General features: G+C 63.7%; 97 protein-coding genes, 3 tRNA genes, 2 pseudogenes and 1 riboswitch (1 of these 103 cut by a window edge). Of the genes and pseudogenes, 42 read left to right on the top strand and 60 right to left on the bottom strand.

Annotation, left to right across the window (positions count from 1 at the left end; all coding sequences use genetic code 11):
- The 3 genes from PZL22_RS20795 to PZL22_RS20785 form a co-directional block, all read left to right on the top strand.
- Positions 1-1,121 carry the 3' portion of a cytochrome ubiquinol oxidase subunit I gene (locus PZL22_RS20795; RefSeq protein ID WP_003530906.1) on the top strand. The gene continues 361 nt to the left of window position 1, outside the view, so only the last 1,121 of its 1,482 coding nucleotides appear in the window; the start codon falls outside the window, past its left edge; it ends in the stop codon at positions 1,119-1,121.
- Positions 1,111-2,115: a cytochrome d ubiquinol oxidase subunit II gene (cydB, locus tag PZL22_RS20790; protein WP_013843940.1), complete on the top strand. Its 1,005-nt coding sequence runs from the start codon at positions 1,111-1,113 to the stop codon at positions 2,113-2,115. The genes PZL22_RS20795 and cydB overlap by 11 nt, the downstream gene beginning before the upstream one ends.
- Positions 2,116-2,349: 234 nt before the next feature.
- Positions 2,350-2,655, top strand: a complete 306-nt coding sequence (locus tag PZL22_RS20785; RefSeq protein ID WP_010968657.1) for a chorismate mutase family protein — start codon at positions 2,350-2,352, stop codon at positions 2,653-2,655.
- A gap of 18 nt (positions 2,656-2,673) precedes the next feature.
- Here PZL22_RS20785 and galE read toward each other — a convergent pair whose 3' ends face one another.
- The 3 genes from galE to mscL all read right to left on the bottom strand — a co-directional run bounded on the left by galE (position 2,674) and on the right by mscL (position 5,612).
- Positions 2,674-3,702, bottom strand: a complete 1,029-nt coding sequence (gene galE, locus PZL22_RS20780; RefSeq protein WP_003530095.1) for a UDP-glucose 4-epimerase GalE — start codon at positions 3,700-3,702, stop codon at positions 2,674-2,676.
- 181 nt (positions 3,703-3,883) lie between these two features.
- Positions 3,884-5,050, bottom strand: a complete 1,167-nt coding sequence (locus tag PZL22_RS20775; protein WP_003530099.1) for a pyridoxal phosphate-dependent aminotransferase — start codon at positions 5,048-5,050, stop codon at positions 3,884-3,886.
- A gap of 133 nt (positions 5,051-5,183) precedes the next feature.
- Positions 5,184-5,612, bottom strand: coding sequence for a large conductance mechanosensitive channel protein MscL (gene mscL, locus PZL22_RS20770; RefSeq protein WP_003530102.1), 429 nt, complete (start codon positions 5,610-5,612; stop codon positions 5,184-5,186).
- 219 nt (positions 5,613-5,831) lie between these two features.
- Here mscL and PZL22_RS20765 point away from each other — a divergent pair, with 219 nt between their 5' ends.
- Positions 5,832-9,338 carry a hybrid sensor histidine kinase/response regulator gene (locus PZL22_RS20765; RefSeq protein WP_003530104.1) on the top strand — a complete coding sequence of 1,169 codons (3,507 nt, stop codon included), beginning with the start codon at positions 5,832-5,834 and terminating at the stop codon, positions 9,336-9,338.
- A gap of 158 nt (positions 9,339-9,496) precedes the next feature.
- On the opposite strand, the gene PZL22_RS20760 is transcribed toward PZL22_RS20765, so the two are convergent.
- Together PZL22_RS20760 and PZL22_RS20755 are read right to left on the bottom strand one after the other, a co-directional pair.
- Positions 9,497-10,144, bottom strand: coding sequence for a response regulator (locus PZL22_RS20760; protein ID WP_003530107.1), 648 nt, complete (start codon positions 10,142-10,144; stop codon positions 9,497-9,499).
- Between the two features lie 141 nt (positions 10,145-10,285).
- Positions 10,286-10,723: a hypothetical protein gene (locus tag PZL22_RS20755; protein ID WP_003530108.1), complete on the bottom strand. Its 438-nt coding sequence runs from the start codon at positions 10,721-10,723 to the stop codon at positions 10,286-10,288.
- A 120-nt stretch (positions 10,724-10,843) separates the two neighbouring features.
- Here PZL22_RS20755 and PZL22_RS20750 point away from each other — a divergent pair, with 120 nt between their 5' ends.
- A complete protein-coding gene (locus PZL22_RS20750; RefSeq protein ID WP_010968652.1) occupies positions 10,844-11,191 on the top strand; it encodes a DUF952 domain-containing protein in 348 nt (115 codons plus the stop codon).
- Positions 11,188-12,276 carry a quinone-dependent dihydroorotate dehydrogenase gene (locus PZL22_RS20745; RefSeq protein WP_003530112.1) on the top strand — a complete coding sequence of 363 codons (1,089 nt, stop codon included), beginning with the start codon at positions 11,188-11,190 and terminating at the stop codon, positions 12,274-12,276. The genes PZL22_RS20750 and PZL22_RS20745 overlap by 4 nt, the downstream gene beginning before the upstream one ends.
- Here the strand turns inward: PZL22_RS20745 and PZL22_RS20740 are convergent.
- From PZL22_RS20740 to PZL22_RS20730, 3 genes are read right to left on the bottom strand one after another with little or no spacing between them, the layout of a single operon-like run.
- Positions 12,252-13,613, bottom strand: coding sequence for an MATE family efflux transporter (locus PZL22_RS20740; protein ID WP_003530114.1), 1,362 nt, complete (start codon positions 13,611-13,613; stop codon positions 12,252-12,254). The two genes, PZL22_RS20745 and PZL22_RS20740, sit on opposite strands and share 25 nt — an antisense overlap.
- Before the next feature lie 46 nt (positions 13,614-13,659).
- A complete protein-coding gene (locus tag PZL22_RS20735; protein ID WP_003530116.1) occupies positions 13,660-14,163 on the bottom strand; it encodes a CAP domain-containing protein in 504 nt (167 codons plus the stop codon).
- 2 nt (positions 14,164-14,165) lie between these two features.
- Positions 14,166-14,432: a DUF6460 domain-containing protein gene (locus PZL22_RS20730; protein WP_003530117.1), complete on the bottom strand. Its 267-nt coding sequence runs from the start codon at positions 14,430-14,432 to the stop codon at positions 14,166-14,168.
- Positions 14,433-14,579: 147 nt separating this feature from the next.
- Here PZL22_RS20730 and PZL22_RS20725 point away from each other — a divergent pair, with 147 nt between their 5' ends.
- The gene (locus PZL22_RS20725) at positions 14,580-15,518 is read left to right on the top strand and encodes a class I SAM-dependent methyltransferase (RefSeq protein WP_003530119.1); all 939 of its coding nucleotides are present in this window, start codon (positions 14,580-14,582) and stop codon (positions 15,516-15,518) included.
- 108 nt (positions 15,519-15,626) lie between these two features.
- Positions 15,627-16,262: a YitT family protein gene (locus PZL22_RS20720; protein ID WP_284718553.1), complete on the top strand. Its 636-nt coding sequence runs from the start codon at positions 15,627-15,629 to the stop codon at positions 16,260-16,262.
- A 29-nt stretch (positions 16,263-16,291) separates the two neighbouring features.
- Here the strand turns inward: PZL22_RS20720 and PZL22_RS20715 are convergent, their stop codons facing one another.
- Positions 16,292-16,753 (bottom strand): carboxymuconolactone decarboxylase family protein, encoded by a 462-nt coding sequence (locus tag PZL22_RS20715; RefSeq protein WP_003530123.1) that lies wholly within the window; start codon positions 16,751-16,753, stop codon positions 16,292-16,294.
- A 38-nt stretch (positions 16,754-16,791) separates the two neighbouring features.
- Positions 16,792-17,298 (bottom strand): Rrf2 family transcriptional regulator, encoded by a 507-nt coding sequence (locus PZL22_RS20710; protein WP_003530125.1) that lies wholly within the window; start codon positions 17,296-17,298, stop codon positions 16,792-16,794.
- A 107-nt stretch (positions 17,299-17,405) separates the two neighbouring features.
- Here PZL22_RS20710 and PZL22_RS20705 point away from each other — a divergent pair, with 107 nt between their 5' ends.
- Together PZL22_RS20705 and pdeM are read left to right on the top strand one after the other, a co-directional pair.
- Positions 17,406-19,955: a ligase-associated DNA damage response DEXH box helicase gene (locus PZL22_RS20705; RefSeq protein ID WP_003530127.1), complete on the top strand. Its 2,550-nt coding sequence runs from the start codon at positions 17,406-17,408 to the stop codon at positions 19,953-19,955.
- Between the two features lie 243 nt (positions 19,956-20,198).
- Positions 20,199-20,927, top strand: a complete 729-nt coding sequence (gene pdeM, locus PZL22_RS20700; protein WP_003530129.1) for a ligase-associated DNA damage response endonuclease PdeM — start codon at positions 20,199-20,201, stop codon at positions 20,925-20,927.
- Positions 20,928-21,046: 119 nt separating this feature from the next.
- Here pdeM and PZL22_RS20695 read toward each other — a convergent pair whose 3' ends face one another.
- The 4 genes from PZL22_RS20695 to PZL22_RS20680 form a co-directional block, all read right to left on the bottom strand.
- Positions 21,047-21,283 carry an Lrp/AsnC ligand binding domain-containing protein gene (locus PZL22_RS20695; RefSeq protein ID WP_003530131.1) on the bottom strand — a complete coding sequence of 79 codons (237 nt, stop codon included), beginning with the start codon at positions 21,281-21,283 and terminating at the stop codon, positions 21,047-21,049.
- Positions 21,284-21,381: 98 nt separating this feature from the next.
- Positions 21,382-22,185, bottom strand: coding sequence for a TIGR02186 family protein (locus PZL22_RS20690; RefSeq protein ID WP_003530133.1), 804 nt, complete (start codon positions 22,183-22,185; stop codon positions 21,382-21,384).
- On the bottom strand, positions 22,185-23,111 hold the full coding sequence (locus tag PZL22_RS20685) for a sulfite exporter TauE/SafE family protein (RefSeq protein WP_003530135.1): 927 nt from the start codon (positions 23,109-23,111) through the stop codon (positions 22,185-22,187). Before PZL22_RS20685 ends, PZL22_RS20690 begins: the two co-directional genes overlap by 1 nt.
- Before the next feature lie 337 nt (positions 23,112-23,448).
- Positions 23,449-27,111, bottom strand: a complete 3,663-nt coding sequence (locus PZL22_RS20680; RefSeq protein WP_015007140.1) for a peptidoglycan-binding protein — start codon at positions 27,109-27,111, stop codon at positions 23,449-23,451.
- Positions 27,112-27,561: 450 nt separating this feature from the next.
- Here PZL22_RS20680 and PZL22_RS20675 point away from each other — a divergent pair, with 450 nt between their 5' ends.
- The 3 genes from PZL22_RS20675 (at position 27,562) to PZL22_RS20665 (ending at position 32,908) form a co-directional block, all read left to right on the top strand.
- Positions 27,562-29,358 (top strand): acyl-CoA dehydrogenase C-terminal domain-containing protein, encoded by a 1,797-nt coding sequence (locus PZL22_RS20675; protein WP_284718552.1) that lies wholly within the window; start codon positions 27,562-27,564, stop codon positions 29,356-29,358.
- 106 nt (positions 29,359-29,464) lie between these two features.
- Positions 29,465-30,673 (top strand): acetyl-CoA C-acetyltransferase, encoded by a 1,209-nt coding sequence (locus tag PZL22_RS20670; protein WP_003530141.1) that lies wholly within the window; start codon positions 29,465-29,467, stop codon positions 30,671-30,673.
- Between the two features lie 21 nt (positions 30,674-30,694).
- Positions 30,695-32,908: a 3-hydroxyacyl-CoA dehydrogenase NAD-binding domain-containing protein gene (locus PZL22_RS20665; RefSeq protein ID WP_003530142.1), complete on the top strand. Its 2,214-nt coding sequence runs from the start codon at positions 30,695-30,697 to the stop codon at positions 32,906-32,908.
- A 90-nt stretch (positions 32,909-32,998) separates the two neighbouring features.
- On the opposite strand, the gene PZL22_RS20660 is transcribed toward PZL22_RS20665, so the two are convergent.
- The gene (locus PZL22_RS20660; protein ID WP_003530144.1) at positions 32,999-33,472 is read right to left on the bottom strand and encodes an SRPBCC family protein; all 474 of its coding nucleotides are present in this window, start codon (positions 33,470-33,472) and stop codon (positions 32,999-33,001) included.
- A gap of 124 nt (positions 33,473-33,596) precedes the next feature.
- On the opposite strand from PZL22_RS20660, the gene PZL22_RS20655 reads away from it, so the two are divergent.
- Positions 33,597-34,106: a winged helix-turn-helix transcriptional regulator gene (locus PZL22_RS20655; RefSeq protein ID WP_003530146.1), complete on the top strand. Its 510-nt coding sequence runs from the start codon at positions 33,597-33,599 to the stop codon at positions 34,104-34,106.
- Between the two features lie 121 nt (positions 34,107-34,227).
- On the opposite strand, the gene PZL22_RS20650 is transcribed toward PZL22_RS20655, so the two are convergent.
- Entirely contained in the window at positions 34,228-35,313 is a 1,086-nt protein-coding gene (locus PZL22_RS20650) for a calcium:cation antiporter (RefSeq protein ID WP_003530148.1), read from the bottom strand.
- A 225-nt stretch (positions 35,314-35,538) separates the two neighbouring features.
- On the opposite strand from PZL22_RS20650, the gene PZL22_RS20645 reads away from it, so the two are divergent.
- The 4 genes from PZL22_RS20645 (at position 35,539) to PZL22_RS20630 (ending at position 38,425) form a co-directional block, all read left to right on the top strand.
- Positions 35,539-36,195, top strand: coding sequence for a S24 family peptidase (locus PZL22_RS20645; protein WP_003530150.1), 657 nt, complete (start codon positions 35,539-35,541; stop codon positions 36,193-36,195).
- 9 nt (positions 36,196-36,204) lie between these two features.
- Positions 36,205-37,011, top strand: coding sequence for a thermonuclease family protein (locus PZL22_RS20640; protein ID WP_003530152.1), 807 nt, complete (start codon positions 36,205-36,207; stop codon positions 37,009-37,011).
- A 112-nt stretch (positions 37,012-37,123) separates the two neighbouring features.
- Positions 37,124-37,534 (top strand): tellurite resistance TerB family protein, encoded by a 411-nt coding sequence (locus PZL22_RS20635; RefSeq protein WP_003530154.1) that lies wholly within the window; start codon positions 37,124-37,126, stop codon positions 37,532-37,534.
- Positions 37,535-37,612: 78 nt separating this feature from the next.
- Complete coding sequence (locus PZL22_RS20630) at positions 37,613-38,425, top strand: sterol desaturase family protein (RefSeq protein ID WP_284718551.1); 813 nt, start codon at positions 37,613-37,615, stop codon at positions 38,423-38,425.
- A 35-nt stretch (positions 38,426-38,460) separates the two neighbouring features.
- Here PZL22_RS20630 and PZL22_RS20625 read toward each other — a convergent pair whose 3' ends face one another.
- The 3 genes from PZL22_RS20625 to PZL22_RS20615 all read right to left on the bottom strand — a co-directional run bounded on the left by PZL22_RS20625 (position 38,461) and on the right by PZL22_RS20615 (position 40,545).
- The gene (locus tag PZL22_RS20625; protein ID WP_014528923.1) at positions 38,461-39,294 is read right to left on the bottom strand and encodes a transporter substrate-binding domain-containing protein; all 834 of its coding nucleotides are present in this window, start codon (positions 39,292-39,294) and stop codon (positions 38,461-38,463) included.
- 29 nt (positions 39,295-39,323) lie between these two features.
- Positions 39,324-39,398, bottom strand: a tRNA-Gly gene (locus PZL22_RS20620).
- A gap of 49 nt (positions 39,399-39,447) precedes the next feature.
- A complete protein-coding gene (locus PZL22_RS20615; protein ID WP_003530160.1) occupies positions 39,448-40,545 on the bottom strand; it encodes a 2'-deoxycytidine 5'-triphosphate deaminase in 1,098 nt (365 codons plus the stop codon).
- A gap of 75 nt (positions 40,546-40,620) precedes the next feature.
- Positions 40,621-40,699, top strand: a riboswitch (SAM riboswitch).
- Positions 40,700-40,742: 43 nt separating this feature from the next.
- Between PZL22_RS20615 and PZL22_RS20610 the strand changes: the two genes are divergently transcribed.
- Positions 40,743-41,927 carry an O-succinylhomoserine sulfhydrylase gene (locus tag PZL22_RS20610; protein ID WP_003530162.1) on the top strand — a complete coding sequence of 395 codons (1,185 nt, stop codon included), beginning with the start codon at positions 40,743-40,745 and terminating at the stop codon, positions 41,925-41,927.
- A 35-nt stretch (positions 41,928-41,962) separates the two neighbouring features.
- Here the strand turns inward: PZL22_RS20610 and PZL22_RS20605 are convergent, their stop codons facing one another.
- On the bottom strand, positions 41,963-42,574 hold the full coding sequence (locus PZL22_RS20605) for a CDP-alcohol phosphatidyltransferase family protein (RefSeq protein WP_003530164.1): 612 nt from the start codon (positions 42,572-42,574) through the stop codon (positions 41,963-41,965).
- Between the two features lie 189 nt (positions 42,575-42,763).
- Between PZL22_RS20605 and apaG the strand changes: the two genes are divergently transcribed.
- Entirely contained in the window at positions 42,764-43,156 is a 393-nt protein-coding gene (gene apaG, locus PZL22_RS20600) for a Co2+/Mg2+ efflux facilitator ApaG/CorD (protein ID WP_003530166.1), read from the top strand.
- A 16-nt stretch (positions 43,157-43,172) separates the two neighbouring features.
- Here apaG and PZL22_RS20595 read toward each other — a convergent pair whose 3' ends face one another.
- The 4 genes from PZL22_RS20595 to PZL22_RS20580 all read right to left on the bottom strand — a co-directional run bounded on the left by PZL22_RS20595 (position 43,173) and on the right by PZL22_RS20580 (position 46,979).
- The gene (locus PZL22_RS20595; protein WP_003530168.1) at positions 43,173-44,165 is read right to left on the bottom strand and encodes an Hsp33 family molecular chaperone; all 993 of its coding nucleotides are present in this window, start codon (positions 44,163-44,165) and stop codon (positions 43,173-43,175) included.
- A 366-nt stretch (positions 44,166-44,531) separates the two neighbouring features.
- On the bottom strand, positions 44,532-45,443 hold the full coding sequence (gene argF, locus PZL22_RS20590; RefSeq protein ID WP_003530170.1) for an ornithine carbamoyltransferase: 912 nt from the start codon (positions 45,441-45,443) through the stop codon (positions 44,532-44,534).
- Between the two features lie 74 nt (positions 45,444-45,517).
- Complete coding sequence (locus PZL22_RS20585) at positions 45,518-46,717, bottom strand: aspartate aminotransferase family protein (protein ID WP_003530172.1); 1,200 nt, start codon at positions 46,715-46,717, stop codon at positions 45,518-45,520.
- A gap of 13 nt (positions 46,718-46,730) precedes the next feature.
- Positions 46,731-46,979, bottom strand: coding sequence for a hypothetical protein (locus PZL22_RS20580; protein ID WP_003530174.1), 249 nt, complete (start codon positions 46,977-46,979; stop codon positions 46,731-46,733).
- Between the two features lie 151 nt (positions 46,980-47,130).
- Between PZL22_RS20580 and PZL22_RS20575 the strand changes: the two genes are divergently transcribed.
- On the top strand, positions 47,131-47,652 hold the full coding sequence (locus PZL22_RS20575) for a GcrA family cell cycle regulator (protein ID WP_003530176.1): 522 nt from the start codon (positions 47,131-47,133) through the stop codon (positions 47,650-47,652).
- A gap of 95 nt (positions 47,653-47,747) precedes the next feature.
- On the opposite strand, the gene phoB is transcribed toward PZL22_RS20575, so the two are convergent.
- From phoB to phoR, 7 genes are all read right to left on the bottom strand, one after another.
- Entirely contained in the window at positions 47,748-48,431 is a 684-nt protein-coding gene (gene phoB / locus PZL22_RS20570; RefSeq protein ID WP_003530178.1) for a phosphate regulon transcriptional regulator PhoB, read from the bottom strand.
- A gap of 110 nt (positions 48,432-48,541) precedes the next feature.
- Entirely contained in the window at positions 48,542-49,255 is a 714-nt protein-coding gene (phoU, locus tag PZL22_RS20565; protein WP_003530180.1) for a phosphate signaling complex protein PhoU, read from the bottom strand.
- Positions 49,256-49,341: 86 nt separating this feature from the next.
- Entirely contained in the window at positions 49,342-50,157 is an 816-nt protein-coding gene (gene pstB, locus PZL22_RS20560; RefSeq protein WP_003530182.1) for a phosphate ABC transporter ATP-binding protein PstB, read from the bottom strand.
- Between the two features lie 13 nt (positions 50,158-50,170).
- Positions 50,171-51,493: a phosphate ABC transporter permease PstA gene (pstA, locus tag PZL22_RS20555; RefSeq protein ID WP_003530184.1), complete on the bottom strand. Its 1,323-nt coding sequence runs from the start codon at positions 51,491-51,493 to the stop codon at positions 50,171-50,173.
- Positions 51,490-52,974, bottom strand: coding sequence for a phosphate ABC transporter permease subunit PstC (gene pstC / locus PZL22_RS20550; RefSeq protein ID WP_003530186.1), 1,485 nt, complete (start codon positions 52,972-52,974; stop codon positions 51,490-51,492). The genes pstA and pstC overlap by 4 nt, the downstream gene beginning before the upstream one ends.
- Positions 52,975-53,065: 91 nt before the next feature.
- The gene (locus PZL22_RS20545; protein WP_003530188.1) at positions 53,066-54,100 is read right to left on the bottom strand and encodes a substrate-binding domain-containing protein; all 1,035 of its coding nucleotides are present in this window, start codon (positions 54,098-54,100) and stop codon (positions 53,066-53,068) included.
- A gap of 194 nt (positions 54,101-54,294) precedes the next feature.
- A complete protein-coding gene (gene phoR / locus PZL22_RS20540) occupies positions 54,295-55,557 on the bottom strand; it encodes a phosphate regulon sensor histidine kinase PhoR (protein ID WP_003530190.1) in 1,263 nt (420 codons plus the stop codon).
- Between the two features lie 213 nt (positions 55,558-55,770).
- Between phoR and ppk2 the strand changes: the two genes are divergently transcribed.
- The gene (ppk2, locus tag PZL22_RS20535) at positions 55,771-56,673 is read left to right on the top strand and encodes a polyphosphate kinase 2 (protein WP_284718550.1); all 903 of its coding nucleotides are present in this window, start codon (positions 55,771-55,773) and stop codon (positions 56,671-56,673) included.
- A 17-nt stretch (positions 56,674-56,690) separates the two neighbouring features.
- Here the strand turns inward: ppk2 and PZL22_RS20530 are convergent, their stop codons facing one another.
- Positions 56,691-57,851 (bottom strand): hypothetical protein, encoded by a 1,161-nt coding sequence (locus PZL22_RS20530; RefSeq protein WP_003530192.1) that lies wholly within the window; start codon positions 57,849-57,851, stop codon positions 56,691-56,693.
- 392 nt (positions 57,852-58,243) lie between these two features.
- Here PZL22_RS20530 and PZL22_RS20525 point away from each other — a divergent pair, with 392 nt between their 5' ends.
- Entirely contained in the window at positions 58,244-59,254 is a 1,011-nt protein-coding gene (locus tag PZL22_RS20525; RefSeq protein ID WP_015007133.1) for an NAD(P)H-dependent flavin oxidoreductase, read from the top strand.
- A gap of 76 nt (positions 59,255-59,330) precedes the next feature.
- A tRNA-Thr gene (locus PZL22_RS20520) sits at positions 59,331-59,406 on the top strand.
- 150 nt (positions 59,407-59,556) lie between these two features.
- On the opposite strand, the gene PZL22_RS20515 is transcribed toward PZL22_RS20520, so the two are convergent.
- From PZL22_RS20515 to PZL22_RS20490, 6 genes are all read right to left on the bottom strand, one after another.
- Positions 59,557-60,354 carry an extracellular solute-binding protein gene (locus PZL22_RS20515; RefSeq protein WP_284718549.1) on the bottom strand — a complete coding sequence of 266 codons (798 nt, stop codon included), beginning with the start codon at positions 60,352-60,354 and terminating at the stop codon, positions 59,557-59,559.
- Between the two features lie 150 nt (positions 60,355-60,504).
- The gene (locus PZL22_RS20510; RefSeq protein WP_003533397.1) at positions 60,505-61,446 is read right to left on the bottom strand and encodes a phosphatidate cytidylyltransferase; all 942 of its coding nucleotides are present in this window, start codon (positions 61,444-61,446) and stop codon (positions 60,505-60,507) included.
- 7 nt (positions 61,447-61,453) lie between these two features.
- A complete protein-coding gene (locus PZL22_RS20505) occupies positions 61,454-62,065 on the bottom strand; it encodes a lysophospholipid acyltransferase family protein (RefSeq protein WP_003533398.1) in 612 nt (203 codons plus the stop codon).
- A complete protein-coding gene (locus PZL22_RS20500) occupies positions 62,062-62,727 on the bottom strand; it encodes a CDP-alcohol phosphatidyltransferase family protein (protein WP_003533399.1) in 666 nt (221 codons plus the stop codon). The genes PZL22_RS20505 and PZL22_RS20500 overlap by 4 nt, the downstream gene beginning before the upstream one ends.
- 95 nt (positions 62,728-62,822) lie before the next feature.
- Positions 62,823-63,998: an AI-2E family transporter gene (locus PZL22_RS20495; protein ID WP_284718548.1), complete on the bottom strand. Its 1,176-nt coding sequence runs from the start codon at positions 63,996-63,998 to the stop codon at positions 62,823-62,825.
- A 194-nt stretch (positions 63,999-64,192) separates the two neighbouring features.
- Positions 64,193-65,428 carry an MFS transporter gene (locus PZL22_RS20490; RefSeq protein ID WP_003533402.1) on the bottom strand — a complete coding sequence of 412 codons (1,236 nt, stop codon included), beginning with the start codon at positions 65,426-65,428 and terminating at the stop codon, positions 64,193-64,195.
- 337 nt (positions 65,429-65,765) lie between these two features.
- Between PZL22_RS20490 and PZL22_RS20485 the strand changes: the two genes are divergently transcribed.
- Together PZL22_RS20485 and pgi are read left to right on the top strand one after the other, a co-directional pair.
- Positions 65,766-67,466 carry a long-chain fatty acid--CoA ligase gene (locus tag PZL22_RS20485; RefSeq protein ID WP_003533404.1) on the top strand — a complete coding sequence of 567 codons (1,701 nt, stop codon included), beginning with the start codon at positions 65,766-65,768 and terminating at the stop codon, positions 67,464-67,466.
- Between the two features lie 318 nt (positions 67,467-67,784).
- Positions 67,785-69,410, top strand: a complete 1,626-nt coding sequence (pgi, locus tag PZL22_RS20480) for a glucose-6-phosphate isomerase (protein ID WP_003531493.1) — start codon at positions 67,785-67,787, stop codon at positions 69,408-69,410.
- A 131-nt stretch (positions 69,411-69,541) separates the two neighbouring features.
- Here the strand turns inward: pgi and PZL22_RS20475 are convergent, their stop codons facing one another.
- From PZL22_RS20475 to PZL22_RS20445, 7 genes are all read right to left on the bottom strand, one after another.
- Positions 69,542-70,468 (bottom strand): carbohydrate kinase family protein, encoded by a 927-nt coding sequence (locus tag PZL22_RS20475; protein WP_003531494.1) that lies wholly within the window; start codon positions 70,466-70,468, stop codon positions 69,542-69,544.
- Between the two features lie 56 nt (positions 70,469-70,524).
- Complete coding sequence (locus tag PZL22_RS20470) at positions 70,525-71,223, bottom strand: orotate phosphoribosyltransferase (RefSeq protein ID WP_003531496.1); 699 nt, start codon at positions 71,221-71,223, stop codon at positions 70,525-70,527.
- Positions 71,224-71,240: 17 nt separating this feature from the next.
- Entirely contained in the window at positions 71,241-72,284 is a 1,044-nt protein-coding gene (gene pyrC / locus PZL22_RS20465) for a dihydroorotase (protein WP_003531498.1), read from the bottom strand.
- 189 nt (positions 72,285-72,473) lie between these two features.
- A complete protein-coding gene (locus PZL22_RS20460) occupies positions 72,474-73,094 on the bottom strand; it encodes a nucleoside triphosphate hydrolase (protein ID WP_003531507.1) in 621 nt (206 codons plus the stop codon).
- Positions 73,091-73,873, bottom strand: coding sequence for an ATP-binding cassette domain-containing protein (locus tag PZL22_RS20455; protein WP_003531508.1), 783 nt, complete (start codon positions 73,871-73,873; stop codon positions 73,091-73,093). The genes PZL22_RS20460 and PZL22_RS20455 overlap by 4 nt, the downstream gene beginning before the upstream one ends.
- Positions 73,873-74,955 (bottom strand): ABC transporter permease, encoded by a 1,083-nt coding sequence (locus PZL22_RS20450; RefSeq protein WP_003531509.1) that lies wholly within the window; start codon positions 74,953-74,955, stop codon positions 73,873-73,875. The genes PZL22_RS20455 and PZL22_RS20450 overlap by 1 nt, the downstream gene beginning before the upstream one ends.
- A 281-nt stretch (positions 74,956-75,236) precedes the next feature.
- Positions 75,237-76,262 carry a sugar ABC transporter substrate-binding protein gene (locus tag PZL22_RS20445; RefSeq protein WP_003531511.1) on the bottom strand — a complete coding sequence of 342 codons (1,026 nt, stop codon included), beginning with the start codon at positions 76,260-76,262 and terminating at the stop codon, positions 75,237-75,239.
- A 352-nt stretch (positions 76,263-76,614) separates the two neighbouring features.
- On the opposite strand from PZL22_RS20445, the gene PZL22_RS20440 reads away from it, so the two are divergent.
- The gene (locus PZL22_RS20440; RefSeq protein WP_003531513.1) at positions 76,615-77,844 is read left to right on the top strand and encodes an ROK family transcriptional regulator; all 1,230 of its coding nucleotides are present in this window, start codon (positions 76,615-76,617) and stop codon (positions 77,842-77,844) included.
- A gap of 4 nt (positions 77,845-77,848) precedes the next feature.
- Positions 77,849-78,277 (top strand): RbsD/FucU family protein, encoded by a 429-nt coding sequence (locus tag PZL22_RS20435; protein ID WP_010968602.1) that lies wholly within the window; start codon positions 77,849-77,851, stop codon positions 78,275-78,277.
- A 66-nt stretch (positions 78,278-78,343) separates the two neighbouring features.
- Here the strand turns inward: PZL22_RS20435 and PZL22_RS20430 are convergent, their stop codons facing one another.
- Positions 78,344-78,781 (bottom strand): DoxX family protein, encoded by a 438-nt coding sequence (locus PZL22_RS20430; RefSeq protein WP_003531515.1) that lies wholly within the window; start codon positions 78,779-78,781, stop codon positions 78,344-78,346.
- 235 nt (positions 78,782-79,016) lie between these two features.
- On the opposite strand from PZL22_RS20430, the gene PZL22_RS20425 reads away from it, so the two are divergent.
- Together PZL22_RS20425 and cyaD1 are read left to right on the top strand one after the other, a co-directional pair.
- Positions 79,017-79,721, top strand: a complete 705-nt coding sequence (locus tag PZL22_RS20425) for a Crp/Fnr family transcriptional regulator (protein ID WP_003531516.1) — start codon at positions 79,017-79,019, stop codon at positions 79,719-79,721.
- Positions 79,722-79,782: 61 nt separating this feature from the next.
- Positions 79,783-81,654: an adenylate cyclase CyaD1 gene (cyaD1, locus tag PZL22_RS20420; protein ID WP_284718547.1), complete on the top strand. Its 1,872-nt coding sequence runs from the start codon at positions 79,783-79,785 to the stop codon at positions 81,652-81,654.
- Positions 81,655-81,881: 227 nt separating this feature from the next.
- On the opposite strand, the gene PZL22_RS20415 is transcribed toward cyaD1, so the two are convergent.
- The gene (locus PZL22_RS20415) at positions 81,882-82,496 is read right to left on the bottom strand and encodes a FecR domain-containing protein (RefSeq protein WP_003531518.1); all 615 of its coding nucleotides are present in this window, start codon (positions 82,494-82,496) and stop codon (positions 81,882-81,884) included.
- 198 nt (positions 82,497-82,694) lie between these two features.
- Between PZL22_RS20415 and PZL22_RS20410 the strand changes: the two genes are divergently transcribed.
- The 9 genes and pseudogenes from PZL22_RS20410 (at position 82,695) to PZL22_RS20370 (ending at position 92,533) form a co-directional block, all read left to right on the top strand.
- Entirely contained in the window at positions 82,695-83,156 is a 462-nt protein-coding gene (locus PZL22_RS20410; RefSeq protein ID WP_003531520.1) for a hypothetical protein, read from the top strand.
- 111 nt (positions 83,157-83,267) lie between these two features.
- The gene (gene spdA, locus PZL22_RS20405) at positions 83,268-84,074 is read left to right on the top strand and encodes a 2', 3'cyclic nucleotide phosphodiesterase SpdA (protein ID WP_003531522.1); all 807 of its coding nucleotides are present in this window, start codon (positions 83,268-83,270) and stop codon (positions 84,072-84,074) included.
- Positions 84,075-84,132: 58 nt separating this feature from the next.
- Positions 84,133-84,447 (top strand): YkgJ family cysteine cluster protein, encoded by a 315-nt coding sequence (locus PZL22_RS20400; RefSeq protein WP_003531524.1) that lies wholly within the window; start codon positions 84,133-84,135, stop codon positions 84,445-84,447.
- 186 nt (positions 84,448-84,633) lie between these two features.
- The gene (gene putA, locus PZL22_RS20395) at positions 84,634-88,335 is read left to right on the top strand and encodes a trifunctional transcriptional regulator/proline dehydrogenase/L-glutamate gamma-semialdehyde dehydrogenase (protein WP_284718546.1); all 3,702 of its coding nucleotides are present in this window, start codon (positions 84,634-84,636) and stop codon (positions 88,333-88,335) included.
- Between the two features lie 250 nt (positions 88,336-88,585).
- Complete coding sequence (locus tag PZL22_RS20390) at positions 88,586-89,170, top strand: IMPACT family protein (protein ID WP_003531528.1); 585 nt, start codon at positions 88,586-88,588, stop codon at positions 89,168-89,170.
- 89 nt (positions 89,171-89,259) lie between these two features.
- On the top strand, positions 89,260-90,246 hold the full coding sequence (locus PZL22_RS20385) for an aldo/keto reductase (protein WP_003531530.1): 987 nt from the start codon (positions 89,260-89,262) through the stop codon (positions 90,244-90,246).
- Positions 90,247-90,268: 22 nt separating this feature from the next.
- Positions 90,269-90,700, top strand: coding sequence for a DUF1810 domain-containing protein (locus tag PZL22_RS20380; RefSeq protein ID WP_003531532.1), 432 nt, complete (start codon positions 90,269-90,271; stop codon positions 90,698-90,700).
- 500 nt (positions 90,701-91,200) lie between these two features.
- Positions 91,201-91,878 (top strand): annotated as a pseudogene (locus tag PZL22_RS20375) (methyltransferase family protein).
- Positions 91,879-92,062: 184 nt separating this feature from the next.
- On the top strand, positions 92,063-92,533 hold the full coding sequence (locus tag PZL22_RS20370) for an aminoacyl-tRNA deacylase (RefSeq protein ID WP_003531541.1): 471 nt from the start codon (positions 92,063-92,065) through the stop codon (positions 92,531-92,533).
- Positions 92,534-92,569: 36 nt separating this feature from the next.
- Here PZL22_RS20370 and PZL22_RS20365 read toward each other — a convergent pair whose 3' ends face one another.
- The 7 genes and pseudogenes from PZL22_RS20365 to PZL22_RS20335 form a co-directional block, all read right to left on the bottom strand.
- Entirely contained in the window at positions 92,570-93,241 is a 672-nt protein-coding gene (locus tag PZL22_RS20365) for a hypothetical protein (RefSeq protein WP_033048896.1), read from the bottom strand.
- 13 nt (positions 93,242-93,254) lie between these two features.
- Positions 93,255-93,824, bottom strand: coding sequence for an invasion associated locus B family protein (locus tag PZL22_RS20360; protein WP_003531544.1), 570 nt, complete (start codon positions 93,822-93,824; stop codon positions 93,255-93,257).
- Between the two features lie 8 nt (positions 93,825-93,832).
- Positions 93,833-98,651 (bottom strand): annotated as a pseudogene (locus PZL22_RS20355) (YadA-like family protein).
- A gap of 84 nt (positions 98,652-98,735) precedes the next feature.
- Positions 98,736-101,462 carry an NEW3 domain-containing protein gene (locus PZL22_RS20350; RefSeq protein WP_003531548.1) on the bottom strand — a complete coding sequence of 909 codons (2,727 nt, stop codon included), beginning with the start codon at positions 101,460-101,462 and terminating at the stop codon, positions 98,736-98,738.
- Positions 101,463-102,087: 625 nt separating this feature from the next.
- Complete coding sequence (locus PZL22_RS20345; RefSeq protein WP_003531550.1) at positions 102,088-103,233, bottom strand: alpha-hydroxy acid oxidase; 1,146 nt, start codon at positions 103,231-103,233, stop codon at positions 102,088-102,090.
- An 87-nt stretch (positions 103,234-103,320) separates the two neighbouring features.
- Positions 103,321-103,938: a hypothetical protein gene (locus PZL22_RS20340; protein ID WP_003531558.1), complete on the bottom strand. Its 618-nt coding sequence runs from the start codon at positions 103,936-103,938 to the stop codon at positions 103,321-103,323.
- A gap of 208 nt (positions 103,939-104,146) precedes the next feature.
- On the bottom strand, positions 104,147-104,635 hold the full coding sequence (locus PZL22_RS20335; protein ID WP_003531560.1) for a RidA family protein: 489 nt from the start codon (positions 104,633-104,635) through the stop codon (positions 104,147-104,149).
- Positions 104,636-104,826: 191 nt separating this feature from the next.
- Here PZL22_RS20335 and PZL22_RS20330 point away from each other — a divergent pair, with 191 nt between their 5' ends.
- Positions 104,827-105,522, top strand: a complete 696-nt coding sequence (locus tag PZL22_RS20330) for a TetR/AcrR family transcriptional regulator (RefSeq protein ID WP_015007123.1) — start codon at positions 104,827-104,829, stop codon at positions 105,520-105,522.
- Positions 105,523-105,708: 186 nt separating this feature from the next.
- Here PZL22_RS20330 and PZL22_RS20325 read toward each other — a convergent pair whose 3' ends face one another.
- Entirely contained in the window at positions 105,709-106,422 is a 714-nt protein-coding gene (locus tag PZL22_RS20325) for a DNA helicase (protein ID WP_003531563.1), read from the bottom strand.
- A gap of 434 nt (positions 106,423-106,856) precedes the next feature.
- On the opposite strand from PZL22_RS20325, the gene PZL22_RS20320 reads away from it, so the two are divergent.
- Together PZL22_RS20320 and PZL22_RS20315 are read left to right on the top strand one after the other, a co-directional pair.
- Positions 106,857-107,102, top strand: a complete 246-nt coding sequence (locus PZL22_RS20320; RefSeq protein ID WP_003531565.1) for a BrnT family toxin — start codon at positions 106,857-106,859, stop codon at positions 107,100-107,102.
- Positions 107,099-107,422, top strand: a complete 324-nt coding sequence (locus PZL22_RS20315) for a BrnA antitoxin family protein (protein WP_003531566.1) — start codon at positions 107,099-107,101, stop codon at positions 107,420-107,422. The genes PZL22_RS20320 and PZL22_RS20315 overlap by 4 nt, the downstream gene beginning before the upstream one ends.
- 101 nt (positions 107,423-107,523) lie before the next feature.
- Here the strand turns inward: PZL22_RS20315 and PZL22_RS20310 are convergent.
- The 5 genes from PZL22_RS20310 to PZL22_RS20290 form a co-directional block, all read right to left on the bottom strand.
- Positions 107,524-107,600 (bottom strand) — tRNA-Arg (locus PZL22_RS20310).
- A 119-nt stretch (positions 107,601-107,719) separates the two neighbouring features.
- Positions 107,720-109,240, bottom strand: coding sequence for a sensor histidine kinase (locus PZL22_RS20305; RefSeq protein WP_003531568.1), 1,521 nt, complete (start codon positions 109,238-109,240; stop codon positions 107,720-107,722).
- Between the two features lie 74 nt (positions 109,241-109,314).
- Positions 109,315-110,736 carry a dihydrolipoyl dehydrogenase family protein gene (locus PZL22_RS20300; RefSeq protein ID WP_003531570.1) on the bottom strand — a complete coding sequence of 474 codons (1,422 nt, stop codon included), beginning with the start codon at positions 110,734-110,736 and terminating at the stop codon, positions 109,315-109,317.
- A gap of 22 nt (positions 110,737-110,758) precedes the next feature.
- Positions 110,759-111,559: a TVP38/TMEM64 family protein gene (locus tag PZL22_RS20295; RefSeq protein WP_003531572.1), complete on the bottom strand. Its 801-nt coding sequence runs from the start codon at positions 111,557-111,559 to the stop codon at positions 110,759-110,761.
- 243 nt (positions 111,560-111,802) lie between these two features.
- Entirely contained in the window at positions 111,803-113,800 is a 1,998-nt protein-coding gene (locus PZL22_RS20290) for a methyl-accepting chemotaxis protein (protein WP_003531574.1), read from the bottom strand.
- Positions 113,801-113,899 lie beyond the last annotated feature (99 nt).

The following is a 113,899-nucleotide window of genomic DNA, read 5'->3' as shown; positions in this document are numbered from 1 at the left end:
TGATGGGCTATGAGGTGCTGACCGCCTTCTTCCTCGAAGCGGGCTTTCTCGGCGTCATGCTTTTCGGCCTCAACCGGGTCGGCCCGAAGCTGCATTTTTTCGCAACCGCGATGGTCGCGCTCGGCACGCTGATCTCGGCCACCTGGATCCTCGCGGTGAACTCCTGGATGCAGACGCCCGCCGGCTTCTCCGTCAACGAGGCCGGGCAGTTCATTCCCGACGACTGGTGGGCGGTGATCTTCAATCCGTCTTTCCCGTATCGGCTGACGCACATGGTGCTTGCCGCCTATCTGACGACGGCCTTCGTCGTCGGCGCCTGCGGGGCGTGGCACCTCCTGCGCAAGACCGCTCCGCGGCGCGCCCGCACGATGTTCTCGATGGCCATGTGGATGGCGGCGATCGTCGCGCCGATCCAGATCTTCGCCGGCGACCAGCACGGACTCAACACGCTCGAACATCAGCCGGCAAAGGTGATGGCGATGGAAGGGCATTATCAAAGCCATCCGAAAGGCGCGCCGCTGATCCTCTTCGGCATGCCGAACTCCGCCGAGAAGCGCGTCGACTACGCGCTCGAAATCCCGAAGCTTTCGAGCCTGATCCTGAAGCACTCGCTCGATGCGCCCCTTGCCGGTCTCGACACCATACCCGAGGACCGGCACCCGCCGGTCGCCATCGTCTTCTGGTCGTTCCGCGTCATGGTGGCGATCGGCTTCGCCATGCTCGGTCTCGGGCTCTGGAGCCTCTGGTGTCGGCTGCGCGGCACGCTCGACACGAATGCCGCGCTCCACCGCGCGGCGGTGCTCATGGGCCCGGCGGGCTTCGTGGCAGTGCTTGCCGGCTGGATCACGACGGAGGTCGGGCGGCAGCCCTACACGATCTATGGGCACCTTTTGACGGCGGACTCGATTTCCCCGATCGCAGCGCCGGCTGTCGGCGCCTCGCTCGTCGCCTTCATCATCGTCTATTTCCTCGTTTTCGGCGCCGGCACCTTCTACATCCTGCGGCTGATGGCACGTCTGCCGCGCGATACGATGCCCGAACTCGACGAAGGACCCTTGCGCACGGCCGGAGTGACGCCCGGGCCGGCAACAGCCAACCAGGGAGGCCATCATGGCCATTGATCTGCCACTGATCTGGGCCGCGATCATCGCCTTTGCGGTGCTTGCCTATGTCGTTCTCGACGGTTTCGACCTCGGCGTCGGGATATTGTTTCCGTTTTTCCCCGAGAAGCACGACCGCGACGTCATGATGAACTCCGTTGCCCCCGTATGGGACGGCAATGAAACCTGGCTCGTGCTCGGCGGCGGAGGGCTGCTCGCCGTGTTTCCGCTCGCCTATGCGACGATCCTGCCCGCGCTTTACGCGCCCATCATCGCCATGCTGATCGGCCTCATCTTCCGCGGCGTGGCTTTCGAGTACCGCTGGCGCACGCAGCGCGGCGAATTCCTGTGGAACTGGGCCTTTGCGGGCGGGTCGATGCTCGCTGCCTTCGCGCAAGGCCTGGCGCTCGGCGCCCTCGTGCAGGGCATCCCGGTCGAGAACCGGGCCTATGTCGGCGGCTGGTGGGACTGGCTGACGCCGTTTTCAATCGCAACCGGGCTGGCGATCGTGATCGGATATGCGCTTCTCGGAGCGACCTGGCTGGTGATGAAGACCCGTGGCGAGCTCGCCGAACGCGCACGTGGCGTCGCGCTTCGAACCGCTCTCGCCACGGTCGCGGCAATGGGCATCGTCAGCCTCTGGACGCCGTTTCTTGAGCCGGTCTACCTGGAGCGCTGGTTCGGCTGGCCGACGGCGATCTTCAGCGTCATCGTGCCGCTGTTGGTCCTCGGCTGCCTCTACCTCCTTCTCAAAGGCATCCGCGACCGGCACGATGTCCAGCCCTTCATCGCCGCGCTCGGCCTGTTCGTGCTCGGCTATATCGGCATCGGCATCAGCTTCTATCCCTTCATGGTGCCGCCTTCGCTGACGATCTGGGATGCCGCCGCGCCGGACGAGAGCCTCGCCTTCCTGCTCGTCGGCGCGCTTGTTCTGGTACCGATGATTCTCGCCTATACCGCCTATGCCTATTGGGTCTTCCGCGGCAAGGTCGATCCGGAGGAGGGCTACCATTGACGCGCTCCAGCGGGACTGTCCGCAAGCTTCTCTGGTTCGTGGGGCTCTGGGCCGCCGGCGTCGCTGCGGTCAGCATCGTGGGTCTTGCGATCAAGCTTGCTCTCGGCGCGTGAAAACCCCCGTTGCAGCGGAGCTGCCATGCTGTGTCGGTTTAACCCCTTCTCAGCCGGCGTCCCCTTTGCTAGCAGTTCGGCGCGATCAAATGGAGCGGCCTCCGCTCCGCGAGGACCCGACATGCAGAAAACACCCGCAGAATGCACGACGATGGCCGACATACGTGTGGAGATCGATCGGCTCGACCGCGCTTTGATGACGCTTTTCGCCGAACGGTGGGGCTATATCGAGCGCGCCGCGGAGATTAAACGCCCGCTCAACCTGAAGGCGGACATCCCGGCACGGGTGGCGGAGGTGAAGGAAAACGCGCGCCGGAATGCGGTCGAGCTCGGCCTCGATCCGGACTTCTACGAACGATTCTGGGGACAACTCGTCGAGCGTGCCATTGCGCATGAGCGGAAACTGCTCGGAGAGGACGACGCCTGAAGGCTTCAGCCAAAGGGCTCAGCCGTTGGCGATCAACCGCTCGTCCTGTTCCTCGTCGAAGCTGTTCTTGCGGCTGAGATGGCTTTCCCAGTCGAAGGCGCTCCGGACGATATGCTCGAGGCTCGCATGGGTCGGGACCCAATCGAGCTTCAGCCGGGCTACGGACGGGTCGGCGACTATTTGCGCCGGATCGCCCGGGCGCCGCGGCGCGTAGTCCACCATAAAATCGCGGCCGGAGACCTGGCGCACGGTATCGAGCACCTGCAGCACCGAGAAGCCGTGGCCATAGCCGCAATTCGCAACCAACGGTTCACCGCCAGCCCTTAGATAGGCGAGCGCGCTCCTGTGTGCCGCCACGAGATCACTCACATGGATATAGTCTCTGACGCCGGTACCGTCCGCCGTCGGATAGTCCGTGCCCAAGACATCGATCTTTCGGCGCCTCCCGAGCGCCGCCTCGCAGGCGACCTTGATCAGATGTGTGGCGCCGAACGTCGACTGGCCGGCGCGGCCGAGCGGGTCGGCCCCGGCCACGTTGAAATAGCGCAACGCGACGAAGCGGAAATCATGTGCGGCCGCAGCGTCCTGCAGCATCATCTCCGACATCAGCTTGGAGCGGCCGTAAGGGCTCTGGGGCCGCAGGGCGGCCGTCTCGCTGACCGGGTCGGGCGTGTCCTGGGTTCCATAGACGGCGGCGGTCGAAGAAAAGACGAAATGGCGAATACCGGCCTCGACGGTTGCCGCAATGAGCGTGCGGGTATTGGCCGTATTGTTCTCATAATAGGCAAGCGGGTTGGCGACCGATTCCGGTACGACGGCCGAGCCCGCGAAATGGACGACCGAGTCGATTTCGTTCTCGGCAAACACCCGCTGGAGCAGCGCCCGGTCACCGACATCGCCGAAGTAGAAGCGCGCCTCCGGTGCGACCGCCCAGCGAAATCCGGTCGACAGAGAGTCGAGCACCACCACCGCTTCGCCGCCGTCGAGCAACGACCAGACCATGTGGCTGCCGATATAACCTGCCCCGCCTGTTACCAATACGGCCATTTCCCGTCCCCCGTCGCCTGCATATGCGGGATCAGAAAAGACGAGTTCGCGTTTCAGAAATGGTAAATCGCAGCGCTGTTCGCCTGCCCGCAGCGCTTATTCTCGGTTGTGTGGTTAAGGGTCCGCCGCACCGATCGCTCGGATTTTACCGATTGGCAGTACCGTCGTCGAAAACGCTCCGTCAGCGGCTGAGGATGTAGCGCTGCAAGCGCTCCGCCGCCTCGGCGATCTGGAGCGGATCGCGCAGGAAGCAGGCGCGCATGAACAGCGCTCCGCCCTCGCCGAAGGCCGTCCCCGGCGCGAGACCGACGCCGGTCCGGTCGACGATGTCGAGTGCCGCGGCCCGCGAGTCGGTGACGCCGTCGATCTTCAGGAAGGCGTAGAGCGCGCCATCGGGTTTCAGCGTTTCGACGCGGTTGGTCGCGATCAGCGCGTCGCAGAGCGTATCGCGGTTGCGCTTCGCTTTGGCGATGTTCTCTTCGACGAAGCCGTCGCCCTCGTCGAGCGCGGCGACTGCCCCGCGCTGCATGAACTGCGCGACACCGGAGGTCGAATACTGGATGAGATTTTCGAGCACCTGCCCCATCGCCGGCGGCGCCACGATCCACCCGACACGCCAGCCGGTCATGGACCAGTTCTTGGAAAAGGAATTGACGAAGAGGATGCGGTCGTCCTCCTCCATCACGTCGAGGAAGGACGGCGCGCGGCCGTCGGGATAATAGTAAAGCGCGTAGATCTCGTCGGCGATGATCCAGAGGCCATGCTCGCGCGCGAGCGCCAGAATGGCCTTGAGATCCTCGCGGGTGGCGGTCCAGCCGGTCGGGTTGGACGGCGTGTTGATGAAAAGCGCCCGCGTCCTCTCCCCGATCGCCGCCTGAAGACGTTCGGGATCGAGCCGCCATTTGCCGCCTTCGAACTGCAACGGAACGGCGACCGGGCGAACGCCGGAGAGGTCCGCAGCAGCCGCGAAATTCGGCCAGGCGGGCGTCAGCAGGACCACCTCGTCGCCGGGAGAGCCTACCGCCTCGATCGCAAGCTTGATCGCCTGCATTCCCGAACCGGTAACATAGAAATTCTCGGGCGACAGCGCCTTCTGGAACCGGCGCTGGTAATAGCGGACCAGCGCCTCGCGCAGCGGCGGGATGCCGCGCTGCCAGGTGTAGAAGGTCTCGCCTGCCATCAACGCGTCGGCCGCGGCGCGACTGACGAAATCCGGCGTCGGCAGATCACCTTCGCCGACCCAGAGCGGGATCAGTCCTTCACGCCCGCGCGCATAGTTGACCACTTCGACGATGCCGCTTTCGGGCGCTGCCGTCGCGCGGGGGCTGAGGCTGGTCATGATCGTCATCGGCGGGCTCCTGATTGCCCGCCGTTTCTAGACGCTTTGGCGTCGGCGATCACGCGAATTTCTCTGACCTGTTTATCGAATTCTGTGATGTTTCCATCACCCGGCGGCCCCGGACCGCCGAGTGACCGGCGCCTCAGGCGCGCTGCCTCAGAAGATCGCGAATTTCGGAGAGAAGCAGGATGTCCTGCGGCGGCGGTGCGGCCGGGTCCGGCGCCTTGTCCCTTTCGACCGAAGCACGCGCGCGATTCACGAGTTTGATCAGCAGGAAGATGATCCAGGCGAGGATCAGGAAGTTGATGAGCACGGTGATGAAATTGCCATAGGCAAAGACCGCGCCCTGTTCGCGTGCGGCGGCGAGCGTCGGCGCAGTGACACTGGCGGAGAGTGGCAGGAAATAGTTGGAGAAATCGAAGCCGCCGCCGGTGATCGCTCCCACGACCGGCATAACGAGGTCATTGACGACCGAATCGACAATCTTGCTAAAGGCCGCACCGATGATCACGCCGACCGCAAGGTCCATGACGTTGCCGCGGGCGATAAACTCCTTGAATTCGTTCAGCATGCCTCTCTCCGTGGAAATCCCCCGAAGGGCCACCCGCACCTGTCTTGCGCGGCAACCGCCGGTAGGAATCTAGACCAAAGCCCCGTGTGAGGAAATCGTACTCCTTGCATTTGGTCAAGCTCCGCGGATATCGGCGGGTGATCTTGAACTTAAGACTGATGCGCCGGCCGATTTCCAACCAAATGGACTTGCCCTATGCTGGCCGCGGAGGAGTGAGGCATGCTTTCGGGTTCGGTCATTTTTGCCTCGGCCTTCGCCTACCTGCTGCTGCTCTTCGCAGTTGCAAGCTATGGCGACCGGCGAGCCAGACGCAACGAGATTGCCGCGAAGGGCAGGCCGCTCGTCTATGCGCTGAGCCTGGCAATCTACTGCACATCCTGGACCTATTTCGGCGGCGTCGGCCTTGCCGCGGAGCGCGGACTCGAATTCACCGGCATCTATATCGGCCCGATCCTGATGTTCACGCTCGGCATGCCGCTGATCCGCCGCATCGTTCGGCTCGCCAAGACCGAAAAGCTCACCTCCGTCGCCGATTTCGTGGCTGCGCGCTACGGCAAGAACCCGGCCGTTGCGGCAATCGTCGCGCTGATCTCGCTCGTCGGGGCCATTCCCTATATCGCATTGCAGCTCAAGGCAGTGTCGAGTTCTGTCGCCACGATGATCGACACCAGCGATTACGGCATAGGCTCGGGCGAGAACTTCGTCGACCTGCCGCTTCTGGTCACGCTCTTTCTCGCCTGTTTTGCGATCGTCTTCGGTACGCGCCATACGGATGCGACGGAACACCAGGACGGCCTGATCCTCGCGATCGCGATGGAATCGGTCGTCAAGCTCGTGGCTATGCTCACGGTGGGCGTCTATATCGTCTTCGTCCTGTTCGGCGGGCCTGCGAATCTATGGGCAGAAGCGCAGCAAAGCGCCACCGTGATCGCCGCGCTCGAATACCAGACGCCGGTCGCGCGCTGGATTCTGATGATCGCGCTTTCCGCCTTCGGCATCATCATGCTTCCCCGGCAGTTCCACGTGACGGTCGTGGAAAACCGCACCGATAACGAACTGCGCACGGCCGGCATCCTCTTCCCGCTTTATCTGATCGCAATCAACGCCTTCGTCCTGCCGATCGCGATCGCCGGCATCCTGACCTTCTCCGGCTCCGGCAATGCGGATCTCTATCTTCTGGCACTGCCGCTTGCCGGCGACGTGCCGCTCGTCACGCTCTTCACCTTCATCGGCGGCTTCTCCGCAGCGACCGCCATGGTCATCGTCGCTTCGGTCGCGCTCTCGATCATGGTTTCGAACGACATCGTCATGCCGGTATTCCTGCGCCGCAGGCTCGGCACGCGCGGTTCTCTCCAGGAGGACATGGCCGGTACGCTCCTCAATATCCGCCGCACGGCGATCTTCGTCGTTCTTTTCCTCGGCTACGGCTATTATCGCGCCGCCGACATCAGCGCCGGCCTCGCCTCGCTCGGGCTGCTCTCCTTCGCCGCCATCGCGCAGATGGCGCCGGCGCTCCTCGGCGGTCTCGTCTGGCGGCAGGCCAATGCCCGCGGCGCGATCGCGGGGATGGTCAGCGGCTTTCTCGTCTGGGCCTATGTCCTTTTCCTGCCGAGCCTCGGCGGGCCGGACAATTCTCACATCGCCTCCACGGTGCTCAGCTTCCTGCTGCCCTTCACCGATCTCTTCTCCGGCGCGCAGTCAGACCCGCTGGTCAATGCGACGGCTCTCAGCATGCTCGTCAATGTCGCGGCCTATATCGTGGGTTCGCTGACGCGCGCGCCCAAACCCCTGGAGCGCTTCCAGGCGGGCGTCTTCATCACCCGCCGCTCACGCACCGAGCGGACCTTCCGCGGGCGCAAGACCAAGGTGACGGTGCGCGACCTCAAGACGACGATCGGCCGTTACATGGGCGAGGAGCGCATGCAGCGCTCCTTCCATACCTATGAACAGCAATCCGGCCGCTGGCTCGACGACAACGCCTCCGCCGACATGGCGCTTGTCCACTTCTCGGAACAATTGCTCGGAAGCGCAATCGGCTCGTCCTCCGCCCGGCTCGTCCTTTCGCTTGTCCTGCAGCGCATGGACGACACCTCCTCCGACACCGCCTGGCTGCTCGACCAGGCGAGCGAGGCGCTCCAATACAACCAGGACATGCTGCATACGGCGCTCTCGCAGATGGACCAGGGCATTGCCGTCTTCGACAACGCCAACAATCTCATCATTTGGAACCGCCGTTTCCGGGAGCTCATGGACCTCCCCGAGGCCGCCGGACAGGTGGGCTTTCCGCTGGCCGACATCGTCGCCATCCTTGCCCGCCGCGGGGATGTCCGCAAGGATGAGGAGAAGGCGCTGATCGCCAACTTCCTGACGCTCGACAAGCCCTTCCTGCTCGAACTTGCAGGCGGCGCCCGCATCCTCGAAGTCAGAAGCAATGCCATGCCCGACAAGGGCATCGTCACGACCTACACCGACATAACCCAGCGCGTCGCGGCCGACATGGCGCTCAAACAGGCGAATGAAACGCTGGAATTGCGCGTCGCCGAGCGGACGGGAGAACTCACACGTGTCAACCGCGAACTGGGCGAGGCAAGAGCGGCCGCCGAGGAGGCGAATATCGGCAAGACCCGCTTCTTCGCCGCTGCCGGTCACGACATCCTGCAGCCCTTGAACGCGGCGCGGCTCTACTCCTCGTCGCTGGTCGAGCGACTGGGCGATTCCGACAACCGGGCGCTGGTGCAGAACATCGATTCCTCTCTCGAATCGGTGGAAGCCATCCTCGGCGCCGTGCTCGACATTTCGCGGCTCGATACCGGCGCGATGAAGCTGCGCCTGCAGTCCGTACCGCTCGACGAATTGCTCAGGCGGATCGAGACGGATTTCGCGCCGATGGCGAGGGCGAAGGATATAGAACTCGTCATCATGCCGACATCGCTCGCGGCGCGCAGCGATCCGAACCTGCTCAGGCGCCTCGTCCAGAACCTCGTATCGAACGCCATAAAATACACACTTCAGGGCAAGGTGCTGGTCGGCGTGCGCCGGCACGGGCAGACGGCGACGATCGAAGTTCTCGATTCGGGTATCGGCATTCCATCATCGAAATTCCGCACCGTCTTCAAGGAATTCGCGCGCCTTGAAGAAGGTGCGCGAACCGCGTCGGGGCTCGGCCTCGGTCTCTCCATCGTCGACCGCATCTCGCGGGTTCTCAATCACCCGGTCGGCCTGCAATCGAAGCCGGGAAAGGGCACCGGCTTCAAGGTCACCGTGCCGCTCGACAAGAGCGCCGGCGGCAGGCTGAAACCGCAATCCGTCGCAGCGGCGAAAACGAGCGAAGCACTGGCCGGGCTCAACGTCATCTGCATCGACAACGAGCCGAAGATCCTCGAAGGCATGGCCCTGCTGCTCGGCGGTTGGGGCTGCAGCGTGACGACCGCCGAGTCGCTCGCCGCCTGCACTGAAATGGCGCCCGGCAGGCTGGGCGTGCGTCCCGACGCGATCATCGCCGACTATCACCTCGGCGATGGCACCGGTGTCGAGGCGATCGCCGCGATCCGCGGCCTCTGGCAGGAGAGTATCCCCGCCCTCATGGTAACGGCCGACCGTTCGCCCGAGGTGCGCGGCGCCGCCGAACGGGACGGCGTCTCGCTGCAGCACAAGCCCGTCCGCCCGGCGGCTCTGCGCGCCTGGCTCACCCAGCTTGCCGCGGCGGGACGCGCGGCGGCTGAATAAAGTGGCTTACCGTTCGGGATTGCCCCTCATCCGGCCTGCCGGCCACCTTCTCCCCGCAGGCGGGGCGAAGGGACAAGCTGCGAACTCCCGGCGCACTCTAACCGTCTGCGAGGCAGCGGGATGAGGGGCAAAAATCGCAAATCCCAGGAGCGGCCGACTCAGGCCGCCGCGACCGTCCCCAGCTTCGATAGCTGGATCACCGCCTGTGTACGGCTGTCGACGTTGAGCTTCAGGAGGATCGCCGAGACATGCGCCTTGATCGTCGCCTCCGAGACGCCGAGTTCATAGGCGATCTGCTTGTTGAGCAGCCCCTCGGCCAGCATCGAGAGGACGCGGGACTGCTGCGGCGTCAGCGTCTGCAGCCGATGCAGCAGGTCGGCGACTTCCGGCTCGTATTCCTGGTTCTGGTCGTAACCGGGCGGGACGAACACCTCGCCGGCCATCACCTTTGCGATGCCTTCGCGGATTTCCTCGATACCGGCCGATTTGGACAGGAACCCTGCGGCGCCCAGATCGAGCGCGCGATGAATGGTCGCCGGATCGTCATGGGCCGAGACGATCATCACGGGCAGGCTCGGAAACTCGGCACGCAGCGCGATCAGCCCCGAAAGCCCGCTGACGCCGGGCATGGTCAGATCGAGCAGCATCAGATCGGCGTCCGGATTGTCGGCCGCGGCCCTGCGCGCAGCGGCAAAATCGCCGGCCTCGACGATGGCCGGTGCGCCCGCCATGCCGCTCAGCGCCTGGCGCATTGCGCCGCGGAAGAGCGGGTGGTCGTCGGCAATGATGATGGTCATTTCCGGCATGATGACGCTCCCTCCCAAGAGCCTCGGCCGCGATCCTGCAGCCTCGCGCTGTGGATCCGCCGCATCATCTTATTCCCAAATGATCCCTGTTTCAGGGAAACATGCGCGACGCGCGTCCTCCGGCACGCCACGGCTTCGTTCTCAGGTCTTCTGCGGCAGATTCTCACCCTCGTCGGCGGAATCGCTGCCCTTGTCCTCGAATTCCTTCACGATTCCCATGAACTTGCGCATCATTCTTTCCATGATGCTCATTGCCCGGTCAATCTCTTCATCGTTGGGAAGCGCCGGTTCGGCCGCGGTTTCACCGCTTTCCACGGCCTTTTCCAGCGCTTCGATGCGACTGGTGAGGAGATCGAGTTCGCGCTCGAATGCGGCTCTCTCGTCGGCCGCCATCCTGCAGATGAGCTCCCCGCCCTTTTCCTGGCACAAGGTGACCTCGCCGGTCTCGGTGTCGAGCCGGGCTAATCCGGTTTCCGACTTCTGCATGCTGTAGCGGCCGGGCGAGGCTTCCTGCGCAGCCGCCGGGGCAATGAGACCGAAGCCCAACCCGACTGCGAGTATTGCGACTGCCTGTCTCATGACGTTCTCTCCGTTGAATGCTTACGGAAAATCCGCCTCGATCTCATGCTGTGCGGTGGACAGGCGCCGATATTTGCGGCAAGGCCATCACTCATGCTCACGACGGATAAGCGAACAAAGATGAACGCTACCATATACAAGATCGTTCCGGCACTTCTATGGCAGGAAGCGCGACGGACCGGCGCGTTTGCAGGCGCCCCCGTCGATCTCGCCGACGGGTTCATTCATTTTTCGACCGGGGACCAGGTCGTCGAAACGGCCGCCAGGCATTTCGAGGGTCAGGACGACCTGCTGCTCGTTGCGGTCGACGCGACGGCGCTGGGCGACAAACTCGTTTATGAGCCCTCCCGCGGCGGCGCGCTGTTTCCGCATCTTTACGCTCCGCTTCCGCTTGAAGCCGTATTGTGGGAGAAGCCCCTGCCGCTGCGGCCGGACGGTCAGCACAGCTTCCCGGAACTCGCCCCATGATCGGCCAGTTGGAGCACCTCGCACGGCGCGGCCTTTTCCTCTTCGACCCGGAAGCTGCACACGGCCTTTCGATCAAGGCGCTGAAGAGCGGCCTGGTGCCGAGCTGCGCCGCGCCGGCCGACCCCCGGCTCGGGCAAACCGTGGCGGGCCTCGTTTTTTCCAACCCGATCGGCATGGCTGCCGGCTACGACAAGAACGCCGAAGTCCCGGAAGCGCTGCTGAAGATCGGCTTCGGCTTTACCGAGATCGGCACGGTGACGCCGAGGCCACAGCCGGGCAACGACAAGCCGCGGCTCTTCCGGCTCGTCGAGGACGAGGCGGTGATCAACCGGCTCGGCTTCAACAACGAGGGGCACGGGGCGGCGCTGGCGCGGCTCAAGGCATGCTCGCGCGAGGCGCTGATCGGCGTCAATATCGGCGCCAACAAGGACAGCGCCGACCGGATCGCCGACTATGTGACAGGCATCCGAACTTTCTACGCGGTCGCGCGCTATTTCACCGCCAACATCTCCTCGCCCAACACGCCGGGCCTGCGCGACCTGCAGGCGCGCGAGAGTCTCTCGGCGCTGCTTTCGGCCGTGCTTGCCGCCCGGGACGATGAGGCGCGAAAAGGCGGGCGGCAGGTCCCGGTCTTCCTCAAGATCGCTCCGGACCTGACCGAGGAGGGCATGGACGACATCGCAGCCGAGGTGCTGGCGCATGGTCTGGACGGGCTGATCGTTTCCAACACGACGCTTTCGCGCGAGGGTCTGAAAGACCGGCGTCAGGCCAACGAAGCCGGCGGCCTTTCCGGAAAACCGCTCTTCGAGAAATCGACGGCGGTGCTCGCCCGGATGCGCAAGCGGGTGGGACCGCACTTGCCGATCATCGGGGTCGGCGGCGTGTGCTCGGCGGAAACCGCAGCGGAAAAGATCCGCGCCGGAGCCGATCTCGTCCAGCTTTACTCCTGCATGGTCTATGAGGGACCGGGATTGCCGGGCCGGATCGTGCGCGGCCTCTCGGCCCTTTGCGAGCGCGAGAAACTTGCCTCGATCCGCGACATACGCGACAGCCGGCTCGACTACTGGAGCGGCCGGAACGTCTGAGCCGCCCGGCGCGGTATCATCAGCAGCAGGAAAGCGCCGCGCAGCAGCAGGAACAGGTTGAGCCCGGCCCAGAGACCGTGATTGCCGAAGGCAGGGACGAGCACGGCAAGCGCCGCCACGTAGCCGATGAAGGCAGCCAGCATCATGTTGCGCATATCGCGCGACCAGCCGGCACCGATGAAGACGCCGTCCATCAGGAAGGCGAGTGCGCCGGTCAGCGCCGTCACGGCCGCCCACGGCATATATTCATAGGCGAGCGCGCGCACGTCCGGCGCAGTCGTCAGCATGTTCACCACGGCGTTGCCGAAAGCGAGCAGCGCGAGCGTGGTCAATGCGGCGAGGCCGAGCGACCAAAGGGCAGTCATCCGCAGAACCCGGTCGAAAGCGGGGCGATAGCCGGCGCCGATCGACCGGCCCGTCAGTTGCTCGGCTGCGGTGGCGAGCCCATCGAGATAATAGCCGGCCACAAGGAAGATCGTCATCAGCACTGCGTTCGCCGCAAGCGTCACGGGCCCGAAGGACGTACCGATCCGGGTCACGAGCGTGAAGGCGGCCAGAAGGGCGAAGGAGCGGATCATGATATCGCGGTTGAGGCCGAATAATTTCTTGAGGCGGTCGCGCGCAAAGATCATCGCCCAACCGGGCGCGTCCTTGCTGTCGAAACGGCCGTAGACGATTGCAAAACCCGCAAGCGCGCCGATGACCTCCCCCGCCACGGTGCCGATCGCGACGCCGGCCACGCCCCAGCCGAGGAAGAGGCCGAGCAGGATCGAAAGCACGATATTGGTGCCATTGATCAGCGTCTGCAGCATCAGGCCGAGAGTGCCCTCGCCGCGCCCCAGCACGAATCCGAGGATGGCGTAGTTGGCGAGGGCGGCCGGGCCGGAGAGGATGCGATAGAGGAAATAGGTGCGCGTCACCTCCGCAACTTCCGGACCGGGCCCCATGAGCCAGAGACCGGCGGAAAGCAGGATGGGCGATATAAGCACGATGGCGGCGCCGGTAACGAGCGCGATCATGAGCGAACGCCAGAAGACCGCCTGCTGCTCGCGCCGGTCTCCACGTCCATAGGCCTGCGCGACGAGACCGGTGGTTGCGGCACGCAGAAAATTGAAGGTGGTGAAGATGAGGTCGAACATCACCGCGCCGACCGCGAGACCTGCGAGCAGTTCCGCCTGACCGAGCCGGCCGACGACGGCCGTGTCGACGAGGCCGAGCAGCGGCGTCGTCAGGAAGCCGAGCGTCATCGGCAGGGCGATCGAGAAGATAAGCCGGTTGGTGACCAGGAAAGGTCCGGCTTCCGGATTGTCGCGCTCGAGGCTTTGCGTGGCCGTCATGATCCTGTCCCTACGGTCCGATTCCGTAGGTCACCCGGGAATCAGCTCAGCTGCAGAGCACCATGGCCCAATAGGGGCGGTTTCCGGAAGAGGAATTCTGCGCCACGGCGACGCCGAGCCCCCGGTAATTGCCGAGCATGTTTTCGAGATGCTTCGGAGAATTGAACCAGGCATCGTAGGCGCGCTCGGCGTCCTTTTGACCCACGGCGATGTTTTCGGCGGCCGGCAGCGTGACGCCCTGCCCCTTCATCCGATCATAGAAACTGTCCCGCCAGCCGATATTGTGCCGCATCTTGCCCGCGCTCGCCATGCGTGCCGCCTGATGCATGGCCGCAACGGAAGCGACCGGATCGCCGGAAAGCGCAGGAAGGCCCCTGCCCTTGCGCAGCGTGTTGACGTAGCCGAGCGTCGCGTCGGTCTGATCGCTGCCCGTACCGCCGTCCGGAGAAAGGAGGTTCGAGGTGGTGCAGCCGGTGATCAAGCCGAGGGAAACCACGGCACCGGCACGCAGAAGCAGCCGTCTGCGGGCGACAAAGGTCTGGTCGTGCATGCTTACCGTCGATAGCTGAAGAGACGCAGAATGATGAAGAGCGGAATGACCACGACCGCGCCGAGAAGCAGGTAGTCGCCCACCCGTCCGAGAGCCGCGAATCCGGTCCGCCAGAGATCGAGGAGGAAGTTGCGGATACCGTAATAGATATCGGCCGGATACCAGTCGAAGACCGTCATCACGAAGCCGACCAGGATCGACACCACCAGCAGCTTGACGAGCACGCGTAGCGGCGAGTCCCCCAAAAATTTGTTTATTCCGTCCGACATCTGCGAGAACTTCTCCTGTTTCCCTTCACATAAGCCGCCATTCCCAAGCGTGCAAGGCATGACGGTCCGAGGTGCCGCTTCCAGAATCCGCTTGTATTTTGCCTTTTCCGGCGTCAGAAGCGTCCATCGCAACCAAGCCGCATCTCCATGACCTTCAACCAGCTCTCCTCCGGCGACCTGATCGCCGACCGCCGCGCCGACTACGCGAAGATGCTTGCGGAAGCGGGCGATGCGCCAGGTGCGGCGGAACTCATGGCCCAGGCGCTGGAGCTTGCCCCGGATTGGGCGGCCGGCTGGTTCCGGCTGGCGGACTATGAAGAGAAATCGGGCCGAATAGAGGCAGCCGTCGACGCGCTGCGCAATACGCTTCGGCTCAATCCGGAAGACATCTTCGGCGCCAGCCTCAAGCTCGCTTTGCTCGGCGCTACCGAGACGCCCGAACAGCCGCCGAGCGTTTACGTCGAGCGCCTTTTCGACGACTATGCCGAGCGCTTCGACCACGCGCTCGTCGAAAAGCTCGGCTACAGCGTCCCGGAGAAGCTTGCGGCCGTGATCGGCCGGGTGAACGGCGGCGGGCGGTTTCGGCACGTCACCGATCTCGGCTGCGGCACCGGGCTCTTCGGCGAGCGTATCCGCGATCGCGCCGATTTCCTCGAGGGTTTCGATCTTTCCGCCAATATGCTCGCCAAGGCCGAAGCCAAGGGTGTCTATGACCGCCTCGCCCAGGCGGACCTTTCATTGGCTCCGGAGGATTCGGGCGTGTTCGGCGCGCTGGAGCAGCGGCGTGCCGATCTCGTGAGCGCGGCGGACGTGCTGATGTATCTCGGCAATCTCGAAGGTGTCTTCGTCATCGCCGACCGCCTGCTCGCACCGGGCGGGCTCTTCGCGTTTTCCGTCGAGGATGCATGCGGCGCCGACGGCTTCGTGCTGCGTCCGTCGCTGCGCTACGCGCATTCGGAAGCCTATATCGCCTCCCTCTGCGAAGAGAGCGGCCTGTCCATGATCGCGACCGAGCGCACGATCATCCGCAGGGATGCCGGCGAGCCCGTCGCCGGGATATTGTTCCTCGCCTGCAAGCCGGCTTGATGCAGCCCCCACCGGGCGGCGAAAATAGGTCAGCATTGCTTACATATTTTGCTTGTATTTTTTGTGCGCTGCAGCAATGGTGATGCCATCGCGATCTGAGGGTCAGCCATGGCACAGGCAAGCAGCGTTTTCGGTCTCTGGAATACAAGTCCCACACGGCACACGCCCGTGGAGGACGTTCAAGGCGTCTTTTCGGGCAGCCTTGTCGCCGCCCTCGGTCTCTATTTCCTGGCGAGTGCCGGACTTCTGACCGGCAGCACCGCAGGCGTCGCCTTTCTTTTGCATTACGCCACGGGCGTGAATTTCGGTCTCACCTTCTTCCTGCTCAATCTGCCGTTCTTCTACTTGTCGCTGAAGCGGCTCGGTCCGGCCTTCACGCTCAAGACCTTCATTGCCATTGCGCTCACCTCGTTCCTGACCGACATGCAATCGCGTCTCTTCGAGATCGGGCAGATCCACCCCGGCTGGGCCGCTCTCATCGGCGGCCTTCTCCTCGGATACGGTCTCCTGGCGCTCTACCGCCACCGCGCGAGCCTCGGCGGCGTCGGCGTATTGGGCATCTACCTGCAGGAGCGCTTCGGCATTCGCGCCGGTCTGGTGCAACTCGCGATCGACTTGGTCGTTCTCGCGGCAGCATTCTTCGTGACGACGCCGACGGTCGTCATCTGGTCGGTGCTCGGCGCAGTCGTCCTCAACCTTTTCGTGGCGATCAACCACCGCGCCGACCGCTATATCGCGCTGTAACGCCCAGAGCTTCAGGAAAACATCCCGCTCTAAGCCGCCACGGCCGGCGCGTCGATCGGGGGCAAGGCGCGGAAGCCGACGCACAGCCGGTTCCACACGTTGATGGCGCCGATCGCGACGGTGATCTTGGTCATTTCCTCCTCGTTGAAATGCGCCTTGAGCGCCTCATAGGCGTCGTCGGGCGCGCGTGTCTCCGCCACATTGGTCAGCGCCTCGGTCCAGCCGAGGACCGCCCGTTCGCGCTCATCGAAATGCGGCGATTCGCGCCAGACACAGACGAGGTTGATCCATTGCTGACTGAGGCCGCTGTGGCGCGCCTCCTTGGTGTGCATGTCCACGCAATAGGCGCAGCCATTGATCTGCGATGCGCGCAGCTTGATCAGGTGGATAAGGCGAGGCTCGATTCCCGAGCCTTTGACATAGCTGTCGAGCGCGGCGACCGCCTTGTAGGCGTCCGGAGCGGCTTTCGCAAAATTCACACGTGACTGCATGATCTTCTCCTGTTTGGCTGATTGGATGGTGATTCACATCAGGCGGCGTTGCCCGATTTCCGTTCATGAAGGGCGAGAAAACCGTTCGTTCGCGCCGCGATCGCCCCGTCGCGGTCGATAGCTTTCAGGTCGGCCATGATGGCGGCGATGGTCACGCGCCGGAGTTCGGCGCGATAGGCCTGCTCGGCCCTGAGCATCGCGACATTGATCGTGCACGGCGCGGCCGGCTTGCAGGAATAGGGATTGGGGCCGCGAAGGCGGATTTCGTTGCAGCGAAAGGCCGGCTCCGGCCCCTCCACCGCGAGGACGATATCGAGCAGGGTGATCTTCTCGGGCGCGCGTGCAAGCCGGTAGCCGCCCTTCGGCCCCGGCACGGCCTCGAGCAGTCCGGCCCCAGACATCGCCTGCAGATGCTTCAGCAGGTAACTGGTCGAGACGCCGTGGAACTCGGCGAGCGCTGCGGCCGACAGGGTACTGCCAGGCTGAAGACAGCTCAGCATCGTCACGCTGTGAATAGCCTGTTCGACGCCGTCGCCGAGTTTCATTTGCGCCTCCTATCGTAGATAAAATTTATCCATGATTTGCGTTTCGAGTCAATCCTTGCAACAGCACGAAGAATGCCGGCTTCTCTTTTGCCGCGTTTGATCTACCTTTGTTCTCCGTGGACAGGATCGATTCTCCGTCGCCGGAAGGCGACGCCCTGACGTTGCCGGCACCCTTTCTCCGGTGGTTCGCCGAAAAGGGTTGGCGTCCGCGCGCCCATCAGCTCGAACTTCTGTCACGCGCCGAGGCGGGCGAGAGCACGCTTCTGATCGCGCCGACCGGGGCCGGCAAAACGCTCGCCGGCTTTCTGCCTTCGCTCGTCGACATCACCAGGCGCGGCAGGATCCCGCCCGGCGCGCCCTTCACCGGCATCCACACGCTCTACATCTCGCCGCTCAAGGCGCTTGCCGTCGACATCGAGCGCAACCTCATGAAACCGGTCGGCGAGATGGGGCTGCCGGTGAGTATCGAAAACCGTACCGGCGACACGCCGCAGGGCAAGCGGCAGAGGCAGAAGCTCAACCCGCCCGACATACTGCTCACGACACCGGAGCAGCTCGCGCTGCTTCTGGCCAATGGCGAGGCGGAGCGCTTCTTCAAGGACCTGCGCTATGTGGTTCTGGACGAGCTGCACTCGCTGGTGATGTCGAAGCGCGGCCATCTCCTATCGCTCGGCCTCGCGCGGCTGCGCCGCCTGGCGCCCCGTCTCCAGACGATGGGGCTTTCGGCTACGGTCGCCGATCCGATGGATCTGCAGCGCTGGCTGGTCGCTCAATTTCTCGCCAAGGAGAACCATGCGGGGCTGATCACCGTTTCCGGGGGCGCAAAGCCCGAGATCTCCATCCTGCGGACCGAGAACCAGGTGCCTTGGGCCGGGCATTCGGCGCGTTATGCAATCCCGGACGTCTACGCCGCCATCAAGGAACACCGAACGACGCTGCTCTTCGTCAACACCCGCAGCCAGGCCGAGATGCTGTTCCAGGAACTCTGGAAGATCAACGACGACGATCTGCCGATCGCTCTGCACCACGGCTCTCTCGATGTCGCCCAGCGCCGCAGGGTCGAGGCGGCAATGGCCGAAAACCGTCTGCGCGCCGTCGTCGCCACGTCGACCCTAGATCTCGGCATCGACTGGGGCGACGTCGATCTGGTCGTCCATGTCGGAGCGCCGAAGGGAGCAAGCCGGCTTGCGCAACGCATCGGCCGCGCCAACCACCGCATGGACGAACCGAGCCGCGCCATCCTGGTTCCGGCCAACCGTTTCGAGGTCATGGAGTGCCAGGCGGCGCTCGACGCCAATTACGTCGGCGCTCAGGACACGCCGTCGATCGGCAAGGGTGCGCTCGACGTGCTGGCGCAGCACATCCTCGGCATGGCCTGCGCGCAGCCTTTCGATGCGCTGGAACTCTATGAAGAGGTGATCAGCGCCGCGCCCTATGCCCGGCTTGCCTGGGAAACCTTCGAGCGGGCCGTCGATCTCGTCGCCACAGGCGGCTATGCCCTCCGCACCTATGAGCGCTATGCCCGCATCCGAAAGACGAAGGACGGGCTCTGGCGGGTCTCCAACCCGATGGTTGCGCAGCAATACCGCCTCAATGTCGGAACGATCGTCGAGTCGCCGATGCTGAACATCCGCATGGTCAAGCGCAACCAGCGCGGTTCGCTTGGCCGCGGCGGCATGTCGCTCGGCAAAGTCGAGGAATCGTTCCTCGAAATGCTTTCACCGGGCGACACCTTCCTCTTTTCCGGCAAGGTGCTGCGCTTCGAAGGCATCCGCGAGAACGAGTGCCTGGTTTCGCAGGCCTTTTCCTTCGATCCCAAGGTGCCGAGTTATGCCGGCGGCAAGTTTCCGCTCTCCACCTATCTCGCAGCACAGGTAAGAAAGATGCTCGCCGATCCGGCGCGCCGCGCCGGTCTGCCCGACCAGGTCAGGGACTGGCTGGCGCTGCAGGGCGACGTGTCGATGCTTCCGCGCGACGACGAACTCCTGATCGAGACCTTCCCGCGGGGCAGCCGGCACTACATGGTCATCTACGCCTTCGAAGGCAGGCTCGCCCACCAGACGCTCGGCATGCTCCTTACCCGCCGTCTCGACCGTGCCGGCCTGAAGCCGCTCGGCTTCGTCGCGACCGACTATTCGCTCGCCGTCTGGGCGCTCGACGACATGGGCGCGGCGTTCCGGGCGCGGGCGCCGTCGCTCGGCCAGCTCTTCGACGAGGATATGCTGGGCGACGATCTGGAGGCGTGGCTGAACGAATCCTTCCTCCTGAAACGTACCTTCCGCAATTGCGCGGTCATCGCCGGACTAATCGAGCAGCGCCACCCCGGCAGGGAGAAGACCGGGCGGCAGATAACCGTTTCCGCCGACCTCATTTACGACGTATTGCGCGCGCACGAGCCGGATCACATTCTCCTCGAGGCGACGCGCAATGATGCGGCCACGGGACTTTTGGACATCGGCCGCCTCGGCTCCATGCTCAAGCGGATCAAGGGCCATATCACCCACCGCAGGCTCGATCAGATCTCGCCGCTTGCCATACCAGTCATGCTGGAGATCGGGCGGGAATCGGTGCATGGAGAAGCACAGGACTTCCTGCTCACGGAAGCGGCCGACGATCTGATCAACGAGGCGATGGGCGGTCACGGTACGGATGGATGAGAGAACTATGAGAGAGCGAAAATCCTCTGATCCCTGTCGGACCCCTCCGCGGCGCCCCTCATCCGCCTGCCGGCACCTTCTCCCCGCAGGCGGGGAGAAGGGACCCGCGGCAAGCGCCGCCACTACCGTTTTCACCGGCGTATCGTGGGGCACGTCCCCTCTCCCCGCATGCGGGGAGAGGGTTAGGGTGAGGGGCAAACCCGAGGAAAGAAGCCTTTCTCGCCCACTCACAAGAACACCGCAATGACCATGCATCGGCTCATCTACGCGACATCACCTGCCGTCAACCCATCCCTGCACGCGCGCACGTCCATCAATGGAGTCGCCGCGATCTGCGATCCGCTCGGCGGTCTCTACTTTCCCGAAAGCCGGACGCTCGTCGTATCCGACCTCCATCTCGAAAAAGGCTCCGCCTTTGCCCGACGCGGCATGATGCTGCCTCCCTACGATACGCTTGCGACGCTCCGGATATTGGATGCGGTCATCGCCCGCCACGACCCCGCGACGGTCATCAGCCTCGGCGACAATTTCCACGACCGGAAGGGATCGGCTGCAATGCCGGAAACCTTCCGCCAGATGATCGCGGCCATGGCCTGTGGCCGCGAATGGATATGGATCAACGGCAATCATGATCCGGACGGCGCACAGGGGCTGCCCGGCGCCTCCATGGACGAGCTCCGCCACGCGGGCCTGGTCTTCCGGCACGAACCTTCGAGACGCGACGGGATCGGCGAGATCGCCGGCCACCTGCATCCCTCGGCGACGGTGAGGCGGCGGGAAAGATCGGTGAGGCGCGCCTGCTTCGCGACCGACGGCAAGCGCCTCGTCATGCCTGCTTTCGGGGTCACGACGGGAGGTCTCGACCTCAGGCACCGTGAGATGAGCGGCCTCTTCGACCGGCAGCAGCTCGTCGCCCACATGCTCGGCCGCGACCGGATCTATTCGGTGCGCTTCGCCAACCTTCTCGGGTGAGGTTGGAGCACTTCCAGGGAAAGTGTGTAACGGTTTTCCGTCCGGAAGTGCGTAGTTTCGAAAAGGGTTGGAGCGGGGTGCGGGCGGAAAACCGCCCACACTTTTCCTCACCCCGCTCTCTAGAACGCGTTGAAAGTCAGCGTCGTCAGCGAGCGAGAGATGCCGGGAACCGTGGCGATATTGTCGTTGATGAACTTTCCGATGTCCTGGCCTTCCTCGACGTAGACCTTCAGAAGCAGATCATAGTCACCGCTGGTCGAATACATCTCCGAGACGATCTCCTTGCGGTAAATCTCGTCGGCCACCTCATAGGTCTTGCCGGGGGCGCATTGCAGTTGCACGAAAATCGGTTTCATGGGGTTTCCTCAAGTTTCGCATCGTTCGCCGCCGATGCCCGTGCTTCCTTAAACCGCCATAACGCAAAATGGAACGCCAACTCCATTTGCCGGCTCCCTCACTCCTTGCGGAAGAGCAGGCTGGCACCCCAGCCGGTGACGACGGCGAGGGTTACGGCGAGGAGGCCGTAGATCACCGGCTGGTCGTGGGCGGCGCGGGTAATCGCCTGTTCGAGGCCGGTCTTCACCACCCTGAGCGGAAGAGCCTTGGCGGCGACGAAGACGCCATCGCGGAAGAGATAGGCGCGTACGACATGGATGCCGTTCGGGACGTTGGCCGGCAGCCGCACCGAGGCCTTGAACAGGCTCGAACTGATGAACTGCACCCCGCCCGGATCCCGCTGATAGACGCCGCTCGTCTCGCGAATCCTCCGGAAGGCGTTGCGGAACTCGCCGAGCGTGCTGCCGTCGCCGACGAAGCCGAGCGGCACCAGCCGCATGTGGTCGACGCCGATGCCCATATTGGCGATGTCGCGCCGCGGCGCGATCGTCTCGATGGCGCGGGTACTCGAAAGCGAGTAGGCCTCCGGCACGAGCTCGAAGGTCATCGACTGGGTATTGACCCAGATACCGAATACCCGCTCCTTCTTTCGCACCGTCGCATTGTCCTTCGGCCCTTCCAGCACGACGATGATATTGTATTTGCCCTGCGCCAGGAGGCTGGCGTCGAAACCATCGATGGCGCCGAAGATCGTCAGGTCGGCGCCGCGGAAATCGGAGGTGATGGCAATCTCTTCCGTCGAGATGCCGATCTCGAGCTTCTCGGTGAAGTCGGTGACCTGGCGCTCCAGAACCTGCGCTGCGGCCGGGGCGGCGACGGCTAGAACCAGGGCGACGAGCGAGGGAAGGAGAAGCGAGCGCATCAGAAGCCTGCCGCCGCGGATACGACCGAGTAAATGTCCTTCGGCGGTATGACGAGCTCGACCGCCAGGCGGATGCCGACGGCGAGAACGAGCAGCGCCAGCAGTGCCCTGAGCTGCTCGCCGCGCAGCCGCTGGCCGACGCGCACGCCATATTGCGCACCGATGACGCCGGCGATCATCAGCACGAAGGCCAGCACGATGTCGACGGTGTAGTTGGTCGAGGCCTGGACGATCACCGTATAGGCGGAGACGAAGACGATCTGGAAGAGCGAGGTGCCCACGACGACGCTGGTCGGGATGCGCAACAGATAGATCATGGCAGGCACCATGATGAAGCCGCCGCCGACGCCCATCACCGAGGTCAGCACGCCGATGGAAAAGCCGAGCGTCGCCACGGGGATGACACTCAGATAGATCTTCGACTTCTTGAAGCGCATCTTCAGCGGCAGGCCGTGGATCCAATTGTGCTGCCCGGGCCGCCTGAGCTGCGCCGGCTGGTTCTTCGCCGCCTTGCGCATGGCGCCGATGCTTTCCCACAGCATCAGCGCGCCGACCGAGCCGAGAAGTACCACGTAAAGCAGCGAGATCACCAGATCGAGCTGGCCGATGCTCCTGAGCAGCGAGAACAGCCAGACGCCGACGGTCGCGCCCACAAGGCCGCCGCACAGGAGCACCGTGCCGAGCTTGATATCGATGGTGCCGCGGCGGAAATGGGCGATCGCCCCTGATATCGACGAGGCGACCACCTGGTTGGCGCCGGTCGCCACCGCCACGACGGGAGGAATATTGTAGAAGATCAGGAGCGGCGTGATCAGAAACCCGCCGCCGACGCCGAACATGCCGGACAGAAAACCGACGGCCGCGCCCATGCCGAGAATGATGAAGATGTTCACCGACAACTCAGCAATGGGCAGATAGACCGTCACGGCCGCACCTCGATATGCCAGCGGCCCGCAGTGCGGGCGGAAATTGCTCCTCCACAATTCCTAACCGCAAACAATTGAGGAATTGTGCAATGTTTCACTATTCTCAAGCTTCACGCGCCCGAAGAGGCGCACGGCGCTATCCTTCGAAGTGGTACATGATCAACCACGGACGGGGATGTATTGGTGGACCGTTCGCGCCCCTGAGGGAGAAACGGGCGACACTTTCTCTCATGCGCTCCCGGGCCAGAGCTGTCAACCTTTTCAGGGACATGCGCGGCCCCGCAGGCACGCCTGCGGCCTTATGGCACCACGACATGCGCGGAACCGCTGAAACGGTTCAGCTGTTCCGCTTCAAAAGCTCCCGGACCAGCCCATCGGTGATCTCACCGGTCGGCTCCTGGCCGACCGATTTCTGAAAGGCCTTGATGGCGGCAGTCGTCTTCTGGCCTACCTGGCCGTCCGGCTTGCCGGCATCGAAGCCGTTATTGTTGAGGATCGCCTGGATGTTGCGAACGGCTCTGGTCATATCGACGGTGGCCGTCTTGGTCGGTGGACCGACCCAGGCATCCGGAACCTCCACCGTGTTCGCCTCGGCGTCGAGAGGCTGAGCCTTCCAGGCGTCGACTTTTGCCTTGGCACTCGAAAGCTCCTCGGGCTTCAGCGCCTTGGCGATCTCGTCGCGCTTTTCTGCCGCATCCTTGTCACCGTCGCGGGCCGCGATAGCAAACCATTTGTAGGAATCTTCCAGATTTCGGGCCAGACCGTCGCCCCGCGCATAGAGGACGGCGAGGTTGAACTGGCTGTCGCGAACGCCGAGATTGGCGGCTTTCTCGAACCATTTGGCCGCTTCGGCGAGATCCGGCGCGCCGTCCCGGCCGCCGGCGAGCATGACGGCGAGATTATGGATCGCACTGGCGTTGCCGGCCGCAGCCGCCTTGAGATAGAGCGCCTTGGCCTTTGCTGCGTCGCGCTGAACGCCCGCGCCCTTCTCATAAAGGTTGGCGAGCCGGTACTCGGCCGGTACCACGCCGGCGTCGGCGGCGCGCTGATACCATTTGACGGCTTCCGCCCGATCTTCCCCGACACCCCGCCCTTCCGTGAAGCGGGCGCCTATTTCGTAGAAGGCGAGAGGGTCGCCGCCCTTGGCCGCGGTTACGAGCGCGGGCGGTCCGAAGCCCTCCGGCAGAACGATCTCGCTCATCTTGGCCGGCTCAGCGGCTGAACTTTCTGAAGACGGCTGCAAGGTCGAGATGGGTCCAGGCGTTTGCGCCTCCGCCGGCCGCATCAAGGCCGCCTGGCCGTCGCCAACGCCACCAATGGCCTCGTCAATCTTGCCGGCCTCGGCGGCGGCTGGCTGCGTTGGCGGTTGTTTTGCCGCTATCGCCGGCGCATCCGTCTTCTCCGCACCGGCAGGAGCCCTAGGCTCTTCCCCAATCTTCGCGGTAGCTGCCGTTTGGACGACGCGGTCGACGGCGGCCTTCGGCTCCGCAACCTCTGCCCTGCGCTCGATCGCTGCAACCGGCGGAGCGCTCGGGGCCTCCTTGCCTTTCAGCACCGTGCTGACGAGCGGATAGGACATGATCGCGAGCAGCACGGCGCCGACCGCAATCAGGATCGGACGGCGGTGGCGGGCGAGCGCGCCGCCGACGGCGGATGGCGCCTTGCTTTCCTTGACGCGGTTGAGCGTATCGGATTCCTCGACGGCCAGCTGCGCCGCGCGCCGCGCGGCAGCGATGAAGTCCGCCTTTTCGCCCTCGTTCGCCTCCTGCGCGCCACGGGCAATCTGACCGGCACGGACGCGCTCGAGGATCTTCTTGACGTCCGGCACGCCGGAGCCGGGCTCGAGGAGCTGATTGGCATCCTCGGGAGCGAGCATTTCGGAGGGGTCGATCGAGGGGGCGGGCTCGACCATCTGCCGCGCCTGGATCGGCATTCCCTCGTTCTGCTTCGGCGCGAAGCGCCGGGTCAGACCGGCAAGCAGGCCCGTCTTCGCCGCACGGGCCTCCACCTTGATCTCGCCGTCTTCGACCATTGCGACTTCGGCGGCATCATTCGCCTCAGCCGCGGCCGCCACCGGTGCGTGGATGGAGGTTTCGCTTTCGGCCGCGAGCGCGTGTGCCGCGCGTTCCACGTCCTCGTCGCGTTCCGCCTTCGTCAAAGTGCCCGCGGCTTCGAGGGGTGCAGCCTTGGGCATCGGAGCATGAGAAGCCGGAGGCTCCCGCTCTTCCAGCCGCTCCAGTTTCTCGGCGATATGGACGAGCGTTTCATGCAGCGCCTCGAAGGTGCGCGCGGTCCGTTCGTCGCTCGAACGGCTGAGTTCCTCCAATGTACGCAGATCCTCGGCGAGCGCCGAGATGGCCGCCATGTCGGTACTCGCCGCCATCTGCGGTGCGGTGTTTCTGGAATATGCCTCCATCACCGCTTCCGCGGCCTGCCGGGCAGCCTCGATAATATACTCGTCGCTGGTCGCGAGATAGTCTTCCAGCGTATTCATGCGGCTCTCGAATTCCGCGGGCACGCCTGCCGTCTCACCGTGGGACTGGCTGATCAGCGTCGAGAGATTTCCGATCTGAGCTTCGAGATTGCGCAGCGCCTGCCGGTCGTCGAAGGGCGCGGCATGCGTCTCCTCCAGGCGCTGGGCGATACCTGCCAAGCGATCCTCGAGGCGATCGAAGCGCGTGTCCGCCGAGGGCTCGACATTGCCCGCAAGCCCATCGATACGGCGGGCGAGATCGTCGAGGCGCTCAGCCAATGCATCGGTGATGCTGTCGCCCGAGAGGGCTTCGATCTTCCGGGAAATGTCGGCAAGACGATCTGTAAGATCCGGCTCCGCGCCTGGCCGGTTGTGCTCCAGCACCGCGGAAAGCTGGTCCAGGCGCTCTTCCAATCGGGCCGCCGCCTTCTCGCCGGCAAGGTCCTCTACGCGAGCTGCCAGCGCCTCGATCCGCGCGCCGAGGCCGGAATCGACGGGATTGGAGAGGGTGTCGATCTGCCGGGACAGATCGCCGAGCCTGTTCTCCAGACGATCAACGAATGAACCGTCGGTGCCGGCCACATTACGGCTGCCGGCGGCGATCGCCCGGCTGATCTCATCGAGCCGCCTGTCGAGATCGGCGAATTGCGGGGCCAGGCGCCTCTCGTCCGGCTGGATCTGGCGTCCGAGCATCTCGATCGCCTGGGCGACCGCGACAAGCTTGCTCTCGAGGACCTCGACTCCGGCGCCCCTGTCCAGGGAATTGATCTGCGCCTTGATCTCGTCGAGCCGGTAGGCGAGCGCGACCAGCTCATCGTCGCGGTTCTGGTCGAAGGCGTTCAGCCGGTCCTCGACGCCGGTCCAGCGGTTTTCCATGCGGCGCATGCTGTCTTCGCGAGCGAGGCCTTCGAGCATTGACCTCAGGTCATCGAATTCGATCCTGAGCGCATCGGCCTCTGCGGGCGAAGCCTGCCGGCCAAGTTCCTTGATGCCGGCCGAAAGCCGCTCGATATCGTGCCGCACGTCCTCGGCGAAACGGCGGTCCTGGGCGGCTTCGGCCTTGATGCCCCGAATTTCCGACCGCAGCGCATGCATCTCGCGGGAGAGGCCGTCATCGAGGTCGCGCTTCAGCTCATGCCTCAGACCGACCAGCGCCTCGGCGATATCCGCTGCAGCCGAAGAGCGTCCCGATGGCGCGGCTGCTGCCTGAGGAGGCTGGTAGCGTGCCTCTGCCGCGAGGCGGGTCGGAGCGAGGCGGTCGGATTCGCTCGGCGCAGCGCGTTCGCGCAGCGGCGACCGCTCGCGCGCCGCATTGAGCGCCCGCTGGCGGTCGATGATCTCGGAGACCGCTTCGCTCGGGGCCGGACGCGGCCGCTCGGGCTGCCGCGTCTCGCGGCTGACGCTGCTCATGAGCCCCTCGATGCGCGCTTCGAGCCCTTCGATGGTGCGGTTCAGGGCATCGAGCGACGGCCGGTCGCCATAGGACGGGCTGCCCATGCGCTGAGAAGTGGATCGCGATCCGTTCATTGCCTCTTCGCCCCTGTGTCGCTTTGGCCCTATAAATTCGACCGTCACCGAAGCCGCCGAAGGAGCCCGGGCTTCCCCGGCTATCGCCCCAACTTCGGCGGCACCGCCGATGTGGGCAAAGCCGCAACAATGCAAAGACGGGACCGGTTGCAGCTTTGACCATCTCAAAGCGCACAATTCATTAAACGTGGTAAATAAGCCGTTAACCGATCCGATTTTTAACGATTTATTGTCGCCCGGTCCGCCGCCATCTCCCTGCCCGATGGTCACTTGGGGCGGCGGGAGGCAGGAGCGAAACTTTCGCTTCGCGGGAATTTTGACGTTTACGCAAACGTCAAAATTCGATAGCATCCGTCCAAGTCGCACACCGCCACGGGTGCGCGCTCGACACAGTGGGAAGCGGGTCTGCCGTGCGGCGCGGCCCGAAAGGACATCAAGGCGAGGAAAAGCATGCCCATCTACAAGGCTCCGGTCGACGACACCCTGTTCATCCTCAACGACGTGCTCGGCATCGAGCGCTACCACAATCTCCCCGGCTTTGCGGATGTGACGCCGGACATGACGGCCGCGATCCTCGGCGAGGCCGCAAAGGTCGCAGAAGAGGTCCTCTTCCCGATCAATCTTTCCGGCGACCAGGAGGGCTGCAAGCGTCACGGGGACGGCTCCGTCACCGTACCCAAGGGCTTCAAGGAAGCCTACGACCTTTATCGCGAAGGCGGCTGGCTTGGCCTTGCCGCCCCGGAAGAATTCGGCGGCCAGGGCCTGCCCTACACGCTCCACACCGCCGTCGGCGAATTCATGTCCGCGGCCAACATGTCGCTTATGATGTATCCGGGCCTGACGCAGGGGGCGATCGCGGCGATCCTGGTGCATGGTTCCGAGGAACAGAAGCGGGCCTATCTGCCCAAAATGGTCGACGGCACCTGGACCGGCACGATGAACCTCACGGAGCCCCATTGCGGCACCGACCTGGGCCTGCTGCGCACCAAGGCCGCTCCGAACGGCGACGGCTCCTACAGTATCTCCGGCCAGAAGATCTTCATCTCCGCCGGCGAGCACGACATGGCGGAGAATGTCGTCCACCTGGTGCTGGCGCGCATCGAGGGCGCGCCTGATGGTGTAAAGGGCATCTCGCTCTTCATCGTGCCGAAATTCAGGCTCGACGCCAGCGGCGAGCCGGGCGAACGCAACGGCGTTTCCTGCGGCGCGATCGAACACAAGATGGGCATCCACGGCAACGCGACCTGCGTCATGAATTATGACGAGGCGACCGGCTATCTGATCGGCACGGAGAACAAGGGCCTCAGCGCCATGTTCGTGATGATGAACGAGGCCAGGCTTGCCGTCGGCATGCAGGGGCTTTCGATCGCCGAAGTCGCCTATCAGAATGCTGCGAGCTACGCGCGCGAACGCATCCAGGGCCGCTCCCTCTCCGGCCCCAAGGCGCCGGACAAGAAGGCCGATCCGATAATCGTCCATCCGGACATCCGCCGCACGCTGATGACGATCAGGGCCTTCAACGAAGGCGGCCGCGCCTTCACGCTCTGGACGGCGCTGAAGTCGGACATCGCCCATCGTTCAGACAGCGAAGAGGAGCGCCAGACGGCGGACGACATCCTCAGCCTGATGACGCCGATCCTCAAGGGCGTGCTGACGGACAAGGGCTTCGATCATGCGGTGATGGCGCAGCAGGTCTTCGGCGGCCACGGCTATATCGAAGAGCACGGTATGAGCCAGTATGTGCGCGACGCCCGCATCGCCATGATCTACGAGGGTGCCAACGGCATCCAGGCGCTCGACCTTGTCGGCCGCAAGCTCGCGATGAACGGCGGCCGCGCCGTCATGGCTCTGTTCAAGGAGATCGGCGACTTCTGCGAGGAGAACCGCGGCGACGAAAAGCTCTCGGGCTACACCAAAGCCTTGAAGAAAGGGCTGAACGACCTGCAGGCCGCGACGATGTGGTTCATGCAGAATGCCATGGCCAAGCCCGACAATGCCGGAGCCGGCTCTACCGACTATATGCATCTCTTCGGCCTCGTCGTCCTCGGCTATATGTGGGCGCGGATGGCGAAGACGGCGGAGGAGAAGCTTGCCGCTGGCGAAACGCAACGCGCGGACTATCTCAAGAACAAGCTGATCACGGCGAGGTTCTTCATGGAGCGCATCCTGCCTGAAACGGAGTTGCGCAAGATCCGTATCGAAACCGGCGCCGACACGATGATGGCGCTGGACGCGGCCGCGTTCTGATTTCAGACTGGAGCCGGATCGAAAGCGAGAAGCGGCTTCCGCCCGAATCCCGCTCCGATTGATAATGCGCGGCCCGAGGAAACGCCGCCGAAAGGGAGATCAAGAGATGACGAAAGTCTTCGTTTACGACCACGTGCGCACGCCGCGCGGCCGTGGCAAGAAGGACGGCGCGCTGCACGAGGTGCCCTCCGTGCGGCTCGCCGCCAAGGTGCTCGAGGCCGTGCGCGATCGCAACGGGCTCGACACTTCGACGGTCGACGACGTCATCATGGGTTGCGTCGACCCGGTCATGGATGCGGGTGCGGTCATCCCGAAAGCTGCAGCCTTCGAGGCCGGCTATTCGACGCGTGCGCCCGGCATGCAGATCTCCCGCTTCTGCGCCTCCGGCCTCGACGCGGTCAATTTCGGCGCTGCGAAGATCGCCCAAGGAGCGGACGACATCGTGATCGCCGGCGGCGTCGAGTCGATGTCCCGCGTCGGCCTGGGCATGTCGGGCGGCGCCTGGTTCATGGACCCCTCGGTCAACCTGCCCGCCTATTTCATGCCGCAGGGCGTTTCGGCCGACCTGATCGCCACGAAATACGGTTTCTCGCGCGACGACGTCGACGCCTATGCGGTGGAAAGCCAGAAGCGCGCCGCCAATGCCTGGGAGAAGGGCTATTTCAAGAACTCGGTCGTCCCGGTCAAGGACCAGAACGGCCTGGTCATTCTCGACCGCGACGAGCATATGCGCCCCGGCACCGACATGCAGGCACTGGCCTCGCTCAACCCTTCCTTCCAGATGCCCGGCGAGATGGGCGGCTTCGAGGCCGTCGGCATCCAGGCGCATCCGGAGATCGAGCGCATAAACTATGTCCACCACGCCGGCAATTCCTCCGGCATCGTCGATGGCGCCGCTGCCGTGCTCATCGGCTCCAAGGCCGGCGGCGAAGCCATGGGGCTCAAACCCCGCGCCCGCATCCGCGCCTTCGCCAATATCGGCTCCGACCCGGCCCTGATGCTGACCGGGCCGGTCGACGTCACCGAGAAGCTCCTGAAGCGGGCCGACATGAAGCTCTCCGACATCGACCTGTTCGAGCTCAATGAGGCCTTCGCGGCCGTCGTGCTGCGCTACTGCCAGGCTTTCGACATCCCGCACGATAAGATCAACGTCAATGGCGGCGCGATCGCCATGGGCCATCCGCTCGGCGCGACCGGGGCGATGATCCTCGGCACCGTGCTCGACGAGCTGGAGCGCCGCGACCTCAACACGGCGCTGGTGACGCTCTGCATCGGCGCCGGCATGGGCACCGCCACGATCATCGAACGCGTCTGATCCGATCCCGGGAGAGAGAATATGTCTTACACAAACTTCAAGATCGAAACCGACGCCGACGGCATTGCGCTGGTCACCTGGGACATGCCCGACAAGTCGATGAACGTCTTCACCGAAGAGGTGATGAAGGAACTCGACGCCATTATCGATCAGACGACCGCAGATCCTGCCGTCAAGGGCGTGGTCATCACCTCCGGCAAATCCTCCTTCTCCGGGGGTGCCGACCTTTCGATGATCAAGTCGATGTTCACCTTCCAGGCCGAGGAAAAGAAGAAGGACCCGGACAACGCGGCCCGGAAACTTTTCGACCTCGTGGGCCGGATGACGGGTCTCTTCCGCAAGCTCGAAACCTCGGGCAAGCCCTGGGTGTCGGCCATCAACGGCACCTGCATGGGCGGCGCCTTCGAGATGTCGCTCGCCTGCCACGGCCGTGTCGCCTCCAATGCAAAATCGGTGAAGATCGCGCTTCCCGAGGTCAAGGTCGGCATTTTCCCGGGCGCCGGCGGCACCCAGCGCGTTCCGCGGCTGACCAATACGCAGGACGCGCTGCAGATGATGACGACCGGCTCCTCGCTCACGCCGGCGCGGGCAAAGGCCATGGGGCTCGTCCACGAGGTGGTCGATCCGGACAAGCTGATCGAGGCTGCCAAGGCGATGATCAAGAACGGCCTGAAGCCGGTTCAGCCCTGGGACGAGAAGGGCTTCAAGCTGCCGGGCGGCGGCATCTGGACGCCCGCCTCCGCGCAGCTCTGGCCGGCCGCCTCCGGCATCCTGCGCCGCGAGACCTACGGCAATTACCCCGGCGCGATCGCGATCCTGAAATGCGTCTATGAGGGGCTGCAGGTTCCCTTCGATACGGCTTTGAAGATCGAGCAGCGCTATTTCACCGAAATCCTGCAGACGACCGAAGCCTTCTCGATGATCCGGTCGCTGTTCGTCTCGATGCAGGAACTCGGTAAGGGCGCGCGCCGGCCGGCCGGTGTACCGAAGACCGAGCTCAAGAAAGCCGGCGTCGTCGGCGCCGGTTTCATGGGCGCCTCGATCGCCTATGTAACCGCGGCGGGCGGCATCCCGGTCACCCTCGTCGACCGCGACATGGAAGCTGCCGAAAAGGGCAAGACGCATTCGGAAGGCCTGGTCAAGGACGCGATCGGTAAGGGACGCTTGACCAAGGAGGAAGGCGAAGCGCTGCTTTCGCGCATCACACCTTCGGCGGACTATGGCGATCTCAGGGATGCCGGCCTCGTCATCGAGGCGGTCTTCGAGGACCGGCAGGTCAAGAAGGACGTGATCGAGAAGGTCGAAGCGGTGATCGCCGAGGACGCGATCTTCGCCTCCAACACCTCGACGCTGCCGATCACCGGCCTCGCCAGGAATTCCAAACGCCCGGACCGGTTCATCGGCATTCATTTCTTCTCGCCGGTCGAGAAAATGATGCTGACCGAGGTGATCCTCGGCAAGGAGACCGGAGACCGTGCGCTCGCGGCCGCGCTCGACTATGTCGCGGCGATCAGGAAGACGCCGATCGTCGTCAACGACACGCGCGGCTTCTATGTCAATCGCTGCGTCTTCCGCTATATCCACGAAGCCTATGACATGCTGATCGAGGGCGTACCGCCGGCGATGATCGAGAACGCCGCCAAGATGGCCGGCATGCCGGTCGGACCGCTGTCGCTCAACGACGAGGTGGCGATCGACCTCAGCCAGAAGATCCTGAAGGCGGCCGTTGCCGATCTCGGCGACAAGGCCGTCGATCCCAGGCACATGGCGCTGATCGACAAGATGGTCGACGAGCTCGACCGGCGCGGCCGCAAGAACGGCAAGGGCTTCTACGAGTATCCGGCAAAGCCGGCCAGGAAATATCTCTGGCCGGGCCTGAAGGAGCTCTACCCGCAGAAGGATGCCGGCGAGATCGAGGTCGGTGTGCTCAAGCAGCGCCTGCTCGTGACGATCGCACTCGAAGCCGCGCGTACGATCGAGGAGGGCATCGTCACCGACCCGCGCGAAGCCGATGTCGGCTCGATCCTCGGCTTCGGCTTTGCGCCCTACACCGGCGGCACGCTCTCCTACATCGACGGCATGGGTGCGAAAGCATTCGTCGAGCTTTGCGAAAAGCTCGCCGCGGACCATGGCGACCACTTCCGGCCGACGCCGCTTTTGAAGGAGATGGCGGAAAAGGGCGAAACCTTCTACGGGCGCTTCGACCCGTATGGCGCGGGGCAGAAGGCGGCATAAGCCGCCAGGCCAGCCGCACGCCGCAAACATTGCCTCTTCCGGTCATTCTCGGCAGCCGCGAATGACCGGGAGAGGAACCTGTTCAAGGTTTCAGGCCGGTTCAGCCTTCTCACCGAGCTCGGCCGCCAGAAATCCGATCAGTTGCTCCCATCCCTCGCGGCGATATTCCACCTTGTCGAGCCCATCCAGGAATGCCCCCTGCTCCGTGAAGACGACGCGTGTGCCGGTGCCCTCCGGTATGAGGTCGACGGTCGCGATCGACGCGGAAAGCCGCTGCTCGTCCTTCGCCATGGTATAGGCCGACACGATCCGTTTGTTCTCGACGATGTCGAGATAGACCGTTTCATTGAAATAGAAAGTCTTCCCGTCCTGGCTGAACCGGCCGCTTTCCCGGCCGCCGATGCGGAAGTCGTGGCTATATTCAGCGACGGGCCAGTTGTCGGCCTTGACGAACCAGCGGTCATGCGCGGCAGGGTCGGCAAAGGCCTCGAAGACCTGTTCCGGGGGTGAATTGAAAACGCGTTCAATCGTGAAGTCCGCATGTTCGACAGAAGCTTTGGTCATGATCTTCTCCTCCTTGTCCGTGCAACTGGTTGCTAAATGAAAGCGGTTGCAGATTAGCTCCACCGATGCAATAATGCAAGCAGTTTTAGAGCGGATGCTCCGCTCCCGTATTTCAGAGACCAGAATGACCGATGACCATCGCTCGGGTTGCCCGATCAATCTCTCGCTCGAAGTGTTCGGCGACAAATGGAGCCTCCTGATCATTCGCGACATGATTTTCGGCGGCAAACGCCACTTCCGCGAGCTCCTGCGCTCGCAGGAAGGGATTTCCACCAACATCCTCGCCGACCGGCTGAAAACGCTTGTCGAGATCGGCATGCTGACGAAAGCGGACGATCCGAGCCACAAGCAGAAGGCGATCTACAGCCTGACGGAAATGGCGATCGCGCTGGTGCCGATCATGGCCCATCTCGGCGCCTGGGGCCGGCGCTACCTGCCGGTCACCGAGGAACTCAGCATTCGCGCGCAACTGATGGAGGAGGGCGGCCCCGAGCTCTGGGAGCGTTTCATGCGGGAATTGCGCGCCGAACACCTCGGCGATCCCCTGCCGGAAGGACCCTCCGTGCGGCAAACGCTGCAAGCCGCCTATGACCGCGTGGTGGCGCGCAAGGCGATGGAAGAGCAACCGGCCTGAACATTAGAGCGGGATGAGGAAAAGTGTGCGCGGTTTTCCGCCCGCATCCCGCGTCTCAACGTCTTGGAATCGATCACGGTCATGTTTTTAGGTCGACCAGACCTAAAAACATGACCGTGATCTAAAGTCCGAGGGCGGACAGCATGATGAAGGTCGCGAACAGCACGAAATGCGTCATGCCTTCGATGGCATTGGTCTGGCCGTCATTGAGATTGATCGCGGCGGCGATGAGCGTCACCGCAACCATCACCGTCTGCACGGGCGACATGGCCATGATGAAGGGCTGGCCCGTATAAAGGGCAATCGCCTCCATGACGGGTACGGTCAGAATCACGGTCGAAAGCGAAGCGCCGAGCGCGATGTTCACCACTGCCTGCATGCGGTTGGCGAGCGCGGCGCGCATTGCCGTCATGACCTCGGGCGAAGCGGAGATCGCCGCGACGACGATCGCGGCCAGGGCCGGCGGCGCCGCCGTACCCTTGATCCCGGCCGACAGCAGCCCGGACATGATTTCGGCCAGAAAGCCGATCACCACCACGCCCAGGATGAGCACGACGACGGAAGGAAGCACCGGCTCGCCTTCCAGCCGGCTTGCCGCAGTTCCCGCTTTGGCGCGCGGATAGCTGTAACTGAAGAAGTAGCTGTGCACGCCAACCTGCATGCGCAGGAACAACGTATAGAGCACGATCATCGCGCCGATGGTGAAGGCGGAATAATAATGCCATTTCGACTGCGGCACGAATTCGGGAACGAGCATGGAAATGCCCATGGCCGTGAGGATCATGACGCTGTAAGTGCGGGCGGAATCGTCGTTATAGGGCTGCTCGCCATGTTTGAGGCCGCCGAGCAGCGCCGCAAGCCCCAGAATCCCGTTGATATCAAGCATCACTGCCGAATAGATCGTATCGCGCACCAGCGTCGGCGAAGTCTCGCCGGTCATCATGATGGCGAGGATGACGACCTCGACCAGCACCGCCGAAAGCGTCAGGATCATCGTGCCGTAGGGATCGCCCACCTTTGCGGCAAGCACCTCGGCATGATGGGCGACCCGCATGGAAGCAAGCACGATCGCCGCCACCATCAGGGCGGCACCGATGAGCGATGCGGCGCGACCGGCCTCGAGCAGATGATGCTCGACCGCGACGCCGGCAAGAGCAGCGAGAAAAGCGGCAACGAGATGCCGTTCCGATCTCAGTTTTGCAAGCAAGCACGCCTCTTGGCCCGGAGTGAAGCTGTTTTATTTAGCACAGCTGCGCAGGAGTTCACCCCTGAAGACCGCTGCGTCTGCCGTATGCCGTACTTTGACCGGATAGGAAGGACTATTTTCCTCGCTGTGCTTTACGGTCGCAAGGCGCTTGGCTAATGTATTCGCAGACGCGGAGCGGCTGGCTGTGCAGCCCGCATTCGCTTCTCCTTCCGAAGATGGGTCGACATGCTCTCACATGACAGCATCTGGCGCGCGATCGACGCATTGGCAGAGCGCCACCGGCTTTCGCCGTCGGGCCTTGCGCGGCGGGCCGGCCTGGACCCCACCTCCTTCAACAAGTCGAAGCGCCAGTCCACCGACGGGCGCGACCGGTGGCCCTCCACTGAGTCGATCGCGAAGATATTGCATGCGACGGGAGCGAGCGTCGATCAGTTCCTGGCGCTGATGGAGCCCAATGCCGCCGGCAGCGAAAGGGAAGATGCATCGGCAGCGCCGGGCATTCCGCTGATCGGTTTCGCGCAGGCCGGCGCCGGTGGTTTTTTCGACGACGGCGGCTTTCCGGTCGGCCAGGGCTGGGACACGATCGAATTCCCCACGCCCGAGCGGCGGCAGGGCGGTACCTACGCTCTGGAGGTTCAGGGCGACAGCATGCTGCCGCTTTATCGCGACGGCGATGTCCTGATCGTCGACCCGAGCGCGCAGGTGCGCCGCAACGACCGCGTCGTGGTCAAGACGCGCGGGGGCGAGGTGATGGCGAAGGTGCTGGCCCGGCAGACGCCCCGCGGCATCGAGCTCGTTTCGCTCAACCCCGACCATCCCAACCGCAATTTCGAGATGAACGACGTGGAATGGATCGCCCGGATCATCTGGGCCAGCCAATAGGATCCTTCGATGCGGCCGAGGCTCTTCACCATCGCCGGCGGGCTTGCCGCCCTCGCCCTCTATGCCGGCATTCTGATGACCGGGGCCGCGGTCATCCGCAACCGCGACAGCGCCGCAGCGCCTGAGTTCGTGCTCGAAACGCCGGAAGCAGCGATCGACGAGCCGGTTTCGGAGGAGCCTCCCGCCGAGACCGAAGCCGCTCCCCCTGCCCCCGAACCGGATACCATGCCGGGCAAAGGCTCGCGCGTGGCGGTCAGGCCCGTCGAGCCGGGCCTCTTTGCCCAGCCGGAGGACGGCATCGCCAAACCGCTGGAACGGATCGCACCGAGGCCGCCGCTTTCGAAGACCGGGGAAAAGGAAAAACCCGCTTCCGCCGTCTTCCCGCGCCCGGTTGCGCTTGCCGCCGGGCTTGTCCGGTCCGGCGAGACGACCCTGCAGCTCAAGGATATCGAACCCGAAAAGGCGGAGAAGGTCTGCGAAGCGAACGGCAAGAGCTGGCCTTGCGGCATGGTCGCGCGTACGGCGTTCCGCAACTTCCTGCGGGGGCGCGCGCTCGTCTGCGACGGGGCGGATGGCTCCTCGCAAACCTTGAACGCGCGGTGCAGCGTCGGCGGCCAGGACGTGGCCGAATGGCTCGTCGGCAACGGCTGGGCGACGCCGCTGCCGGGCACGGCGCTCGAGCCGAAGGCCGAGGCCGCTCGGGGCGCCAGGCTCGGCTTCTTCGGGGACGACCCGCGCGATCTTGCCCGAGCGCCTCTCGCGCTCGACGATCCGGCTGCGAGCATCGCCCCGGAAGACGCCGCGCCGGACTTGTAAGGCTTGGAGCAAGTCCTTAACTGTCACCCATCATTGCAGGTCCGCCGAACCCGTTATGCACCCGTCGTGTATCGCGGCTCCAATGGGAACAACGAAAGGATCGAGAGGCAGGATGTCCGCAAGTCTCAGCCAGCACGAAGCCCTTGTCCACGTCATGGTCATGATGTCCGCCGTCGACCGGAACATGACCGACGACGAGATTGCACGCATCGGCGTGCTCGTGCGGTTCCTCCCGGCCTTCAACGGTTTCGACGAAGATCACCTGATCCATATCGGCCGCGAATGCGCCGCCCAGCTTGCGGCACCGGAGGGCCTCGACGTGGCGCTCGAAATGGTTCGCGAGGCGTTGCCGCAGCGGCTCTATGAGACGGCCTATGCCCTTGCGGTCGAGATCGCTGCCGCGGATCAGCGTATCCGCAACGAGGAAATCCGGTTGTTGCAGCTGCTGCGCGACCGTTTGGGCCTCGACAAGCTCGCCTGCGCAGCAATCGAGCGCGGAGCCATCGCGCGCTTCCGCAAGTAGGCTTCAGAAACAGGTCCTTGCCCGTTCCCGGCACGGAACAATATGCTGGGCCGGATTTGATGCAACGGGGATCGATGCATGCTCTATTTCGGTCTCGCCGAACCGGTCTGGCGGCTCGCGGCCTTTGCCGCCGCCTTCGCCGCACTGGCAGCGCTCGAACTTTTTCATCCGCGGCTGGAGAGGCCGGAGCTGATGCGGGCTCTGAAGGCACGCCGCTGGATCACCAACCTGTCTATTCTCGTCCTATCCTCCCTCCTGCTTCGCGTCGCCTTTCCCGCTGCCGCCACCGGCGTTGCTATCTGGGCTCAGGGACGCGGATACGGCGTGCTCCCGGCTCTCAGCGTCGCCCCACCGCTTGCCGGCCTGATCGCCTTTATCGCGCTGGACTTCGCCATCTGGCTCGAACACGTCGTGTTTCACAAGATACCTGTCCTGTGGCGCATCCACCGCGTCCACCATGCCGATCCCGGGGTCGACGTCACCACAGCCCTTCGCTTTCATCCCCTCGAAATTCTGCTGTCGATGATCTGGAAGAGCGCGGTCATCATTCTGCTCGGCGCGCCCGCACTCGCCGTTCTCCTGTTCGAGATCGTGCTCAATGCCGGGGCGATGTTCAACCACGCCAATCTGCGGCTGCCGAAAGCCGCCGACGGGCTGTTGCGCCACGTCATCGTCACGCCCGACATGCACCGCATCCACCATTCCGTGGAAAAGCGGGAGACCGATTCAAACTACGGCTTCAATCTTTCGGTCTGGGATCGGTTGTTCTCAACCTACGTCGCCCATCCATCGCGCGGCGACGATGGGATCGAGACCGGGCTGAAAGCCTACGGGCGCATCGAGCCGATAAAGCTCCTGTGGTCGCTCGTGCTGCCGTTCCGGCGTGGGTAGAGCGAAATGACGGGATAGCCGCGAGTGGAGCCGCCTCAATAAATCCCGTCCGGGAAATAGCGAAGATAGATCTCCTCGAGCCTGCCGCTGCGTGAGAGCGCCAGCAAAGCGTGGTCGATCGCCTGGGTCAGGGCCGGCTCGGCCTTGCGGTTCATGATCGTCAGTCCCTCGCCCAGGAAGCGCTGGGAAAAATAGGAGCCCTCCAACATGGCGCAGCATCCCCCGGCGAGGTTGCCGGAGACCCAGAAGGACAATTGCATGCCATCGGAGAACGCGGCCGCGACGGTGCCCCCGCGAAGCGCGGAGAGCAATGCATCCCGGTCCGGAAAGCCTTTGGCTTCGAGCTTCGGGAAAAATGCCTTCAGCATTGCCTCATGCGTGGTGCCGGAGACGACGCCGACGGGCTTTCCGGCAAGATCGGCAGGACCGGCGATCGCCCCGGCGGCCTTGGTGTTGACGACGAAGCGGGCGGGCAGTTGCATGAAGGCGCGGGAAAAGGCGAAACGCTGCCTCAGCTCCGAAGTCACGGCAATGCCGGCGGCAATCGCTTCCCCTTGCCCCTGCTCGAGGGCCGGCATGAGCTCCGGATAGGTCACTGCCTGGATCTGGCACTTGGCTTCGATCTCCAGCTCACGGCATATCTCGCGGGCGAGGTCGACATGGAAGCCCGACAGCTTGCCCGACTGGTCGATGAAGTTGAAGGGCGGGAAGTCGACGGTCGTCAGGAAACGAAGCCTGGCAAGGCCGCTGAGGTCCGGCTTGGCAATCCGTTCGCGGGCATCGAACAGCCGGGGCAGTTCCTTCGGCTGCGCCAAAGCCAACCCCGGGGCGAGAACGGCCGACAGTACGAATATCCAGAGAATCCGCAGCGCTATGGCGCCTCTATGAAAGGAGGAATTGGAGCGGGTGATCGGGATCGAACCGACGACATCAAGCTTGGGAAGCTGGCGTTCTACCACTGAACTACACCCGCGACAGAACCGGAAATTTCCTCAACAGCCGTGATCTGTCAAGCACAATGCTCACTCGGCGCGAAAATGCTTGGAGAGCTTGAGCCCCTGCGCCTGATAATTGGAGCCGAGATCGAGGCCGTAAAGTCCCTCCGGACGTTCCAGCATGTGCTCGTAGACGAGACGGCCGACGATCTGCCCGTGCTCCAGAATGAACGGCACTTCGTGGCTGCGGACCTCGAGCACCGCCCGGCTGCCGCTGCCGCCGGCGGACGCATGGCCGAAGCCGGGGTCGAAGAAGCCGGCATAGTGGACGCGGAACTCGCCCACGAGCGGGTCGAAGGGCGTCATTTCGGCCGCATAGCGCGGCGGCACATGGACGGCTTCGCGGGACACGAGGATGTAGAACTCGTCCGGATCGAGCACGAGATCGTCGCGGCCGCGGCTGTAGAGCGGCTCCCAGAAGTCGAAAACGGCATGCTGGGCTTTCTTGTCCACATCGACCACCGATGTGTGATGCTTGCCGCGGTAGCCGATCAGGCCGTCCGGCCCGGTGCCCTTGAGGTCGATGGAAAGGGCGATGCCGCCGCCGGAAACGTTCGGCCGGTCGCTGGCGACGAGGACGTCGCTTTCGTGCAGAGCCAGCAGTTCCTGCTCGGAAAGAACCGAGTGGCCGATGCGGAAGCGTATCTGCGAAAGCCGCGAACCACGCCTGACTACGATCGGAAAGGTCCGCGGGCTGATTTCGAGATAGAGCGGTCCGCTGTAGCCCGCCGGAATCTTGTCGAACTCCTGCGCCCTGTCGGTAATCACGCGCGTGAAGATATCCAGTCGGCCGGTGGAGCTCTTCGGATTGGCGGAGGCCGACATGTCTGCCGGCAGCGAGAGGCTTTCCATCAGCGGCACGATGTAGACGCAGCCGGTCTCGAGCACGGCGCCTTCGCTCAGATCGACGACATGCAGCTTGAGCCGGTCGAGCTTGTCGGCGACCAGATGAGACGGGCCGGGCATGAAGCTCGCCCGGACGCGGAACGCCTTGGATCCAAGGCGAAGATCGAGGCTGGCCGGCTGGATCTGGTCATCATCCAGCACCTTTTCGCTCTTCAGCCGTCCCGAGGCATACAGCGCTGCAATTGCGCGGTCGGCCAAAATCCCTGTGTCGCGCCCCATTCCGATCCTCATTTACAGTTGCCAGACAAAACCAAACTCCGGGAATTGACGCAAGCGCGGCCAGGCAGTATTGGAGCTTTATCCCGTGGTGATTTGGCCGGTCGGCTTGCAGCCACGTTAAACAAGTAGCTAAAAAGGCCGGGTGTCAAACCGGTCGTTTCGCGGCCGGTTTTTTTGTTTTTGAAAGTGACGTTCTCATGAGCAAGAATTGGCGCCCGGCAACCCAGCTCGTCCACGGCGGAACGCTCCGCTCCCAGTATGGCGAGACCTCGGAAGCGATCTTCCTGACGCAGGGCTTCGTCTACGACAGCTCCGAAGCGGCGGAGGCCCGCTTCAAGGGCGAGACCGACGGTTTCATCTATGCACGCTACGGCAGCCCGACCAACGACATGTTCGAGAAGCGCATGTGCATGCTCGAAGGGGCGGAAGACGCGCGCGCCACCGCCTCCGGCATGGCGGCGGTTTCTGCGGCAATCCTTTGCCAGGTGAAGGCGGGTGACCACATCGTCGCCGCCCGGGCGCTCTTCGGCTCCTGCCGCTGGGTCGTGGAAACGCTGGCGCCGAAATACGGCGTCGAGTGCACCCTGGTGGACGGTCGCGATCTCAAGAACTGGGAAGACGCGGTGCGCCCGAACACCAAGGTCTTCTTCCTCGAGAGCCCGACGAACCCGACGCTCGAAGTGATCGACATCGCCGGCGTTGCCAGGCTCGCCGATCAGATCGGCGCCAAGGTGGTGGTCGACAACGTCTTCGCCACGCCGCTGTTCCAGAAGCCGCTGGAGCTTGGCGCCCATGTCGTCGTCTATTCCGCGACGAAGCATATCGACGGCCAGGGCCGCTGCCTCGGCGGCGTGGTCCTCTCCGACAAGCAGTGGGTAGACGAGAACCTGCACGACTATTTCCGTCACACCGGCCCGGCCATGTCGCCCTTCAACGCCTGGACGCTGCTGAAGGGCATCGAGACCCTGCCGCTCCGCGTCAAGCAGCAGACCGAAAGCGCCCGCCGCGTAGCCGATTTCCTCGCGGAGCAGCCGCAGGTCGCCCGCGTCATCTATCCGGGCCGCAAGGATCACCCGCAGGCCGACGTCATTGCCAAGCAGATGAGCGGCGGCTCGACGCTGGTCGCCTTCGAGCTCAAGGGTGGCAAGGAAGCAGCCTTCGCCCTGCAGAACGCCCTTGAAATCATCCGGATCTCCAACAATCTCGGCGATTCCAAGAGTCTGATCACCCATCCGGCGACGACCACCCACAAGAACCTCACCGACGAAGCCCGCGCCGAACTCGGCATCTCCGCCGGAACGGTGCGCTTCTCGGCCGGTATCGAGGACAGCGAAGACCTCATCGAGGATTTCGCAAGGGCGCTGAAGGGCGTAAACGCCTGACCGGCACCATGACGAAGCCCGCGTCAGCGGGCTCGTCAGTCTTGCCGAAAAGTCAGTCTTGCGAGAACGATCCGCGACAGCGCGGTATAGAGGCAGACGAGCGCGAAGACCGTTGCGAATAACGGGAACCACCCAGGGAAAAGGCACGAGAGCAGAAAAAAGACGATCGTCTCCGTCGCCTCTGCGAGCCCCGTCGTGAAGTAGAGCGACTTCGCACCGCGCACCGCGGTCGTCAGGGCGCGCTTCTCGGCCATCACGGCATAGGCGAGGAAGCTCGCGCCGTTGACATAGAAGGCGAAGAGCAAAAACCCGCCGGCAAGACCGTTTGCGGCCGGATCTGCGATGATGAAACCAAGTGGAACGGCGCCGTAAAAGGTGAAATCGAGAACGATGTCGAGAAAGCCGCCGAAATCCGTTTTCCGGCTCGCGCGGGCGACGGCTCCGTCAAGGCCGTCGCAGAGCCGGCTCACAAGGATCAGGGCGGCGGCAGGCAGATAAGCGCCGAGACCGATGAGCAGGGCTGCCGCAAGGCCAAGGCAAAGGCCGAGGATCGTGACGGCATCGGCACTGACCCCGCGGCCGGCCAGTGCGGCGCCGAGCCTGTCCAGAACCGGATCGAGCCGCCTGCGAAGCGCGCCGTCAAGCATAGCCGTTGCCTCCTAGATCACGATGTGATCGATTCCAAGAAGTTGGAGCGGGATGCGGGCGAAAACCGCGCACACCTTTCCTCATCCCGCTCCAGGGAATTTGATACCACTCGCACAATCTCGCCGTTATTCTTGACGAAACCATATTGCTGTAGAATACGCGTACGGATTTGAAACAGGGTGTTGCACATGTACCGCGCGCTGACACGCGACATCGAAGTGACGGTCGAGCCGTACTACCTGGAAGAACAGTCGGATCCCGACGACAGCCGCTATGTCTGGGGCTATCGCATCATCATAGCGAACCATTCCGGACTCGCGGTCCGGCTGATGACCCGCTACTGGCACATTACCGACGAGAACGGTCAGGTGGACGAGGTGAGCGGCCCCGGCGTGATCGGCGAGCAGCCGCTGCTCAATCCCGGCGATACCTACGAGTACTCCTCCGGCTGCCCGCTGGATACACCCTCCGGCGTGATGTTCGGCCATTACAGCATGGAGGCGGAAGGCGGGGAGACTTTCGATGTCGCCATCCCCGCCTTCTCGCTCGATTCGCCGGGCCTCGTCCGCACGCTTAATTGATTCAGCGCGGCTGCCGCTATTGCGGACGGACCTCGCTCGCCTCGAAGCGGTAGGTCGTCGAGCAGAACTCGCAGGTGACTTTGATCAGGCCGTCCTCGACGCTGGCTTCGATATCCTCGTTGCCGAGCCCCACCAGGACGTCCCTGATCTTCTCGCGCGAGCAGCTGCATCGATCGTAGACCGCCTGCGGCTCATAGACGCGCACGCCGCGCTCATGGAACAGACGGTACAGCAATCGCTCGGTACCGACCGTCGGATCGGTGAGTTCATCGGTGTCGATCGTCTCGACCATCACCTTGGCTTCCGCCCAGAGGTCGTCCTCGTCGAAGAAATCCTCGTCGCCCTCGTCACCACCGCCGCCCGGCAGATCCGCCTGGCGCATCCGGTCCGGCGCGTCGGGGAGGAACTGCGCGACCATGCCGCCGGCGCGCCAGCGGTGCCGCGGCTTGCCGTTCTCGTCCTTGTCGAGAAGCTCGGCAACGGCGAGGCGCACCCTGGTCGGTATCTGCTCTGACTGGCGGAAATAGGCGCCGGCGATCTCCTCGAGCGTCGCCCCGTCAAGCGCGACGATGCCCTGATAGCGCTGCGTGTGCGCACCCTGGTCGATCGTGAAGGCGAGGACGCCGTTGCCCAACAATTCATGAGGCTGGACGCGCCCGCTCTTTTCGGCGTCGGCGAGCGCCTCCTTATCATAGCGGGCATAGGCGCGGACGCGGTCCGGCGTCGAGAAATCCGCGACCACGAGATCGACCGGCCCATCGCCCTGTGTCTGCACGATCAGCTTGCCTTCGAATTTCAGGGACGTGCCGAGCAGGACCGTCAGCACCACTGTTTCCGCGACGAGCCGCGCGACAGGGAGCGGGTAATTGTGCCGTTCAAGAATGGCATCGAGCATCGGGCCAAGCTGGACGGCGCGGCCGCGCACGTCGAGTCCCTCGACCTGAAAGGGCACAACCTGATCGTCACCGGCAAAATCGAACTCGCCAAGTCCCGGCGCTGTTTCTGTCATCGCTTGCTCCTTGCCTCGACCATGATCACGCGGATCGATTCAATCCGGGACGTGGCCATGACCCATTCCAAAAACTGCATGCGGGATGCGGACGGAAACCGCTCGCTTCCTCTTCATGTCCGATACGGCTTGCATCGAGTGCACCGGCGCGCACCGGTACAACCGTCCGCCATTCCATTTGATCCCGTCATGGACGAATTTCTCCGCCGGCATTTGCTCTGCGTCGAAGCACCCCTTGGGCGCCAAGCACGTGATAGCCGGCGTGGGGCGACTGGCCGATTTGATGATCGGAGCCCCCGCTCACCGCCCTAGATCGTGTTGCACCGTGCAGATTTCAAGAGAACGCCTCGCGCCCGCCTCCAGCCGTCAGACCGCGCCCATGCACCAGGCGAGGATCGATTTCTGCGCGTGCAGCCGGTTCTCGGCTTCGTCGAATACCACCGACTGCGGGCCGTCGATGACCTCATCGGTCACTTCCTCGCCGCGGTGCGCCGGCAGGCAATGCATGAACAGCGCGTCCGGCGCTGCATGCTTCATCAGCGCGCCGTTGACCTGGTAGGGCTGGAAGACGTTGTGACCGCGGGCGCGATGTTCCTGGTTCATCGAGATCCAGGTGTCGGTGACGACGCAATGGGCACCGGCAACCGCCTGCTCCGCCTCGTGGCTGAGCAGGACCTCGGCCCCGTTGTTGCGCGCCCAGTTCAGGAACTTGTCATGCGGTTCGGAGCCGAGCGGCACGGCCATGTTCATGCGGTAGCCGAAGCGCGCCGAGCCTTCGATCAGCGAGTGAAGCACGTTGTTGCCGTCGCCGGTCCAGGCGATCGTCTTGCCCTTGACCGGTCCCCGGTGCTCCTCGAAGGTCATGATATCGGCCATGATCTGGCACGGGTGCGTATCGTCGGTGAGCCCGTTGATGACGGGCACGGTCGCATGCTCCGCCATCTCCAGAAGCCGGCGGTGGTCGGTCGTGCGGATCATGATCGCGTCGACGTAGCGCGACAGGACCTTCGCCGTATCGCCGATCGTCTCCGCCCGGCCGAGCTGCATTTCGGTACCCGACAGAAACAGCGTCTCGCCGCCGAGCTGGCGCATGCCGACATCGAAAGAAACACGCGTGCGGGTGGACGGCTTCTCGAAGATCATCGCGAGCATCTTGCCGGCAAGCGGCTTCTCGGCAGTCCCTGCCTTGGTCGCCGACTTGCGGACGCGGGCATCGTCGATGATGGTCCTGAGGTCGGTGGCCGTCATGGCCGAGAGATCGAGGAAGTGTCTGGTCATACTGCCTTGTTTCCTGTCGTAGAATCCGTTTGTCGACCCCGCCCGGGCCGGTTCGATCCGAAACCTTCGGGCGCTCAGGCCGCGGCGTTGCCGCTCTTGCCGCTCACCGCCTCCGCGGCGCGTTCGAGCCGTGCCAGTCCTTCGCGCGCCTCGGCCGGGGTGGTGATCAGCGGCGGCAACAGGCGCAGAACGTTTTCGCCGGCCGGGACGACGAGCAGTTTCTCGGCGCGGATCGCCTTCAAAAGGTCCGCGGAGGGCACCTTCGCCTTGATGCCGAGCATCAGCCCGTCGCCGCGGATTTCCTCGATCACGTCCGGAAAACGATCCTTCAACGAGGCGAGCCCCTGACGGAAGACGAGAGCCACCTCGCGCACCTGATCGAGGAAGCCTTCGGCGAGAACGACGTCGAGCACGGCATTTCCGACCGCCATTGCGAGCGGGTTGCCGCCATAGGTCGAGCCGTGCGTGCCCGCCACCATGCCGGCGGCCGCCGCCTCCGTCGCAAGGCAGGCGCCGAGCGGGAAGCCGCCGCCGATGCCTTTGGCGACGGCCATGATATCGGGTTTGATGCCCGCCCATTCATGGGCGAAGAGCTTGCCGGTCCGGCCTACACCGGACTGGACCTCGTCAAGGATCAGAAGCAGGCCGAACTCGTCGCAGAGTTCGCGCAGCCCTTGCATGAACTCCTTCGATGCCGTCCGAATGCCGCCCTCGCCCTGGATCGGCTCGACAAGGATCGCCGCGGTTTCTTCATTGATCGCGTTCTTGACCGCGCCGATATCGCCGAAGGGGACCTGATAGAAGCCCGGCGCCTTCGGCCCGAAGCCCTCGATGTATTTCTGCTGTCCGCCGGCGGCGATCGTCGCGAGCGTGCGGCCGTGGAAAGCACCTTCGAAGGTGATGACGTGGAACTTCTCGACGTGCCCCTTGGCGAAATGATAGCGCCGCGCCGTCTTGATCGCACATTCGAGCGCTTCCGCACCCGAATTGGTGAAGAACACCCGATCGGCGAAGGTCACATGGGTCAGCCGCCGCGCAAGGCTTTCCTGCCCCGCAATCTCGTAGAGATTGGACAGATGCCAGACCTTGTCGGCCTGCGCCTTCAGCGCCTCGACGAGATGAGGATGGGCATGGCCGAGCGAGTTCACGGCGACACCGGCAGCGAAATCGAGATAGCGCGTGCCGTCTTCGGCGATCAGCCAAACGCCTTCACCTCGCTCGAAACGCAACGGCGCGCGCAGATAGGTGTCGTAAAGCGGCGTGGTTGCGGCCATGTCGAGCTCTCCTTCATTCCGGCGGCGGCATCGGACCGTTCGGCCCGATAAAAATCAAAAATGCCGCCTTGCGGCGGCGACAGGCACTATTCCCATTTCGCACCGCGATGTCAACAAAACCAAGGTTTGCAGGCGCTTTGCGGATACCGATTCCGAAGCGCGAAAAAATCGCACTCTGGGACTTGCAAAAATGCAACGCTCCGACAGCAAGTTGGGGAAAACCGCGAAATCGATTCGGCGCGATTCCGGCGACTCTTGCCACGGAGTCACCCTGCCGGTAGGTTAACATTCAATTACTAGACGCATGCGGCGGACCTAGTCACCAAAAGTATTATCGCGTTGAATCTTCGGGTTTTTCCCGGAGAGCGGTGACGGATTCCGCCATCCCAACGCCGAGAACGGGGAGTGCAGAGATGAACTGGACTGACGAGCGGGTCGAGAAACTGAAGAAGCTGTGGTCGGAGGGCCTGAGCGCCAGCCAGATCGCGGCGCAGTTGGGCGGCGTCAGCCGCAACGCGGTCATCGGCAAGGTTCATCGGCTGAGCCTGCCCGGGCGCGCCAAGGCCGGCGGAAGCACGGCCGCTGCAGCCCGCCCCAAACGGGCGACGTCTGCCCCGCGCGCACCGAACTACGCTGCGCGTTCCGTAACCCGCACCGTGACCCGCACGGCCGGCGCGACCGCGCTCAAGGAAGAGCTCGCAGTCGACCTGACGATCGACCAGGAGCTGCAGATCGACAGGAATATCGTCCTGCCGATGTCGCGGCGGCTGGAGCTCACGGAGCTTACCGAACGCACTTGCAAGTGGCCGATCGGCGACCCGCTCAAGGAAGAGTTCCACTTCTGCGGCAACGACTCCCCGGAAGCCTCTCCCTATTGCACCTTTCATGCCCGGCTGGCCTACCAGCCCTCTGCCGAGCGCCGGCGCATGCGCTGAGGCGCCTTGCTCATTCCGCTCTGGATGCACGACGAAAAATGGGGCCGGAAAGGCCCCTTTTTTCTTTGCCATGCCGTAAGCCGGCACCTTCGGTCTCAGCTCTCCAGCGAATAGCCCGCGCCGCGCACCGTCCGGATGACGTCGGGCATGTTGGAGAAGTTCAGTGCCTTGCGCAGACGTCCGACATGGACGTCCACGGTCCGTTCGTCGACATAGATGTCGTGCCCCCAGACACCGTCCAGGAGCTGTGAACGGGAGAAGACGCGCCCCGGTGAGGACATGAGAAATTCCAGCAGCCGGAACTCCGTCGGGCCGAGGCGCACTTCGCGGCTGCGGCGGTGGACGCGGTGCGTCTCCCGGTCGAGCTCGATATCGCCGCAGCGCAGGAGCGTCGACAGAACCTCGGGCTTGGCGCGCCTGAGCATAGCCTTGACCCTCGCCATCAGTTCCGGCGTCGAGAAGGGCTTGACGACGTAATCGTCGGCCCCGGTGGCAAGGCCCCGCACGCGCTCGCTCTCCTCGCCGCGCGCCGTCAGCATGATGATCGGCAGGCGCTCCGTTTCCGGCCGCTGGCGCAGCCTGCGGCAGAGCTCGATGCCGGAAACCCCGGGCAGCATCCAATCGAGGATGAGAAGGTCGGGCAGGCGCTCCTGCAGGCGGATCTCCGCCTCGTCGCCGCGAAGGATCGTATCGACCTCGAAGCCTTCTGCCTCGAGATTGTAGCGCAGGAGAACGCTTAGGGCTTCCTCATCTTCGACTACGGCAATCTTCGGCAACATTCAGTAGGACTCCTTCCTACGCACGACAGCCGTCATGCCGCCGCGCACGGTGGTAGGCCGCGCCAAAGCGGCCGGAACAAATTCTGCATAGGCCCGGATGCCGGGCGATCTCAGTCCGTCACGGAACCCAATGTCGACGTCATGTCGTCCTTCGGCCGTTCGCCCTGCGGCTGGGCGCCTGTCGCCATGTAGTAGATCGTTTCGGCAATGTTGGTCGCGTGATCGCCGATACGCTCGATGTTCTTGGCGCAGAAAAGAAGATGCGTGCAGGGCGTGATGTTGCGCGGATCTTCCATCATGTAGGTCAGCAGTTCCCGGAACAGAGAAGTGTAGATCGCGTCGATCTCTTCATCGCGTTCGCGAATGCTGTTCGCCTTTTCCGGCGAACGGGAGGCGTAGACGTCCAGGACTTCCTTCAACTGAACGAGCGCGAGCTCGGCCAGGTGTTCGAGGCCGCGCGCAAGCTTGCGCGGTATGCCCGAACCGGCGACGGCAATCACGCGCTTGGCGGTGTTCTTGCCGAGATCGCCGACGCGCTCCAGGTCCGCGGCGATACGGATCGAACCCATGATCTCCCGTAGATCCGAGGCCATGGGCTGGCGTTTGGCAATGGTGACGATCGCCTTTTCGCCGATCTGCCGTTCCGCGTCGTCCAGAATGGTGTCGTCGGAGATAACCTTCTGGGCGAGAGCAAGATCGGAATTGACGAGCGCACGGACGGAGTCCGCGACCATCTGCTCGGCAAGACCGCCCATCTCGGAGATGCGGCGCGTGAGATACTTCAACTCTTCGTCGAAGGCGGACATGATGTGTGCGTGAGACATATTCGTTTCCTCGGGAGACCCGCTGTTCTGAATGGCTCGGTCGATCTTAAACCGGGAGGGACGGAAAAGCGCCGCCCCTCTCGCCATCAGCCGAAGCGGCCCATGATGTAGTCCTGGGTGCGCTGATCGTCCGGGTTGGTGAACATTTTGTCGGTATCGTTCTCCTCGACGAGATTGCCGAGATGGAACATGGCCGTGCGCTGCGACACGCGCGCCGCCTGCTGCATCGAGTGGGTGACGATCACGATCGTGAAATTCGCCCGCAGTTCGTGGATGAGTTCCTCGACTTTCGCGGTCGCGATGGGATCGAGCGCCGAGCAGGGCTCGTCCATCAGGATGACTTCCGGGCTGACCGCGACGGCGCGGGCGATGCAGAGGCGCTGCTGCTGACCGCCGGAAAGTCCGGTGCCCGGCTCCTGCAGCCGATCCTTCACCTCGTTCCAGAGCCCGGCCTTCTGCAGGCTCGTTTCCACGACCTCGTCGAGTTCGGCCTTGGTGCGTGCCAGGCCATGGATGCGCGGCCCGTAGGAGACATTGTCGTAGATCGACTTCGGGAACGGATTGGGTTTTTGGAACACCATGCCGACCCGGGCGCGCAGCTCCACCACGTCGATCGACGGATCATAGATATCGTCCTCGTCGAGCGTGATCTTGCCGGTCACGCGGCAGTTCTCGATCGTGTCGTTCATGCGGTTCAAAGTGCGCAGAAACGTCGATTTGCCGCACCCTGAGGGACCGATCAGCGCCGTGACCGTGTTCTCGCGGATGTTGAGGTTGACGTCGAAGAGCGCGCGCTTTTCGCCGTAATAGACCGACACATCATTGCCGATCATCTTGTAAGGCACCGTATTCATTTTCTGGTCAAGAGCCTTTTCGACTGCAGCTTCCGACATGATGTTCATAGTCCTTACCCCACTACCAGCGACGCTCAAAGCGACGCCGCAAGAGAATTGCCCCGAGATTCATGAAGATGAGAAAGATCAGGAGGATGATGATCGCTCCGGACGTACGCTCGACGAAGGCACGCTCTGCCTCGTTCGCCCACATGTAGATCTGCACCGGCAGCGCCGTGGAGGGCTCCAGCGGCGACCCCGGAAAGTCGACCACGAAGGCGACCATGCCGATCAGAAGCAGCGGCGCCGTTTCGCCCAGCGCATGGGCGAGGCCGATGATCGTGCCGGTCAGGATGCCGGGCATGGCAAGCGGCAGCACGTGATGGAAGATGGTCTGCATCTTCGATGCGCCGAGGCCGAGTGCGGCGGAGCGGATCGACGGAGGCACTGCCTTCAGGGCCGCCCTGGTAGCGATGATGATCGTCGGAAGCGTCATCAGCGTCAGCACGAAGGCACCGACGAGTGCTGCCGAGCGCGGCATGCCAGCGAAGTTGACGAAGACAGCAAGCCCGAGGAGGCCGTAGACGATGGACGGTACGGCCGCCAGGTTGTTGATGTTCACCTCGATCAGGTCCGTCAGCCGGTTTTTCGGCGCAAACTCCTCGAGATAGATGGAGGCGGCGACGCCGATCGGCAGCGACAGAACGAGCACGATCAGCATCATGTAGAGCGAGCCGAGAAGGGCGACGCCGACACCCGCCGCTTCAGGCCGGCTCGACGCGCCGAAGGTGAAGATGCCGGTGTTGAAGCTCTTCTTGAGCACGCCGGCCTCGGCAAGTTGGTTCATCCATGCGACCTGCTCATCCTTCACCTTGCGTTTGGTTTCGTCGACCGACAGGTCGATCTGCCCCTTGAACGCGGAATCGATGTTCGCCTCGGCAAGCAGCGTGACGGGGATCGTCCTGCCGATGACCGACGGATCGGCGACGACGATGTCACGCAGCTGCGTCCGGGCGCTGGCGGAGACCATATCGGCCGCCTGCTTCACCAGCGGCCGCTTCGACGGATCGAGGCCGAGCTGCTTTACCAGGGCCTCGCGCACGAGCAGCGGATAGTTGGCGGTATAGAGTTGCTTCGGATCGGTCGCCCGTTCGTTCTTCGGATCGATCACCTTCTCGGAAAACTCGATCGGCAACGTGATCGTCGTCTGCTGGAAGGCGGTATAGCCCTTCGAAACGACGCTCCAGAGGAGAACCGCGAGGAAGAACAGACCGATGGCGATGGCGCTCATTCCGAAGGCACGGAAGCGGCGCTCCGCCGCATAGCGGCGCTTGATGCCGATATCGCGTCGGCTTGCGGCAGGTCGGGTGGAGACCCTTACCGTCGGGGAGGCAAATTCGGTCATTCGTACTGTTCCCGATATTTGCGCACAATGTAGAGCGCGTAGATGTTGAGGCCGAGCGTGATGACGAAGAGCGTGATGCCGAGCGCAAAGGCGACCAGTGTCTGCGGCGAGGTGAATTCGAGGTCGCCCGTCAGCTGATTCACGATCTTGACCGTCACCGTGGTCATCGGCTCTAGGGGGTTCAATTGCATGCGCGCCGCGACACCGGCAGCGAGCACGACGATCATCGTCTCGCCCACCGCGCGCGAGGCCGTCAAAAGCAGCGCGCCGACAATGCCGGGAAGTGCTGCCGGCAGGATCACCTTCTTCACCGTTTCCGAGCGCGTCGCACCGAGGCCGAGCGAGCCGTCACGCAGCGCCCGCGGCACCTGGGTGATGATGTCGTCGGACAATGAAGAAACGAACGGGATGAGCATGATGCCCATGACGATGCCGGCGGTGATGACGCTCTGGGCCTGAATGAAGTTCTGGTAGTTGCCGGTGACGAGACCGTTCAGTTGCGCGGAGATGTCGCGCAGGAAAGGTCCCACAGTGACCAGCGCGAAGAAGCCGTAGACGATCGTCGGGATGCCGGCGAGCACTTCCAGGAGAGGCTTGGCCGTGGAACGCAGCCGCGGGCTTGCATACTCGGCCATGTAGATGGCGGCGAAGAGCCCGATCGGCACCGCGAACAGCATCGCCACGAAGGCGATATACAGGGTGCCGGCAAGCAGCGGCAGCAGGCCGAACTGGCCGGAGGCGCCACCGCTTCCGGCCGCAGCGAAGCGCGGGTCCCAGACCGTGCCGAAGAAGAACTCAAAGGGCGACACCATGGTGAAGAAGCGGCCCGCCTCCGAGAGCATCGAGGCGACGATGCCGACCGTCGTGAGAATGGCTATGGACGAGGCGACGATGAGCGAGCCGAGCATGACGCGCTCCACCCGATTGCGGGCACGGAAACGGACGTCGATATTGCGGATCGCATAGAGTCCGCCGGCAACGGAAACGAGCAGCACGACGGCACTCATCAGCCAGCGGCTGTATTGCCGCATCGCATTGAACTGCTGGGCGGACTGGACCATGTAGGGCTCGCCCTCGCCGGCAAGCGCCACGCCCTTGGAGGCCAGGACTTCCCGCATGTTGGTCGAACGGTTCTCGATAGCAGCGAGTTCGTCCGCACTCAGGCGCTCGAAGCCCGCGGCCACGGACTTGACCTGACCGAGCGCGAGTTGAACGGTGGCTGCCCCCTGGTTCTGGACCGGCTCCGGAAGAGACGAACGAACGGTGTAATCGATATAGATCGGAGCGGCGATGAGCCATACCGCAAGCAGAAGAAGAGCCGGCAGCATCGCCCAGATGGCGACGTAGCTGCCGTGATATCCGGGCAGGGAATGCAGGCTGGCGAGCTTGCCTCCGGACCGGGCGAACGAGCGGGCGCGGCCGGCAAGAAACGCAATGAAACCGATCAAAGCGATGATCAGGAGAAGGAGCGAAGTACTCATCGGCACGTCTCCGCGACAGGCTTGTCGTAAGCCCCGGCAAATTCGAAAAGAATGCGGCTCCGGCGCTGCGAAGCGCCGGAGCCTGTCATGATCAGAGCAGGTTGCCTGCCTCGAAGGACGTGCGGATTTCCTCACGCTCGGCGTCCGGAGCGGCGACGAGGCCGTATTCGGCGAGCGGGCTGTCGGGGCCGATCATCTGATCGTCAACGAAGAATTCGACATATTCCTTGAGACCCGGAATTACGCCGATGTGAGCCTTCTTGACGTAGAAGAACAGCGGGCGGGAAACCGGATACTCGCCGGAAGCGATCGTCTCGGTCGAGGGGACGATGCCGTTGACGGTCGCGACCTTCAGCTTGTCGGCGTTGTTTTCGTAGAAAGAGAGGCCGAAGACGCCGATGCCGTTCTTGTTCGAAGCGATGCGCGCCAGCGTTTCGGTGTAGTCGCCGTCGATGTCGACGGCCATGCCGTCCTTGCGTACGGCCACGCACTTGCTGAACTGCTGTTTTTCATCGCTGACGGCAGCCTTGATGACGTCCTGAGCGCCGGAGTCCTTGCAGCCGGCAGCAAGGATCTTCTCTTCGAAGACTTCGCGCGTGCCGTGCTTCTCGCCCGGAATATAGGCGGCGATTTCGGCGTCCGGCAGCGAAGCGTCGACTTCCGACCACTTCTTGTAAGGATTGGCGACGAGCTTGCCGTCGACGACGATTTCGGCGGCGAGCGCCTTGTAGAGGTGCTCCGGCTTCAGGGTGAGGTCGGCATTGCCGGCGTCGGTGGCGAAGACGATGCCGTCGTAGCCGATCTTCACTTCCTGGATCTCGGTCACGCCGGCAGCCTTGCAGGCCTCGACTTCGCTGTCCTTGATCTTGCGGGAAGAGTTGGCGATATCGATCGTGTCTTCACCGACGCCCTTGCAGAATTCCTTCAGGCCGGCAGAGGAGCCGCCGGACTCGACAACCGGCGTCTTGAAGTCGGGGAACGTCTCGCCGAAGTTCTCGGCAACGATCTTGGCATAGGGAAGAACGGTCGAGGAGCCGGCGACCTGAATCTGGTCGCGAGCCGCTGCAACGCCCGCGAAGGCGGCGGATGCAACCAGCGCCGCTACAGTGAGTTTAAGAGATTTCATGAATGTTCTCCCGGAATGGGCTTGTGTTGGTGCGCCAGGGTTCAGCGCTCTCTTCGCCGTTTCATCGGCCGCCCCTAGTTAGCCGCCGATGGCTACAGCTTTTATGTCAGTTCGGTGAAACATTTATGACAGCCTAACATGCTGAAAATGCGGCGTGATTTTCTCGGCGCAACATTTCAGCGCGGCGTCGTGTGTCAGAAGCGGACCTTGAAGACCGTGCCCTTCCCCACCTCCGAATGGATGAGCAGGCGGGCGCGGTGACGCGTGAGGATATGCTTGACGATCGCAAGGCCCAGGCCGGTGCCTTTCTTCGACCGGCTCGCCTCGACATTGACCCGGTAGAAACGCTCGGTGATGCGCGGGACGTGCTCGGCAGGTATTCCCGGGCCGTGGTCGGTGACCGTCACCTCCGCCTGGTGACCATTCCCGCCGGTCAGCCGCACATCCACCTGCTTGCCTTCCTGCCCGTATTTGCAGGCGTTTTCGATCAGGTTTTCGAAGACCTCCACCAATTCGTCCCGATCCCCCTGGACGAAAACCGGAGTCTCCGGAACCTCCAGCGCGATCGTCACGTCGAGTTCGCCCGCAAGCGGCGCCAGGCTGTCACGCACGTGTCCGAGCAGCGGCCCGAGATCGACGGCATCGTCCGGCGCGATGTGCGACTTCAACTCGAGGCGCGACAGCGACAGGAGGTCGTCCACGAGCCGGCTCATGCGTGTGACCTGCTCGTGCATGATGCCGAAGAATTTTTCCTGGGCCTTCCGGTCGTCGCGGGCAGGGCCTTGCAGTGTCTCGATGAAGCCGCGCAGCGATGCGAGCGGCGTGCGCAGCTCATGGCTGGCATTGGCGACGAAGTCGGAGCGCATCCGGTCGATGCGGCGGGCCTGCGAGATATCGCGATAGGTCAGCAGGAAGATGCGTCGGCCGGAAACGTCGGAGCCGATGTCCACGGGCGCGACGCGAACCACGTAGACCGCCTCCGAAGGCAGCCTTTCCGCATGCTCGATCTGGTTGACCTTGCCTGTCGCGATCGTCTCGCGCACCATGTCGAGAATGCCGGGCGAACGGACGCGGGCGGAAAGGTAGCTGTCCTGGGGGATAGTCCCGAAGGCCTTCTCTGCGGCGGCGTTCTGGAAGACGACGGTCTCGTCGGCCGCCACGACGAGCACCGGCATGTCGAGCGCGTCGAGCAGGGGAGCAAGCGGGTCGGTCTTGGTTTCCACGGCAGCGCCGACGCTCGCCGGCGCTGTCTGGACGGGCGGCGCTCCCCGGTTGAGGATGGCCGCGACGAGCACGATCCAGAAGGGCAGGACGGCCAGCGGATGGATGCCCGCGAGTGCGGCGAGGAAGGCGAGCACGACGGACAGGCCGAGAAGCCCGCGCTCCGCCTTCAACCTCGGCAGCAGGCTGCGCCAGAACACCTTCGCGCCATCCAACACGATATCCTCGTTCCTCAATTCGCTGCCTCCTGCACCTCGACGACTGCTGCTGATCCAGCCAGCGGCTCGGATGTCGCAGAAGTGAGGACAACCGCCTCAAAGCCTCCTTCCGAATCCGGCCATAAGGGCGCAGAGATAGCGTTGCTTCATGACATGATTTTCACGACATGCTTGAATCCGCAATGTAATTATGGCCTCCTCCGGAGAAATCGAGCGAGCGGGAGGAAGCAGATGGCACTCGACGACGCACCGGCCGAAGCAAGGCGGGGGAGCCGGGCGGTCGAACTGGAGATCGACGGCAGAAGCCGCATCTTCGACATCGACGATCCGGACCTGCCGAAATGGATCGACGAGGAGGCCTTCCGCTCCGACGATTATCCCTACAAGAAAAAGCTCGATCGGGAGGAATACGAAGAAACGTTGACGAAGCTGCAGATCGAACTGGTCAAGGTCCAGTTCTGGATGCAGGCGACCGGCAAGCGCGTGATGGCGGTCTTCGAGGGACGCGACGCTGCCGGCAAGGGTGGTGCGATCCACGCGACGACGGCCAATATGAACCCCCGCTCCGCGCGCGTCGTCGCACTGACGAAACCGACGGAGACCGAACGGGGCCAGTGGTACTTCCAGCGCTATGTCGCAACCTTCCCGACCGCCGGCGAGTTCGTCCTATTCGACCGCTCCTGGTACAACCGCGCCGGCGTCGAACCGGTCATGGGCTTTTGCACCCCCGACCAGTACGAGCAATTCCTTAAAGAGGCGCCCCGCTTCGAGGAGATGATCGCGAACGAAGGCATCCATCTCTTCAAGTTCTGGATCAATATCGGCCGGGAAATGCAACTGAAGCGCTTCCATGACCGGCGCCACGATCCGTTGAAGATCTGGAAGCTTTCGCCGATGGACATCGCGGCGCTGAGCAAGTGGGACGACTACACCGGAAAACGCGACCGTATGCTGAAGGAAACGCACACGAAGCACGGGCCATGGGCGGTCATCCGCGGCAACGACAAGCGCCGCTCCCGGATCAACGTGATCCGCCACATGCTGACGAAGCTCGACTATGACGGCAAGGACGAGGCGGCGATCGGAGAGGTCGACGAAAAGATCCTCGGCTCCGGCCCCGGTTTTCTCAGGTGATTCCGACGCGCTGACGATCAGCCGCCCGGCTGCACCCGGATCGCAAAGAGATCGAGGCTGTTGCCGCCGCCGCTGAGATCGCTGTTGATCACCAGTTTTCCAGGGCTGCTGGGTGCCGAGCCGCGCTCGAAATTGACCTTCAACAGCATGTCGACCCGCTCGTCGTGCACGGTGAAGCGGTGCCGGCCGCAGTCGCCGAGAGTTGAGAAATCGCATTCGACCGAGAATTCGGTCGCCTTGCCGGGGGCCGCCTGAACCGTCAGGGCGAGTGTCGACGACTTGCCCGACAGCTGGGCAAGGACATCCGTGGGAATTTCGATCGCGACATCGCCCTCCTTGGCGGCCGCTGCTGAAATCAACCGCAGGCGCTCGCCTGCATCACCGTCGAATGGTTCCGCGCTGGCGCGCGGCCCCGGCGTTACCGCCGCAGTTTCTCCGGGAGCAAAGACCTCTATCCAATCGCCGGAGAAGCCTTCCTGGGCGCCGAGGGTCTGCAGGCCGGCCGCGCCGTCGAAATCCTCCGCATTCACCGTCGCGGGCGGATTGGCGACGCCGGTGTCCGTCGGCGGCCGGAGCAGGTCGTTCGTCTGAACCCACCAGACGGCGACCCCGGCCGCCGCGGCAAGCGTCGCGACGATCATCGCATAGGAGAAGAACCGGCTGCGCCTGCGCTTGCGCGGACGCTGGCCGGCGACGCCCACTTCGGGGGCAGACGGGGCAGGCTTGCGCACGGTTTCTATTCTTCCCTCGTCCGCCGCCGCTCTGAAAGCCGCCGGCGGACCGTCGCGTTCGGGACGCAAAGCGCCGAGCCCGCCATCCGCCTGTGCAGGCGGGCTTCCCTCCGGCTTCGACGCCGGCTCGCTCCGTGGCGCGGCGGGTGCTGGCGCTTCGGGAGCGCGCTCTACCCTATCGCCCCTTGCCTTCACCTCGCCAAGGCTCACCACCGGAGTCTGAGCGCGCTCCTTCAGGGCGGCGCGCTCTTCCATCTCGATCGCGCGAATGACCGCTTCGAGCCGCTGACGTTGCACGGAGATGACCTCCGGATCTTCGATCTGCTGCTTCTGCAGACCGTTTTCCAGCGCCTGACGCGCCGACTGATAGATGCGCGCCCGGATCTCCGCATTGCTTCGATCCGATCTTTCCAGCGCATTCCTGATCGCTGTCTCAAGTCCGCTCACGTCAAATCCTTCTGCGCGAAGTCTTCCGGTTGCCGCAATGCGTGGCCGGATGTGCCTTTCTCGCGACGAGCCCCGCCTCTTCCCGTCACACGCCGTTGGTTTTATTAAGGATTGGGTAACCGCTGCATTGCGAATCTGCAAGTGCAGCCGCGACTTCGGCCGGTGTTCCCCAGGGAAAACATGGGCGAGCGTGGCCGAATTGCCGGAGCACGCACCGCTTTGCGGTATCGCGGCGTCTTATCGGAGGCGCAAAGGTCGCCGTTGTCTTCGGGTTGCTGCGTGTCTTTCCGAACCGATGGACTTCAGGAAGCATGCAGTAGGCAAGCGCGTCCGTTGCTGCTATCAGTTTTGACGTTTACGAGAACGTCAAAGTTGGGATGGAGATTTTTTCGATGTCGTTGCCGCCAATCCTTTCCGGGAAAACGAGGCTGCCGGTCATAGGGGCGCCGCTTTTCATCGTCTCGCATCCCCGGCTGACGATCGCACAATGCAAGGCCGGCATCATCGGCGCCTTTCCGGCGCTCAACGCCCGCCCGCAATCGCAGCTCGACGAATGGCTGGCGGAAATCACCGAGACGCTGGCCGATCACGATGCCAGACACCCCGAGCGCCCGGCGGCACCCTTCGCGGTGAACCAGATCGTACACAAATCGAACGCCCGGCTCGAACAGGACCTGATGCTTTGCGTCAAGTACAAGGTTCCGATCGTCATCTCCTCGCTCGGGGCCGTGCCGGAGGTGAATGCCGCCATCCATTCCTATGGCGGTGTCGTTCTCCACGACGTCATCAACAACCGCCATGCGAATTCCGCGATCCGCAAGGGCGCAGACGGGCTGATCGCAGTCGCGGCAGGCGCAGGCGGCCATGCGGGAACCCTCTCGCCCTTCGCGCTCGTCCAGGAAATACGCGCCTGGTTCGACGGGCCGCTTCTGCTCTCGGGCGCGATCGCCACCGGCGACGCAATCCTCGCGGCGCAAGCGATGGGCGCCGACATGGCCTATATCGGTTCCCCCTTCATCGCCACGGAAGAGGCCCGCGCGAGCGCCGCCTACAAGCAGATGATCGTCGACAGCAACGCCGCCGATATCGTCTATTCCAATTACTTCACCGGCATTCACGGCAATTACCTTAGAGCGTCGATCCTTGCCGCCGGAATTGACCCGGCCAACCTGCCGGAAGCCGACCCCTCCAAGATGGACTTCGGCACGGCAACGGAAGGCGCCAAGGCATGGAAGGACATCTGGGGCTGCGGCCAGGGGATAGGCGCCGTGCGCGAAGTCGGCACCGTCGCCCGCCTTGTCGACCGGCTGGAACAGGAATACGACGCCGCACGCGCACGCCTCGGCTTCGCTTCCAGTGCCGAAGGGCGGCCGGCCCAGGAATTTTCAAGTTCTCGAAACTGATGGCTTGAAATCTCGCCGCTTTGCGTTTATCAGCGCCTCACATTCGTTCCGCGGCTTTCGCGGAACCGCCCCAAGGGCCGCTTTAGCTCAGTCGGTAGAGCACATCATTCGTAATGATGGGGTCACGTGTTCGAGTCACGTAAGCGGCACCATTTTTCTGGAACTCGCAGCCCGAGGAATCGGAAGACTCGGCAATTCGCCGATGTTGGCTGGGCAGTAATCCCGACGGCGCGTGCCGCCGGGCGTTTTCGGAAGCTCGATCACTTCGCTGTTTCGATGATCGTATTCCCCCAGATATAGGGTCAGCGTACCCAACCTTCACGGGACATGATCTTCTGCGCCTCATCGGAGATCAGATAATCCAGAAACGCCTTTGCCTCGGGATCGGCATCGGGGGCCAGGGCCACGCTGAGGTCGCGCCATATTGCGCGATCGCTCGACAGCGGCACCGCCTCCAGGGTGTCGGGGTTCGAAAGCGGCCAATTCGGCCAGGTGATCCAGGCGTCTGCATCCAATGCTTTGAACGCCTTGAGGCTTGCGCCGGAGCCCTGTTCGAAAGCGACGATGTTGCTGCGGAAGGCCGCGACATCCTCCAGCCGGCCAAGACGCCCCGCGATATCCTCCCACACACCCGTCCCCGACGTGTTGGCGACGCCGGCTCCTTCGGTTACGACGATTTTCGTCCCTTCCGCCAGAAGGTCCTCGAATTTCATGATCCCCTTGGGATTGCCCGCTTTCACCGTAATGACTGCCGGACGAAGGTATATCGGCTCGACCTGATCCGATGAGAAGCCCTTATAGGTTTCGAGAAAAGCGGTCATCGCCTGTTCGGACGTGCCCCAGATGACATCCGCATCGCCCTGCGCCTTTTTCGACCATGTCTTCTCCGGTCCGGCGGTGATTTCGACCTTGCGGCCCGTCTCCTTCGTCCAGACATCCGCGACTTTCCGGATGGCGGTGTGCGGACCGCCCGCACCGTAAAGACGGATCACCCCGTCCTGTGCATCGCGGCTGATCGAAGGGTCATGGAGTGCGGTATCCTGCGCCGAAGCAGGCATGGCAAGGACAGTCGTCAGAACAATCAGAACTGCAATTCGCACGGGCTTCTCCTTGTTGTCCGTAGTTGACCGCCACATCATTCAATGGGCTGAAGCGGCAGGAGAAACGACTGTTCGAAGGGCGCAATTCTTCCCTCAAGGAGGAACACGAAACCGTGATCCGCCGTCATACCAGAGCGGCATTTCACCGTCTCACGTATAAAAATACCGCGTCAGGTGGAAAAAAACCGGCGCCGCGAAGCTCAGCGAATCCATGCGGTCGAGCACGCCGCCATGGCCGCTGATCATCGAGCCCCAGTCCTTTACGCCCATCGAGCGCTTCACCGCCGAGAGCGCCAAGCCGCCGAGGAAGCCCATGGCGACGATGGCGAAGGCCATCGCGGCCGCCTCCAGCGGCGTGAAGGGCGTTATCCACCACAAGGCCGCGCCGGCAGCCACGGCCGAAAGCCCGCCTCCGGCAAGTCCCTCGACCGTTTTCGAGGGGCTGACGACCGGTAAGACCTTCGTCCGGCCGAAAAGCTTGCCGAAGACATACTGCATGACATCGCTGAACTGCGCGATGGTGATGAAGAAGAAGAGCAGCAGGAAGCCTTCGCCCGGCCGGCCGGGGATGTCGAGCGTCAGCAGGGCCGGTGCGTGGCTGATGCAATAGACGGTCAGCATCAGGCCCCACTGGATTCGCGAGACGCGCAACAGGAACTGTTCCGTGTCGCCCTTGAGCGCGGAAAGGCTCGGCAGGAGGAGGAAGCCGTAGACCGGTATCAGAATGGTGAAAAGCGCATACCAGTCGATCGAGATCAGCCAGTATTGCAGCGGCAGCAGAACGTAAAAGGAAGCAACGAGCGGCAGGTGATCGGCGGCACGCGTCGGCGTCAGCGAGACGAACTCGCGCAGCGTGTAGAAGGAGGTGAGAGCAAAGAGCACGAGCGTGACGCCGCGACCGAGAGTGAAACTCACCGCGAAGATGGCGATCATCACCCACCATGCCCTGATACGGGCATTGAGATTGTCGATCGTCGCCCGCCCCGTTTCGGACGTCGCGCGGCGCGCCAGCACGAAGCCGATCAGCGATGCCGCTCCGAGAAGAGCGGCTATGCCGGCAAAGAGGATAAAGAGTTTGTCGTTCAAGGACATGGCGGCCTCATCCGATGGGCTCCGGCGCAAGTGCGGCGACCGCTGCGCGGGCGCGTTCCAGAAAAGCCTCTTTCTCTTCGCCGGCGTGGTGCGCGACCGGCGGTCCGAAACGCACCGTGCAGCTGATCGGGACGGGCAGAAAGGTTCCCTTGGGAAAGGCGCGCGAGGGATTGTCGAGATAGGTCGGGATCAGTTCCACGTCGGGAAATTCCTGCGATAGCCAGTAGAGCCCGCTCTTGAACGGCCCCGGCAATCGCTCGCTGCCGCGCGTGCCCTCCGGGAAAAGAATGAGCGACTCGCCCTCGCAGAGCACGTTGCGCAAGGGTGCCAGAGCCGCTCCGGGCGGCCCCTGCGTCGAGCGCTCGACGAGCACGCCATTCAGCACTTTGAGCCCGATATGACGCCTCACGGCCCCCCTGCCCCAATAGTCCGCCGCGGCGATCGGATGCGTCGATGCGCGCAACGCACGCGGCAGCGCCGACCAGATCAGCAGCGTGTCGAGATGGCTCGAGTGATTGGCGAAATAGATGCGCTGGCGCATTTCCGGCCGCGAGCCCATCCAGTGCGCCTGTCCGCCGACGATGAACCGCGTGAGGCCGATCAGTGCCAGGTCGATCACGGATTCGCGCCTTCCCGAATGCGCGAGACGATGGCCCTGGTGCGGGTCGCGCATGTGAGAAGCGCGCCGGCAAGGATGATCCACGCCGTGGCGTAAAGCACGAGACGCTCTGTCATCAGAAATGCTTCCCCGAATGCCAGCACGCAGGCGAGACTCATCAACGCCATGCGGTGCTGCTTCGCCATGGGACCGCGGAAGTCCTGAGCCTGGCGGAGCGATCCGCCGAAGACGCGCACATAGGCCGTCAAGGCGGCCGCAAGCGCCCCCGCCCAGCCGAGCCATCCCGCGCCGGCGGCATAGCCGAGTGCAACGATGAGCAGGGTGTCGGCGACCCGGTCGGGAAACTCGTTGTAGAGCGCTCCGACCGGGGAACCGCGCCCGCCCTCGACCGCCACCATGCCGTCGAGAAGATTGCACAGGAGGCGCAACTGGATGGCGGCGAGCGCCACGGGATAAAGGAACGGCCAGCGGGCTGCAGAAAGGAGGGCCGCCGCCCCCAATGCGGCAAACACGACGCTCGCGAGCGAGATCTGGTTGGGCGTGACCGAAGTCTTCAGAAGCAACGCCGTCAGGCGCCGCGCGAAGCCGCTGTCGCGCGCTGCGATAGGGCGCCGATCCGCGGCCGGCCCGTCTGCGTCTTCGCCGTCAGGTGCGACACTCATGTTCGAGAGGTACGGCCTACAAATTAAGGATTGCAGTCTGTCTTAAAACAACTTCCATGCAAATGCCATACGGCCGCGTTGCCCCCGGTTCCGTCTCACTTGGCGGAAATATTCACCCTGGATATCCCGTTGACGGGCGGCTCCGGCTGGCTCGTCACCTCGCGCAGCCATTCGCGCCAGATGGCAACGAGCAGCGCCATCAGTACCGGACCGACGAAGAGACCGAGAAATCCCATCGTCTTGACGCCGCCGATCAGGCCGAAAAACGTCGGCAGGAAGGGCAGCTTGATCGGGCCGCCGACGAGCCTCGGCCGCAATGTCTTGTCTACGATGAAGAGCTCCGTCGTACCCCAGGTGAAGAGCGCGATGCCATGGACGGGCGAGCCGCTTGCGACGAGATAGACCGAGACCAGGGTGAAACAGAGTGGGGCGCCGCCCGGAATGAGCGCCATGATGCCGGTGAGGATGCCGAGCGTGACCGGCGACGGCACGCCGGCGAGCCAATAGGCGACACCGAGCACGATGCCTTCGCCGATCGCGATGATGCCCATGCCGGTGACGGTCGAGCTGATCGTAAGGGGCACCACGCGCGACAGCCTCTCCCAGCGCATCGGGAAGATCCGTTCGCCGAGATGGTCGAGCTGCTTCGAAAAGGACTGGCCGTCGCGATAGACGAAGAAGAGCGTGATCAGCATGAAAAGGAGCGTCAGGAAGGACTGGAAGGCGGAGGCGCCGACCACGAGCACGCCGCGATAGATATTGCCGATATTGGAGCCGCTGACGAGTTGCACCAATTCCCCGAGAGCGCCGGGGTGACCGACATATTTGACCCATTGTTCGCCGAGCCAGGCGCCCACGGCCGGGATCGTCGCCAGCCAGGCAGGCGCCGGCGCGCCGTTCGCATTGGTCGCAACCGCCCAGACGAGCCAATCGCGCACCTCGTCCACGGCATAGATCGCGGCGAGCGAGATCGGCACGACGATAAAGGCGACGACAGAAATGATGGCGATCGTCGCGGCAAGCGTGCGGTTTCCGTTCAGGCCCTGAAGCAGCCGCCAATAGATGGGCCAGCTCGCAAAGCCGATGACCACCGCCGCAAGCACCGGCACGAGGAAACCATGAAAGAAATAGACGCCGCAAAGCAGAATGAGAACGAGCAGCCACCGGGCCGCCGAAATCGGCACGACGAGGGCGGAGCGTGAATGGGCCGGCTGCCCGAAAAGCCGCGGCTCCACGGGAAGGTTCTCTCGATCGCGATTGCCCAATTGCACCAATTCTCCTCCGTCTCTTCGAACCTTACAACAAACCCGCAACCTTGCCAGCCCGTTCCGCTCCGCTGGACGCGGTTTCCGGCGCAATGATGGCGGCCGGCTCCGAATCGGCGCTTTACGCGAGAACGCGCGCATTTTCACCTAGCAAGCGCACGTGACAGGAGATTGGAGCGGATGAGGAAAATCGCGAGCCGTCAGGGTACGCGCCCCGTCCGCCGGCGATCCACGAGCACCGAAGCGAGGAAGATGGCGAAACCGCCTATGCCGAGCACGGCGCCGACGAGCCCTGGCGAAGTCCAGCCGTAACCGGCGGCGATGGCAATGCCGCCGAGCCAGGCGCCAAGAGCATTGGCGAGATTGAAGGCGGAATGACTGAGGGCTGCCGCGAGCGTCTGCGCCTTTCCGGCGACGTCCATCAGGCGGGTCTGGACGCCCGGAACGACGGCGAAGCCGCCGCCGATGAAAAGCACGTTGACGATCGCCATCCAGGGGCTCGTCATGGTGAAATAGAAGAGGATGTAGGCGAAGACGTTGAAGACGAGCGCGATGCCGATGGCGCGCGTGAGCGACCAGTCGGCGAGCCGCGAACCCACGATATTGCCGAGGATCATGCCGGCGCCGAAGACCGACAGCATGACGGGCACATTGGCGACGGAAACGCCCGCGACCTGGGTCAGCGCCGGTGCGATATAGGTGAAGACGGCGAACATTCCGCCGCAACCGATCGCACAGATACCGAGCAGCAACCAGACCTGGAGGCTCCCCAGCGCGCTCAGTTCCCGCAGCGGCGTCGCCTGCGGATCGCCCCTGTCCCGCGGCACGTGGAGCCAGATCAGGGCCATCGTCATGAGGCTGATGCCGCCGACGATCGCGAAGGCGCTGCGCCATCCGAGCGCCTGGCCGAACCAGGCGACGAGCGGCGTGCCGAAAAGAGTGGCGATCGTCAGGCCCATCATGACCCGACCGACTGCGCGCGCCCGCTGGTTCGGTGCCGCAAGTCCTGCCGCGACCAGTGCCGCCACGCCGAAATAGGCGCCGTGCGGCAGGCCCGCGAAGAAGCGCGCGGCGACGAGCGGGTGGAAACTTGGCGCAACGGCGGACGCGAAATTGCCCAATGCAAAGACGGCCATCAATACCAGCAGCACATGAAAGCGGGCGAACCGCGCCGCAAGTACCGCGATCAACGGCGCGCCGACGACCACGCCGAGCGCGTAGGCGCTGATGACGGCGCCCGCCGCCGGCACCGAGACGGCGACGTCGTCTGCGACCTGAGGCAACAGGCCCATGATGGCGAATTCGCCGGTACCGATACCGAAACCACCGACTGCCAGCGCGATTTCCGTCGCGGAAACCCTGTTACGGGATTTGCCCACGTTCGCGGGGCCAATATTCGTGGGGCCGATATCGGCGGAAAGGACATCTTCGGACATGCGTGGCCTTGGCTCGCGGCCCGTCGGCCGCCGCTTGGGAGGAATTTGGTGAATATCTTTGGGGACCTCGGCGCAGCCGATGTCGTGGCAGGTTTATACTGCAGTGCAGTATAGGCGAGCCGGCTGCACCTGCAAGAACTGTGCTGCAGCGCACATCAAAATTTCACAAGCCGGTGCATAGCTGCCGATTGTTGACGTTTACGTCAAAGTTATATAATTCGGATTACGGCTTGAAGAGGCGAGCTAAAAGCAGCATCTTCGACGGAGAGGAAGATCGGGAGGGATTTTTCTTCGCCGTGATGACGGCCGTTCATTGGCGACCAGAGGGAGGAAGGTCATGGCGGAAGCAAGCACGCAACAGGCGGGCTCCAGCACGGCGAAGATTTGGCTTGGATCCTACCCGCCGGGCGTGCCGGCCGAAATCGGCCCGCTCACCTATCGATCCATCGGCGAATTCTTCGATCACGCGGTTGCGCAATATTCCTGGCGCCCCGCATTCACCTGCATGGGCAAGGCACTGACCTTCTCCGATCTCAATACGCATTCGGCGAAAATCGGCGCCTGGCTGCAGTCGCTGGGGCTCGCGAAGGGCGATCGGGTTGCGGTGATGATGCCCAACATCCTTCAAAATCCGGTCATCGTCTATGGGATCCTGCGAGCCGGCTTCACCGTCGTCAACGTCAATCCGCTCTATACGCCGCGCGAACTGGAGCACCAGTTGGTGGATGCCGGCGCCAAGGCGATCTTCGTGCTTGAGAATTTCGCTCATACGGTCGAGCAGGTGCTGGCCCGCACGGAGGTCAAGCATGTCGTGGTCGCCAGCATGGGCGACATGCTTGGTGCGAAGGGGGCAATCGTCAATCTGGTGGTGCGCCGCGTCAAGAAGCTCGTCCCCGCCTGGTCGATTCCAGGTCACCTTTCGTTCAAGACGGTTCTTGCCAAGGGCGCGACGCTCGGCTTCAAGCGCCCGAACGTAGCGCCGGGAGATGTCGCCTTCCTGCAATATACCGGCGGCACCACCGGTGTTTCCAAGGGCGCAACGCTGACGCACGCCAATCTCCTATCCAACATGGCCCAGATGGAGCTGTGGCTGAACACGGCCTTCCTGCGCAAGCCGCGCCCGGAGAGCCTCACCTTCATGTGCGCGCTTCCGCTCTACCATATCTTCGCGCTCACGGTGAATTCGCTGATGGGGCTGGCAACCGGCGGCAACAACATCCTGATACCGAACCCGCGCGACATCCCCGCCTTCGTCAAGGAGCTCGGCAGGTACAGGACGAACATCTTTCCGGGGCTGAACACGCTCTTCAACGCGTTGATGAACAATTCCGAATTCCGCAAACTCGACTTCTCTTCCCTGATCCTGACCTTCGGCGGCGGCATGGCGGTGCAGCGGCCGGTCGCCGAGCGCTGGCTGGAGCTGACCGGCTGCCCGATCCATGAGGGCTACGGACTTTCCGAGACGTCGCCGGTCGCCACCGCCAACCGCCTCGACACCGACGATTTCACCGGCACGATCGGCATACCGCTGCCCTCGACGGAGGTCGAGATCCGCGACGAGGACGGGCGCACGCTTCCCGTCGGCGAAATCGGTGAGATCTGCATTCGCGGGCCGCAGGTGATGGCGGGTTACTGGCAGCGCCCCGAGGAAACGGCCAGGGCCATTTCGCCGGACGGCTTCTTCCGCACCGGGGATGTCGGCTTCATGAACGCCGAGGGACTGACGAAGATCGTCGATCGGAAGAAGGACATGATCCTCGTCTCGGGATTCAACGTGTTCCCCAACGAGATCGAGGAGGTGGCGGCGACCCATCCGGGCATCCTCGAATGCGCCGCAATCGGCATTGCCGACCCGCATTCCGGCGAGGCGGTCAAGCTCTTCGTCGTGCGCAAGGACCCGAACCTCACCGAAGAAGAGGTCAAGCGCCACTGCGCCGCCAGCCTCACCAACTACAAGCGGCCGCGATACGTGGAATTCCGCACCGAACTGCCCAAGTCGAACGTCGGCAAGATCCTGCGCAAGGACCTGCGCGGATAGCGGTTTGGGCGCGGAAATGCCCCTCATCCGGCCTGCCGGCCACCTTCTCCCCGTTTGGACGGGGAGAAGGGGACAAGCGGCACCGGCTCTTTCCATTTTGCCGCAGAGTGCGCGTCCGAGTCCCCTCTCCCCGCCTGCGGGGAGAGGGCTAGGGTGAGGGGCAGTCTTCGCCGCCCTACCCATGGAGCAATGCGCCCGCCTTTTTTCGCTGCAGCGCACACCTGCCCTTGATTTGCCGCGGTTAAACCGACTAGCTATCGCAGCCAAATTCCGATGCCCCCATTCCCATGCCCTAGTTGCGATGCAAGGAGCCCTGCGATGAAAGCGCTTGTCGAAAACCTGAAAGCCACTGCACGCGAGACCGATGCGACCGATATCCGCGCCGCCTTCGCGGCCGATCCGAACCGTTTCTCGCGCTTCAGCACGGCGTTCGACGACCTCCTCTTCGACTATTCCAAATGCGCGGTGAACGACAGGATCATCGACGGTCTCGAAGCGCTCGCCAAGTCGGCGAAGGTCGAGGAAAAGCGCGATGCCATGTTCCGCGGCGATATCATCAACATCACCGAGGAGCGCGCGGTTCTGCATACGGCTCTCCGGAACAGGTCGAACCGGCCGGTCCTCGTGGACGGGAAGGACGTCATGCCGGACGTCAATGCCGTGCTCGAGGCTATGGGCAAGTTCGCTGACGATGTCCGCTCCGGTGCCTTGAAAGGAGCCACGGGCAAGAAGATCACCGATGTCGTCAATATCGGCATCGGCGGTTCGGATCTCGGCCCGGTCATGGCGACGCTGGCGCTTGCCCCCTTCCACGACGGGCCGCGGCTGCACTTCGTTTCCAACGTCGACGGCGCCCACATCGCCGACACGCTGACGCTGCTCGATCCCGAGACCTCTCTCTTCATCGTCGCCTCGAAGACCTTCACCACGATCGAGACGATGACCAATGCGGCGACCGCCCGCGCCTTCATCGCCGGCAAGCTCGGCGAGGCGGCGGTAGGCCATCACTTCGCAGCCGTCTCCACCGCCCTCGACAAGGTCGGCGCCTTCGGCATCGATGCCGCCCGCGTCTTCGGCTTCTGGGACTGGGTCGGCGGACGCTATTCCATCTGGTCGGCGATCGGACTGCCGTTGATGATCGCGATCGGCAAGGAGAATTTCGGCCGCTTCCTAGACGGCGGCCATGCGATCGACGAGCATTTCCGCAGCGCGCCGCTTCGTCAGAACATCCCCATGCTGCTTGGGCTCATCGGCTTCTACAATCGCAACGTTCTCGGCTATCCGTCGCGGGCGATCCTGCCCTACGACCAGCGGCTGACGCGCTTTCCGGCCTATCTGCAGCAGCTCGACATGGAATCGAACGGCAAGGGCGTGACGCTCGACAGCCAGCCGGTCGAATTCTCGACCGGTCCCGTCGTCTGGGGCGAGCCCGGCACCAACGGCCAGCATGCCTTCTATCAGCTCATCCACCAGGGAACCGATGTCATTCCCGCCGAGTTCATGATCGCGGCGAATGGCCATGAAAAAGACCTGCGCCACCAGCACCAGCTCCTGATGGCGAACTGCCTGGCGCAGTCGGAAGCGCTGATGAAGGGGCGTACGCTGGCGGAAGCCAAGGCGCAGCTGACCTCCAAGGGCATGGACGATGCTAAGGCCGACAAGATCGCACCGCACCGCGTCTTCACCGGAAACCGGCCGTCGCTGACCATGGTCTACGACCAGCTCGACCCCTTCGCGCTCGGCCGTCTGATCGCGCTTTACGAACATCGCGTCTTTGTCGAAGGCGCGCTCTTCAACATCAATTCCTTCGACCAGTGGGGCGTCGAGCTCGGCAAGGAACTGGCGACCGGCCTGCTGCCCGTCATAGAAGGCAAGGAAAGCGCCGAGGGCCACGATTCCTCGACCGCCGGCCTCGTCGCTGCGCTGCTGAAGGCAGCACGCTGATCGACAGCCGATCGGAGTGATCGGTCAGCCGCGCGGATTCTCCCCCTTGTGGGGGAGATGGCGGCAGCCGGAGGGGCATCACGGCCGCGCGTGCTGCGTGGACCCGCCGATACGGCGTAGTCGCACCAACGTCAGAGCCCGAGTTCGTGCCGCCAGGGCGGATTGGCGCCCGCGCGCGAAACAGTGACGGCCGCAGCCTTCGCTCCGAGCGTCAGGGCCTGGCGGATCGCCTCGTCGGTCAGGCTTGCCACCTTCTCCTTGGTCAGGAGGTTGTTGAACTTCAGCGAGGCCAGCACCCCGGCGTCGAAAGTGTCGCCCGCGCCGACCGTATCGACGACCTCGACCCGTTCGCTCGCGACCTCGACCTTGTGGCCGTTCGCATAACCGACGGCGCCGTCCGCGCCGCGGGTGATCAGCACCAGTTTCGGGCCGCGCTTCAGCCATTCGGCTGCGAGCGCGTCGTGGCTGCCCTCCATGCCGAACCAGGCGAGGTCCTCGTCGGAGAACTTGACGATATCCGACATGGCCGCCATTCGGTTCATGCGTCCGACATGCGCCTCCCGGTCTTTGATGAAACCGGGGCGGATATTCGGATCGAAGGAGATCACCCGTTTTTCGTGCTCCCGCGCCATCAGCGCCTCATAGGTGGAGCCGCAGGGCTCGGGAATGAGGCTGATCGCGCCGAAATGCAGCGCCTCGCAGAAATCTCCGAGCGCCGGGAGGTGCTCCGTGGTGATCATCCTGCCGGCCGTGTTCTCGTCGAAGAAAGCGTAGCTCGCATGCCCCTCGACGAGCTTCACGAAGGCGAGCGTCGTGTGCAGCGGCAGCGTGGCGCAGGGAGCGAAATCGACATTCGCGGCCTTGAGCGTCGCGCGCAGGATGTCTCCGAACATATCGTCCGAAAGGCCGGTGAAAAAGCCTGTGGGGACGCCGAGCCGGCCGAGCGCGACGGCCGTGTTGAAGATCGCGCCGCCCGCATAGGGCGCAAAGGCGCTCTCGCCCGCCGTCGTCTCCCGCGGCAGCATGTCGATCAGGGCCTCTCCGCAGCAAACGATCATGTCCATTCCTCCCCAAACATATTCAATCGATCCGCCAAATCGCACCAGGCCCTTCGTTACTGGACCGCGAGCGCGCTGACGCCCCCGTTTCGGCCCGACCAGTCGAGCGGAGCATTGAGGAAGGCTTCGACCTCGTTCAGTGTCTTCTCGTCGAACAGCGCCAGTTCGCGCGCGACGGCAAGCACGTTGCGCCAGGTGGCGATGTAGTGCAGGTCGACGCCCTTCGACTTCATGTTGCCGCGCGCCTCCGGGAAGATGTCGTAGTAGAAGAGGGCGATGCCGTGCTCGACCACGCCGCCGGCCGCGCGGATCGCATCGATGAACTTGAACATCGAGCCGCCGGCGGTCGTCAGATCCTCGATGACAAGGACACGCGCACCCTCAGGCATATGGCCCTCTATCTGGGCGTTGCGGCCGTGCCCCTTCGGCGCCTTGCGCACATAGATCATCGGCAGGCCAAGACGCTCGGCAAGCATTGCCGCGAAGGGAATACCGGCGGTCTCGCCGCCGGCCACCACGTCGAACTGCTCGAAACCGGCTTCGCGGAGGATCGTGGCGGCAGCGAAATCCATGACCGCCGAGCGGATGCGCGGATAGGAGATCAGCTTGCGGCAGTCGATATAGACCGGGCTCGCCATGCCGGAGGCGAGCCTGTAGGGCTCGTCGGCGCGAAAATGCACGGCCTTGATTTCCCAGAGCATCTTCGCGACCAGCTCGGCCATCAGGGCCTTGTCGGTGAATGCGTTCGAAAACATGAACTCTCCTTCGGCTATCAGGCCTGTGTCACGGCCCAGTGGAGCGGGAACATCGGGTCGAAAACCGTGACCGGACCGGCTTCGGTCTCGATCCTGGCAGGGTAGCTGACCGGCTCCTCCTGCTTGCGCAGCGTGATCGTCTCCTCGTTTGCCGGCAGGCCGTACCAGGCGGGGCCGTTCAGCGAGGTGAAGGCTTCCAGCCGGTCGAGCGCACCCTCTTCCTCGAAGACGTGAGCGAGGCAGCTCAAGGTGTTGATCGATGTGTAGATGCCGGCACAGCCGCAGGCGCACTCCTTGAGCGGGTCGACATGCGGGGCAGAGTCCGTGCCCAGGAAGAAGCGGACGTCGCCCGAGATCGCCGCCTGGCGAAGCGCCAGCCGATGCGCCTCGCGCTTCGCCACCGGCAGACAGTAGTAATGCGGCTTGATGCCGCCGACGAGGATGGCGTTGCGGTTGATGATCAGGTGATGGGTGGTGATGGAGCCGGCAAGATTGGCCGCATGCTCGCGGATGTAGTCGACGCCGTCCTTCGTCGTCACATGCTCCATGGTGATCCTGAGATCGGGCAGGCGCCGGCGGAGCGGGTCGAGAACGGTTTCGATGAAGACCGCCTCGCGGTCGAAAATGTCGACCTCGGCCGTCGTCACCTCGCCATGGACGCAGAGCGGCAGGCCGATCTCGGCCATGCGCTCGAGCACCGGCATGGCCTTGTCGATATCGCGGACGCCGCTCGACGAATTGGTTGTGGCGCCGGCCGGATAGAGCTTGACGGCCTTGACGAGACCGCTCCTGAACCCGGCTTCCACATCTCCCGGATCGGTGCCCTCGGTAAGATACAGCGTCATCAGCGGCTCGAACCGGTCCCCTGCGGGAATGGCGGCGAGGATGCGCTCGCGATAGGCGGCCGCATCGGCGGAGGTCACCACGGGCGGCACCAGATTGGGCATGATGATGGCGCGCGCGAAATGGCGGCTCGTATCGGCAATCACGCCGCGCAGCATGCCGCCGTCGCGCAGGTGAAGATGCCAATCATCAGGGCGGCGTATAACGAGGTCTTGCATATCAGCGTTCTCCCGATGCTCGCGCCCGATCCGCGCGGCCGGCATCAGGGCGTACCGGTGCGCTCGAAGGGCGGCAACTCATGTGGTGAAACCGCGCCTCGATAACACCATTGCGCCGCCGAAGACAATGGCCATTCGAAAGCTCACCGCAGTCCGCGGCCGGAAACTGCGGGACGAATGCCGAGCACTCTAAAAGTCCCTGATCACGACATCCGCCGGCCTGCGGCTGTCGACGACCCGGCGGGCATTGGGTATGTCGTTGCCATAGGCCTTGCTGCGCGCCGCGTCTTCGTCATAGCCGTGGTCGTACCAGCGCTGCAGGAGCCGCCGCTCGAGCACCTCCAGACCCGGATCGATGAAGATCGAATAATCGAAAGCGCCGTCGAGGCCGTTCCAGGGCGCTTCGTCGAGCAGCAGGTAGTTGCCCTCGGCAAGCACGATACGCGTCTCGGGCGCGATGATCCTCGCCGAGGCAATCGCCAGTTCCCGGGAGCGGTCGAAGACCGGGACGAGAACCTCGCCGTCATCGGCGCGGACGGCGGCAAGCGTTGCGAGAAAGGATCGGACGTCGAAGGTCTCGGGTGCCCCCTTGCGGGCAAGCAGCCCTTTTTCCTCGAGAACGGCATTGTCCATGTGAAACCCGTCCATGGGCAACACCGCCGCCTTTTCGCCCGCCTGCGTGATCGCCTCCGCAAGCGTTTCGGAAAGCGTGGACTTACCGGCGCCGGGCGGACCGGCGATGGCGACGATGAAGCGGCCGGAATTGACCGCCCGCTTCAGGATTTCATCCGCAAGGGATTTGACGCTCATGCCGCGATCGCCTCGCGCGGCGGCTCCTTCGCACCGGTCATGAAGGCCACCGCATCGGACATGGTGTAATCCTTGGGATTGATGACGCAGAGGCGGCGGCCGAGACGATGGATGTGGATCCGGTCCGCGACTTCGAAGACATGCGGCATGTTGTGCGAGATCAGCACGATCGGCAAGCCGCGGCGACGCACGTCGAGGATCAGCTCCAGCACGCGCCGGCTTTCCTTCACCCCGAGCGCCGCCGTCGGCTCGTCCATGATGACGACCTTGGAACCGAAGGCGGCGGCGCGCGCCACCGCAACGCCCTGGCGTTGTCCGCCGGAGAGCGTCTCGACCGCCTGGTTGATGTTCTGGATGGTCATCAGACCGAGCTCGGAGAGCTTCGCCCGCGCCTGCTTTTCCATGGCGGCGCGGTCGAGCGAGCGGAACCACTTGCCCATGATGCCCGGCTTGCGGATCTCCCGGCCGAGGAACATGTTGTCGGCGATCGAGAGTGCCGGCGACAGGGCGAGGTTCTGATAGACCGTTTCGATGCCGGCTTGCCTCGCCTCCATCGGCGAGCGGAACTGGATGGGCTTGCCTTCCAGCCGGATCTCGCCTTCGTCCGGCGTGACGGCGCCCGATATCGCCTTGATCATCGAGGACTTGCCGGCGCCGTTGTCGCCGATCACGGCCAGGATTTCGCCGGGATAGAGGTCGAAATCGGCGCGGTCGAGGGCGGTCACGCGGCCATAGCGCTTGACGAGGCCGCGAGCGGTGAGAATGGGTTCCTGTGCCATCAGGCTGCTACCTTTCTGATCCACTGGTCGATTGCAACGGCGATGATGATCAGCAAGCCGATCAGGAGATAGGTCCATTGCGGGTCGGTGCCCATGAGGCGCAGGCCGAGCGAGAAGACGCCGACGATCAGCGCGCCGAAGAGCATGCCCATGATGGAGCCGCGGCCGCCGAAGAGCGAGATGCCGCCGATCACCACGGCAGTGATCGATTCGATATTCGCAAACTGGCCCGCTGTCGGGGAGACGGAGCCGATGCGGCCGATGAGGGCCCAGCCGGCAAGGGCGCAGATGAGGCCGGAGAGCGTATAGATGGAGATGAGCATGCGCGTGACGTTGACGCCGGCGAGCTTGGCAGCCTCGGGGTCGTCGCCGACGGCATAGACATAGCGCCCCCAGGCGGTGCGGTTCAGGACATACCAAAGAAGGCAGACGAGGAGCACCATCACCACGACGCCGTAGGTGAAGACGGCATTGCCGATGCGGAAGTTCTGGCCGAAGAACTGCAGGATCGAGGCATTCGCGGAAATGTCCTGAGCCCGGATCGTCTCATTGGCGGAATAGAGGAAGTTGGAGGCGAGCACGATCTGCCACATGCCGAGCGTGACGATAAAGGGCGGCAGCTTCATGCGCGCGACGAGCGTTCCGTTGATGTAGCCGCAAAGCGCCCCCACCCCAAGGCCGCAGATGACGGAGAGCGCCGGCGGGAAGCCGTAGCGGAAGGTGAACTGCCCCATGATGACGGACGAGAGCACCATGATGGCGCCGACCGAAAGATCGATACCGGCGGTCAGGATCACGAGCGTCTGAGCGGCACCGACGATACCGACGATCGCCACCTGCTGCAGGATCAGCGTCATGGTGAAGGCGGAAAAGAACTTGCCGCCGAGAATGACCCCGAAGGCGATCAGCGACAGGACCAGCACGATCAGCGGCACCGCGGCCGGGCTCGAATGCAGGAAGTGCTGCAGCTTCTGAAGCAGCGTCTTATCATGCGCGTCGAATGACGCTACGTCCGTCGAACTGTCGGCCAGGACCTTTTCGAATTCCTGGGATGGCTGTGCGGCTGTGTTTGTTTCGCCCATGGGGACTCCTCCCGTGAACCCCGCTCAAGAAGGGGGTGCATTGCTGCAGGATGCGCGGCCCACCGGTCGAAGCGGCGAGCCTCAGAACGCTCCACGAAATCCGGCCTGCGCCGCGATCGGTTCTGAGAAGCCAGAGCGGAACGCGGGCAAGAAGCACCTCGCGCCTTCCTCGCCCCGCCCTGAAAATTGCGCAGGTTTTCGATGCCTTGTCAAAGACCTCGGCACTTGCGGGAAGGGCGGCCGGGGCCGCCCTTCCCTTCAACGCCTGTGTGCGTGGCCGATCAGCCCCAGCACTTCTCCATGCCGGTCTTGGTATCGATCGACTCGACGCCGGATACCGGCTTGTCGGTGACGAGCGAAACGCCGGTGTCGACGAAGTCCTTGCCTTCGGTCGGCGTAGGCTTCTCGCCCGTATCGGCGAACTTCTTGATCGCCTCGATGCCGAGCGCCGCCATCATCAGCGGATACTGCTGCGACGTCGCGCCGATCACGCCCTCGGCGACATTCTTGACGCCCGGGCAGCCGCCGTCGACGGACACGATCAGCACGTCCTTCTCGCGGCCGACCGACTTCAGCGCCTCATAGGCGCCGGCGGCGGCCGGCTCGTTGATCGTGTGGACGACGTTGATGGTCGGGTCCTTCTGGAGGAGGTTCTCCATCGCGGTCCGGCCGCCCTCTTCGTTGCCGTTGGTGATGTCATGGCCGACGATGCGAGGATCATCCTCGTCGCCGATCTTGTTCGGGTCCTTGGGGTCGATGCCGAAACCGATCATGAAGCCCTGGTCGCGCAGCACATCGACGGAGGGCTGCGACGGCGTCAGGTCGAGGAAGGCCACCTTGGCTTCCTTGGCGGCATCGCCGAGCGTTGCGGCCGCCCACTGGCCGATGAGTTTGCCGGCAAGCAGGTTGTCCGTCGCAAAAGTGGCGTCGGCGGCATCGAGGGGTTCGAGCGGCGTGTCGAGCGCGATGACCAGAAGACCCGCATCCCGCGCCTTCTGGACCTGCGGCACGATACCCTGGGTATCGGAGGCGGCAATCAGGATACCCTTGGCGCCATCGGCGATGCAGGTCTCGATCGCAGCGACTTGGCTCTCGGAATCCCCGTCGATCTTGCCGGCATAGGACTTCAGGGTGACGCCCAGTTCCTTGGCCTTGGCGGCCGCGCCTTCCTTCATTTTCACGAAAAAGGGATTGGTGTCGGTTTTGGTGATGAGGCATGCCGACACCTCGGCTGCCTGCGAGGGCGATGCGAAAGCCACGCCCATGGCGAGCGCGCCGAATGCGGCAGAAAGAACTGTCTTCTTCATTAAATCCTCCCAAGGATGAAAAATGCCGGCGCGCCGGCTTCAGGACCCGCTGCAGCATTCTCCTCAGCTGCAGACGGCGCTTCCGATGGTCAATCAAGCATCAAAAATCCACCGTGTCAATAAATAAATCAAATTGAATTATTATCTCGTTGTGGCATTCTGCACGTAGTATCGCCTCGGTCCGAGCGGGAGGATTTGGGCATTCGACGATCGTGGGCCGGATGCGGACAGCCCCACGCGAAGCGAGCGGGTGCCGTGATCGGAGTGCGATCGCGGTAAAGCTTTAAGGTACTGCATGGCCGTACCCGGATCGGGGAGGAACCGTACGGTACCAATGGGAGGAAACGGTGGCATGTCACTGACAGATGGCCCCTATACGGGGCCGCCCCAGCCGGATGTGGTCGACCCGAGCGGCGGGGCCAATCAAACGCGCGTGCGCGCCTATAACGAACGGCTGGTCATGTCGCTGGTGCGCCGTCACGGCAGCTTGTCCAAGGCCGAGATCGCGCGCCGATCCGGTCTATCGGCGCAGACCGCCTCCGTCATCATGCGGTCGCTCGAAGCCGACGGGCTGCTCGTCCGCGGCGCGCCGGTGCGCGGCCGGGTCGGACAGCCCTCCATCCCCATGCGGCTCAATCCGGATGCGGTCTATTCCTTCGGCGTGAAGATCGGCCGGCGCAGCGCCGATCTGGTGCTGATGGATTTTCTCGGCACCATCCGGCTGCACCTGCATCAGATCCATACCTATCCGCTGCCCGAGGAGATCGTCAGCTTCATCGTCGGGGGCATCGGCAAGCTCGAGGGACAGCTTGGCCCCGGCGAGCGCGGCCGCATTGCCGGCGTCGGCATCGCCACGCCGTTCGAGTTGTGGAACTGGTCGGAGGAAGTCGGCGCGCCGCGCGAAGAGATGGACAGGTGGCGCGATTTCGACCTGCAGGCGGCGGTCGCCTCGCGCATCCGGCATCCGGTTTTCCTTCAGAACGACGGAACCAGCGCCTGCGGTGCCGAACTCGCCTTTGGTGTGGGCGCCAGTTATCCGGATTTCGTCTATTTCTATATCGGCTCCTTTATCGGCGGCGGCGTCGTGATCAACTCCGCCCTCTTTTCCGGACGAACCGGCACCGCCGGCGCCGTCGGCCCGCTGCCTGTCGCCGGCAAGGACGGCAAGTCGACGCAGTTGCTGAAAATCGCCTCGGTCTTCGTCCTGGAAAAGCTCCTGCGCGAACGCGGCATCGACCCGGAGCCGCTCTGGTACTCCGCCGACGACTGGATCGATTTCGGCGAACCGCTCGAAATATGGATTCAGGATGCGGCGGCAGCGCTTGCGCAAGCCGTCGTCTCCGCGGTTTCCGTCGTCGATTTTTCGGCGGCCGTGATCGACGGCGGCTTTCCGCCCTGGGTGCGTGCGCGCCTTCTTGCCGCGACGCGAAAGGCCCTCCAGACGCTCGACCTGCAGGGCGTCACGGTTCCGGACCTCGTCGAAGGCACCGTCGGGAGCCACGCCCGCGCGATCGGCGGCGCAAGCCTGCCGCTCTTCTCCCGCTATCTGCTGGACACCAATGTCCTCTTCAAGGAGCTTTAAGCCGTTGCTGAAAGGAATAAGCCCCATTCTGAGCCCGGAGCTTCTCTCCACATTGAGAGCGATGGGGCACGGCGACGAGATTGCGCTCGTCGACGGAAACTATCCCGGGTTGGAGCACGCGCGCCGGCTCATCCGGTTGGACGGGCACCCGCTTGTCCCCGTGCTCGACGCTGTATTGAGCATCCTGCCGATCGACGATTTCGTGCCGGAGGCGATCTTCCGGGCAACCGTGAAACAGGACCGCGATGCCCTCGACCCCGTGCATCGGGACATCATTGCCTGCTGTCGGAAACATGAGCCGGCACAGCCGGTCGTTCCTTTGCTCGGAGCCGATTTCTATCAGCGGGTGAAGGCGGCCCATGCGGTGGTGCAGACCAGCGAACCGCGGCTATACGGCAACGTCATCCTGCGCAAGGGCGTCATCTACCCTTGAGATCGTGACGCAACAAAGAACCCGCCGGCGAGCCGGCGGGTTCTTTCTCGATCAGCAATGCTTGGGTCAGGCAGCAACGGCCCTTCCGGTGCGGGCATCGAGCGAAAGCGCGCCCGGGCCGAAGCCTGCCAGCACCAGGAAGGCGCCGGCGATCGTGACGTTCTTCATCATCATGATCTGGTTGAAGACCGTGAGCAGCCCGTTTGCAGCCGGCGGGAAGTCCGGGACGTTGATTGCGCCGCTATGGAAGACGAAAGCGGTGACCACGCAGAAGGCGGCGAGCAGATAGGATGCGATACGGGTCTGAAACCCGACGAGGATCGCAAGACCGGCAACGAGTTCGAAGAGACCGGCGAGATAGGCGAGCGCCGTTGCGGCAGGCCAACCGGCACCGGTGATCATACCGGCCGTCGCCGACGGGTCGGTGAGCTTGCCGAAGCCGGAGGTTATGAAGATGATCGAGAGAAGAATGCGCCCGATGAGCACGATGACATTCTGGGACATGCGCGAGGCTCCTGTTGGAAAACGTGTTGGCAGCAGAGATAACAAGCTTTTCGAAATCCTCTAGCCGCCCGCCCGGCGACAGATCGTTCACAATCTAGAGACGGAATCGATTCGTCGTCAACTGATGCCTTGCCGCTTTGGCCTCGGTCGGCCAAACAAGCGCTTTTCTGTTGCAAGATGAGGCGACAGAGTCAAAACTCCCCGACGCGTAAAGGGGAACGCAGGGGTAATCGCAATGGCTGAAGTCATCCGGAGTTCCGCCTTCTGGCGGTCCTTCCCTATATTCGAAGAGTTCGACAGCGAAACCCTGTGCGAGCTATCGGGCATCGCCAGCTACCGGAAATGGTCCGCGGGCACGGTCATCTTCCAACGCGGCGACCAGGGCGACTACATGATCGTGGTGGTTTCCGGACGCATCAAGCTTTCGCTGTTCACGCCGCAGGGCCGCGAACTCATGTTGCGGCAGCACGAGGCAGGGGCGCTGTTCGGCGAGATGGCGCTGCTCGACGGACAGCCGCGATCGGCGGATGCGACCGCCGTCACCGCCGCCGAGGGCTATGTGATCGGCAAGAAGGATTTTCTTGCCCTCATCACGCAGAGACCGAAGACCGCCGAGGCGGTGATCCGCTTCCTCTGCGCGCAATTGCGCGACACGACGGACCGGCTGGAAACCATTGCGCTCTACGATCTCAACGCCCGCGTCGCCCGCTTCTTCCTGGCGACGCTCCGCCAGATCCACGGTAGCGAGATGCCGCAAAGCGCCAATCTCCGCCTGACGCTCAGCCAGACGGACATTGCTTCGATCCTCGGAGCGAGCCGGCCGAAGGTGAACCGCGCGATCCTGTCGCTGGAGGAGAGCGGTGCGATCAAGCGCGCCGACGGCATCATCTGCTGCAATGTCGGTCGCCTGCTGAGCATCGCCGATCCGGAGGAGGATTGATGCCGCTTGCCCAAAAGCGGGCGGTTTCAAAGACTTGGAGCGGTTGAGCGTAAGGCCGAGGATGCATCACCGCATAACCCCGCTTTCCGGAGGGATCATCGCCAGCCTCGCCGCGGCGCTGCTGCTCTATCTCTATGCCGGAACCATCCTCGACACCCAGCGTGAACTCTTTTTCGACAGTCTCACCCAATGGGTCCCCTCGCCGAGGTCGCCGGACATCACCGTCGTCGACGTCGATCGTAAGGCCTATGAGGCGCATGGCGGCAGCTGGGACAGGGCCGCAACCGCAGATCTGATCTCACGCCTTGCCGCGGCCGGGCCGAAGACGATCGCCGTCGATTTCGTTTTCAGTTCCGCCTGCGACCCGGCTTCGCCCGCAAACGCCGCGCTCGCTGCGGCGATCGGCAGGGCCCCGGTGGCCCTCGGCTTCTTGGCGGCCGACCGCGTTCTCGAACGGCCGCGCCCCGTGCCGCCTCTGGCCCTCAGGCGCCAGCTGGCCGTCCCCGCGCAGTGGTTTATCGAAGGTGCGGAGACCTCCTGCCCGGCTTTCATGGACCGGGCGAAGGCCGCGACGGCCGCTTTTCTCGTCGGCGACGAGGATGCGCGGGTCCGGCGTGTTCAGGCTTACGCCATACTCGGCAACGATGCCTACCCGGCGCTCGGCATCGAAGCGGGGCGGCTTGCCGCCGACAGCAGCACGCCCGTTCTCGGCGGAGAACCCGCCTGGCTGAGGCTCGATCACGCGATCATCCCTCTCGACGAGAGCGGCAACCTGCGTTTCCCCGCAAGTTCCGGGGAGGCGATCGCCGCCCGCACGATCTCTGCCGCCGACATCCTCGCCGGTCGCCTGGAGAAAAGCCGTCTGGCGGGAAGGCTCGTCTTGATCGGCAGCAGCATGCCGAGCCTTGGCGGCCTTCGGCCCACCGCCTCCATGCCGCTCCAGCCATCGGTTCAGATCCACGCGGATATCGCCAATGCGATCATGACGGGGTTCGTGCCTTACCGTGGCAGCAATCTGCCATTGATCGAGGCGGTCTTCGCCTTCGCAGCGGGAGTCGCTGCAGCCTATGCAGCAACCAGGCTTCGCCCGATGGCATCCCTTATGTTGGGCGCTGCGGCGGTGCTCGCAACAATCGCCTTTGCCGGTGCGATCTATGCCTCTACCGGTTGGCTCTTCGACGCGGTCGGCACATCCTTGGCACTGGCTGCGGTCCTCGTCGTCACCAGCGCATTGCAGCTCGCGCGCACGCGGCGCGCAGAGGCGATCGCCCGGCGGAAATTCTCGCAATATCTGCCGCAGTCCGTGGTGGCGCGCTACATAGACGAGCCCGATCGCGGGCGCATGGCCGGTGAGGAACGCCCGGTGACGGCGCTTTTCACCGATATCGAGGGTTTCTCGACAGTTTCGCAAAAGCTTGGTCCCCGCGAAGTCGTGGACCTGCTCGACGTCTATTTCGCCGAGGTGAACGCGCTCGTCTCCGGGCATGGCGGCATGGTCGACAAGGTCGTCGGCGATGCCGTCCATGCTCTCTTCAACGCGCCCGAGGACCTGCCCGGCCACGTAGACAAGGCGATCGGCTGCGCCGCAGCGATCCATGCTCTGACCGAGGAGATGCGCAGACGTCCGCAATTTGCCGAACACGGTTTCGGCAGGACCCGCATCGGCATCGAAACCGGGCCGGCGGTACTGGGAGAGGTGGGCGCCGGCGGGAAGCTCGACTACACCGCCCATGGCGATGCGGTGAACCTCGCCGCTCGCCTTCAGGAGGCGAACAAGTTCCTCGGCACCGCCATCTGCATCGGCCCGGCGGCGGCTGCGCAGTCGAAGGCGGCGCTCAGATCCCTTGGCCGGCATGACATCAGGGGCTTCGGATCGATGGAGCTATTTACGGTAGCGGGCGATGGGCTGAACAAGCACCTTGGAGCGGAATGAGGGAACGCCGCTCCTCATCCCGCTGCCGCGACCTTCTCCACGCAAGCGGGGCGAAGGAGACCCCGCGGCACCCGCTCAAGTCGCCTCTCCTCTTGTGGACCGCAGCGTGAGAGGGAGCGAGCGTGCGCTGCTTGCCCCTTCGCCCCGCCTGCGGGGAGAAGGGGCCGGCAGGCGGATGAGGGGCACACATCGACAGCAACCGCATCGCGGGATGCCAGCTATCGCCCCTACCTCAACCCGACGCTCGCATAGGCCTGGCGAATCCGCGCCTGGCCCCAGCGCGTCGGTTCGCTGGGTGCAGCACCCGGGCGGTTGATATCCACGCCCTGGCCGGCGGCGACTGTCCGTGTAACGCCGCCGCCCTGAACGGACACCACGCCATGTTCCACGAACACCGCGAAAGCCGCTCGGCTCGGGCCGCAGAAGAATTTCGTTCCCCGAACGCCGATCATGCCGAAGGCGGTGCGCACCGCGACGTCCGTCTTGGGCAAACCTTCGGGCCGGTCGAAAACCATCCGGCCGAGGCCCAGCTCCAGGGTTCCGCCCTGGCCGGCGATGTAGCTGTCGATCAGGAGTTCCGTTTGCGGCCCCAGCAGGATACGCGTTTCGCTGAGCGCGAGATCGGCGAAGCTGTTGCTGCTCGTCAGGACATAATCCTTGTCGAGAACCGCGCCGCCGATCGCCAGCCGTTCCTCGTCCCCGCCCTGCCGGCGGCGGACATTGCCGCGGATTTTCGCAGCCTTGCCCACGACCGGAGCTGCTGCCGTCGAACGGCCGCCCGATACGGTGGCAAGCAGCAGGCCGCCAAGAAAGATCCGTCTCCTCATCTCGAACTGCCGCATCGGCTTCTCCGCTGAGTTTCGCAGCGCTCCCTGTTCGGCCTCCGGCTCCTTACGAGGATAGACCGAGGCGTGCCCGATGCAAGACGCATCTTGGGGGCTGCTTCAACTCACCGTTTCATCGCCTTCACCGCTGTTTCCCGCGGAACAGATGACGGGTCGGGGCGGCCCTAGGATGGTGTCGGTTAGAGGGAGAGCACCATGAAGAAACACGTTGGATCGAGCCTGTATCACCTGCTCGCGGCCGCCGTGGTCTTGCCTCTGGTCGCGACCGCGCCTTCCGCGGCGCGTGCAAGCGATCTCACCGCCGCCGAGCAATGCGACCGCGAGGCCGGTAGCGAATTCGATCTCGAACGCAACAGGGCTTTCCCCGCCGTTGCGACGGAGGACATCCGCATCGGGGTGGCACTTTCCGCCTGTCGGGAAGCCTATAATCAGAACGGCGGCGCCCGGACGCAGTTCCAGCTCGCGCGCGTTCTCGACAGGGCTGGACAGAAGCTGCAGTCGGCACGAATTCTCGCCGAAGCCGCTGGGAATGGCCATGCTCTGGCAATGGCCAGCTATGCCGATCTCCTTGCCGAGCGCGGCATGGCCGGTACGTCCTCCGGCGATTTGCTGACGGCCCGGCGCTTCGCGCAGGCGACCACGGACGGATTGCAGTGATGAGGGCGGCGGACCGGTCTTCCGCATAGGTCCGACCCGCCCGAAAATGCCGCTTGACGCCTGCGAGCAGGCGCAGGAGCGTGACCCGCGAGACATCAACGCGGGACGCACATGACGAAGCTCATCATTTTCTCCGACCTCCACATGGTGCCCGAAGGCGAGACGATCATCGGGCTGGACCCGTACCGGCGGCTCGCAAACGGCATCGCCCACGTAAACCGCTACCATGCGGATGCCGACCGGGTGATCTTCGCCGGCGATCTGACGCATCGGGCGGACCGCGCTTCCTACGAGCGGCTGAAGGCGCTTCTCGGCGAACTCACCCCACCGGCGGCGCTCATGATCGGCAATCACGACCGGCGCGATGTGTTTCTCGACGTCTTCGCGGAAGCGACGACCGACGCAAACGGCTTCGTCCAGCAGGTGCTCGATTTCGCCGATTGCCGCGCGATCCTGCTCGATACGCTGTTTGCACCGCCCTACGACTATCCGGTGAGTCACGCCGGCCACCTATGCGACAGGCGCCTTGCCTGGCTCGACCGGCAACTCGAGGAGGCCGGCGGCCGGCCGGCGCTGATCTTCATGCACCACCCGCCGCATATCAGCGGCTTTGCCGGCATCGATATGATCCGCCTCGTCAACGAAGACGACTTCTACGCCCTGGTGAAGCGGCACGGAAATGTTCGTCATATCTTCGCCGGCCACGTCCACCGCACCATCAGCGGCTCCAGTCGCGGCATTCCCTTCTCGATCTTCAAAAGTCCGGTGCACCAGCAGCCGATGCCCTTCGACACCGCGGACGCGTCCCTTTCGGTGGACGAGCCGGCGGCCTACGGCATAGCGCTGGTGACCGGCGACGGCGTGCTCGTGCATACGGAAGACTACGAGATAGCAAGGCGCGACGCGGTGGGAGCGTGACCTTCCGGCGCAAGAGGCAGGCATTCCGGCGCCACCCGCTTCGTGATAGGCTGGCGCCATGAGCCAATCCGTTCCCGCCCATCAGAATTTCGACTGCCAGAGCTGCGGCGCCTGCTGCGCGTATTCGGCCGACTGGCCGCGCTTTTCGCTGGAGACGGAGGAGGAGCTCGAGCGCATTCCGGCGGACTATGTGGCTGCGGATCTCGGCGGCATGCGCTGCGAGAGCGGCCGCTGCACGGCGCTTGAAGGCAAGCTCGGCCGTTCCGTCGCCTGCAAGGTCTACGACATACGCCCCATCGTCTGTCGCACCTGCATGCCGGGGGACGACGAGTGCCTGATGGCGCGGGAGCAACTTTTCGGGGCGGCATGCTGACCTATGATCATCCGGAACATTCGCTTGCGCTCCGTATAGTTCTCCTTTTGTCCGGCCTGTCGTGGAGAAACATTCGGCCATCAGGCTAATTTGCCGGATGGATGTTCGGCGATGGCACGCGTATTTTCTGCCACGACATCAGGGCGTCGAAAGCGCCCGCTACCGTTCCGTGGAGGACAGCGTTCAATGAGCCCGAACCCGCTTCAGAAACCCGCGATCGACGCCGCACCTGCGCCCTTCGCCGACTTCGCACCGCCAGTCCGGCCGCAAAGCACGCTGCGCCGGGCGATCACGGCCGCTTACCGCCGCCCGGAAACGGAATGCCTGCCGCCTCTCGTCGAGGCGGCCACGCAATCGAAGGAAATACGGGACGCCGCCGCAAGCACCGCCCGCAAGCTGATCGAGGCGCTGCGCGGCAAGCATAGTGGTTCCGGCGTCGAGGGACTGGTGCAGGAATATTCGCTTTCGAGCCAGGAAGGCGTGGCACTCATGTGCCTTGCGGAAGCGCTGCTGCGCATTCCCGATACGGCGACGCGCGACGCGCTGATCCGCGACAAGATTGCCGACGGCAACTGGAAATCGCATCTCGGCGGCAGCCGTTCGCTCTTCGTCAATGCCGCGACCTGGGGACTTGTGGTCACCGGCAAGCTGACCTCGACGGTCAACGACCGCAGCCTCGCGGCGGCGCTCACGCGTCTCATCTCGCGTTGCGGCGAGCCGGTGATCCGGCGCGGCGTCGACATGGCCATGCGGATGATGGGCGAACAGTTCGTCACCGGCGAGACGATCCGCGAAGCGCTGAAACGTTCTAAGGAGCTCGAGGAGAAAGGCTTCAGCTACTCCTACGACATGCTCGGCGAAGCGGCGACCACGGCCGCCGACGCCGAACGCTATTACAGGGACTATGAGAGCGCCATTCACGCAATCGGCAAAGCCTCCGCCGGCCGCGGCATCTATGAGGGCCCGGGCATCTCCATCAAGCTCTCGGCGCTGCATCCCCGCTATAGCCGCGCGCAAGCCGCGCGCGTCATGGGCGAATTGTTGCCGAGGGTGAAGGCGCTCGCTCTCCTCGCCAAGAATTACGATATCGGCCTCAACATCGACGCCGAGGAAGCCGACCGGCTGGAACTGTCGCTCGATCTCCTCGAGGTGCTCTGCCTCGACGGCGATCTCTCCGGCTGGAACGGCATGGGCTTCGTCGTGCAGGCCTATGGCAAACGCTGCCCCTTCGTTCTCGACTTCATCATCGATCTTGCCCGGCGCTCCGGCCGGCGCATCATGGTGCGGCTGGTGAAGGGTGCCTATTGGGATGCCGAGATCAAGCGGGCGCAGCTCGACGGGCTCGCGGATTTCCCGGTCTTCACGCGCAAGATCCACACCGACGTCTCCTATATCGCCTGCGCAGCCAAGCTGCTTGCCGCGACCGATGTGGTGTTCCCGCAATTCGCGACACACAATGCCCAGACGCTCGCCGCCATCTACCACATGGCCGGCAAGGACTTTCACGTGGGCAAATACGAATTCCAGTGCCTGCACGGCATGGGCGAGCCGCTTTATGAAGAGGTCGTCGGCCGCGGCAAGCTCGATCGCCCCTGCCGCATCTATGCGCCTGTCGGCACCCATGAGACGCTGCTTGCCTATCTGGTCCGGCGCCTCCTCGAAAACGGCGCCAACTCCTCCTTCGTGCATCGCATCAACGACCCGAAGGTTTCGATCGACGAACTGATCGCCGACCCCGTCGAAGTCGTCCGCGCCATGCCGGTCGTCGGCGCCAAGCACGACAGGATCGCCTTGCCGGCCGAACTCTTCGGCGATGCGCGGACCAATTCCGCCGGGCTCGATCTTTCCAACGAGGAAACGCTTGCGTCGCTTACGGAAGCGCTGAGGGAAAGCGCGGCAATGAAGTGGACCGCCCTGCCGCAGCTCGCAACCGGCCCCGCTGCCGGCGAGACGCGGACGGTTCTGAACCCCGGCGACCATCGTGACGTCGTCGGCTCTGTGACCGAGACCTCGGAAGAGGACGAACGGCGCGCCGTGCGCCTTGCCGCCGACGCGGCGCCGGATTGGGCGGCCGTGCCGCCCTCCGAGCGGGCCGCCTGCCTCGACCGCGCCGCCGAGCTGATGCAGGCCCGCATGCCCACGCTTCTCGGGCTGATCATCCGCGAGGCAGGCAAATCGGCGCTGAACGCCATTGCCGAGGTGCGCGAGGCGATCGATTTCCTGCGCTACTATGCCGAACAGACGCGCCGCACGCTCGGCCCCGGCCACGGGCCGCTCGGCCCGATCGTCTGCATCAGCCCATGGAATTTCCCGCTGGCAATCTTCACCGGGCAGATCGCCGCCGCGCTCGTCGCCGGCAATCCCGTGCTCGCCAAACCCGCGGAAGAGACGCCGCTGATCGCCGCCGAGGGCGTGCGCATCCTGCATGAGGCCGGCATTCCGGCAAGCGCGCTGCAGCTTCTTCCGGGCGACGGACGCGTCGGTGCGGCGCTGGTCGCCGCAGCCGAGACCGCGGGCGTGATGTTCACCGGATCGACGGAAGTCGCGCGGCTGATCCAGGCACAGCTTGCCGACCGCCTTTCGCCCGCCGGCCGGCCGATCCCGCTGATCGCCGAAACCGGAGGCCAGAATGCGATGATCGTCGACTCCTCGGCTCTTGCCGAGCAGGTGGTCGGCGACGTGATCACCTCCGCCTTCGACAGTGCCGGCCAGCGCTGCTCGGCACTGCGTGTGCTGTGCCTGCAGGAGGATGTGGCCGACCGCATCCTGACGATGCTGAAGGGCGCGCTGCACGAATTGCATATCGGCCGCACCGATCGTCTTTCCGTGGATGTCGGCCCGGTCATCACGTCAGAGGCGAAGGACAACATCGAGAAGCACATAGAGCGGATGCACGGGCTCGGCCGCAAGGTCGAGCAGATCGGGCTCGCCTCGGAGACCGGAGCGGGCACCTTCGTCCCGCCGACGATCATCGAACTCGAGAAGCTTTCCGATCTTCGACGCGAGGTCTTCGGGCCGGTGCTGCACGTCATCCGCTACCGGCGCGACGATCTCGACCGGCTGGTGGACGACGTCAACGCCACCGGCTACGGCCTGACCTTCGGGCTCCACACGCGCCTCGACGAGACGATCGCGCATGTGACGAGCCGTATCAAGGCGGGCAACCTCTACATCAACCGCAACATCATTGGCGCGGTCGTGGGCGTCCAGCCCTTCGGCGGCCGCGGTCTTTCCGGTACCGGTCCCAAGGCCGGCGGTCCGCTTTATCTCGGCCGCCTGGTTACGACCGCACCGGTGCCGCCGCAGCACAGCTCGGTGCACACGGACCCGGTCCTTCTCGACTTCGCCAAATGGCTCGACGGCAAAGGCGCGCGCGCGGAGGCCGAAGCGGCCCGCAACGCCGGCAGCAGCTCGGCACTTGGCCTGGATCTGGAACTCCCCGGCCCCGTCGGCGAACGCAATCTCTATACGCTCCATGCGCGCGGCCGCATCCTCCTCGTGCCGGCGACGGAGAGCGGTCTATACCACCAGCTCGCCGCTGCGCTCGCGACCGGCAACAGCGTCGCGATCGATGCCGCCTCCGGTCTGCAGGCTTCGCTGAAGAACCTGCCGCAGACCGTCGGCCTGCGTGTCTCCTGGTCCAAGGACTGGGCCGCCGACGGCCCGTTCGCCGGTGCGCTGGTCGAAGGTGACGCCGAGCGCATCCGCGCGGTCAACAAGGCTATCGCCGCCCTGCCCGGCCCGCTGCTGCTCGTGCAGGCCGCATCGAGCGAGGAGATCGCCCGCAACCCGGACGCCTATTGCCTGAACTGGCTCGTGGAAGAGGTTTCCGCCTCGATCAACACGGCTGCAGCCGGCGGCAATGCCAGCCTGATGGCGATCGGCTGAGCGCGCCGATTGAACAAAGGGCTGCCCCTCTCCTCGGGTTTAACCCGAGGACTAACCCTCCCCCGCAGGCAGGGAGAGGGGACGAGTAGGCCGCGCGCGTTCGATAAAATGGTGCGCTGGAGGGCGCCGCGTGTCCCTTCTCCCCGCCTGCGGGGAGAAGGTCGCGGCAGCGGGTTGAGGGGCAGACGCCGGCTGCCCCCTTGGCCTAACGATCGGGAATCCGCTATCAAGCTCGAAACGGACAAAGCGGATGTTCACGCTCCAACGCATCGAGACCTCGGCACAGGAAATCAAGAAGAGCCGCTTCCTGGCGATTGCCGGGCCGATCGAGGACGAACTGTCGGCCAAAACCTTCATTGCCGCCCGCTCGGATCCTGCGGCCAACCACAATTGCTGGGCCTGGCGGGCCGGCCAGAGCTATCGCTTCAGCGACGACGGCGAGCCAAGCGGGACGGCGGGCAAGCCGATCCTTGCAGCGATCGACGGTCAGTCGCTGGATCGCGTCGCCGTGGTCGTGACACGCTGGTTCGGCGGCATCCTGCTCGGCAGCGGCGGACTGGTCCGTGCCTATGGCGGCACTGCGGCGCTTTGCCTGCGGGCGGCGGAAAAGATCGAGCTCATCGAACGACAGCGTGCCGAGATCGCCTGCGACTTCGCCGATCTCGCGCTCATCAAGGCGCGGCTGGCAGCGCGCGGCGTGTCGATCGCCTCCGAGACCTTCACCGGCACCGGCGCAGTGCTGTCGGCCGAGATACGGCAAGACGCGGTGGACGACGTGCTCACCCTCGTGAGCGATCTCACTCGCGGCAAGGCGCTGGTGACACTCTGCGACTGACGGGAGCTTTCATCTGCGCCACTATCGTCATAGTTATGCGGACGACACGGAGCTGAGGTTCCGGCATCAAGATGGAGAGGATACATTCGATGAAAACAAGGATCTTGGGGCGAACGGGCGCCACGATTTCGGAGATCGGTTTCGGCGCCTGGCAGATCGGCGGCTCCTGGGGCGACGTCAGCGAGGAGGATGGCAAGCGCGCGCTCAACGCCGCCCTCGACAGCGGCATCACCTTCATCGACACGGCGGACGTCTATGGCGACGGGCGTTCCGAAAAAATCATCGCCGCGGTGCTGCAGGAACGGGGCGGAGAGAAACCATTCGTCGCCACGAAGGCGGGCCGCCGGCTCAATCCGCACCTGGCGGAGGGCTATACGGGCGCCAATATCGAGGCCTTCATCGACCGCAGCCTCGCAAATCTCGGCGTCGAAACGCTTGATCTCGTCCAACTCCACTGCCCACCGACGGAGGTCTACTACCGGCCCGAGGTCTTCGGCGCGCTCGACCGGCTGGTGACCATGGGCAAGATCCGCCATTACGGCGTCTCGGTCGAGAAAGTCGAAGAGGCCCTGAAGGCTATCGAATATCCAGGCGTCGCCACGGTCCAAATCATCTACAACATCTTCCGCCAGCGGCCGCAGGACCTATTCTTCGCCGAGGCGAAGAAGAAGGATGTCGGCGTCATCGTGCGCGTACCGCTCGCCTCCGGCCTTCTTTCGGGCAAGATCAGCAAGGACACCGTCTTTGCCGCCGACGACCATCGCAACTTCAACCGTCACGGCGAAGCCTTCGACGTCGGGGAGACCTTTGCCGGCGTGCCGTTCGACGTGGCGCTGCAGGCGGTCGACGAGCTTCGCACGCTGGCGCCCGCCAATGTGCCGATGGCGCAATTCGCCTTGCGCTGGATCCTCGCGCAGGACGCGGTTTCCGTCGTCATTCCCGGCGCCCGCAACGCCGCGCAGGCGCAATCGAACGCCGCCGCCAGCGCCCTTGCGCCGATCGACGGCGCGACGCTCGCGGCAATCGCAGCGCTTTACGAGCGGCTCATCAAGGTTCATGTTCATCAGCGCTGGTGACAGATGAACCGGTGAGAGGCTGATGACGAGGGAGGCATTCGATCTCGAACGCTTCGTCGCGGCGCAGGAAGGCATCTATCCGGCCGCGCTCGCGGAGCTGCGCGCGGGCGCCAAGCGGACGCATTGGATGTGGTTCATCTTTCCGCAGATCGCGGGCCTCGGCCATTCGCCGACGGCGCAACATTATGCGCTGTCGGGCCTTGGCGAGGCGCAGGCCTATCTCGCACACCGGGTCCTCGGCCGGCGCATTCTCGAATGCACGGAAGCGGTCAATGGGGTCGGGGGGCGCAGCGCTCTTGAGATCTTCGGTCGGCCGGACGATCTGAAGTTCTGCTCATCGATGACGCTCTTCGAAGCGGCGGCGCCTGATGTCGACACCTTCACCCGGGCGCTCGACCGTTACTGCGCCGGCGTTCGGGACCCGAGGACGATCGAGATTCTCGGCAAGAGCTGAACCGCGCTCAAAAGGACGCGGCCGCTCCCTGCGACAGGACGAGCAGGAACAGCACCGCACAGACCGTCAGGCCGGCGATGATGAGCATCAGTTCCTTCATCATATAGCGATACATCGCGTCCCTCCTTTGCGGACGGCGAGTGCTGCTCCAGCACCGCACGTCCTATTCGGCGTGCAAAGGTCGCTGTCGCGCTTCGCATTGCTGCATTCTTTGATCCTTGAACCGGTCAGGGCCCAAGCGAAGATGCAGCGGGTCTAATATGGGAATCCGGTTATGCGGCTTTAAGTTCCGCGCGAAGCACAAGAGTGTGAACGCTTCAGGCAACCGATGGAGCCTCGCAGGCGCGCCTGTTCATCCCGCCTCACCCAACCGTTGCGATCGCTGGTCGAAACACTATCTCAGGAGTTCGTCGCGCCGGGACGCGGGCGGAAAGCCGCATAGAGTTTTCCGTCCCGCGCTAAAGCGCCCTTCATCGCACAAACCATGCAGGAGCTTGCTCATGCTTGTCAGGCTGACCGTACAGACGATCGTCTGGTTCGGGTTCATCGGAGCCGTCCTCTTCCTCTCGGCCGGAACACTCGCCTGGCCGGCGGCGTGGACCTATCTGTTCCTCATGATTGCGCTTTCGTTCCTCGTCGGGCTCCTCCTTGCCCGGCACGATCCCGCGCTGCTCTAGGAAAGACTGGCTGCCCCCATCCAGGAGGGCCAGCCCCTGGCCGACAAGGTGCTCCTTTCGGTGATCCTCCTGTTCCTCGTCGCCGGCTTCGCCTTCATGGCGCTCGATGCCGCGAGATTCAAATGGTCTTCCATGCCGGTCTGGGTGCAGGCTCTGGGCGCGCTGCTCGTCGTCCTTTCCATCGGATTCAGCTATCGGACATTGCGCGAAAACAGCTTCGCATCGCCGGTCGTCAAGGTGCAGACGGAGCGTGCGCAAAGCGTGATCACCACGGGACCCTATCGTTATGTCCGTCATCCCTTCTATACGGGCAGCCTTCTCTTCGTCGCCGCGACCTCCTTGTTCCTGGGCTCCTGGTGGGGGCTGCTCGTGGCACTCGGACTGGCGGCATTGCTCGCGATCCGGATCGGCATAGAGGAGAAGGCGCTTCGCACCGGGCTCGCCGGCTACGATGCCTATGCGGAACGCGTGCGCTACCGGCTCGTGCCCTACGTGTGGTAGCCGGCCCGGCCGTTCGCCGTTGACTCCTCCGATGATGAGAGGAGAATGTCATCTTCCGCGTCACTACAGTGCCCCGCGTCCTGCCGGACGCCCAAAAGCCGCTGTAGCACTTTGAAGCGCTGCATTTTTTTCGTGAGTCGCAACGGCTTGGGGAGACTGCAGCAGGATAGAAGAGGCGCCTACGATGACGATCGCCAGGAGACTTCAGGACTATATCGACAGCGAAGGGATCACCTACGACACCCTCGCCCATCACCGTACCGCAACCACCAGTCAGACTGCCGAAGCCGCCCATGTGCCGGGCAACAGGCTCGCCAAATCCGTGGTCGTTCACCACGAGATGGGCTATGCGCTCGCCGTCGTTCCGGCCACGCATCGGGTCGAGCTCTCCACCCTGCAGGACGTCATGAACCGCCGTCTCGGCCTCGCCTCGGAGGAGGAGGTCAGCGAGCTCTTCAACGATTGCGAGACCGGAGCCGTCCCGCCCATCGGCGAGGCCTATGGCGTGCCGGTCATCCTCGACGAAAGCCTCGACAGGGCAAACGACATCTATTTCGAGGGCGGCGACCACAGGACGCTCGTGCATATGAGCGGCACCAATTTCCGCAACCTCACGAAGGATGCGCGGGTCGCCCGGTTCAGCCATCCGTCGTAAGCCGGGCCGCTTATCGGCGGCGGGCCCGATCGGGGCTCACTGGGCGATCGCCGTCGTGGATATGGCGATGCAGGACGCGCTTCCCGCGGGAATGAGCATCCCCTGCCCCTGGCCCTTGCCGAGGTTGTAGGTCTGGACGCCCGAGAGCGTATCCGCCGCGGTGCTGCCCGGGGGCAGGAGCGGAAGGACATCCTTGCATGCCCTGGGGAAGGGCGCCACGCGCAGCATTGCGCCTTCGCATCCGCCATTCGGCAAGGGAGCCGCGAAGACGAAACCGCCCGCCGGACCTTCGTAGCCGGGGGTCTTGTAGCTGAGGCCGACGATCGCCTGGATCATATGCTCGTCCGCCTTTTCGGCGTTCCAATGGGAGCGGACGGCATATTGCGACCCGGTCACCAGCATTTCGCCCAGCAGCGGAAATGCCGTCGTGCATCTTTTCATGCCGGCCTGCCTTATGTGATCGGCGAAAACGTTGCTCGGCACCTTGGCCGGCGTCTCCGCGGCCCGGACCGAGCCATCGGCGGATTGAGCCAGACCGATCACGCCCTGAAAATACAAGAGAGCGACGGCGGCGAAGCCGAGAACGAGGGTGCCCAGGGCACCGAAGAACATTCTGCGCCAGAGGTGCTCCCCGGCAGGAGTCTGTGGGAATGAAGCTCCGCCGGTCTGCGGCCGGCGGAGCCGGTCGTTTGCATCTGTCTCGGTCATGAGGTCTGCACTTCTACTCTATGGCCTCCAATGCCGGGTTCAGGCCCTTCAGAGGCAGGTTGATGCTGATGGTTCCGTCGCCCGTGCCGTAGGAGACCCCGACCGTCGCCTCCCGGGCGATGTTGTCACGCAGGATGGGGCCTACCGGCACCGTCGCCAGGCAGACGCCGCGGTCGCAGCTTTCCACCTCCACCTCGACCGGCTTCTTGCGGTCGGGGAACGAAAGGCTCACTCTCGACCCCTTGCCGGCGGCCGGAGGCACCCTCAGGATCATTATCGGCCTGCCTTCCGCGGTTGCGGCGAGCGACCAGCTGAAAATGCTTTTTCCGGACTCGTCGGCGACGTTTTGCGTGATGTTGCAGATCTTCTGCTTCGTCTTGAAATTCTCGTCGCAAATGAGCGTCCAGTTTCCGAAAGGATGGATGACGCGGCGATACATTCCGATCGGCACATCGGGCGGAACGGCCACCTCGGAGGGCTTTATCCGGTAGCGGGGGGCCGTCTCCCCCTCCTGTCCGACGGAGGCGCCGGCAGACAGGATGAAACCGGTGACGGCCGCCAGGCCGCCGGTGAGGCGCCCCATCGTCCGGCTCAGTTGAGCGTGATGCTGAGGCCGGCACCGACACCGACGTTCCCCCCGGCCGCAGCACCGGTCAGGTTCGCCCGGACGCGTCCGTCTTCGCTGGTGTAGCCGGCACCGAAGGCGAGCGCCCCTTCGCTTCTCCAGAAGCCGCCGCCGAGCGCCACGCTCAGCTTGCCCGGCTCATTGTCGAAGCGCAGCGAGGCCGCCGCAAGCCCGATGGCGGCGGCTTGCCGCGCTTCGCCCCGAACCTGGCCGATCTCGCCCGAGAGCTGCGCGAACCGTTGTTGCGCATAATTGTTCACCGCGCTCACCTTGGTCTCGATGACCTGGTCGGTGTAGATGGCCGCCTGGTCGATTGCCCACTCGGTCTTTTCGTCCGTGTAGCTCTTGCTTTCCGCGACGCTTTCGTCGAGCTGGCCGACATTGACGGCGTCGGTCGCCTTCACGCCCTTGGCCACATTGGCGATGAGCGCCGGCTTGTTGGGATCTCCTCCCTCGAGCGTCAGCGTGTTGAGCCTCTTGCCGGCAGCGTCGGTATCATAGACGGCAGCGTTCTCCAGATCGCCCTGGAAGCTCTCGATATAGGTTACGCGGCTGTCGATCTCTTTCACTTCGGTATCGAGCCGATCGACCTTCACGTTCGTGGCGTAAAGCTGGCTGCCGTTGACCGCGTCGGTCGAGTTCGCGTTCAGGTCGCCCGCGGCGACATTGGTGATCTTGGTGCCGTTAGCCCCCTCCAGCGTCAGGGTGCCCTTGCTTTTGTCGTCATAGCCGACGCCATTCGCAGTGGCATTCGCAACGACGTCGAAGAGCTGGCCGCCGTTGACGGCATCCTTCGAATCCTTCGCCACCGTACCGTTTGCCACATTCGTGACCTTCATGCCGCCGGCATCGATGCCATCGGTCGTGACGCTCGGCCCCCCGGTGATGACCAGGCCGTTGCTGCCGAGCATGGTGCTGCCGATCACGATCGAACCGCCGGTGATAACAGTGGTCGGCGCATTTGGATCGGCGGGATCGGCACCCACCGTGATGCTTTCGGAGACGTCCAGATCGTCGGCCAGGTCGAAGCTCACGGTGTCGCCGGTCTCCGCCTTGCTGACGACGATATTGCCGTCGCCGCTGCGAAGATCCACCGTCTCGCCCGGCGCGACATTGGACGCGTTCGCACCCTGCGCCGAGAGGCTCCAGCCGGCACCGGCCGTGCCGCCCACCGCCGCCAGCGCGTCGCCGACATTGCTGTAGTCGGTGCCGCCGATCGTGTATTTCGGGGCGATCCACTCATCCTTGACAGGGTCATAGGCGGCTCCCCCGCCCAGGGCGACGGCCACGTTGGATACGCGGCTGCGAAGCCCGAAGAGCTGGCTGCCGTTGACGGCATCGGTCGATGCCGCGCTCAAGGCGCCGGGCGCAAGATTGGAGATCCTGGTGCCGCCCATGCCTCCGGCGAGGGTCACGCTATCGAGGTTGAGTTCGCCCTCATCGATCACGCCGTTCGTATTGGCGTCGGTCCAGTCGTATTTGACCGCCCGCTGGTCGGTATTGCCCGATGCGGTTTCGACTTGCCTGAGCTGGGAAAAGTTCACCGCGTCGGTGTCGGCCTCGCCCGCAGCGACATTGGTGATTTTGCCGGCCGCTTGGATGCCCGCCGCCGTCACGCGCGGGCCGAGCGCCGTGTCCTCCCCGTTCGCGTCCTGCGTCGTGAAGCTCAGGCCGTTCTCGTCCAGCACCGTGGATGCACCCGTGTCGGGATCTCTCGCCGTCACCCTGTTCACCTCGATCTCATCGGCCAGATTGATGCTCACGTCGTTGCTCAAGATCTGATTGCTGATCACGATATTGCCGTCGCCGCCTTTGAGGACCAACTCGTCGCCCGGCCCGATGCCGTCGATGCTGCCGCTGTCCGTCGTGAGCTTCCAGCCTGTCTTGGCGATCGTCTCGACCGATTTGAGCTGGGCCACGTTGGCGGCATCGGAGTCGGCCGTGCCGGCGGCGACACCTGTGATCTGGCGGTAGACGCCGGTTTCGGCGTCCGGATTGCCGACGGCGACCGCGCCGCGCGTGCTCTGCGTCGCCTCGATGGCGTTTTGGTCGGCCGTCGAGGCCCCGCCCGGCACATAGCCCGCCACGTCGGCACCCGTATCCGAAAACCGAGCCGGAACCCAGCGCCACGCCGCCGACTTCGGTGACGTCGGCACCGTTGCCGAGCACGAAGGCATCGGACACATCGATATTGTTGCCGTTGCCGATGACGCGGCTGCCATCGGCGGCATCCGCCAATGTGTTGTCGTTGCCGAAGGTGCCGGCGTTGTCGGCGGCGATGGTGTTGTCGTTGCCCAGCGAGTAGGAGCCGGTACCGGTGATATCGGTCGGATCGCCGATGGCGCCGCTCGAAGCGCCGCTGACGGTATTTCCGACGCCGATGCTGATGGACTTCAAACCGGAAGCCACGGCGCCGGTGCCGATTGCGATGGCTTCATCGGCGCTCGCCAGCGCCTCATTGCCGATGCTCACCGCGTCACTGACCACGAGGTCGGCGCGCACGGCGGTCTCATGTTCGCTCTCGGAAAACTGGATTCCCGCATTGGTGCCTATGGCGACGTTGTTATCGCCTTCCCGGTAACCGCCCGCCGAATCGCCGATCGCTATGTTTGACGACCCCTTCACCTTCTGACTGGCCGCAACGCCGAGGGCGACATTGTTCTGACCGGAGGTGGAACCAGTCCCTGAAACTGTGCCGATCATGATATCGCCCGCCGATCCCGACGTGGCTCGGGTACCGATGCTGATGGAATCGTTCAGGGAGGTACTGCTATTCCAGCCTATGCTGATGGACCGGTCGTCGTTGGCCAGCGCATCCGTGCCTATAGCGACGGCGTCGCGCGCACCGCCGTCCGCCTGCGCCGGATCGGCGGCCTTCGTTTTCGCACTCGAGCCGATGGCAATCGACCGATCCGCATTGGCTTCGTTTCTGGCACCGATAGCAATGGCCTCGATGCCCGGCGACTGATTGAAGGCTCCCAGGCTGACAGAGGTTTGCCCGCCTTTGATTCGGTCATTCCCTTCAAACCCTACAAGCCTGGCGTTGTTGGCGAGGCCGATGCTGACCGATTCGTCGCCGTCGGCCCGGCTTGCGCTGCCGATACTGACGGACACTTCACCAAAAGCGCTGCTTCCCTCCACGTTGCGGCCCAAAGCGGGGAACACCTTGCGATCGGAAGGGAATGAAAAGCCTTCGGGCGGCAGCACTTCGATCCGGTACGCGCCCGCGTTCTGCGCCGCGCTCACGACATAGAAGCCGTCGGCATCGGACACGATGCGCTCGATCTCCGCTCCGGATGCATCGTAAAGGATGACCGTTGCACCCGGTATCGCGACATTGCTGGCGGAATGGAAGACGAACCCGCCCGGATTGACGGTGAGAATGGCGGACACGGTCTGACCGCCGCATGTGGCGCTCGCGGAGACTTTCGTGTTCCGGTCCCCGGACACGACGCTGTCGCCCTGCACCACCGGCAGAACCCGCTGAATGGGAATGAGCGCGGTCGTGAAGAGGCCGGTATTGGGTCCGGTTTCCGTCGCGACGGCCGTCTCCAGATCCGCCTCCGGATCGGTCGCGATCCGGATCCGGACGCTGTCCGCACCCGGGGTCGTGTTGCACGCGGCCGCGCTCAGATGGAGGCGAACGTTGCTGTTGAGGGCTGCGGTCGAGATCGGCCGGCCGTCCGGCGCCGCATAGGTCAGCGCCGCCTCGCCGCCCTCTACGGGCGTACGAACGAGATTGGACCGGACCTCGACCAGATCCTCCCCCGACTGCTGCCATGTAGAGGCCTCGTTGAGGATGAAGCCTTCCTGGGCATTGCCGGCGACGGCGACCTCGAAAGCGAGGTTGGCCGAGAAGCCGCCCGGATAATCGCCTGCCCTGAAGAAGGCGACGGCATCGACCGCCGACGGATCCTGCGGAAGGGTCGTCACATATGTGTGCGTAGGCTGTCCGGCGACATGATACAGGCCTACGAAGCCGGCGGCGGATTCCGCGTTGACGACGCGCGTATCGAGCGGCCGCGCGTCGCGCACGAGGATGCCGGAGGCCGCAGCCCCGTCGATGAGAATGGAGCTTCCGTCGAGCTGCGCGTAGGCTGCCACGGCATTCGCGCCGTTGTTGCGCAGCCGCAGTCCATAACGCAGCTTGCCGCCTGCCTGGACTTCATTCTCCGTGGCGGATTTTTCGAGAACGAGGCCCGTGGAGGACATGATGACCGTGCCGGTGGCTGCATCCGCAACACTTCCGTCCTTCGCACTCAGCCGGAGAGCCGCGAGCTGGCCATCATGCGAGGACGCCGGCGTTGCGAATTGCACGATGACGGGAAGCTCGCCACCCACCGGCAGCTCGATCGCCATGTCCGGCGTCAGTTCCCACTCGCCGGGATCGGCGGTTCCGTTGCGATTCTGATCTATGACGGCGCGGATATCGACGAGATTGGCATGGTGGCCGGCGACCTGCTCGAGGGTGGCCGACGGACTGAGGGGAGCGTTGCCCGTGTTGCGGATGAAGAATGCGAACTGGCCGACCGAAGCCGGCGCCATGAAAACGGTCTGGTCGGAAACCACCTCGATGGCTTTCACCGAATTGACGCGGGTGACCACGACATTGGTCGATACGGACTCGTAGATGCCGAGTTCGGTATTGAAATACGAGACGACGGCCTGGCTTTCGATGAGCGCGCCGGCGGGAGCGGGAACGGCAAGGGCGACGGCCGGGCACAGGGCGGCGAACGCCGCCAGACAAGCCATGACCCTGCCAACTATCCTGCGTATTCCCCGCATTATTTTCCCGATTGTGCTCGCCTGGAAGTGCCCGACTGCGGCGCGGGCAGGGGACGCCCCTGCCCGCCCGCCGACCGAGGAGGGCTACTGGTCGATCCTCACCCGGAAGGTGAGCCGCGCGACCTGCCCCGAGGGCACGGTGCCATGCTCGGAGCGGATGGCACCCGTCGCGCCATCGGCCGGCTGAAGCGTCAGCTCCGCCTCAGTATCGCCGGTTGTCGCCGTGCCGGACGATCCGACATAGGTGGTGTAGGCCGGCGTTGCGTCGTCGATTTGCAGCTCCGTCGCGTCCGCCGTGCCCATATTGGTCGCCGTGATGCGGTAGACGATGCATTCGCCCGGATTGGCCGCCTGCCCCGCCTGGGTGAAGCTGCCGTCGGCAGTTCCGTCGCATTTGGCGTCGACCGCCTGCTCCTTGACCACGACGACATTACCGGAAACGATGGTGACGGTTTCGGTGACCGTGTTGTTGCTCGGATTTTGATCCTCCACCGTTGCCTCGCCTGGCGCAGTGAGGGTGCTGTTCACGACGATTCTCGCGCTCTCGGAAAGTCCTCCCACGGCGCTGGCGGGTGCCTGGACCCGCGAAAACAGCAGCACCCGGTCCCCGGGGGCGAGTTCCGTCTTGTCGAGCGCGGTCAGGATATTGGCAATGCTGGTCACCGTAGCGTCGGTGGAGTCCAGCACGCCGTTGCCGTTCGCGTCCACGCGAAGCGTTTCCGCGAAGCTCGGAAAATCCGGGTCGTAGCCGATGGTACCGTTGGTGATCGCGACGTTGCCGAGGTTCTCCAGCGTGTGGGTCATCACCACGACGCCGCCGGGCGCCGCCTGAGCGGTCTGGTCGGTGCGAATGGCGAGGTCGACGACCTGAACGACAGTGACTTCGTCCAGTTTGGTATCGACGACCGCCGCACTGCTCGCCGAAGCGGCGCGGAAGTAAACATCCGTGTTGCCGGGCGCAGCCGTGTCCGGCGGGGTTACGACGGCGGTGAACGTCGCGGACGCGCCCGGTGCGATCACGCCCGTATTGGTGACCGTGCCGTCGGCATTCCTGAACACCACCTGCCAGCCGGCCGGCATGGAGCCGGGCGCGAAATTCGAGCCGCTGAAGGACAGATTGAAGCTGTCGGAAACCGAACGATTGTTTTTGACCACGAGGGTGAATTCGGCGGCCTCGCCCGGATTGGTTTTGACGGTCGTCCACGGGTCGCCGTTCTCATTGGCGACATTGAGACCTGCCGCCAGTTCGCCCGCGTTCTGCAGATCGACGGTACCGCCGCCGACCTTACTTGCGATCCGCAGCCTTGTCTTGTTCAGCACCGCCGTGTTGCTGATGGAGGACGCCGTCATCGTCGCCTCCCAAGCTTGCGAACCCTCCTCGCGCGCCGCTCCGTCCGGCAAATTGGCATGCACAAGAAAGTTCGACACCGAGTTCGCGCCCAGCTGTATGTCCGGCCGGCCGTCGGAGTTCGTATCAAGGAGCGGCGTGCCCTCGGTGGTGGTAAAGCTGAACGTCGTGCCGGCGGGAAACGTGCCGGCGGGAAAACTGTTGCTCGGTTCGACGGAGAGATTGAACCTCTGCGTGGTGTTCGAGTGATTGGTAATGATCACGTCAAAAGGCACAGGGATACTTGAGGACAGATAGCCCTCTGTATAGGCAATGGTATCGTTCGCAGCGTTGTCGTCATCGGTGCTGGATGCCAGTCCGCCGTCGGTATAGTTCACGTCCGGCAGATCGCCACCGAATCGGCCTGCATAGGAAGGATCGGCCGCTCTATCCGCCAGCGTGACAGCCGTTGCCTGGCCGTCGTTGATGACGAGCCGCGCTTCGTTCGAGGTTTGCAGGTCGGTCTGGTCCGAGTCGATCGTACCGGTGTTGGAAATCGTGCCGGCTGCGCCAGTGGCGACCGTACCGACGAACTCGATATAGCCGCTCTTGCCGACAGGCACGGCGGACAGCGTCGCTTTCACCGTGCGGTCATCAAGCGAATACGAATAGAAGATCTTGTGGCCCTGGCCGTTGGTGTGGTCTCCATCATCCTCGCGGGCGTCCGTCATCACGCTGCCGTCGGACCACCGACCCGTTCCCGCCACATATGTCAGTTCGCCTGGCAGCAGGTCCGTGATGATCACATCCGTCGCATCCGCTCCACCGGTATTGCTGTAGTTGAAGCGGACGCGCACGGTGTCGCCGGGGGTGAGCGAACCTGACCCGTCCCCGTCGTCGAGCAGGCTCATGGTCTTGGTGAACTCGAAAACGGCACCGGTCGTGACGCTCACGGTATCCGTGTTGGTGTCGTTCGGCTGGTTCGGCTGGTTCGCCGTGCCCGCGGTGAAATTGCCGGCCGTTGTCAGCGTGCTCGCCGCGGTGATCTTGAAGGTGGGACTGCCGGTCGCCCCGGCCGCGACATTGACCTCTACGACGACGCAGGCGCTTTCGCCCGCGTTGAGCGAGCCGGTCTGGTCGATCGATGTCAGCGTATCGGGCACGCCGTCGCAATCGCCATCGGCATAGATGCCGGCCTCGGAAAGGCCGGAGTCGGGTACGAATGTCGTTGTCAGGTTGTACCTGTCCGCCGCGTTGCCGACATTGGTGATGGTGTGCGGAAAGAGCACCTTGCCGCCGGCGACGGCGGATTTTGTCGTATCGGTCTCGATCTGAACGCCGGCGATGGTGTTGATCGTCGTCTGGACCAGGTTGGAGGTGACCGAGAAGGTCTGCCCGCCAGACTCGAAGGTCGCAACCGCCTGATTGCCGATGACTGTACCGGCCGCAGGCGGCGCCGCAAGCGCCGAAGACGCGAATGCCATTATACTCGCAGACGCAACCAAAAGATGCGCCGACAATTTCCTGCGCCACCGATTTGTCTGCCGGTAGCCTGCTTCCAAGACGCTAGAATTCGCTCGCATAACTCGCCTTCCCGTGACTGATTTCGAACGGGAGTTGCAGGAGATGCCCACTTATATGCAAATAACCAAAACAATTTTAGGGGAAATTTCGGCTCGACGCTGCCGTCGCCAACATGCGGGGCCCTGCCGAATCCGGGCCCGACTGCCGGCAACCAGCTGTTTTGTTTACAACCACAGGAAGAAAACGCGTGCGATGAAGATCGCATATCATCGCTGGCGCGGTGTTCTCGCGAGCAACGGAAAAAGCTGCTTTGCCCTTGAAGGCGTGGGGTGATTCGGAAAATGCCTGCGAGGCGCGCTTCAGTCGGGGACGCCATCGTTCGGGTAGGTGAAGGTCAAGCCGCTTGTCGTCTCCCCCCTTGTGGGGGAGAATATTTGCGGCGGGCTCTCGTTTCCACTTCTGCGTTCTGCCCGTGGCATCGTTTGGGCATGCGAACGTCAAACCGTTTACCATCTGCCCCCAAGGCAATGGTCCCGCGAGAGGATCAGAAGTGCATATGCCCTAGCGGCAACGCGAAGTGCTTCCTCACCGGAAACGCAGGTTTTCTTTTGTAAGCTCGTCGACCGATGAGCAGCCCATCAGCTTCATGCCGCGTTCGATCTCGACACGCATCAGTTCGAGCGCCCGTTCGACGCCAGCCTGTCCTGCCGCAGCGAGCGGGAAGAGATAGTAACGGCCAAGCCCGACCGCCTTCGCTCCCAGCGAGAGCGCCTTGAGCACATGGGTGCCGCGCTGCACGCCGCCGTCCATCATCACATCTATCCTGTCCCCGACGGCCTGGACGATCTCGTCAAGCTGGTCGAATGCGGTGCGTGAACCGTCAAGCTGGCGCCCGCCGTGATTGGAGAGCACGATTCCGGTGCAGCCGATCTCGACCGCGCGCTTGGCATCCTCGACCGAAATCACGCCTTTCAGGCAAAACTGGCCGCCCCAGTGCTGCACCATCTCGGCGACGTCGTCCCAGGACATGGACGGATCGAGCATCTCGGTGAAATAGCGGCTTATCGACATCGCGCCGCGGCCCATATCGACATGGTTTTCCAGCTGGGGCAGCCTGAAAGGCTCATGGCGAACATAGTTGACCGCCCAGGAGGGCTTGATCGCAAATTGCGTGATACCGGCGAGATTGAGCTTGAAAGGAATGGCAAACCCCGTTCGCTTGTCGCGCTCGCGATTGCCCCCGGTGATGCTGTCGACCGTCAGCATCATCACCTCGATGCCGGCCTGCTTGGCGCGCGCCATCATCTCGCGGTTCAATCCACGATCCTTGTGGAAGTAAAACTGGTAGACCTGCGGACCGTCGCAAATCCGCCGGGCCTCTTCCAGACTGACGGTGCCGAGCGAGGAGACACCGAACATGGTGCCGAACTTCGCAGCCGCTGCCGCCACCGCACGTTCGCCCTGATGGTGGAACAGACGCTGAAGCGCCGTCGGCGAGCAATAGACGGGCATCGCCAGCCTTTGCCCCATGACCGTCACCGACATGTCGACGTCGCCGACGCCGCGCAGGACATTCGGAACCAGATCGCAGCCCTCGAACGCGGCCGTGTTGCGCCGGTAGGTGACCTCGTCATCGGCCGCGCCATCGATATAGTTGAAGATCGGCGACGGCAGGCGCCGTTTTGCCATCAGACGGAAATCGTGGAAATTGTAACAATCTTTCAGACGCATCTGCCCCTCGAACCCGAACGGCCGAATCAATAGCACTTTTTCGATAAGGCGGGATGAGGAAATCAAGCCGCGGCGGGAATCCAGCGCTCAGTCCGTCGTCGAGCCCGCAATGATGGTGAGGCGCCGCATGGATGGTATGTGGACACTGAACAGGAAGACGCCCCACCATTCGGCGCCGTCTTCGAAATAGTCGGAAACCTCCGGCAGCCGCGCGTCGGACCAGTCGAGAATTTCGCTTCGGTGGAGCGGCGGCAAGATAAAATCCCTGATCTCCTCGAACACCGCCTGCACTTCGCCAGGCCTGGCGTTCAGTGGATAGGGTGGATGCGAGAAGGCGTAGGCGAACTGCCCTCCAGGCTCAGGGCAAGAGCTCGCACCCGACATGATCCTCACATCGTCGAGCGAACTCAAGACCGGATCCGTCAACTGCGATCCGTCGGCGGTTTTATAGGAGCCGAGCCTCAGCAGGCTGCCGCTGTCCGGGTCGTACCAGTCGCCGAAGAATGCCTTTTCGCAGATGCGCCGGCTTCCCAGAGCGCGCAGCTTCCCGGCGTCGAATCTATGGAAGTGACGCAACGCCTGCGGCACTGCCGAAAGGATCTCCTCCTCCGTACCGCCTGCATTCTCGAAGATCGCGAAATCGAGCACGCCCAGCATTTCATCGAAGCGCTCGAAGGCAGGCGGTAGCTTCTCGATCCGGTTCATTCGCCTGTTTTAGGGCGCTGCCATGATAACTGCAATCGGCGGCAGAGGAGACGAGGATAGCTTTGGTATCGAGCATCCACAGGCTCATTCCTTCCAGCCCTCGAAGGGATCGCGATCCTGCGAAGGCTGGTTGCGGTCGGCCGGCCCCAGGGCAGCCCCTCGGTACTCGCCCTCCCCGTTGGCAATCGCGCCTGATACGCCGCCGCCACTATTCCAGCATTACGACGGCATCGACTTCGAAGAGCATCGGGTCGATTGCAAGCTTGGGAACGGGAATCAAAGTCTGCGCCGGCAGCGCCGCGCCGAACATTTCCTTCACGTTCCTGGTCAGCACCTCAAGCTTGGACATGTCGTGATCGACGACGAAGACCGTGAGCTTGGCGACCTGATCCGGCCTGGCACCGAGCGCATCGAGGGCAGTGCGCAGGTTTGCATAGGCCTGCTGGACCTGGACAGCGAAGTCGGGCGACAAGGCTCCGCTGCTGTCCTGGCCGCCCTGTCCCGAGATATAGGCCACCCGGCCCTCGCGGGGCACGATCACTGCCGTGCTGTAGCCGTTCGGCGTCGGGTCGTAGAGGTTTTTCGGATTGACGATGGTCAGCTTGAGATCATTCTCATTCGCTGTCGTCGCAGCGGGAACGCCCATGGTCATGATGATCAGCCCTCCGATAAGCAGATGCGTGATTGCGCGTGACATGTTTTTCTCTTGGTTCCGGAACTGCGGGCAATAGAGCCTCGCCGCCTCCGGGATTGAACTTCTACTGCCGTATGATCCGCCTCGTACGGTGTACTATCCGTGCCATCGTACATTGTACGAGTCAACCGTTCAGGATCGACATTCGCAGGTTCGTCGGGTTAGATCGGCATTCTGATCAGCAAGGAAGACGGATGACGGCCAAACGCAGCGGCGCCCCGAGCAAACGGCCTCAACGGACAGGTGTATCGCCCCGGGTGCCGGAGGCGCGCAGTGAGCCGTCTCTCTCCCGGGAGCGCATCGTGGCGACCGCGGTAGAACTGCTGGACGCCCAGGGAATAGACGGATTGACGATGCGTCGCCTGGCCGATCGCCTCGGCTCGGGCGTGATGAGCCTGTATTGGCACGTCGACAACAAGGAGGATGTCTTTGATCTGGCGCTCGACTCGGTGCTCGAATACCGCGGGCCGCCGCAAATGGTCGAGTCTCGAGATTGGCGCGGAAAAGTCGTTCATATGCTCGAAGACTGGCGCGCCGGCATGCTGCGCCATCCCTGGTCGGCATCGTTGCTGCCGCGCCGGGCACTCGGCCCGAACATCCTCAGCCGCCTGGAACTGCTGAGCAGGACCTTGTCCGGAGCCGGTGTAGCCGACGCAGATCTGAACGCCGCGATATGGTCGCTCTGGAACTATGTGATGGGCGCCACCATCACCCGGGCGAGCTTCGGCCTCTCGGACGAAGACAGGGCCGCGGCACAGCAGCGCCTCACACGTCTCAGCGAACACTACCCGACGATCGAACGCTCCCGCCTGCTGCTGGACAACGATTGGGACGGCGCCTTCCGGAAAGGCCTCGACTTCCTGCTCGATGGCCTCGCGCCGAGACAATGAGCGCTCGTCATCTTCCTGACGAGACGGTGCCGGACCTCCGGCGCTTCTCCAACATCACGGCAGGCGAGCGAGGTAGACCAGAGCACGTCCGGAAAAGTTTGTAACGGTTTCCCGTCCGGCAGGTATGCAGTCTCAAAGCATTAGAGCTTTTCACTGTTTCAATGAACAGTGAAAAGCGCCAAGCGTTTAGGCCACGTCTCGAAGCTGGGCCTCACCATTGTGCAGGAAGCAGGCTTTGTTGAAGAGTCCCAAATCAACGAGATTAGGGAGACGAATGTCCCGAATGTCCGGCAGGCGCTTGCTTTCCGGATCAAACGACCGATCTACCTGCGAAATGAACGCAACCACAACCCCGGCTTTCCTGGCGAAATCTGCAAGAGCCAGAACCTGATCCGAGAGTGCTGGCTTGCTTCGCTGCTGATCCAGTATCTGCAGATAGTCGATAACGGCAACCGTCCCCCGCTCCGACCCGGATAAATGACGGATGATGTAGTCCGCGCTGATTTCATCAGACGTCAAGATTTGCAGCTTTTCGCAGAGACCATGAGGCCCCTCGTCCAAAGACCGAAGGTGCCGCCTCGCCTGCTGTTCTGTAAATTCCAGCGTGAAGAAGACCGCTTTTCTCCCGTCTCGGGCAGCGTCAAGCAACAGCTGAAGGCCGAGCGTGGTCTTGCCATGTCCTGGGCGGCCGGCCACCAAGAGCAAATCACCTTCATCCAGCCGAGCTAGGATTGATCTGGACAGTGACGCCGCTGCGACTTGAGACGAAAGTAGGCTCCATCTTGCGAACCCTTCCTCACGCGCGATTTGGTCCAGTGCTTCGTGCAGGGGGACATTATTATTCCGGGCCACGAGCTTGGCTCGGCGTTTCAATTGGAAAATGGGGGCAGAAAGTTTCATCAAAGGACCTCCACTCCGAGCCAGAAACGCAATCCCTCCTTATGCGATGCTCGAACAGATGGTTCGATGACGATGTCGTTACCCCGTATGTGCGATACTTCCCCGAAAGGAGGGAGGAGGCGTGGGCCAAGCCTGTGCTGCAGAAATTAGCGGGCCTGCTGATTCGTCACAAGCTTTGATGCCCTCTTCGGGGCGCCGGCACCGGAACTTTCCGTGCGATCGGCCTAGGCCGCAACGGTCGAGAGAAGAAGCCTCCGCGAGCCGCGAGCCGCTTCGAACGTGCCGGATGCCAGATTTGAACTGATGCTCAACTCGGCGAATCGGCTTGTCCGATTTCTCGCCGTAATTTCGAGACCCGTCGGGCATCCAAATTCCTCACCTTTCCGTATCACTTTTATTCTTGCAATTGGGATTAAAAGTGATACAAAAAATGTATGAAGGTCACCTATGACGAAACAAAGCGCCAGATCAACATAGGAAAGCACGGCTATGATATCGCCGAACTCGACATGGAGTTCTTCGCTTCGTCTGTGGTGGTCCCAGCCAAGGAAGGCCGCTTCATGGCTATCGGCGTTTTGCGCAATGGCGTTATCGCCGTAGTCTTCGCCCGGCTTGGCTCGGAAGGCATTTCGATTATCTCCATGCGTGACGCCAGCAGGAAGGAAAGGAGCTTATTATGACCAGCCTATCCCGCCGCATCCGCCATATCTCCGACAAGGAGGAGGCAGCTATCCAACGCAAGATAGCTAGTGACCCAGACGCTCCTGAGGCCACCGACGAACAACTAGCCAAAGCTAAGCCATTCGCCGAAGCCTTCCCAGACCTGGCCGAGAGCATCAAGCGCGCCAGGGGCCGTCCAGCCGTTGAGAACCCTAGGCAGCAGATATCCATTCGCCTCGATCCGGATGTCATCGAGCACTACAAGGCAACCGGCAAAGGCTGGCAGAGCCGGATGAATGACGACCTTAGAAAGGCTGCCGGATTGAAGAAGGCAGGTTGAAGCTGTTTCCTCAAGGGATAGCCCCAAAGCGTGGATGAGGAAAAGTGTGCGCGGTTTCCGCATCCCGTAATGGGGCAATAACGAAACCATTTGAAAGGAAATGGCGCACCCGAAGAGATTCGAACTCCTGACCCCCAGATTCGTAGTCTGGTGCTCTATCCAGCTGAGCTACGGGTGCGTGCCTGGAAGCGGTGACCACCGCTTGCGTGGCGATCCTCTAAAGCGTCCTTTCGGCGATTGCAAGCGCCTTCGGGAAAAAATTTCATTTTTACGACGATGCCGGGAGGGGACGGAATCTCAGGAACGTCCCTTGGCGCGGAAGGCATCGAGCCGCACCGGGCGGTCCGGCAGTTCTATGCGAAACAGCGTGCCGGGAGTGGGCTTTTTGACAAGGGCGATCGTTCCGCCATGGGCGAGCACCAGTTCGCGGGCGATCGCCAGGCCCAGGCCCGTCCCGCCGGAGCGCGCCGAGCCGCGGAAGGCGGCGAAGAGATTTTCGCGTGCCTTCGCCGGCATGCCGGGGCCGGTGTCGTCGATCGAAATGGTCACCACGCTGCCGGTACGCACCGCGGAAACCGAGATCCGCCGCTCGGAGCCATCCTCCGGCTTGTAATTGGCCAGCGCCTCGACCGCGTTGCGGCAGATATTGTGGACGACGCGGAACAGCTGCTCGCTGTCCGCATCGACCTCGATGTCATCGCGGACCTGTATCTCGAAATCGATACCGTCCTGGCGATCGACGGCGAGCAGTTCGGCCACGTCCTCGACCAGCGGCCGCAGCGCCAGGAAACGGCGGTGCGGCTCGGCCTCCGTCGTGCGGCCGTAGGAAAGGACTTCGCGCGTATAGCCGACGGCGCGGTCGATGGTGCGGAGCAATGTCGGCGCGAAGCGCTTGACCACGGGATCGTCGACATCGGCCAGGCGATCGGAAATGAGCTGTGCGGAGGACAGGATGTTGCGCATGTCGTGATTGATCTTGGAAACGGCAAGGCCGAGCTCGGCAAGGCTCTTCTGCTGCTTCAGGGTTCGCTGCAATTCGCGCTGCATACTCGCCAGATGCTGACCGGCGACCGCCAGTTCGTCCTTGCCTTCCGGCGGCACCAGCACGCGCTCGGGGCTCGACGGCTCGCCCGAAAATTCCTGCATGCTCTTGGTCAGCCGCCTGATCGGGAGGATCAGCATGCGATTGATGGCGAGGAAGATCAGCGCCGCGGTGATCAGCGAGATGGCGATCGACAGGAGGAAGACGTTGCGCGAATAGACGAGCATGGCCGTGCGCAGCTTGGCGTCCTTCATCACCAGCTCGATCGTCGCATCGCCTTCGCCCAGCGGGCCATAGACGCGCACCACCCGGTTGCCGCCGAAGATGAGCGTGTCGAAGGCGTCCCGGATCGCGCCGAGAGCCGTGAAGTTGGCTATGTCGTATTCGCCGTCGATCGCGGGGGGCATGTCGACGCTGGCGATCATCCGGGAGGCATCCTTGCGGCGGATGACGATGGCCTTCGTCCCGGTCGCCATCAGCGTCTCGCGCTGCACGGCGCGGGGCAGCTCGACATTTTGAAGTCCGTCGACCACGACGGCCGCCGCCGCCACGGTGTTCAGGCGGTCCTGCAGCCAGCGAATGCGCATATTGGCGACGGAAGGCACGAAGATCAGCACTTCGGCCAACATCACGAAGGCGACCGTCAGCAGCAGCAATTTGCCGGAAAGCCCGCCAAGAAAGCCTACCGCCGCTCGGGGTGCCGCACTCGCATTGGCCGGACGCGCGTCTTCTACCATAAAGATTCCCTGGATCACGATGACCAGACCTAAGGTCATCGTGATCGATTCCTTTGTTTTGCCGCAACTCCGGACGGAAAACCGCTGCGCACTTTTCCTGGATTTGCTCTAATTCAGCCGAAGTTCCGCAGGAACCGGATCGCGGTCCGCAGAAGGCGATTTCGCGCCATGGGGGAATAATAGGAGATCGCCGCCTGTTTTCCAATCTCCGAGAGCGTCGGATAGGGTGCGACATAAGTCTGGAAATGCCTGAGCGTCAGGCGGTTGGCGACGGCGAAGGCCCAGAGACCGATCATCTCCCCCGCTCCAGGGCCGGCAATGCCGGCGCCGAGAACCCGCCCGCGCCTGCCGACGACGATCTTGATCAGCCCTCGATCCAACCCGTCGGTGCGGGCGCGATCACTCGCGGAAAAGTCCAGCCGAACGGTTCTTGCCCCCCGGGCGCTCTCCCGCGCGCGCTCCTCCGTCAGCCCCACTTGCGCCAGTTCGGGCGCGGTGAAGATCACCTGCGGAACGATGGTCGTCCTTTCGCGCCCCGGCAGGCGGAAAAGGATCTGCTGCAGCACCAGGCGGGCGTGATAGCTCGCCTGATGCGTGAAGAGGCCGCCCGCCGCGTCTCCGACCGCATAGACGCGACGGTTGCTCGTCCTCAGGTCAGCCCCGACCTCTACGTGTTTCGGGCAATGGCGGATGCCGGCCGCATCGAGGTCGAGCGATCCGTGATTGGGAGCACGACCGGCAGCCACCAGCAGGTCGCTCCCTTCGATCTCGAAAGGGCCGCTCTCGTTCTCGCAGAGGAGCCGGAGCCCCGTCTCCGTTTGCTCCGCCGAGCGGATCGCCGTACGCTCGTGCAGGAGCATGCCTTCCGCACGCAGCCCGTCGAGCACGATCGCCGCCAGCTCCGGATCCTGACCGGAGAGAGCCGCGGCACCGTCCACGACCGTCACATCGGCGCCCAACCGCCGGTGAGCCCCGGCCATCTCGAGGCCGACCGCGCCTGCGCCGATGACGAGGAGATGTCGCGGCAAGCGTTTCAGGCCGAAGAGCGTTTCGTTGGTGAGGAACGGCGTCTCCGCAAGTCCGGGGATCGGGGGGATGGCGGGGGAGGAGCCGGTGGCGATCACGAAGCGGCGGGCGCGGATCAGGCGGTCGCCGGCAGCGACCGTGCGGTCGTCTACGAAGCGGGCCGTTTCCTTGATCACCTCGACGCCGAGGCTCGTGAAGCGCTCCGCGGAATCGTGCGGTGCAATGGCTTCGATCACGGATTGGATGCGTGCCGTCAGATGCTCATGGTCGACGATCGGTTCCGCCGAGGCAATGCCGAATTCCGCAGCCTTGCGGATCGCGTCCGCATGTTTGGCCGCTGCGATCAGAGCCTTTGACGGCACGCAGCCGTAATTCAGGCAATCGCCGCCCATCCGGCCGTGCTCGACCAGAACGACGGGCACGCCGAAAGCGGCCGCCCCGGCGGCCACGGAGAGCCCGGCGGCACCGCCGCCGATCACGCAGATGTCGGGTGTCAGTATTTTCGCCACGCGGCTAGGCCCTCCGCCTCGGTCATGCACCTTTGCGGCGCGACTGTATTAGCCTGAATGCCAGAGGCAATGCAGCAATCGATGCAAGGGCGACGAGCGCCAGCGAGATATCCCTGGTGGCGAAATCGGCAACGGTGAATTCACGGCCGCTTGCGGCAGCAAGAGCGATCACGTCGCCGAGGCCGCGGCCGAGCCAGGTATAGGCGAGAGTGCCCGGAATAATGCCGATCAGCGTCGCGAGCGCATAGGTGCGCAGCTTCACCTCGAAGAAGGCGGGCGCGATGTTGATCAGGAAGAAAGGAAAGATCGGCGCGAGCCGCAGGATCAGGAGATAGAGGAAGGCGTTGTCCCGAAATCCATCGGCAAGGCGCTCCAGGACGCCGCCGGCACGGCGCCTCAGGATGTCGCTGAAGGCGCCGCGCGCGGCGATGAACAGCAGGCAAGCCCCGAGTGTGGCGGCAAGAACCGTGATAGCCGCGCCGGCAAGGCAGCCGAAAAGGAATCCGGCGGAGATCGTCAGCACCGATGCCGCCGGTATGGAGAAGACCACCACCGCGACATAGATCGCGAAGAAGACGAGAGCCGAACTGACCGGATGGGCGGCGACATGGGCGGCGAGCGTCTCGCGCTGGTCGGCGAGCGCAGACAGCGAGACATAGTCCTGCAGGCCGTAGGCATAGCCCAGGACGCCGCCCGCAAGCAGAAGCGAAATCGGCAGGAAGCGCCAGGGAGAGCGATGCGGAACAAGCCGAAGGTCTCGCCGGCTCGACGAGGGTTCGAGAGCCGGACCTTCTTCTGCCCCGTTGCTGATACCATGGCTCATGCGATCTGCCTTCGGTGAGATTCTGCCCCTGAATTAGAAGGAATTCACCCCCCGAACCAATAACGAATCGTCGCGTCGACAAACGACGGCGTGACCGGGCCGCGGCGGCAAGTCACGCCGGCGTGAAAGTGCCGGCGGCGTCTCCCGAGGGAAGCTCATCTCGGAAGTGCCGCTCGCGGCGACCGGCAGATCACCGCGAGCGAAGCTGGAAATCGGGCGACTGCAGCGCTGCAGCAGGCCCCCTCAGAACTCCTCCCAATCGTCGCGGGCGACCGCAGCGGAGCCGTTGCCGAATGCGCGCGCGACCGTGCCCATCATGCGGCGGGCGGGCGAGGCCACCGGCCGGCTCGCATCCCTTGCCGGCGCGACCGTCCGCACCGCCTCGCGCTCGACCTTGAAGTAGGCGATGAGGTTGGCGAGATTGTCGGCCTCGGCGGACAGCTTGTGCGTGGCGGCATTCGCCTCCTCCACCATGGCGGCGTTGCGCTGGGTGACCTGATCCATCTGGTTGACGGCGGTGCTGACCTCCCCGAGGCCCGTGGACTGCTCGCGTGCGGCCGTCGCGATCGAATGGATGTGATCGTTGATCTTGAGGACCCGCGTCTCGATCTGGCCGAGCGCCGCTCCCGTCGCCTGGACGAGCTTGACGCCGGTGGCCACCTCGCCGCCCGATTTTGAAATCAGCGACTTGATATCCTTGGCGGCGCTGGCTGCACGCTGGGCGAGCTCGCGGACCTCCTGCGCAACGACGGCAAAACCCTTGCCGGCATCACCGGCGCGCGCCGCCTCGACGCCGGCATTGAGGGCCAGCAGGTTCGTCTGGAAGGCGATCTCGTCGATGACGTTGGTGATCTGGCCGATCTCGCTCGATGCCTGTTCGATCCGGCCCATGGCATCGATGGCGTTGCGGACGACCGATGCCGACTCCGCTGCGCTGTCCTTCGCCTCCGTGACCATGACGGTCGCTTCCTGGGCCCGCTCCGTCGAATTGCGAACCGCGGCGGTTATCTCGTCGAGCGCCGCCGAGGTTTCCTCCAGAGCTGCGGCCTGCTGCTCCGTCCGCTTGGACAGGTCGTCGGCGGCACTGCGCAACTCCGTAGAGTTCCCGTTGATCGAGTCCGTCGTCATGCGGACCTCGCGCAAGGTCTTCTGCAGGGTCTGCAAAGTATCGTTGACGTTCGTCTGCAACTCGGCGAAGGCACCCTGGAACTGGCCCTTCATGCTTTGCGTGAGGTCGCCCGTCGCCAGGCTCGCAATGACCCTCCGGGTCTCGGCGATGCCCGTGTCGACACTGTTGACCAGTTCGTTGACGCTCGCCGCAAAGCGGTTGAGATCGTCGTTGTCGTAGTCCTTGCTGATGCGCCTGGTGAAATCCCCTGCCGCAGCCGCCGCGACGACCGTGGCGATGCTCGACTGCAGGTCCGCGCTCTTTTCGCGCAGGATCTCTTCCTGCGCGTTGAGCTCGCGCACGGCGAGGCTGTTCTGCTTGAAGACTTCGACCGCCGCCGCCATGTCGCCGATCTCGTCCTTGCGCCCGGCGAAGGGCACGTCAACCGAGAGATCGCCGCCGGCAAGCAGCTTCATCTTGCCCGTCAGATCGAGAATCGGGCGGCTGAGGTGATTGGTCGCAATATAGAAGGCGGCACCGATCCCGGCCAGCATGCCCAGGGCAGCTGTTGCAAGGACGATCAGCACGATCGAGCGCTTGTAGTCGGCCAGATCCGCGGTGATCGTCTGAAGCGAGGCAAGGTTCTCGTCGACGACCACGTCGATTTCAGCCTGGAACGCCTTGCGGTTGGCCCGGTTCGCTTCGTTGTTGCCCTGCTCGTTGGCAGCTTTCGGCGCAACCTGCGTGCCGAGGCGAGCCGTCTCGCTTCGGAACGTCTTGAATTCCTCCGCGCGTTCGACGAGGGTATCGAAGGCGGGCAGGACGTCGGCCGGCACCAGCGGCCGCCACTCGGTGAGCAGCGCGTCGATCTTGTCGAGGTTCTTGAGAATTCCCTCGGCAAAAGGCTTTGCCTTCTCGACCGTTGGCGCCGCATAGATGCCGCGCGCCTCCATCACCACCGCCGTTACCAGGCGATTGAGCCGCTCGCCCTTGAAAGCCCGGTCGGAGGCGTTCTGGTATTCACCGAGCCGTTGGTTGTACTCGCTCACGATCAGCAACGACATACCGGTGATCGCTATCGCCAGCAGACTCATGATGCCGACGATGAGGTTTATCTTTCCGCGAATTTTCATGTCCTGTCCCTGTCCCCAGCCGCATACTCGCCTAAAACGGGAAAGTAACTCACGGCTTACACGCTACTGAGCAAATGCTAAAATGCGCGTGGTTAACAA

This window comes from Ensifer meliloti, from assembly GCF_030064585.1.
In the GTDB taxonomy this organism is placed as follows: Bacteria; Pseudomonadota; Alphaproteobacteria; order Rhizobiales; family Rhizobiaceae; genus Sinorhizobium; species Sinorhizobium meliloti.
The sequence above is the reverse complement of the archived record's forward strand: the minus strand, read 5'-3'. Positions and strand labels throughout refer to the sequence as shown.

Excerpts from the sequence above, each read along its gene's own strand:
- cydB (WP_013843940.1), top strand. The coding sequence starts at position 1,111 with ATGGCCATTGATCTGCCACTGATCTGGGCCGCGATCATCGCCTTTGCG.
- PZL22_RS20785 (WP_010968657.1), top strand. The coding sequence starts at position 2,350 with ATGCAGAAAACACCCGCAGAATGCACGACGATGGCCGACATACGTGTG.
- galE (WP_003530095.1), bottom strand. The coding sequence starts at position 3,702 with ATGGCCGTATTGGTAACAGGCGGGGCAGGTTATATCGGCAGCCACATG.
- PZL22_RS20775 (WP_003530099.1), bottom strand. The coding sequence starts at position 5,050 with ATGACGATCATGACCAGCCTCAGCCCCCGCGCGACGGCAGCGCCCGAA.
- mscL (WP_003530102.1), bottom strand. The coding sequence starts at position 5,612 with ATGCTGAACGAATTCAAGGAGTTTATCGCCCGCGGCAACGTCATGGAC.
- PZL22_RS20765 (WP_003530104.1), top strand. The coding sequence starts at position 5,832 with ATGCTTTCGGGTTCGGTCATTTTTGCCTCGGCCTTCGCCTACCTGCTG.
- PZL22_RS20760 (WP_003530107.1), bottom strand. The coding sequence starts at position 10,144 with ATGCCGGAAATGACCATCATCATTGCCGACGACCACCCGCTCTTCCGC.
- PZL22_RS20755 (WP_003530108.1), bottom strand. The coding sequence starts at position 10,723 with ATGAGACAGGCAGTCGCAATACTCGCAGTCGGGTTGGGCTTCGGTCTC.
- PZL22_RS20750 (WP_010968652.1), top strand. The coding sequence starts at position 10,844 with ATGAACGCTACCATATACAAGATCGTTCCGGCACTTCTATGGCAGGAA.
- PZL22_RS20745 (WP_003530112.1), top strand. The coding sequence starts at position 11,188 with ATGATCGGCCAGTTGGAGCACCTCGCACGGCGCGGCCTTTTCCTCTTC.
- PZL22_RS20740 (WP_003530114.1), bottom strand. The coding sequence starts at position 13,613 with ATGACGGCCACGCAAAGCCTCGAGCGCGACAATCCGGAAGCCGGACCT.
- PZL22_RS20735 (WP_003530116.1), bottom strand. The coding sequence starts at position 14,163 with ATGCACGACCAGACCTTTGTCGCCCGCAGACGGCTGCTTCTGCGTGCC.
- PZL22_RS20730 (WP_003530117.1), bottom strand. The coding sequence starts at position 14,432 with ATGTCGGACGGAATAAACAAATTTTTGGGGGACTCGCCGCTACGCGTG.
- PZL22_RS20725 (WP_003530119.1), top strand. The coding sequence starts at position 14,580 with ATGACCTTCAACCAGCTCTCCTCCGGCGACCTGATCGCCGACCGCCGC.
- PZL22_RS20720 (WP_284718553.1), top strand. The coding sequence starts at position 15,627 with ATGGCACAGGCAAGCAGCGTTTTCGGTCTCTGGAATACAAGTCCCACA.
- PZL22_RS20715 (WP_003530123.1), bottom strand. The coding sequence starts at position 16,753 with ATGCAGTCACGTGTGAATTTTGCGAAAGCCGCTCCGGACGCCTACAAG.
- PZL22_RS20710 (WP_003530125.1), bottom strand. The coding sequence starts at position 17,298 with ATGAAACTCGGCGACGGCGTCGAACAGGCTATTCACAGCGTGACGATG.
- pdeM (WP_003530129.1), top strand. The coding sequence starts at position 20,199 with ATGACCATGCATCGGCTCATCTACGCGACATCACCTGCCGTCAACCCA.
- PZL22_RS20695 (WP_003530131.1), bottom strand. The coding sequence starts at position 21,283 with ATGAAACCGATTTTCGTGCAACTGCAATGCGCCCCCGGCAAGACCTAT.
- PZL22_RS20690 (WP_003530133.1), bottom strand. The coding sequence starts at position 22,185 with ATGCGCTCGCTTCTCCTTCCCTCGCTCGTCGCCCTGGTTCTAGCCGTC.
- PZL22_RS20680 (WP_015007140.1), bottom strand. The coding sequence starts at position 27,111 with ATGAACGGATCGCGATCCACTTCTCAGCGCATGGGCAGCCCGTCCTAT.
- PZL22_RS20675 (WP_284718552.1), top strand. The coding sequence starts at position 27,562 with ATGCCCATCTACAAGGCTCCGGTCGACGACACCCTGTTCATCCTCAAC.
- PZL22_RS20670 (WP_003530141.1), top strand. The coding sequence starts at position 29,465 with ATGACGAAAGTCTTCGTTTACGACCACGTGCGCACGCCGCGCGGCCGT.
- PZL22_RS20665 (WP_003530142.1), top strand. The coding sequence starts at position 30,695 with ATGTCTTACACAAACTTCAAGATCGAAACCGACGCCGACGGCATTGCG.
- PZL22_RS20660 (WP_003530144.1), bottom strand. The coding sequence starts at position 33,472 with ATGACCAAAGCTTCTGTCGAACATGCGGACTTCACGATTGAACGCGTT.
- PZL22_RS20655 (WP_003530146.1), top strand. The coding sequence starts at position 33,597 with ATGACCGATGACCATCGCTCGGGTTGCCCGATCAATCTCTCGCTCGAA.
- PZL22_RS20645 (WP_003530150.1), top strand. The coding sequence starts at position 35,539 with ATGCTCTCACATGACAGCATCTGGCGCGCGATCGACGCATTGGCAGAG.
- PZL22_RS20640 (WP_003530152.1), top strand. The coding sequence starts at position 36,205 with ATGCGGCCGAGGCTCTTCACCATCGCCGGCGGGCTTGCCGCCCTCGCC.
- PZL22_RS20635 (WP_003530154.1), top strand. The coding sequence starts at position 37,124 with ATGTCCGCAAGTCTCAGCCAGCACGAAGCCCTTGTCCACGTCATGGTC.
- PZL22_RS20630 (WP_284718551.1), top strand. The coding sequence starts at position 37,613 with ATGCTCTATTTCGGTCTCGCCGAACCGGTCTGGCGGCTCGCGGCCTTT.
- PZL22_RS20615 (WP_003530160.1), bottom strand. The coding sequence starts at position 40,545 with ATGGGGCGCGACACAGGGATTTTGGCCGACCGCGCAATTGCAGCGCTG.
- PZL22_RS20610 (WP_003530162.1), top strand. The coding sequence starts at position 40,743 with ATGAGCAAGAATTGGCGCCCGGCAACCCAGCTCGTCCACGGCGGAACG.
- PZL22_RS20605 (WP_003530164.1), bottom strand. The coding sequence starts at position 42,574 with ATGCTTGACGGCGCGCTTCGCAGGCGGCTCGATCCGGTTCTGGACAGG.
- apaG (WP_003530166.1), top strand. The coding sequence starts at position 42,764 with ATGTACCGCGCGCTGACACGCGACATCGAAGTGACGGTCGAGCCGTAC.
- PZL22_RS20595 (WP_003530168.1), bottom strand. The coding sequence starts at position 44,165 with ATGACAGAAACAGCGCCGGGACTTGGCGAGTTCGATTTTGCCGGTGAC.
- argF (WP_003530170.1), bottom strand. The coding sequence starts at position 45,443 with ATGACCAGACACTTCCTCGATCTCTCGGCCATGACGGCCACCGACCTC.
- PZL22_RS20585 (WP_003530172.1), bottom strand. The coding sequence starts at position 46,717 with ATGGCCGCAACCACGCCGCTTTACGACACCTATCTGCGCGCGCCGTTG.
- PZL22_RS20575 (WP_003530176.1), top strand. The coding sequence starts at position 47,131 with ATGAACTGGACTGACGAGCGGGTCGAGAAACTGAAGAAGCTGTGGTCG.
- phoB (WP_003530178.1), bottom strand. The coding sequence starts at position 48,431 with ATGTTGCCGAAGATTGCCGTAGTCGAAGATGAGGAAGCCCTAAGCGTT.
- phoU (WP_003530180.1), bottom strand. The coding sequence starts at position 49,255 with ATGTCTCACGCACACATCATGTCCGCCTTCGACGAAGAGTTGAAGTAT.
- pstB (WP_003530182.1), bottom strand. The coding sequence starts at position 50,157 with ATGAACATCATGTCGGAAGCTGCAGTCGAAAAGGCTCTTGACCAGAAA.
- pstA (WP_003530184.1), bottom strand. The coding sequence starts at position 51,493 with ATGACCGAATTTGCCTCCCCGACGGTAAGGGTCTCCACCCGACCTGCC.
- pstC (WP_003530186.1), bottom strand. The coding sequence starts at position 52,974 with ATGAGTACTTCGCTCCTTCTCCTGATCATCGCTTTGATCGGTTTCATT.
- PZL22_RS20545 (WP_003530188.1), bottom strand. The coding sequence starts at position 54,100 with ATGAAATCTCTTAAACTCACTGTAGCGGCGCTGGTTGCATCCGCCGCC.
- ppk2 (WP_284718550.1), top strand. The coding sequence starts at position 55,771 with ATGGCACTCGACGACGCACCGGCCGAAGCAAGGCGGGGGAGCCGGGCG.
- PZL22_RS20525 (WP_015007133.1), top strand. The coding sequence starts at position 58,244 with ATGTCGTTGCCGCCAATCCTTTCCGGGAAAACGAGGCTGCCGGTCATA.
- PZL22_RS20510 (WP_003533397.1), bottom strand. The coding sequence starts at position 61,446 with ATGTCCTTGAACGACAAACTCTTTATCCTCTTTGCCGGCATAGCCGCT.
- PZL22_RS20500 (WP_003533399.1), bottom strand. The coding sequence starts at position 62,727 with ATGAGTGTCGCACCTGACGGCGAAGACGCAGACGGGCCGGCCGCGGAT.
- PZL22_RS20490 (WP_003533402.1), bottom strand. The coding sequence starts at position 65,428 with ATGTCCGAAGATGTCCTTTCCGCCGATATCGGCCCCACGAATATTGGC.
- PZL22_RS20485 (WP_003533404.1), top strand. The coding sequence starts at position 65,766 with ATGGCGGAAGCAAGCACGCAACAGGCGGGCTCCAGCACGGCGAAGATT.
- pgi (WP_003531493.1), top strand. The coding sequence starts at position 67,785 with ATGAAAGCGCTTGTCGAAAACCTGAAAGCCACTGCACGCGAGACCGAT.
- PZL22_RS20475 (WP_003531494.1), bottom strand. The coding sequence starts at position 70,468 with ATGATCGTTTGCTGCGGAGAGGCCCTGATCGACATGCTGCCGCGGGAG.
- PZL22_RS20470 (WP_003531496.1), bottom strand. The coding sequence starts at position 71,223 with ATGTTTTCGAACGCATTCACCGACAAGGCCCTGATGGCCGAGCTGGTC.
- pyrC (WP_003531498.1), bottom strand. The coding sequence starts at position 72,284 with ATGCAAGACCTCGTTATACGCCGCCCTGATGATTGGCATCTTCACCTG.
- PZL22_RS20460 (WP_003531507.1), bottom strand. The coding sequence starts at position 73,094 with ATGAGCGTCAAATCCCTTGCGGATGAAATCCTGAAGCGGGCGGTCAAT.
- PZL22_RS20455 (WP_003531508.1), bottom strand. The coding sequence starts at position 73,873 with ATGGCACAGGAACCCATTCTCACCGCTCGCGGCCTCGTCAAGCGCTAT.
- PZL22_RS20450 (WP_003531509.1), bottom strand. The coding sequence starts at position 74,955 with ATGGGCGAAACAAACACAGCCGCACAGCCATCCCAGGAATTCGAAAAG.
- PZL22_RS20445 (WP_003531511.1), bottom strand. The coding sequence starts at position 76,262 with ATGAAGAAGACAGTTCTTTCTGCCGCATTCGGCGCGCTCGCCATGGGC.
- PZL22_RS20440 (WP_003531513.1), top strand. The coding sequence starts at position 76,615 with ATGTCACTGACAGATGGCCCCTATACGGGGCCGCCCCAGCCGGATGTG.
- PZL22_RS20430 (WP_003531515.1), bottom strand. The coding sequence starts at position 78,781 with ATGTCCCAGAATGTCATCGTGCTCATCGGGCGCATTCTTCTCTCGATC.
- PZL22_RS20425 (WP_003531516.1), top strand. The coding sequence starts at position 79,017 with ATGGCTGAAGTCATCCGGAGTTCCGCCTTCTGGCGGTCCTTCCCTATA.
- cyaD1 (WP_284718547.1), top strand. The coding sequence starts at position 79,783 with ATGCATCACCGCATAACCCCGCTTTCCGGAGGGATCATCGCCAGCCTC.
- PZL22_RS20415 (WP_003531518.1), bottom strand. The coding sequence starts at position 82,496 with ATGCGGCAGTTCGAGATGAGGAGACGGATCTTTCTTGGCGGCCTGCTG.
- PZL22_RS20410 (WP_003531520.1), top strand. The coding sequence starts at position 82,695 with ATGAAGAAACACGTTGGATCGAGCCTGTATCACCTGCTCGCGGCCGCC.
- spdA (WP_003531522.1), top strand. The coding sequence starts at position 83,268 with ATGACGAAGCTCATCATTTTCTCCGACCTCCACATGGTGCCCGAAGGC.
- PZL22_RS20400 (WP_003531524.1), top strand. The coding sequence starts at position 84,133 with ATGAGCCAATCCGTTCCCGCCCATCAGAATTTCGACTGCCAGAGCTGC.
- putA (WP_284718546.1), top strand. The coding sequence starts at position 84,634 with ATGAGCCCGAACCCGCTTCAGAAACCCGCGATCGACGCCGCACCTGCG.
- PZL22_RS20390 (WP_003531528.1), top strand. The coding sequence starts at position 88,586 with ATGTTCACGCTCCAACGCATCGAGACCTCGGCACAGGAAATCAAGAAG.
- PZL22_RS20385 (WP_003531530.1), top strand. The coding sequence starts at position 89,260 with ATGAAAACAAGGATCTTGGGGCGAACGGGCGCCACGATTTCGGAGATC.
- PZL22_RS20380 (WP_003531532.1), top strand. The coding sequence starts at position 90,269 with ATGACGAGGGAGGCATTCGATCTCGAACGCTTCGTCGCGGCGCAGGAA.
- PZL22_RS20370 (WP_003531541.1), top strand. The coding sequence starts at position 92,063 with ATGACGATCGCCAGGAGACTTCAGGACTATATCGACAGCGAAGGGATC.
- PZL22_RS20365 (WP_033048896.1), bottom strand. The coding sequence starts at position 93,241 with ATGACCGAGACAGATGCAAACGACCGGCTCCGCCGGCCGCAGACCGGC.
- PZL22_RS20360 (WP_003531544.1), bottom strand. The coding sequence starts at position 93,824 with ATGGGGCGCCTCACCGGCGGCCTGGCGGCCGTCACCGGTTTCATCCTG.
- PZL22_RS20350 (WP_003531548.1), bottom strand. The coding sequence starts at position 101,462 with ATGGCATTCGCGTCTTCGGCGCTTGCGGCGCCGCCTGCGGCCGGTACA.
- PZL22_RS20345 (WP_003531550.1), bottom strand. The coding sequence starts at position 103,233 with ATGCGTCTGAAAGATTGTTACAATTTCCACGATTTCCGTCTGATGGCA.
- PZL22_RS20340 (WP_003531558.1), bottom strand. The coding sequence starts at position 103,938 with ATGAACCGGATCGAGAAGCTACCGCCTGCCTTCGAGCGCTTCGATGAA.
- PZL22_RS20335 (WP_003531560.1), bottom strand. The coding sequence starts at position 104,635 with ATGTCACGCGCAATCACGCATCTGCTTATCGGAGGGCTGATCATCATG.
- PZL22_RS20330 (WP_015007123.1), top strand. The coding sequence starts at position 104,827 with ATGACGGCCAAACGCAGCGGCGCCCCGAGCAAACGGCCTCAACGGACA.
- PZL22_RS20325 (WP_003531563.1), bottom strand. The coding sequence starts at position 106,422 with ATGAAACTTTCTGCCCCCATTTTCCAATTGAAACGCCGAGCCAAGCTC.
- PZL22_RS20320 (WP_003531565.1), top strand. The coding sequence starts at position 106,857 with ATGAAGGTCACCTATGACGAAACAAAGCGCCAGATCAACATAGGAAAG.
- PZL22_RS20315 (WP_003531566.1), top strand. The coding sequence starts at position 107,099 with ATGACCAGCCTATCCCGCCGCATCCGCCATATCTCCGACAAGGAGGAG.
- PZL22_RS20305 (WP_003531568.1), bottom strand. The coding sequence starts at position 109,240 with ATGACCTTAGGTCTGGTCATCGTGATCCAGGGAATCTTTATGGTAGAA.
- PZL22_RS20295 (WP_003531572.1), bottom strand. The coding sequence starts at position 111,559 with ATGAGCCATGGTATCAGCAACGGGGCAGAAGAAGGTCCGGCTCTCGAA.
- PZL22_RS20290 (WP_003531574.1), bottom strand. The coding sequence starts at position 113,800 with ATGAAAATTCGCGGAAAGATAAACCTCATCGTCGGCATCATGAGTCTG.